This window comes from Fictibacillus phosphorivorans (genome assembly GCF_001619875.1).
GTDB lineage: Bacteria > Bacillota > Bacilli > Bacillales > Fictibacillaceae > Fictibacillus > Fictibacillus phosphorivorans_B.
Window position 1 is genome coordinate 1 of sequence record NZ_LRFC01000037.1, and the last position, 115,343, is coordinate 115,343.

Sequence of the window (115,343 nt, forward strand, 5' to 3'; positions counted from 1 at the left end):
AGGCGGGCAGGTGAGACACTTAAGAGTGAAACGTACAAATGTGGCTCACCGCCTGCCCCGCGGAAAGCGAGCTCCCGGAACGGAAATCAATCACTTTCAAGAGCTACATAGCAAATATATCAGCCTTTAAAAGTCACCTTTGATTAGTTGATTGAAGTGCAAGGGGCGAGACTCCTGCGGGACAGGTGGGCAGGTGAGACACTTAAAAGTGAAACGTCCCAATGTGGCTCACCGCCTGCCCCGCGGAAAGCGAGCTCCTGGAACGGAAATCAACCACTTTCAAATCTTACAAAACAGCAAAAGAAAAAACATCAGCAAAAAGCTGATGTTTTATTTCATTCCTAATAAAGTTTTAATTTTTCCAAAAAAACCTTTCTCTTCTTCTAAAGAAAGAAGAGGAACAGACTCGCCTAAGATCCTTCTCGCAATATTTCTGTAGGCAATAGAAGCTTTCGAGTCAGGCTGCATTGCAACGGGTTCACCTTTGTTCGCTGCTTTGATTACATTTTCATCGTCAATAACGACTCCTAATAGCTCAATAGAGAGAACAGAAACAATCTCATCTACATCGAGCATATCTCCACTTTTAGCAAGATGATTACGAAGACGGTTCACGATTAACTTAGGAGCTTCAACATCTTCTTGTTCTAAAAGTCCGATAATGCGATCTGCATCCCGCACAGACGAGATTTCAGGATTTGTAACAACTATGGATTTATCTGCGCCTGCTACAGCATTTTTAAAGCCTTGTTCAATACCAGCGGGACAGTCGATAATAACATAGTCATAGTCTTGTTTTAACTCCTGAACGATTTTTTTAACTTGTTCAGGGGTTATGGAAGTTTTATCTTTTGTTTGAGCTGCCGGCAGCAGGTACAAACATTCAAAGCGCTTATCTTTTATTAGAGCCTGGTTCAGCTTGCAGCGTTCTTCTGCAACATCTACAAGATCATAGATGATTCGATTCTCAAGTCCCATTAAAACATCAAGATTACGTAAGCCGATATCTGTATCTACAAGGCATACTTTTTTTCCAGAAAGAGCTAGAGCAGTCCCTATATTGGCAGAAGTCGTTGTTTTACCGACCCCACCTTTCCCAGACGTAATGACTATCGCTTCTCCCATGCTTCATTCCCCTTTCTATACCAAACTGTTCAACATCGGTCTTAATCGGTGAACAGCACTGATTCGATCAATACGAATCTGTTGTTCTTCATTGGATATGTAAGCAAACTCCATCTCATTTCCTAGTTCCGGATAAGAGTCTGGTGCTCTATTAATATGTTGAGCGATTCTAAGCTGAGAAGGTTTCATTACGGATGCTGCAATGATCGCTTCTTCGTTGCCCTTCGTTCCGCAGTGAGCGATTCCCTTAAGCGAGCCAAGAATATAAATATTACCCGTCGCCATAACAGTACCGCCAGGATTAACGTCGCCAATCAGGAGCAGATCTCCTTGAATATCAAGAACCTGTCCTGACCTGACGATTTTGGAAACCGTTACAACTTGGGCATCTTTTCTCAGCTCTTCAGCTTCTGCCTTTGTTATAACTTCTGACTCAATATGCTCTAAGATCAGATTTTCCTTTTGTTTTAGTACATCACGTAATTTTTCCTCTTGCTCAGCTGTTACATAACGTTTACCTGCTTTTACTTTTACAGAAATAACAGGTCCACTTAACAACTGGCCGCTTCCGGCGGTTAATTTATCATTAAGCTCCTCGATTAATTTCTCGAAGGAACACTTATCATCCAACAATAAAATGAGGCCGTCTTTTGTACCTTTTATTGTTACGTTGTGCTGGAGTTTTTGTACCATTGCCATTGTTCACCTCAACGTACTAACATTCGACAGCTAGGTCTAAATTCCTCTTTGAAGAAGTTAGTTTTCTTTTAGGGTATCCTTTATTTGGTTCAGCTGCTTTACAAACGGATAATAAATGAGTATCGCAAATAAACCGTTTAAGATGAGGGTAGGCAACAATCTTTTATAAAGAAATACATCAATCATCTGATTGCTGATTCCGATAAGACTGTTCAAACCGTATACAAAAAACTCTAGGATGGATACTCCTACAATGGACAAAAGCAGTGTCACAATTAAATTCCCAAATAAGTATCTAGAAAAAACAGACGTTATATAGGCAGTAGCAGCCATTGAAAACAGATATACACCAATGATGTCTGTATAAAGAAGGTCCGTTAAAAGTCCAAAAGCCAGTCCATACAGAAGCCCATATGTAGTATTCAGATAGATTGCTACAAATAAGATCATAACCATTGAAAAACGGGGGATCAACTGCCAGTCCATACTGTTTTCATGAGGCAAGAAAGCTTGTACTAAAGAACTTTCACTAATAAAGGCTAAATAGATAAGAAAAGGAAGAAGGATTTTTTTCATCATTCTTCCTCCTTTTCTCTTAAACTTTCATCGACTGCAGGCATTTCTCGTTCAAGCACCATTACATGATCAATATCGTATAGATCCGCAGAAGGCTTCAAATAAGCCGTTTGTGTCAAACCTACTTCATCCGGTTCGATATCAACCACTTCTCCGATCAGTAGATTAGGTGGAAATACATCGCCGAGACCAGAGGTAATGACTTTTTGACCCTTTTTGATCTTTGCGTCTACTGGAATCTTTTTAAACAACAAAGCTTGCTTTTTCGCATCATAACCTTCAATCGTTCCAAAGATGTTCTTCTCTCCTTGAACAATTGCCGAAAAACGATTTGTACGGTCATTGTCACTAATTAATTGAACCGTTGATTGAAACAAGGAGACATTTGTTACTTTCCCAATAAATCCTTGAGGTGAAATAACAGCCATTTTAGGCTTTATTCCGTCCTTTTCCCCTTTATTAATGTAGATGAATTGATTCCATTGATCAGGGGATCGGCCGATAACCGTTGCTTCTCTCACTTTAAAGTCGGTGAGATCTTCTTCCTTGTCCAATTGGGCTTTTAGTGTTTCATTTGTTTTTTTAACTTCCTCATACTGTACATAAAGTTTTGCGTACTCATCTAACCTAGCTTTTAACATTTGATTCTCTTTATATAGCTGTTTCATTTCAGCTAAATTCTCAAAGAAACCCGCTATTGTATTAGCGGGTTTATAGAAAATCGTTTGTGTTAGTCCTGCAGAATCTTTCAAAAACTGTTCAGGTAAGGTTAGGCTTTCCCTTTTTTTCATCGAAAAACCAATCAAAGCTACTAGAATAATAATACTGACTAGCAGAATGATAAGGCGTTTATTCGAAAAAAAATGTGGCATGAAAATACACCTACTTACTTGGATTTAGATCTAGAAGTTATACCAGCTTTGGATTTAAAAAGGTGCAGATTTTCAAGCGCTCGGCCAGTTCCAACTGCTACACAATCCAATGCATTTTCCGCCACGATAACAGGCATTTTTGTCTCTTCACTGATTACTTTATCCAAGTTTCTTAATAAAGCACCGCCACCTGTAAGTACTATACCGCGATCCATAATATCAGCAGCAAGTTCTGGAGGTGTTTTTTCAAGAGTTACTTTTACAGCATCCATAATGCTGTTTACCGTATCACGCAACGCGCTGGAAACTTCTTCCGCCGTAATCGTAATCGTTTTTGGAAGACCTGTCAACAAATCTCTACCACGGATATCCATGTCTTCAATTCCGTCAGGTGCTCCAGCTGAACCAATCTCAAGTTTAAGTGTTTCAGCCGTTCTTTCACCGATCATTAAATTATAAGTCTTTTTAATGTAAGCGATGATCGCATCGTCCATTTCATCTCCCGCAATGCGGATTGATTGGCTGGTAACGATACCACCTAGAGAAATGATCGCTACTTCTGTAGTTCCTCCACCGATGTCAACAACCATACTTCCCGTTGGTTCCCAAACTGGAAGGTCTGCACCGATCGCAGCTGCAAAAGGCTCTTCAATCGTATAAGCTTCACGCGCTCCTGCTTGCTTCGTTGCATCTTCTACAGCACGTTTCTCAACAGCTGTAATTCCTGAAGGTACACATACCATTACGTATGGTTTACGTGCAAATACAGAACGATTCTTTTGGGCTTGCTGAATAAAGTATTTCATCATCGTTGCTGTTGTTTCGAAATCAGCAATTACCCCATCTTTCATAGGTCTTACTGCAACGATATTACCTGGAGTACGTCCAATCATATTTTTAGCAGCATTACCTACCGCTTCAATTGAACCTGTGTCAGTACGCAAAGCAACAACGGAAGGTTCACGCACAACAACACCCTTGCCCTTCACGTAAACAAGTGTGTTTGCAGTTCCTAAATCAATTCCTAAATCTCTTGAAAATCCACCAAACATTTATGTAGACTCCTTTCATCAAGCAAAACTCATACGTTTGATTATACGCTAAAAAAGAAACAAAAGACAATGTTAAACATATCCTTTTTCTTTTAAACTTACGTATTTTTGATCACCTATTATAATATGATCCAACACTTCAATTCCAAGCATTTTTCCGCACTCTACTAACCTTTTTGTAACTTCGATGTCTTCCCTGCTCGGTGCAGGATCACCGCTCGGATGATTGTGAAAACAGATGATCGAAGCACTTGAACGCTTGAATCCTTCTTTAAACACTTCTCTTGGATGAACGATAGAAGTATTCAAGCTACCTATGAAAATCGTCTTTTTATGCAGGACCTGGTTCTTTGTATTTAAATACAAACAAACAAAGTGTTCTTGCTGCAAAAAACGCAATTCATCCATTAAATACCTTGCTCCATCTTCTGGAGAACGAATTGTATACTTTTCTTCAAACTGAAGCCTGCTGATGCGCTTCCCGATTTCAATGGCAGCCATTAATTCGACGGCTTTCGCTGATCCTATACCATTGATTTCTTTCAATTCACCTATTGTTGCTTCTTTAAGATGCCTCAATCCTTCAAATTGCTGAATGATATGATGTGCGAGTTGGATAGCTGACATTTGTTTCGTACCCGTTCTTAAAAGAATAGCTAACAATTCATAATTGGAAAGGGCGTCAGGTCCATCATTCAACAGCCTTTCTCGCGGCCTCTCCTGTATTGGGTAATCTTTTATCATAAGCGGTTTTGTCACCACTTACGTTCCCCCTTATTATTCAGTCTGCGTGACTGACTCGGTGAATGAGAATCCAAAATCTTTTAGTGAACGAACAACTTTTGAAATCGGTAAACCTACCACATTAAAGTAATCACCTTGAATTTTTTCTACTAATAAAGATCCATGGCCTTGAATTCCATAACTTCCAGCCTTATCAAATGGCTCTCCTGTGTTTATATACCAAGAAATTGTTTTTTCATCTAATGTGTAAAAAGTTACATCTGTTTTAACGGAGAAAACCACTTTCTTATCTTTGTCTATTAAACAAACACCTGTGTAAACTTCGTGAGTTTGTCCGGAAAGCATTCTTAACATATCAGCCGCTTCGTTAGCATTTTGAGGCTTACCAAGACGATTATTATGAAAAGAAACGATCGTATCTGCACCAAGAATTACACAATCAGGTTTATTCGAAAAAACATCTGCAGCTTTTTGCTCAGCAAGTGATTCTACCAATTGACTTGGAGTCAGGGAAATATCCATTTTTTCTTCAAGTGTACTTGGATACGTTTCAAAAGGAAGAAGCGTTAATGACAGAAGTTCATATCTTCGAGGTGAAGCAGAGGCTAATATGAGGCGTTTCATGTAATCACCTTTCATCTAATTCATTGATGTTATTTTTTTTGTACAATTTTACAATAACAAACTTGTAAAAATTAGACAAACCACGCCGAAAAACATACTTCTATTAGTTTTTCGATAATATTCAGCATTTTATGTGGGCAAATGACAATTTTCATTGATAGATTACAGTCAAATGCTGTAAAGGTAACAATACAAAGTCTAGAGGAGAAAATCTAGTCTCCCTTAATTCAAATGTTAGAACAGCCAAAACATAAAAAAAGCAGCTCAAATGTTAATGATTTGAGCTGCACTTCTTTACTACCTTATTTTAGTGTTGAAAGAAGCTTAGTATATGCTTGGAAGCTATCCATCACTTTTTGCTGGAAAGCCCAATTCAACTCGCCTTCCTTAGAATCTTTTAGCGCTAAAAATGCCCCTTCCAACTGTTTTTCATAATCAGTTGATGCTTTTGCAGTACTTTCTTTCCATTTTCCTTTTTGGTTATTCCCGTACTCTTTCCATTTATTAAAGTCGTTTAGAGTTCGATCAAGACCAGAACCTTTTGCTTCCGGCATTTGAGAAAGGGTTAGTACATTTTGAAGTAGGACTTGCCCATTCTTAAAATAGATTTCATCAAGATTATTTGGCGTTTTTAGGTTTTCGAATGTAAAAGAAAGTGTTTTAGAAAGTGGCTTATCCATCTTCTTTTGGTAAGCTTCATTATATTTATCTAACTGATGTGTTTCATTTCCCATGCCAACAATCACTGAGTATTTATCTTCATCTGCTTTTATAATGATAGCGGAGAACCCATTTTCTTCAATAGATTGAACTACCCCTTCAGCACGATCTTTTGAAGAAAAGACGCCTGCTTGAAGAGCTGAGAACTCTAGATTAATCGGTGTCAGTGATACTGATTTATCCTTACTGACAGGTTGTTCTGTTTTTACAACAGGGGTTTCCATCTGTTTATCGCCAGCTTCTGTAATATCAGAAGAAAATACCATCAATACCAATAACCCTAAGATAGTCCCAGTTACTACTGCACCCATAACAGCTGCAATAATTTGCTTAGCAAGTGCTTTACCTTTTTGAGGCATAGGAAAGCTTGTCTTTTTATTTGAAAATACATGCCAGTTCTTTTTTTTAAAGAAATGATCTGTTTTCTTTATAGGTGCTGCGAGAATCGTATAACCATCCCTATTCACCGTCTCTATCGCGGCAGCAACCTCTTTTTGAGCTTGCTCTTGATTCTCTGTTTTTTTATCTTCACTATATTTCTTTTCTTTTCCATTTATTAAAATTGAAATCTCTTGTTTCATCACTATCCGCTCCTCTCTATCATCTACTAAAACATATGCTAATTTCGTTTTAATAGAACTTGAAAATGAGAGGGAGAACTAAAAATATGAAGTAATAAATAAAAAAACTTTAGGATCTCACCCTAAAGTTTTTATCTAACCTACATAAGCCGCTACTTTATTTCGCCCTTGCTGTTTTGCTCCTGTATACATTGCGCGATCTGCATTTCGAACGAGAGTAAGCGCATCTTCTCCTTGATGTGGTGCAGTTGCAACACCGATGCTCGCTGTTATGTAAATGTTATGTCTCATTTGATCTGTAAGATCATTCTGTATTTCAAACCCTATATCCGAAATGACTGAACGAAGCTGTTCAGCTAGAAATAAACATTCTCTCTCACCAGACTCAGGCAAAACGATTATAAATTCTTCACCGCCATAGCGAGCCACTGTACCACGATCACCAATAAATCTCTCTAGTCTTTTCGCTAATAAGATCAGCACTTCATTTCCACTTTGATGTCCATATGTATCGTTCACTTTTTTAAAATGATCGATATCCAAAAGGATAACTGAAAATTCTTTTCTGAAATACTCGTAATTCTGATACATAGTCGTCAAAAGATCTTCAAAATAACGATAATTATACAAACCTGTTAATGGACATTGTTCACTTTTTAATTTTGTTGACTCATAGTTTCTAGCATTATCGATCGCAACAGCTAAATAGTTGGCTAAAATCTCAAGAATAATTAAATGGTGTTTATGAAACGCATGTTTATCTTTTGATGCAAAAGTAATGATTCCAACAATTCTTTGATTTCGTATCATTGGAACAGATAGTACGGATTGAGCTTTCCCTTGAAAGAATAGCTCTGAAATCTTTCGCCATGCTCTAAGTTTGCTGTAGCGAATACTCTTTCCCGTAGCCCATACTCTCCCGCTGATCGCTTCATGTTTTTTGATAGGAACTGCCGTTAATATGCCTTCTTCACTTTCATATTGGCGTATGATTTTCAGGTGTTCACCTGCATCAGCGTCATAAATAAATGCAAAGTCCACATTCATGAAACCAATTAATCTTTCAATGAAAACATCTAAGATATGATTTACTTTTAAATGCTCAGAAAGCTGCTGGCCGATCTCGCTTGCTTTTTGCAGAGCATCGTTAATCTGCTGGCTGGAATGGTATAAGTTAATAATGATAGAGAGGGATAGAAAAGGAAGCCCTACATAGAAAATACCAGGCCGTCCTAATTGAGAATACAGAACAAATAACATAAGACCGACTGGAATCGCTAATACTTCTGAAACAAAATCCCACACTGCATCACGTTCAAAAAAAGCGACTTCTTCTTCGTAAAGATATTTTACAATTAAGTAAATGGCTACGTGATTTAGTACCAAGCCTGTCCCTACATATGCGATAACAGGTATCAAATTGATAGATTCGTTTACTTCAAACGCGCCAATATCTCCTCCAAGAAGGTGGAACACGGTGCTTTCGCAGATGATAATCCACGAAAACATTAGCGTATTCGCCATATATCTATAATATTCTTTAATGATATGTATTTTTAGAGACAAGAACATTGCAATGACAGATAAAAGTGTCATATATAAAGCAGCCGCGAGTCCAAAATATAAAAATACAGCAAGATTAATACCTGACATAAACGAGATGTTAGAACTAAGAACTTTAATAGGAAAACAAGAAACAACAATCGCCAATAAGGATATAATGCCTAAATCAATAAAATTCATTTCAGAATGGTTATTTGTCATCTGAGTAGCTGTCCAAATGGCCAGTGGAAATAAGAAAACCCATGCAATTACAAGGTACAAACGTTTTTTTCTATTTGCCATCCGCATTGTCATTCACTTGTCCTCCTCTCTATTAACATCGCTGTCTATCATTCTTCACTATGAAAACACATCTATTTTACTAGGACAAATTCATTATCTATTATTTTATCAAAAGTTCAAAAAATTACAATAAATGTTATTCCAAATTTTGAAATGTTTTTCTTACTTCTGAAATAAAGTAGAGTGACCCTGTAATGATAAGGACATCATCTTCCTTTAATCTTCCTCTAACATGATCTAAAGCTTCTTCCCACACTGAAATAGCAATTGACCTTTTAAAAGGACTTTCTGCAAGTAATTGTTCCGCAGAAGCAGCTCTTGGAAAATCAAAGGTTGTGAAGTATGCCTCGTATACTACACTTTCTAAGTCTTTCATCATGTTTCCATATGCTTTATCCTGCAGTGCTGCAAAAAGCAAGAAAATTCTTTTTGATTTATAGTGATTGAGCAATGTTTGTTTAAGTGCATGAACGCCTTGCAGATTATGTGCCCCGTCAATGATTATATCGGGTGATTTTGATACTTTTTCAAATCTTCCAGCCCAATTTGCTTTATATAAGCCCAACTTAATTTCAGAAGAGGAGACGTTAAATTTACCTGACTTCACTAAGTGCATAATAGCTGCAGCAGCCAAACCTGCATTCTTTATTTGGTGAGTTCCTTTCATCGAGATCAGATATTCATGCTCTGACTTATCAAAGTCATAAAACATAAACCGCTCACCTTGATCCAAACTCTCAAGATGACGCACGGAAAAGTCACGATCTAAAAAATAGGAATCAGATTTTGTTTCTTTTGCTTTTTGTTTGATCACGTTGATGGCACTATCTTGTTCAACTGTAGTAATTACTGGTGTATGTGGTTTTATAATGCCTGCCTTCTGAAAAGCTATATCCTCAATTGTGTCACCGAGTATACCCATATGGTCAAAGCCGATGTTTGTAATAAGACTCAAAATAGGTGCAATTACATTTGTAGAATCGTAAAGACCGCCAAGCCCCGTCTCATACAAAACTACATCTGGTTTTTTGTCGGCAAAATACAGAAGGGAAATAACCGTAATCACTTCAAACTCAGTTGGACTTCCGAGTGATGTTGCAGCCAACTCTTCAACTAGTGGCCGCAACATTTTAGAATAATGAAGAAGTTCTTCATCGGCTATTGGTACACCATCAATTGATACTCTTTCATTGAACGTTATTAAATATGGCGATGTAAAAGTACCTGTAGAGTACTTTGCTTCATTAAAGATGCTTCTCAAATACTCTACAGTTGATCCCTTTCCGTTTGTTCCTGCTATATGTATGAGGGTTAACTTCTTCTCCGGATTTTCTGTTCGCTCTAAAAGCCATTCCACTCTTTTAAGCCCTGGCTTAATACCGAATTTTAATAAGCTATGAATCCAATTTAGCGCTTCGTTATAAGAATTCAAGTCATCTCCACCCTTCTTAAAAGTAAAGGAGGCGAATCCTGCTGTAATAAGGATCCGCCTCATATATATAAGTTTCTAGCTTTGAAGTTCTTTAATTCGTGCTAATACGTTATCATACTTTTCCTGATAATCCGCTTGCTTCGCACGTTCTTCATCAATAACCTTTTCAGGTGCTTTTTTCATGAAGCCTTCATTGCTTAACTTTTTCTGTACACGTTCTACTTCTTTCGCATACTTTTCTGCTTCTTTTTCAAGTCGCTTGATCTCTTCATCAATATTAAGCAACCCTTCAAGTGGAAGGTACATTTCTAAACCTGTTAATACGGTGCTCATGCTTTTTTCAGGTGCTGAAATTTCATCTGAGATCACAAGTTCACTCGGGTTACAGAAACGAACTAAATATTGACGATTTGTTTCTAGTGCTGCAAGAATTTCTTTGTTCTTCGGTTTGATTTGCAGCTCAATCGGTTTACTTGGTGCAACGTTCATCTCTGATCGAATATTACGAACGGAACGAATCACTTCTGTAATAAGAGCAAACTCTTTTGCTGCTTCAGGGAAATGAAGATCTTCATTCTTTTCTGGCCATGCTGCAACCGTGATTGATTCTCCTTCATGAGGCAGATGCTGCCAGATTTCTTCTGTGATAAATGGCATGAACGGATGAAGCAATCTAAGGGTATTGTCTAATACATACGCGAGTACTGAACGTGTTGTTTTCTTCGCTTCTTCATCTTCCCCATATAAAGGAAGCTTCGCCATTTCAATGTACCAGTCACACAAGTCATCCCAGATAAAGTTATAAAGAAGACGTCCCACTTCTCCAAATTCGTAAGCATCGATCAGACGCGTGATGTCTTCGGATGTTTCGTTCAATCGAGTAAGAATCCATTGATCTGCGAGTGATTTCTTTCCACTTAAATCAATCTCATCATACTGCATGCCATCCATGTTCATTAGAGCAAAACGAGATGCGTTCCAGATTTTATTAGCAAAGTTCCAAGTAGATTCTACCTTTTCCCAATAAAAACGAAGATCGTTTCCTGGTGAGCTTCCTGTAGATAAGAAGAAACGTAATGCATCCGCCCCATACTTCTCTATTACATCCATCGGATCTACACCGTTGCCAAGCGACTTACTCATTTTTCTGCCTTCAGAGTCACGAACGAGTCCGTGAATTAAAACATCATTAAACGGTTTTTGATCCGTAAACTCTAACGATTGGAAGATCATTCTTGAAACCCAGAAAGAAATGATATCATATCCTGTTACAAGTACATTTCCAGGGAAGTAGCGTTTGAAATCCGCTGCTTTTTCATCCGGCCAGCCCATCGTGGAGAACGGCCATAGTGCAGACGAGAACCAAGTATCAAGAACATCCGTATCCTGCTCCCAATTTTCCGGATCTTTCGGTTCTGATTTCCCAACATAGATTTCACCTGTTTCTTTATGGAACCAAGCAGGGATACGGTGACCCCACCAAAGTTGTCGTGAAATACACCAATCACGGATATTTTCGATCCAGCGCATGTATGTGTTCTCAAAACGATCTGGAACGAAATTCACTTTATCTTCACCTTGCTGAAGCTTGATCGCTTCTTCTGCTAATGGCTTCATTTTAACAAACCATTGGGTAGATAAGTACGGTTCAACAACCGCTCCACTTCGCTCAGAGTGCCCAACCGAGTGCATGTGTTCTTCGATTTTAAATAACACACCTTGCTCCTGTAGATCTTTAACAATCTGCTTACGGCATTCGAAGCGATCCAAACCTTGATAATCTCCAGCGTTTTCGTTCATCTTTCCGCCTTCATCCATAACAAGAATACGCTCAAGATTGTGTCTGTTTCCAATTTCGAAATCGTTTGGATCATGCGCAGGCGTAATCTTTACAGCACCAGAACCAAATTCCATATCAACGTAATCGTCGCCAACAATTTCAATCTCACGGCCAACGATTGGGAGGATTGCTTTTTTGCCGATCAGATGCTGATAACGTTCATCTTTTGGATGTACCGCAATCGCTGTATCACCAAGCATCGTTTCAGGACGAGTTGTCGCTACTTCAATGTGACCTGATCCATCAGCGAGCGGATATTTCATATGATAGAAAGCACCTTGAACATCTTGATGAATAACTTCAATATCGGAAAGTGCTGTCTTTGTTTGCGGATCCCAGTTGATGATATACTCGCCGCGGTAGATTAATCCTTTTTCATAAAGATTAACAAAAACCTCTTTAACTGCTTCTGAAAGCCCTTCATCGAGCGTGAATCGCTCGCGGGAATAATCTAGACCAAGTCCAAGCTTAGCCCATTGCTGACGGATAAACTTGGCATACTCTTCTTTCCATTCCCAGGATTTTTCTAAAAACTTTTCACGTCCTAAATCGTAACGTGAAATACCTTCTTCACGCAGCTTTCCTTCTACCTTTGCTTGTGTAGCAATTCCAGCATGGTCCATTCCTGGCAGCCATAAAACATCATACCCTTGCATGCGTTTTGTGCGAGTTAAGATATCTTGAAGGGTAGTGTCCCATGCATGCCCAAGATGCAGTTTCCCTGTAACGTTTGGAGGTGGGATAACAATCGTATAAGGCTGTTTCCCTTCCTCGCCCTTAGCTTCAAAAAACTTCCCTTTCAGCCAAAAATCATAACGGTTTTCTTCGGTTGCCTTCGGATCATACTTTGTTGGCATCGTCAGTTCTTTCTGTTCGTTCGTCATTCTATTCTCCTCCTTTATTTCTAATGCTGTTTTCGTATTCATTGTTGCTTTGAAGGTGGTTGATCTCCGTTCCAGGCGCTCGCTTTCCGCGGGGCAGGCGGTGAGCCACATTTAGACGTTTCACTCGTAAGTGTCTCACCTGCCTAGTTGCAGTGGCTAGCCTCTCGAGGTCAAAAGTTAAATGGCTCAGAGTACGCCTTCAAATCCATTTACCTTTTGCTTGTCGAGGCTGAACGAGCCACTTCCACTTTTTGGACTGCCCGCCTGTCCTAGCCGAGAGTCTTGCACCTTGCACTCCAATCAACTGTTCAAAGTAGACAATAAGAAGATTAAAACCAACAATCCGTTAGAAAACAGCCATTTCTAAAAACAAAAAAGCCCTTTCGTCAAAAAGGACGAAAGGACTCCGCGGTACCACCTTAATTTACGGCAAGTCTAAATAAACCTGCTGTACACTTCAATGATAACGGATGTACCGTCTTCTCCTACTACATTTCAAAGAAGATGCTCAAGGGCGACTTCCAACTAACTTTCCTTAAGGATTCTTTCAGCAGATGAATCCTCTCTCTAAAAGGCGTTATATTTGTACTATTCCCTGTCTACGCAACAATATAGATTCTGAATATATTTTATACAACATCTTTGTTTTTAGTCAATAGCATACCCGTATCTTGTAAAAGTTATTCTATGCACCATAACCCCCTTTGGTGAAAGCCTGTCTTTCACGTTAATCAATTTTTTGCATAAATTATTGAAAATGGGCGAATGGGGGGCTTTTCTTGGCTAGAAAGTATTTTCGAAAAGCACGTTTTCCTGCTGGCTGGTTTGTAACACTTAAACAAACGATCGGACAATTGACTGCACCACTCATTATCTTTCAGCTGTTAAGAACGATACTATTTCCATCTGCGGTAGATTTTATTATTCTTTTGACCTTAGTGATTCTTCATATATGTTTTGCTTACGATGTGCTGTAAGCAGAGAAAGTTTGGAATAATAACCAAAAAAAGATCACATATACGCGTTATATGTGATCTCCTTCGTCATTTATATGAATTTTAGTCGGGACAGTATCCGAGTTATCTAAAGGTGCAGGCGGAGGTGCTATCATAATCGCATCGCAAAAATCCCGGATTTTTTTCATTGCTCTTATTCTACTCTCCAGTCGATGCACCATTTCAATTTGAGAATAATCATTCCGTCTGCTGCAGTATAAGTCCACTGCATTAAAAACGGGTTCAGGATAAGATAAATAACTAATTAATAATCCTCTTTCCTCATTTAACAATTGAACATGTTTCTCGTAAGAATCTAATAAAAACTTTCCTTCTTCTACTGTCCACTCTCTTTGATGTGCAGCTCTTCTGAAGTAAACTGCTAGGTCTCTTACTGGTGTATCGAGTACGGCTTTCTCAAAGTTCAGAAGATGCCCTTCACCTGTCGGGTTAAAGATCAAGTGATTTCTTGAAACTTTTCCGTGACAAAGGACGCTCCGGTAACGTTTTTCCCTTTGACAGGTATCGTACCAATCTTTCAATCTTCTTTTTGCTTCTTCCGTCATCCTCATGATTTGATGAAAATGACTTAAATAAGTTAACTCAAACGGTGACATATACGTTTTCTGTTCAGCTTCTTCTGTAAACCGTTCCATCTCATATTGTCGATTTTCCCATCTGTTCATGAGATACTGATAAGAATGTTCCACTACTTCATTAGAAAAATCTTGTTCTTTTAGTGTTAAAGCATGAATTTTTCCTAAGTGATCGAGAAGTACCTCATCTTTTGCTTTTTCGTTTCTCTCATCTGAAGCAAACCAAGGCATCAGGTAGTACGTTCTTGAGCCTAGCTGAACAGTGTAATCACCAAACTTGGTTGGATAAAGAGGGACAACCTGGTGAAAGCCAATCTCTGAAAGACGCTGAATGACATGTGTAAACCAGCTTCTTTCCTCTTCAGTCATTTCTGCTTCCTTTAGTGCAAATGTACCCCTTTTCGTTATGACCTTCTTCACTTTCCCATGCTGTTCCAATTTTTCAGGAAATAGATCATAATGAAAAAGGACGGGCCCGTAATTTAATGTTTCCTTTTCGGTTGTCATAGGGCCACCTTCCTTCTTTTTTCATCAAACCATTCTGTTACTGTCTTAACAAGTGTTCGATTTGACTCCCAACATTCTTCATACTTCTTGAGTCCCTCTACCATTCTTTCTAAAGAACTGTTATCCAATTGTTTTAGGCAATCATAAATTTCCCAAGGTGTAACGATCTCAGCTAAAAGAAGCAATCCTTGTTCATGGTCCAACGTAAAATGTTTATTTACCTCTGTTAGAAGCTGTTTTACCGAAAGAGGTGAAGAATGTTCCAGCCACTCTAATAAGAACATTCGAAAAGGCAGATATCCTCTAACCGGCCAAGCATCACCACCCTGGTAAAATAAGAAATGAAAGATTTTTTTACCGTTTTTAAAGCTCATCTCTCTTTCTAGGACAGGCAATTCACTATCTTTCACCTTGCTTCTAATTGCCTCAGAAAGCTTAAGACGCTCTTTCGCTTCATAAATACTCGTTGTAATACAGGAAAAATTTGCTTCCATGTACTTTTGAGATAAACGTAAACACTGATTTATATCAAAAACCGGAAGTTCTGTTTGAAGGTCCAAGTTCTCTTTACCATCATATTTCACAGCACATTTTAATAAATTTCCGATGAACTGTCCCCATCTTTCTACCTCATCACAGCCGAATAACGCTTCAGCATGATCATGTATGGATATCCATTGTTCACCATATTGTATTGCAGTTTCCCCGCTATTAGTACGAATCATACGGTCTGGCACGGCGCCAGAGCCTTTTGAAGACTCATCGCGCCACTTAACATGCCATTTTAGCCGTTCATAATCCTTCCAATAACGGATGCGTTTCTCCCCAAGATCGGTCATTATGATATGAGGTTTTTCTTTCCATCTTATCCCGTAAAGTTCATACTCATTTTCCAAGGTGTTAATTAAATTCATAACAGCACCTCATCTTAACGTGAACTTACAGGAATATAAATGATCTGCCCCTCTGAAACTTCACCTTGCTGCAGTCGATTCATGCGCATCAATGTATTTAATGAGATATCGTATCTTTCACAAATATGCTCTAAAGAGTCTCCGCGCTGCAGAATGTACATTTTCATCTTCGAAAAACGTTCTTCTTTAGCAGAGAGCATCTTTGTTAAATAAAGGGCATTCTCATCTCTCGGTTCATCATGGTCTGCCTGTTCTGCTTCTGGCTGTGATTCATGTTCTCTTTCTGGATAACTATTATCTTCATATTCATAGGATGTATCATGATCTTCGGCACTTAGCTCATAGTTTGATTCTTCGTATTCTTGCTCTGCCTCATAAGATTGTTCACCATACTCGTATTCATTCGAGTAAGAAGGACGTTCTGAATGATTTTGTTGATATTGATAGTTAGCGTAGTGATGAGGCTGCTGGTGATATGCTTCTTGTTGTTGATACGGATTATAAGGATATGGTCGATTTGTATCCTGATAAGATGGCTGACTTTGGTAACTGTTTGCTTGCTCATGGTACTCCTGTGCTTCATAGTCCGGTGTTTGCTGAGCTTGATAGCTTTCATACGTTTCTTCTTCTTCATGATTATATGATTCTGTATAATCATTTTGATCAGCAGCTTCTACTTCACCATAAACCTCTTCTTCTTCTTCCAAGCGAGCTTCAGGTTCTTCTGTGTATGAGTCCATCTGACGAGTATTTTCACTTGAAAAAGCAATAGCCTTTAAGGAATCAAATGTAGCTTCCATTGTACGGTCATTTGATGATTCAAAATGAGGTTTAAACTCAAAAACTGCTTTCTTTTCCTCACGTACTTCAGCATTATTCTCATTAAATCGAGCTAAAAACTCGTTTGGCTGAGGCTGTGACGGTACTCCGCCGCTTTGACGCGCTTCAAATTGAAAAGGTGTAAAAATATCTTGTTTCTCTTCTTTTTGTACTTCTTTTTGTACCGATCGCTCTTCAGCTACTACCGAACGTACCTCCTCTTTTGGAGAATCGTACGCAGGGCTTTCTTGACGCTGTTTTTCATCTTTTATACCATAGATACAAATGGATGCGGAAAGTTCAAAGCAAGTAGAATTAGGAAGTTCGTATTCGAATGATTCCACCTCCACTTTTACCTCATTTGAATCCTCTACACGATAGGAAGGGATCGTAATATCCACTGGAAAACGATGCACAAGGTCTGTTACACCATCTTCTGCAACACTCAGCTGTGTAAGTGAACGATATGAAACACTCTCAGCAAGCGGGGTTAATTCAAAATCAGCCGCATTCTGTTCTTGATTCTCAGCACGGTATCTGCCGTTTAAAATAAGAGCTCCCTTGATATAAACCTGTCCGGCTTCCTCTGTAATACGAATTTCAGGATCAAGTGACATCGACAAAACTTCAGCTACTTCCTGTCCTTTCTTAAGCCAAACAGACTCCTCAATGGAGAAACGCAGCTTCGATTGACTCATGCCCTTCTCCTCCTTTCAATTTACATATAGTTATACAATATAGGTGTATGAGAGAGGAGGACGAAATATGAATCAAATAAAAATAGCGTCCGCTTTTAATAGCGAACGCTAGGAAATTTATTTTAATTGAGAAAAAGCTTTTCTGAACGCAGCAACCGTCTGGTTGATATCTTCTTCCGTATGAGCAGTGGATAGGAACAAACCTTCAAATTGTGATGGAGGCAATGAAATCCCTTCCTGAAGCATCGTTTTGAAAACTGAATTAAAATGATCCAAATTTGATAATTTTGCAGTTTCATAATTGATAACATCTGTATTTGTAAAGAAGAAACCAATCATACTTCCCGCACGGTTGATTGTATGTTCCACGCCATAATGTTCTGCAGCTTCAGAGATTCCTGACGCTAACTGATCACCCAGCTTTTGAAAATAAACATAACTTTCTTTTGTAAGCTGAGAAAGTGTAGCAAATCCTGCAGCCATGGCAAGCGGATTACCTGATAACGTTCCTGCTTGGTAGATCGGACCGCTTGGGGCAATCTGTTCCATAATCTCGCGTTTACCGCCATACGCACCAACAGGCAGGCCGCCACCGATGACTTTCCCTAAACAGGTTAGATCAGGTGTCACGCCAAAATAACCTTGTGCACACTCATAATCAACACGGAACCCTGTCATTACTTCATCAAAGATTAATAGAGAACCATGCTGCTCCGTTATTTTGCGCACGCCTTCAAGGAATCCTTTTTGTGGAGGAACAACACCCATGTTTCCTGCGACAGGTTCAACAATAACACAAGCAATATCTTCCCCAAATTGATTAAAAGCTACTTGAAGACTCTCCAGATCATTGTAAGGAACAGTAATTGTATTTTGTGCAATCCCTTCAGGAACACCTGGAGAATCTGGCAGACCTAGAGTTGCAACACCAGAACCTGCTTTAATCAATAAAGAATCTCCATGCCCATGATAACATCCTTCAAATTTAACGATCTTGCTTCTTCCTGTGTATCCACGAGATAAACGAAGAGCGCTCATCGTTGCTTCTGTCCCTGAATTCACCATACGTACAACTTCAATAGATGGGACACGATCGATCACAAGCTTGGCCAATTTTGTTTCCATTTCATTAGGAGCACCAAAGCTTGTTCCAAGTTCAGCTGTCTCTTTAAGTGCTCTCACTACTTGATCATCAGCATGTCCTAAAATTAATGGTCCCCACGACAAAACGTAGTCAATATACTCATTTCCATCGATATCATAAATTTTAGAACCCTTTCCTCGTTCCATAAATACTGGGTCCATTTTTACCGATTTAAATGCTCGAACAGGACTGTTAACGCCCCCAGGCATTACTTCCTTCGCTTCATTAAAAGCAGCTATTGATCGTTCAAAGCTTCTCATACCAACACCCTTTCTCTTATTTCTCATTCAGCCATCTTGCAGCATCTTTAGCAAAATAAGTAATGATTAAATCTGCTCCTGCTCTTTTCATTGAGATTAATTTTTCAAGCACGATGCTCTTTTCATCTACCCATCCATTTATCGCAGCAGCTTTTATCATGGAATATTCTCCGCTAACGTTGTAAGCAACTAAAGGAAGTGGATATCTGTCTTTTAGTTCTCTTAAAATATCCAAGTAAGATAAGGCTGGTTTCACCATTAAGAAATCAGCACCTTCAGCAATATCTGATTCTGCTTCACGCAGTGCTTCTAAACGGTTTGCAGGGTCCATCTGATAGGTTTTTCTGTCACCAAATTGTGGAGTGCTATGAGCAGCATCACGAAACGGACCATAAAAAGATGATGCATATTTAACAGCGTAAGACATGATAGGCACATCGTAATAACCCGCTTCATCCAACCCATGTCTGATAGCAGCAACAAAACCATCCATCATGTTTGAAGGTGCGATTATATCTGCTCCAGCTTTTGCTTGAGAAACAGCTGTTTTAGCAAGCAGTGTCAGCGTTTCATCGTTTAATACTTCACCGTTTTCAATCACACCGCAATGACCATGGTCGGTAAACTGACATAAACAAGTATCGGCAATAACAGTTAAAGATGGCGCGATCTCTTTAATTTGAGCAATTGCTCTTTGTACAATTCCATTATGGTCATAAGCTGAGCTTCCGCAGTCGTCTTTTTCGTTTGGCACTCCAAAAACAATAATGGACTGAATGCCTAAACTCTCGATTTCCTTCACTTCATTCTCAAGCAGATCGAGTGATAAATGATATACACCTGGCATTGAAGGTACTTCTTTTTTTACATTCTCACCTTCAACAAAGAAAAGTGGATAAATAAAATCAGATACATGAAGATGTGTTTCACGTACTAATGAACGCATGGATGCAGATTTTCTTAAACGGCGATGACGCTGGAAATTCATATTATCTTCCTCCTTGAAAATAAGAGATGGCACAGTTCACCATTTCTTCTGCTGTAAAAATACTAGGCATATGAACATGCTTAAAACCGTATTTTTCAGCAGCTGTTTTTGTTGTAGGGCCAACACAAATGATTGGCTTATCGTAAATCATGTTGTTTTGATAGTCAGATATACCTTTACCTTCCATCATAAAAGAAACAGCAGATGGGCTCATAAAAAAGAAGCAATCCGTTTTACTAATTAACGACCAGTCCAAATTGTGTTCTGGCTCGGTTTTATAAACGATCATTTCTTCCACAACAGCTGTACTCTTGAGTTCTTCTTTAAGAAAGGAAGGTGCTAGGTTCCCTTTAGGAAACAAAATTTTATCATTTTTTGAAACATGTTTTTTTAACGTTTCAGCTAAGTCACTTGCATCATAACGGTTCGGAACATGTATAGTTGTCACACCATAATGCCGTAAGACCTCGGCTGTCTTTTCACCTACAGCTGCAAACTTATGAACTCCTAAAGAAATCCCTAACTCATTAATCAACCGATAAAAGTAATCCACAGCATTCTTGCTCGTAAAAACAATCCATTGAAAAGTGGATAATTGATTAAGGGTTGCCACTGCCGCCTCATTCTTCATGGCCTTAATAGATACTATAGGAAAAGAAAGAGGTATACCCCCATTCTCTTCAATAAGCTTAACCAATGAATGAGCTTGGTTCTTTGGCCGTGTAACAAGTATCTTTTTACCTGCTAATGGTCTACCTGATATATCCATTAAGCATTGAGGTCCTTTTTTACAGCATCAAGTATGTTCTTTGCTCCTAGAGTTTTTAATTCTTCAGCAAGTTCCACTCCTACACGGTGTGGATCTTTTCCTGTTCTCATTTCTTTAAGTACTTTTTTGCCTTCTGGGTCTGCAACCAGTCCTGTGAGCGTTACTTCATTTTCAGCCATCGTTGCAAATGCTGCGATCGGTACCTGACAGCCACCTTCTAATGTGTTAAGGAAAGCACGCTCTGCTTGAACCGTCTGATAGGTATAAGCGTCATTGAGTGTTGCTAGAAGTTCTTTTACTTCCGAATCATCACTTCTGCATTCAATCGCTAATGAACCTTGACCTACAGCAGGCAGACAAAGGTCGATATCCAAAAATTCGGTAACGACATCTTTTGACCAACCCATTCTTTCTAACCCAGCTGCGGCTAAGATGATCGCATCAAATTCTCCCGACTTTAGCTTCTCAATGCGTGTATCAATGTTGCCGCGAATCGACTTTATCACTAGGTCTGGGCGTCTGTTCAGCAACTGCGCTGCTCTTCTTAAAGAGCTTGTTCCTACAACTGCACCTGAAGGCAATTCTCTTAAAGAAGAATATTTTTCTGAGATAAGCGCATCTCGCGGATCAACACGCTTAGGTGTACATCCTATCTCAAGCCCCTCAGGCAATTCAGACGGCATATCTTTCATGCTGTGAACGGCTATGTCAATCTCTTTATCTAACATAGCTTGTTCAATTTCTTTAACAAAAAGGCCCTTTCCGCCTACTTTAGATAACGTGACATTAAGAATAACGTCACCTTTTGTCACAATTTCTTTTACTTCAAATTCAAAGGGCAGACCTGCTTTTTTTAATTGCTCAATCACCCAATTTGTTTGTGTAAGAGCCAATTTACTCCTTCTCGAACCTACTATAATTTTTCTCATTATATGAATCTCCTATCTCTTTACTTATACCATAGATGGAATTCTGTAAACGTAGTTGCTAGAAAATAGTTGATCAGCACTACCAAGAACGCGGCAACATTCCATAGGGCCAGCGTTTTACCTTGAACGCCTCTTCCTACCTTTTGATATAAATAAGTACTATAAACCAAAAGAACGATAAACGATGAGATGACCTTTGCATCAAGAAGTGTAAAGTCATTTATTTTCCAGAATGCCCATACAACTCCCAATATTAAACTGAGGAGAAGCAGCGGCACCCCAATCGTATTCAAACGAAAAGATAACTTTTCTAAGTATGAAAGACTGCCAAACCGCTGAAGTCTCTTGCTCCATTTTTTTCTCTTTAGCATTCCATGCTGCAGCAAGTACATGAATGAAATGATAAACGAAAGGGAGAATGCTCCATACGAAATAAAAGCCATTGTGACATGAATGATTAACAGCTCTGATATAAGCTGCTTCTCCAGTACAGCACTAGCTTGTCCTGTAGGAGCGAATAAATGAATCGACACGAGCAGGAACCCTAGTACGTTTGTAAAGAACACTAAAAAATCAACCCGGAAGAATCTGCTCATGACCACTGAAAAAGTCACTAGGATCCAGGCATAAAAAAACAGGCCTTCTGATGGTGTTAATATGGGGAACCGCTGATCTTTCAGCATCCTTAACACAAAAAAGACCGTTTGAAGTATCCAGACAATAGAAAGCAACCAGAAAGCAAATTGGTTCGCTTTCCGGTTGTTTTGAAGAAAATCTATAAAATAGCCTATAATGCTAAGTGCATATAGAACAATAGTCAGATCATATATCAAATTCATTTTTGCTCACACTCCATGAGCTCGAGGGAAACGTAAAATTAAGTTCTTACTGCAGAAGAATGAATCACTTCATCTGTGAGAGAAGCCTTTTCTTTTCTGTTTGCAGCAAGTCCAGTTTCCAACTGCTTTTGTTTATCCAAATATTCTTCTAAACCGAAAATTTCAGTGAATAACTGCAATTGCTCTTCTGCTCCTGGTTCTCCAGCCATTTCTTTAGCTCTAGTAACCGGTTCACGCAGCAATTGATTCACGATACTCTTTGTATGCTTGCTTAAGATCTTTCTTTCTCGGTCAGTAAGATCAGGCAGCTTGCGTTCAATGCTCTGCATTGTTTCTGCTTGAATGTTCAATGCCTTTTCACGCAGAGCAGAGATTAATGGGACTACGCCAAGCAGTGAAATCCAGGACTGAAAAGCAACAATTTCGGCTTCAATCATAAGCTCAATCTTTTCTGCCTCTTTCATTCGCTCCGCCAAATTGGATTCTACGATACCTTCTAAGTCATCAATATCATAGAGAAAAACGCTTTCCAAATCATGCAAAGCTGGATCCAAGTCGCGGGGAACAGCGATATCCACCATAAACAATGGAAGACCCTTACGTTTCTTCACAGCCGGCGCCGCTGTTTCTTTCGTGATAACAAACTTGTTTGATCCAGTTGAAGAGATAACAATATCTGCTTTTACAAGCAAGCTTTCAAGGTTCTCAAACGGATGAGCGGTACCATGAAACTTCTCAGCTACCTCTTGTGCTTTTTCGAAAGTTCGATTGATCACTAAAACTTCATTTCCACCGCTTGCATGCAAATGTTTCGCAGTAAGTTCACCCATCTTGCCAGCTCCAACGATCAAGATCGTTTTATTTTGCAAACCGCCAAAAATCTGTTTTGCGAGTTCAACGGCTGCGTAGCTGACAGAAACAGCATTTTCACCAATATCCGTTTCAGAGTGACATTTCTTTGCAAACGTGATCGCTTGCTTCATAAGTTTATTAAAAATAGTACCTGTAGCATCAAGTTTTTGAGATTCTAAGAAACCGTCTTTTACTTGACCAAGGATTTGCGTTTCACCAATAACCATAGAGTCTAAGCCTGCTGTAACTCTAAAAAGGTGCTCAACAGCTGCTTCTCCGTCTCTAATGTTCAAAAATGATGAAAGTTCTTCTTTATCTATTGAAAACCAGTCCGCCAAAAAAGATTTGATGTAGTATCTTCCGGTATGAAGCTGATCGGCAACGGCATAAATTTCAGTACGGTTGCACGTAGAAACGATTACACATTCAAGTATACTTTTTTGTTTCCGGAGTGTAGAGATCGCATCAGATAATTCAGCAGGCTGAAACGAAACTTTTTCCCGAATTTCTACGGGTGCCGTTTTATAATTAAGTCCAACCACTAGAATATGCATGCGCTCACCTCCCTTAATTATGTATGTTCTATCCTTATTATAACATGTCCTAAAATACGGAATATCCAATATTGTGAACAGAATATAAACGTTTATGCTATGATGGGTTTATCACATTTTAATGTGTGTTCAGCAGTTTTAGGATAACCATATTTACTAAAACTTAGCACAATATTAAAAATAACAAATTTCGACCAATTTAGCAAAGGTTTACGTTTAAGATGGAGGCATTATGAAACAAAGAAACACTTTCAGTGGTATCATTTTACTCGGAATCGGATTATTCTATTTCACTATGAGAATGGAAATTGAACTTCTTCAGCCTTATATGACATGGCCTACTTTACTCGTGATCATTGGGATAGCACTAATCCTTCAAGCAGTTTCTGGCAAGGACTCCTCAAACCTGTTTTCAGGTGTTTTCTTGACAGGATTGGGTTTGCATTTTCATGCTGCAGCAAAAATAGCTGCCTGGCCTGAGCCGCTTCAGATGATCATTCTGCTTGCAGGCTTATCCTTTTTGATTCAGTATCGAAAAACAAAAGATGGCCTGATACCCGGGCTATTGTTAACTTTTTTAGCTCTATGGTTACTGTTCTTTAAGAGTAATACCCCTTCTGTAGAAAATATATTTGTAAAAGCAGAAGATTTTTGGCCAATTATTCTTATGGTCCTAGGTGCTTACCTTATGTTTTTTAAAAAGAAGAAATAGCAGAAACCCCCTGTGTTCTAAACACAAGGGGTTTTCTTTATTATTAGGCTTTCAATTGGTTGTCTTTTGTCTATATTTTTACTACTCTTCATTGACAAATTGATTGGAGTGCAAGGTGCGTGCCTACTACATGAGGGGCTTCTTGTAAGGCATGCGACGAGGAAGCTTACTGCGGTAGCATTAAACTTGTAGACGCAGGAGCAAAGATACTTCATTGAGGCTGGCAGTCTGAAAAGTGAAAATGGCTGTTCAGCCCCGACAAGCAAAAGGTGAATGGGCTAGGAAGGCGCACTTTGTCTTCTTAACCATTTACCTTTTGACCTCGAGGGGCTAGCCACTGCAACTAGACAGGTGAGACACTTAAAAGTAATACGTACAAATGTGGCTCACCGCCTGCCCCACGGAAAGCGAGCAACCTGGAACGGAAATCAACTTCTTCAATGACAACAGAGTAACTTTAAAAGAGGTTCTTATTTAGATAAATAAGAATTAAGAACTCCCCATGCCTCATCTTTCCCGTGTCCGGTTTCGGATGAGAAGAGTACAATCTTATCGGCCGGGTCCAGGTTTAACGTTTCTTTAACTACTTTTTTATGTTTGTCCCATTTTCCCTTAGGAATTTTATCACTCTTAGTTGCCACAACAATAACAGGCAGTTCGTGATATTTGAGCCATTCATACATTAAAACATCATCTTTTGATGGGGGATGTCGAAGGTCAACGAGCTGAACGACCGCTTTTAACTGATCACGTTCAACCAGATATTGCTCAATCATCTTACCCCATGCTTCTCTTTCTGTTTTTGATACTTTAGCAAATCCATATCCAGGAACGTCCACGAAATAAAAACTTTCATTTAAGATATAAAAGTTTAATGTTTGTGTTTTTCCTGGTTTAGAAGAAGTTCTTGCTAAATTTTTACGATGGATCATCTTATTGATAAAAGATGACTTTCCTACATTCGATCGTCCTGCCAGAGCAATTTCCGGAAGATTGCCCTCCGGATACTGCTTTGGGCCGACTGCTGAAATTACGATTTCTGCTGTATTTACTTTCACTATCTATCACCTGCTAATGCTACTTTTAATACTTCATCCAAATGAGAAACGGTTATAAATTGTAATCCTTCTTTTACTGTATCTGGGATGTCTTCAATGTCTTTTTCATTTTCTTTTGGAAGAATAATGGTCTTGATTCCCGCTCGATGCGCACTCAATGATTTTTCTTTTAAACCGCCTATCGGCAGTACACGCCCTCTTAATGTGATTTCACCTGTCATACCTACATCTTTTCTTACAGGCTTCTTCGTTAATGCAGATACGAGCGCCGTGGCAATCGTAATTCCTGCTGAAGGCCCATCTTTTGGCGTTGCTCCTTCAGGTACATGAATATGAATATCCGTTTTTTCGTAAAAATCTGCGTCAATTCCGAGATCTTCAACTTTTGTTCGGACATAGCTTAGAGCCGCCTGTGCTGATTCTTTCATCACATCGCCTAGTTTACCAGTTAGGATAAGCTTACCTTTTCCTGGTGAAAGTGCCACTTCAATAGAAAGAGTATCTCCGCCTGCCGTCGTATAAGCTAAACCAGTAGCTGCACCGATTTGGTCTTCTAGTTCAGCCTGCCCATAACGGAAACGAGGCTTGCCTATATAATCTTCAAGATTTTTAGCTGAAAGTACAACCTTTTTCTTCTCAGCAGATACAATCTGCTTCGCTGCTTTTCTGCATAATCCTGCAATTTGACGTTCAAGATTACGCACACCAGCTTCTCGTGTATAGTTGCGGACTAGCTTTAGAATACTATCATCCTTAAACTGAATCTGGCTTTTCTTTAGACCATGCTCTTTAAGCTGTTTTGGAATCAAGTGGTTCTTCGAAATGTGAAGCTTTTCTACTTCTGTATAGCCTGCGATCGAAATGACTTCCATTCGATCTAAAAGAGGACCTGGAATGGTTGATAGAGAGTTTGCTGTCGTCACAAACATCACTTTGGATAGATCGTACGGCTCTTCAATATAATGATCGCTGAACGTGCTATTTTGTTCAGGATCCAAAACTTCAAGCATCGCAGAAGAAGGATCGCCTCTAAAGTCACTTGACATCTTGTCGATTTCATCAAGCAAGAATACAGGATTGATCGTTCCCGCTTTTTTCATACCTTGAATTAATCTTCCTGGCATAGCACCCACATATGTTCTTCGGTGCCCTCTGATCTCTGCTTCATCCCGAACACCACCAAGAGAAATTCTCACAAAATTTCTGCCGATGGCACGTGCGATCGACCGAGCAAGTGAAGTTTTACCAACACCAGGTGGCCCAACTAAACAAAGGATTGGCCCTTTTAGTGAATTCGTAAGCTTTTGAATAGCCAGATATTCTAGAACTCTTTCCTTCACTTTTTCTAGTCCGTAATGATCTTCGTTTAATACCGTTTCTGCGTGTGGAATATCAAGATTATCGACCGTTTCTTGTTTCCACGGAAGATTGACGAGCCACTCGATATATGTTCGTATAACTGAACTTTCTGCAGAAGAATTGGGCATTTTCTCGTATCGATCAAGTTCTTTCTTAGCTAGCTCCATGACATGTTCTGGCATATCAGACGCTTCAATACGGTCTTTTAGCGTGCTGACTTCACCAACTTTGCCTTCTTTGTCACCAAGCTCTTTTTGGATGGCTTTCATTTGTTCACGCAAATAGTATTCCTTTTGCGTTTTTTCCATCGCTTTTTTTACTCGTTGTCCGATCTTCTTCTCAAGGCCAAGCACTTCTTTTTCATTGTTTAACAACGCAAGTAAATGTTCGAGCCTTTCTTTCACATCAAATATTTCAAGAATTTTTTGTTTTTCTTTTATCTTGAGAGATAGGTGGGAAGATATGACATCAGCCATTCGTCCTGGCTCTGATATATCTTGAACAGAAGCAAGTGTCTCAGGAGTCACTTTCTTTGATAAATTTATGTATTGTTCGAATTGAGCCAAAACCGCTCTCATTAAAGCTTCTGTTTCGGCTTCTTTCACATCAACATCATCTGTTAGTTCAACTTCTACTTCCGTATGGGTTTTTTCGTCCATAAAAGCAGTGATTTTCCCGCGTTGTATACCTTCTACTAATACCCGAATCGTGCCGTTTGGCAATTTGAGCATTTGATTTACTTTTGATAACGTTCCTACATGATAAATTTCCTCTTCTGCTGGATCTTCAATAGATACCTCTTTTTGTGTAGATAAAAAAATCATCTGGTCATCAAGCATCACTCTTTCAAGCGCCTGAATGGATTTTTCTCTTCCTACATCAAGATGAAGTACCATTGTTGGATAAACCAACAATCCACGTAGAGGGAGGAGCGGAAGAACTCGTTTTTCCCCCATTAAAAACACCTCCGAAAACTGCTGTGTAATCATTAATTATATGCATAGTCTTTGTACAATTCTACCGATAATGCTTAACTTTGTCTAATGTAAGCTATCTTTTCTATAAAGCTTGTGTGACTCTAACTCAAGAAGCAGAATAAAAAGAAACCCCCTTCTTCTCCTTAAACAGAAGAAGGAGGGGAGTTTAATGCTGCTGATGCTGGTACTGATTGCTCTTCACCCTCATCTAAAAAGGCATACTGAAAGACTTCTGAGAGTTTTTTCACCGGAATAATTTCAACATCCTCGATGCTGTCAAAAATCTTTTGACTATTCTCAAACGGAATGAGTATACGTTTAGCACCTGCGTCTTTAGCAGCCAATATTTTGGCCATGACCCCACCGACCGGCTTTACTTTTCCATGTATACTAATTTCCCCTGTCATTGCGATCTCATGATCAATTTTTATATTGTGAATCGCAGAATAGATGGAAGATGCAATCGCAATTCCTGCTGAAGGACCGTCTACTGGACCGCCGCCTGGAAAGTTAACATGAATATCATACATGGATGCATCTACCCCCATATAACGAAGAACGGTAATGACGTTTTCTACTGACCCCTTAGCCATACTTTTCCTTCTTATGGACTTTGATTGATTGCCGATACTCTCTTCCTCTGCTATTCCTGTGATCGTGATCGTACCTTGTTTTTTAGCAGGAAGAACAGTTGTTTCAATCTCTAATAGTGCTCCGCTTGTTGGACCATACACAGCAAGACCATTCACTAAGCCAACCTTAGGCTTCTCTCCGATTTTACGCTCTGGCCTTGGCGCCATCCTGCTTGAGTGAGTAACCCATTCTACATCACTTTTTGTAATACTTTTACGTTCTTCTGTAATCGCTAACCCCGCAGCTATTTGTACCATGTTGACAGCTTCACGACCGTTTCTTGCATATTGAGCCATATATTTTAATGACTCTTCATCAATTCCTAATTTAATTTTATCTGCAGCCCTCTTTGCGATTTGCTCGATTTCAGCCGGCTGTAATTCTCTGAAAAATACTTCTAAACATCTTGAACGGATTGCAGGTGGAATCTCTTCTGGCATACGTGTTGTTGCACCGATCATACGAAAATCTGCAGGCAGACCGTTTTGGAATATATCATGTATGTGCTGAGGGATGTTTGCGTTCTCCTCAGAATAATAAGCACTTTCCAAAAAAACCTTTCGATCTTCTAATACTTTTAAAAGCTTGTTCATCTGAATAGGGTGAAGTTCACCGATCTCATCTATAAACAGAACTCCGCCATGTGCATTCGTAACTGCACCTTGTTTAGGCTGCGGTATTCCTGCCTGTCCCATCGCGCCTGCACCTTGATAGATAGGGTCATGAACGGAACCAATCAGAGGATCAGCTATTCCTCGTTCATCAAAACGTGCTGTAGTAGCATCTAATTCAACAAAGACAGCTGTGGACCGAAAAGGTGAAGTGTTGTTTCGTTTTGCCTCTTCTAAAACTAAACGAGCAGCAGCTGTTTTACCTACTCCAGGTGGCCCATAGACAATAACATGCTGGGGATTAGGTCCGCACAATGCAGCTTTCAATGCTTTTATCCCATCTTCTTGCCCTATAATATCTTCAAATTTTCCAGGACGTACTCGTTCTGACAATGGTTCTGATAAAGTGATCGAACGCATTCTTCTCAGCTGTTCCATCTCTTTTCTTGATTCTTTATCTACACTTACTTTTTGAGAACGCTGGTTTCTCAGCAGGTTCCAAAAATACAAACCGATTATGATTCCAAAAAATAATTGAATAAGTAATGCTATGCCAGTCCAGTTCATTGTTTTTCCTCCCGGTACCTATGTAGTAATAATCATAGTATCTCCGAGGAGGTGGTTAACTAAACGGTAATCCTGTTAAAAAGAGAAAAGGATGCGAAATGATTTATAGTTGAGAAATGCGAGGAATCGCAACTGAGAAATTACTTTTTATTGTTATAGTAAAGCAGATAGAGCAGTTGGGGTACATTATGATGCAACGTTTAGAATTTGAATGTACTTGTAGAAGGTACATATAAACTTTTATGTTCATTTGGAAGAAACACACCCATTAATATTCACATTAACTCTCTTTTATTCATGTTATTTGGAATGTATTCACGCTCATTTAATTCATTTCACATTAATTTCAATCATTTCACGTTAGCCATTTCGACAACGGTACTTGCTCGTAAGTATTAGATGAATACACACAAAAAAGACCAGCATAAGCTGGTCTCAAATTAAGCACTCTCTTTTGGAGTTTCTTTTGATTGTTCAATTACAGTACCATCTTCAAGCTCTAATGTAGGAGGTACTTTGTCAGAAATCGTTTCTTTCGTTACGATACATTTCACAACGTCTTCTCTAGATGGCAGCTCAAACATAACATCAAGCATAACCCCTTCAATAATTGAACGAAGTCCACGGGCACCCGTTTTGCGTTCAATTGCTTGTGCAGAGATCTCTCGAAGAGCTTCATCTGTAAATTCTAATTCTACACCATCAATATCTAATAGTTTTTGATATTGTTTTACAAGTGCATTCTTAGGCTTTGTTAGAATTTCGATCAACGCGTCCTCATCTAGAGGGTTTAAGTTTGAAATGACCGGTAAACGACCGATAAATTCAGGTATCAGACCAAAACGAAGCAGGTCTTCTGGAAGAACTTTTGATAAGTATTCTCCAGCTTTTAAGTCCGTCTGCTTAGAATCAGAACTAAAACCGATTACTTTTTTCCCTAGACGGCGCTTGATAATTTGTTCAATTCCATCAAATGCACCACCGCAAATGAATAGAATGTTCGTCGTATCGATTTGGATAAACTCTTGATGAGGGTGCTTACGTCCTCCTTGTGGTGGAACACTCGCAACCGTACCTTCAAGAATTTTAAGAAGTGCTTGCTGAACACCTTCACCTGAAACATCTCTTGTAATTGAAGGATTCTCAGATTTACGTGCAATCTTATCAATCTCATCAATATAGATGATTCCTTTTTCTGCTTTTTCTACATCGTAATCAGCAGACTGAATCAATTTGAGAAGGATGTTCTCAACGTCCTCACCAACATATCCAGCTTCTGTTAAAGATGTAGCATCAGCAATCGCAAAAGGTACATTTAGGATACGAGCCAACGTTTGAGCAAGGAGGGTTTTCCCGCTACCTGTTGGTCCGATCATCGCAATATTACTTTTTGCAAGCTCTACTTCATCCGATTTTTGCGTTGAATTAATACGCTTATAGTGATTGTAAACGGCTACAGAAAGAGATTTCTTCGCCTGATCCTGTCCGATAACATACTCATCTAGAATTTTTCGGATTTCGACTGGTTTTGGTACTTCTTTTAGTTCTACATCCTCTTCTGTACCTAGTTCTTCTTCTACAATTTCAGTACAAAGTTCGATGCACTCATCACAAATATATACACCTGGTCCAGCAACCAGTTTTCTTACTTGATCTTGTGTTTTTCCACAGAAAGAACACTTCAATTGCCCTTTTTCATCATTAAATTTGAACAATGATATCACCCCTAAAACAAGAATATGGATGAAACGCTTGACCCTAGTTCAGATGTTTTCTGAAGGAAAGTCTGTTTTATTTAATTCGACTGCTTAAGCATTCCGTTGATTATAATGGATTGTATCACACTTCCATATTAAAACGGAAATAATAACGCTTAATAAATATGTATGGTAAGGCTCTATATAAGTATGAACAATCCTGCTCATTTTAAAACCTATTTTTCAAATAGGGGTAGTAATTACCCATATTTTGTTATGTATTGCAAAACAAGGCACGATAAATAAGGAATCGCGCCTTGTTTCTTTTGTACTTGATTTGATTATTTAATTAAGCAGTCTTGCTGTTTTCAACAAGGAAATCAATCGCTTTACGAACTTTCAAGTCTGCAGCAACTGCATCATTTCCACCTTGCATTGCTAGCATTTGCTTGATTTGTTCTACTTCCATTTTGTACATTTCAGCCATCTTGCTAAGTTCAGCATCGATTTCTTCTTCAGAAACTTCAATGTTCTCAGCTTCTACGATTGCTTCAAGTACAAGATTTGTACGAACACGCTTTCCAGCATCTTCTTTCATTTGTTCACGAAGAGCTTCTTCGCTAGTACCAGAGAACTGGTAGTAAAGGTCAAGATTCATACCTTGCATTTGCAGACGTTGACCAAATTCTTGAACCATACGATCAAGCTCAGTGTTTACCATCGCTTCAGGAATTTCGATTTCTGCATTTTCAGAAGCTTTCTCAATCACAGTTTCACGTGTTTTGTTTTCAGCTTCTTGCTTTTTGCTCTCTTCAAGCTTTGTGCGAAGTTCTTTCTTAAGGTCTTCTAAAGTTTCAGCATCGCCTTCAGCTTCTTTAGCGAACTCATCATTTAGTTCTGGAAGTTGTTTAGCTTTGATGTCATGAATTTTCACTTTGAATACAGCAGGCTTACCAGCTAGCTCTTCTGCATGATATTCTTCAGGGAAATTAACGTTAACGTCTTTTTCCGCTCCAGCTGTTTCACCAACTAGTTGCTCTTCAAAGCCTGGAATGAATGATCCAGATCCAATTTCAAGTGAGTAGTTTTCAGCTTTTCCGCCTTCAAACGCTTCTCCATCCACGAATCCTTCAAAATCGATGTTTACAGTGTCGCCGTTCTCAACAGTACCTTCTTCTTTAACAACTAGTTCAGCTTGTTGTTCTTGTAAAGCAGTTAGTTCGTTTTGAACATCTTCATCTGTAACTTCAGTTTCAGTCTTTTCTACTTCAAGACCTTTGTAATCCCCTAGTTTTACTTCAGGTTTAACGATTACTTTAGCTGTGAAAACAAGGTTGCTTCCTTGCTCCATTTTTTCAATGTCAACTTCTGGACGATCAACTGGCTCGATACCTGTTTCTTGTACAGCGTCTCCATATGCTTTTGGCAATAGGATATCTAGAGCGTCTTGATATAGAGACTCTACTCCAAAACGTTGTTCAAAAAGTCGGCGCGGCATTTTTCCTTTACGGAATCCTGGTACGTTAACTTGCTTAACAACTTTTTTGAACGCTTGATCAAGCGCTGTATCTACTTCAGTAGCCTCAACTTCAACCGTTAAGACACCTTGATTGCCTTCTAACTTTTCCCATTTAGCAGTCATTAAATGTTCCCTCCAACATCGGTATTTCCATAACTATCATATAGATTACAACCATTCCATTATAGCATAGCCGCTCTGTATTTCAACAAGTTACATCACATTCTCGTTAAGTCTGCATATAAAATCTTTCCAGTTCGACAAGAAGCTTTACTGCATGTTGCAATTCTTCTTCTTCATTTTCCATATCTTCTTCTATTCCACATAGTATGGATGCCGCTAATACAGAAGCTTCATACCATAGAAGTTTATTTTCTGGCTTTGGAGAGAAAGGATAAAGAGCCAGTGTATAATCCTTCCATACTGCTAGTGCAATGTCCAGTAATGATGGGTTTTCTTGTTCCAGCTCATCCTGAATTAATCGTTTTACTTCCTTATAAAAAGGATGTTCGTTTAATTCCGGAAGTTTGGCTATGTCAACTTCATCGGTTTGCCCGTATTTTTCAATTTTCACTAATTTATTTAATTGATTTTCTTTTAAATATTGCAGAATGAGACTTTTTACAGCAGGATGTTTTTTCTCATCTACTAAAAAAGACTCAAACATTGGAACGGTTAATTCAGGTCCAAGCCGTTTTAATTGCTGAACGGCAAGCCACTGCGAGTCTGCTCGTTCACTGGAAAGCATCTCTTTTAAAGCTTGAAAATCCGGATTAGGACTTACCGTTGCATCGGGATCTTTTTTGACTTCTGGAACTCCTTCTTGTTCAATGACTTTTCTGCTGAATTGAAGGAGCTGATAAAACGTTTCTGCTTTATCAGCAGGAATCTTCTGCTCTTCTAAGACTGCCTCAATAACAGAGACTACGGTTATGTATTCAGATAACTGCACTAAAATGCTTAAATAAATTTGAAGAACATCGTAATATTCACCGATCCCTTCTTTAAGCATTCGGTCACATCTCAATTTGGCTTCATGTAATCTTCCTAACTCGATCAAGCTCAATACAAGCCCGAGGTTGCCTTGTGAATGCATAGGATCAGAATGAAGCAATTGTTCGAAGCAAGAAAGGGCTTCATCGTATTTTTTGTTTTTTAATGAATCCATGCCCTTTTCCAAAAGCCGTCCATTTAAGTTAGGAAACCGAATGATATTGTTTTTGTTGCTCTTATCGTTAGTCATCACAACTCTCCGCTTCCGTTTATGTTTGACTAAAGGATAGCAGGTTCAAGTGGGGAACTCAAGACAGCTATCATCATGACAGATTTTCTGTATCACATAAAAGTAGGCGACATCACATAAAAAATGACGTATATCATTAAAAAACTTTTCCATCACATGAAATGTAAGAAAACCCTCAAAGAAGATTCGTTTCCTCTTTAAGGGCCTTCACACCTAGCTTATTCTCTTCATACTCAGCTTGTCGGCCATCCCTTTGTAAAGGGACCATTTTACAGGATCCACATTCCCTCCGCTTATGATGAGCCCCACTTTTTGATCTAGTGCAAGGTGACTATGAAACAGGACCGCCGCAAGACTGGCAGCGCCTGCTCCCTCCACGACCACTTTTTCTCGTTCGAGCATAAACATCATAGCGTATGCAATTTGTTCTTCTGTAACAGTAACCATTTCATCTACGTATTTCGAAATCACAGGAACGGTAATCTCTCCGGGTTTAACAACCGCGATCCCATCCGCGATCGAAGTACAGCGAGATAATGTCTTTTTGGAAGTACCCATGAAGGCTTGATAAACAGCACTAGCATTATCAGATTGCACACCGACTACTTTCACATCTGGTCTGACTGATTTAACTGCCAAGGCGATGCCAGCTAGTAAGCCTCCCCCTCCTACTGGTACGACAATCGTTTTTAATTCAGGGTTTTGCTGAAGCATCTCAAGCGCAACGGTACTTTGCCCTGCAATCACGTCATAATCGTCAAATGGATGAACAAAAACACCGCCGTTCTCCATTTCTTCTCTTTTGGCTGCTTCGTATGCAGCTTGATAATTATCACCTTCTAAGACAATATCTGCACCATAGGATTTTACTGCTTCGATTTTGGAAAGCGGTGCATTTTCCGGCATAAAGATTTTTGATTTGATGCCACGCAATGAACATGAAAGTGCCAACCCTTGTGCATGGTTGCCAGCTGAAGCAGCAATAACACCTCTCGCGCACTCTAATTCATGTAGTGTAGAAACTTTATAATAAGCACCTCTTAGTTTGAAAGAACCCGTTTTTTGCATGTTCTCAAGCTTCATGTAAACCGTTCCGCCAGTCCACTTGTTTAATGTTGCAGATTGCTTAAGCGGTGTTCGGTGCGCAATTTTTGACACTTCCTCCATTGCGTGAAATAAACGTTCCCCTGTGATTATTAAATCCCCATTGTCAGTTCACAATCCTCTCATCTTCATATTTTTTAATCTTTGCTTCCTGGTGAAGAGTAACTGAAATTTCATCCCATCCGTTCAGAAGCATCTTTTTCCAATACGGATCAAAGTCGAAACGAAAAACCTCACCGTTCTGATTAGCTACATATTGTTCTTCCAAATTCACAGTCAGATTCTGGATCACTTTTTCTGAAGGATCCTTTCGAAGCTGTTGAATATCATTCACGGAAAGCCTGATCGGCAATATTCCGTTTTTTACACAGTTATTAAAAAATATATCAGCAAAACTTTCTGCGATAATGACTTGAAAACCGTAGTCTTTTAGTGCCCATGGAGCATGTTCTCTTGATGAACCGCAGCCAAAGTTTTTACCTGCAACTAATATGGAAGCTCCTTTTGCTTCTTTTTTATTTAAATCAAATGCTGGATTTTCACCCCCATCAGAGAGGTATCTCCAGTCATAGAACAAAAATTCACCGTATCCGGCTTTATCTATTTTTTTCAAAAATTGCTTCGGGATGATTTGATCAGTGTCTACATGATTACGGTCAAGAACTGCCGCACTACCAGAATGTGACTTAAACCCCGGCATAACGATTCACCTCCAGTTCCTTAACAGGCAATACAGAACGAACATCCGTAAATTTCCCTTTCAATGCAGCAGCAGCAGCCATAATTGGACTAACTAAGTGCGTCCTAGCCCCTTTCCCCTGTCTGCCGGCAAAATTCCGGTTTGAAGTGGATGCACATCTTTCACCTTCAGGAACGATATCATCGTTCATCCCTAGGCACATAGAACAGCCTGACTCTCGCCATTCAAATCCTGCATCCAGAAAAATCTGATGCAACCCTAAAGTTTCGGCTTCTCTTTTAACCGCTTGAGAACCAGGTACTACGATTGCACGTACATCAGGATGAACTTTCGAACCCTCTACAACTTTAGAAGCTTCAATCAGATCACTTAGCCTCGAATTCGTACAAGAACCAATAAACACATGCTGAACAGATATTTCTTCTATTCTTTCATTGCCATTAAAGCCCATATACGTGAGTGCATTTTGCAAAGCTTGTTCTTCCTCATTAGTGGATAATGGATCCTTTACCGGAATTACTCCACTGACAGGAAGACACATTGATGGCGTCGTACCCCAAGTAACCATCGGTTCGATCTCTGATGCATCGATTTCGATAACTTGATCAAACTTCGCTTCCGGATCACTTGCAAGCTTACTCCAGCGCTCACAACTTTGTTTGAAATCTTGATTTTCAGGAGCATACCGCTTGCCCTGGATATATTCAAAAGTGGTCTCATCAGGAGCGATTACGGATGCTTTTGCACCTGCCTCGATTGACATATTACAAAGCGTCATTCTTTCTTCCATCGAGAAACCTCTGACAGTACTGCCAGAAAACTCAATGATTGACCCTGTTCCCACATTTGTTCCAAATTTTGCAATGAACCATAAAATCACGTCTTTAGCAGTGACACCAAAACCTAAATCCCCTTCAATATTGACCTTCATCTGTTTTGGTTTGTTCTGCCATAGTGTTTGAGTAGCAAGAACATGCTCCACTTCACTCGTTCCGATTCCAAAAGCGAGTGCTCCAAACGCGCCGTGTGTGGAAGTGTGGCTGTCTCCACACACGATCGTTTTACCTGGCAGAGTCAACCCCAGCTCTGGACCAATAACGTGGACGATTCCTTGCTGCTCAGAGTTTAATCCTTCGAGCTGGATGCCAAATTCTTCACAGTTTTTTTCAAGTGTTTCTACCTGCAGGCGGGAAGTCTCGTCTTTTATATTAAAACGGTCTATCGTCGGAATGTTATGGTCCATCGTGGCAAAACATAGATCGGGCCTTCTTACTGTTCTGTTTTTTTCTCTCAACCCAGCAAACGCTTGAGGTGATGTCACTTCATGAATTAAATGCAGATCAATGTACAGAAGGTCTGGTTTATTTTCTTCGTTGACGACTACATGGCTATCCCAAAGTTTATCAATTATTGTTTTACTCAAAGTACTTCCTCCCTACACATAAACCTCTAGAAGTGTTGCGCTTGTTGAATCCTCAAGCATTCTAAAATGGATTTGATTAACCATTTCTTTAGTCGTAACAAGAGTACCCGTTCCATCATAAATATCCTGCGTACGATAACCCGCTTGAAGCGTTTCAAAAACAGCCAACTCTACAGCCGCCGCTTCTTTTTCAAGTCCAAAGGAATGTCGGAGCATCATCCCAATACTTAGGATCATGCCGATTGGATTTGCTTTGCCGGTACCTGCAATATCAGGGGCTGATCCATGGATGGGTTCATAAAGCCCTGGACCGCTTTCACTAAGTGAAGCTGATGGCATCATACCAAGGGAGCCGGAAATTACAGAAGCTTCATCAGACAAAATGTCTCCAAACATGTTTTCAGTAACGATCACATCAAAACTCGCAGGATTACTGATCATTCTCATAGCAGCATAATCTACCAGCACATGCTCTGTTTCTACATTCGGATATTTTTTCGCCGTTTCTTCAACGATTTCCCTCCACAACTTGCTTGTTTCAAGAACGTTTGCTTTATCGACAGAGGTTATTTTATTTCTTCTTGCAGCAGCAAGTTCATACGCTTTTTCTACGATCCTCGTAATCTCTTCTCGCGTATAAGATAACGTATCAACTGCGCCGTCACCGTTTCTCGTCTTAGGTTCCGAAAAGTAGATTCCGCCTGTTAGTTCCCTAACAAAAACAAAGTCGGCTCCTTTTACCCTGCTTGATTTAAGAGGAGATAGATGTTCAAGACCAGGAAAGACTTGAACAGGTCTTACGTTAGCAAAAACATTTAATGCTTTTCTTAATGCTAATAACCCCTGTTCTGGCCGGACGTTTCCTTTATCCCATTTCGGACCGCCAACTGCCCCAAGCAGGACAGCATCACTGCCTTGACAGAATTCTAGAGTGTCATCCGGTAAGGGAGTGCCTTCCTGGTCAATAGCAGCACCTCCAAATACTTTTTCAGTTGTTTCGAATTGATGACCGAACCGTGTTGCAACACCATCTAAAACTTGCAGAGCACTCTTGACCACTTCTGGCCCGATGCCGTCACCAGGTAATACTGCTATCTTCTTTTTCATCTAACATCCCTCCTAAAATTTAAATGCTGATTTTTTCATAACTCTTCTTTTCAGAATGAAGCTGCAGTTTATTAAAAGCGTGCACATAAGCTTTTGCAGAAGCTTCCAAAACATCTTGAGCAGTACCGCTGCCATTTATCTCATGACCGTCACTTACGATCTGAACAAACACTTGTGCAAGTGCATCTCTTCCAGCACCAACGGATTGAATTCTATAGTCAGTTAGTTTTAGTGATGAAGGCAACATCTTGCTAAGCGTATTGTAGATTGCTTCAACACTTCCTGAGCCTGTTGCCGCATCTTGAATTAATGTGCCATCTGGAGTCAGCAATCGTAATGTCGCTGTTGGGATTTGATTTGTTCCATAGTTTACTTGAATATCCTTCAACTGATACAAAGGCACTTCAGGCTGAATTTTATGATCGATCAACAAGGCAAAAATATCTTCTTCTGTCATTTCTTTTTTTCGGTCAGCTAACTGTTTAAAATCCTCAAAAAGAACTTTTAGTTTGCTGTCATCAGGATGAAACCCTAGTTTGTGCAGATAATCCTTAAAAGCATGTCTTCCTGAATGTTTACCGAGTACAAGCTGATTTGAAGGAACACCAACAAGCTCTGGTGTGATAATCTCATAAGTTGATTTTTCCTTTAGTACACCATCTTGATGTATACCAGATTCATGAGCAAAAGCGTTCTTCCCAACAACTGCTTTATTCGGAGGAACTGCAATTCCCGTCAATCGGCTCACAAGCTGGCTCATACGGCTGATTTCGTTCAACTTAAGGTTCGTTTTTGCTTTATAAAAGTCTTCACGAATGGCCAATGCTACTGCGATCTCCTCTAAAGAAGCATTTCCAGCTCTCTCACCAATTCCGTTGATTGTACATTCCACTTGGTTAGCTCCATTTTCGATCGCTGACAAGGAGTTCGCTACTGCCATTCCTAGATCGTCATGACAATGAGCCGACAAAATGGCGTTGTCTATATTAGGAACATTATTTAAAAGAAAACGAAAGATCTTACCGTATTCTTCCGGATTCGTAAAACCAACAGTATCGGGGATGTTAATCACTGTTGCTCCTGCATCGATTACCTTCTCTATGATACGAGCTAGAAAAACGAGGTCTGATCGACATGCATCTTCAGCTGACCATTGAACGACAGGAAACTTTTGCCGAGCATATTTTACAGCTCCAACAGCTGTCTCTACTACTTGGTCAGGCGTTTTCTTTAATTTATACGTCATATGAATGGGAGACGTTGCTAGAAAAACATGCAGCCTGGGTTCCGCAGAATTCTTAAGAGCTTCCCACGCGTAATCAATATCACTCGTGTTCGATCTCGCTAAGCCTGTAACGGTTGAATTTTTTACAATAGAAGCAATTTTCTTTACGGCTTCTAAATCACCTTTAGAGGCAGCAGGAAAGCCTGCCTCCATCACATCAACTCCAAGCCTTTCAAGCCTTTTCGCTATTTCAAGTTTTTCAGCCGTATTCAGGTTTACTCCGGCTGTCTGCTCACCATCCCTCAAGGTTGTGTCAAAGATCTTAATTTTTCGCACTAGCTACGGCCTCCTTTTTTTGTTTGGCCTTCACAAACGGCATCATTTCTCGTAATTCTCTTCCTACTTTTTCAATCGGGTGGTTTTTCTCGCGGTTGTTCACAACATGGAATACAGGGCGGTTCGCTTGGTTTTCTAAGATCCAGCCTTTTGCAAACTCTCCAGACTGAACGTCTTTTAATACTTCTTTCATAGATTCTTTTACTCTCTCATCAATGACGCGCGGTCCTGATTGAAAATCACCCCATTGTGCCGTATCTGAAATGGAATATCTCATACCTTCTAATCCACCCTCGTACATGAGGTCAACGATCAGTTTCAGTTCGTGCAAACATTCAAAGTAAGCAACTTCAGGCTGATAACCTGCTTCTGTAAGTGTTTCGAAACCGGCTTTTACTAAAGAAGATAACCCACCGCAAAGAACAGCCTGTTCTCCAAAAAGATCCGTTTCTGTTTCTTCTTGAAAGCTTGTTTCAAGAACCCCCGCTCTAGCTGACCCAATTCCTTTTGCATAGCTTAGTGCTGTTTCACGAGCAGTACCTGTAGCATCCTGATAAACTGCAAAAAGTGCCGGAACCCCTTCCCCTGCTTCAAACGTACGTCGCACTAAATGTCCTGGTCCTTTTGGAGCGACTAAGAAAACATCTACATCTTGAGGAGGTACCACTTGGTGATAATGAACATTGAATCCATGAGCAAATACGAGTGCATTCCCTGCTGAAAGTTCTGGCAGGATTTCATTTTTGTACACTTCAGGCTGCCTTTCATCCGGAAGTAAAACCATAACAACATCTGCAATCCTTGCTGCCTCACGAACTGGATATACGTCAAAACCATCTTTAACAGCTTCCTCAAAAGATCGACCTTCACGTACACCAACCACCACATCATATCCACTGTCTTTTAAGTTCAATGCATGTGCATGCCCTTGTGATCCGTAGCCTACTACCGCTACCTTCTTATTCTTTAATACGTCGTTTGTAAGTTCGTTTTCGTAATATACTTTAGCCATTTTAATGAGTCTCCTTTACATAATAGAATAGGGGTGAAGTTCAAGTACTTTCTTTTGTGTTCCACGGGGTATAGCAGTGACACCTGTTCTTGAAATTTCTTTGATGCCATATGGACGGAGCAGTTCGATAAGTGCATCGATCTTTTCACTGTCTCCTGTCACTTCAAGCGTCACGTTTTCAAGGGAAACGTCCAGCACTGTTGCTCTAAACGGTTCAATAAGCATTTTGATCTCACTTCTTGTATCTGGTGTAGTCAATACTTTAATAAGTGCCAATTCCCTTGATACGAGCGCCATATTTGTCAGATCTCGTACTTTTAAAATATTGATTTGTTTATGAAGCTGTTTAACGAGCTGTTCAGCTTTTCGGTCATCTTCTACCCAAACGGTAAGAGTGACTTTTGAGACAGCGGGGTCTTCTGTATGCCCAACGGTAATGTTTTCAATGTTAAACTGCCTTTTTGTCAGCAATCCGGTTAAACGGTTCAGCACACCGCTTTCATTTAGTACCGTTGCTGAAATGATGCGTCTCATCCTCTCACTCCAATCATTTCATGTAGTCCTTTTCCTGGAGCAATCATTGGGTATACATTCTCGTCTGCTGAAACGACACAATCGAGAACAAAAGGTTTCTTTGACGCAAGAGCAGCAGTCAGAGCTTCTCTTACTTCCTCTTCCGTTGTAGCAAGTTTTCCATCAATTCCGTATGCAGAAGCTAACTTTACAAAGTCAGGCTGAATATCTAGAAGAGAATGAGAAAAACGTTTTTCGTAAAAAATTTCCTGCCATTGTCTGACCATCCCGAGTGATTTGTTATTGACGATCACAACGATTACTGGAAGTCCCCAATCTTGTAGTACGCCTAGTTCCTGAAGTGTCATCTGAAATCCGCCGTCACCAACAACCGCGATGACAGGAAGTTCAGGTCTCCCTACTTTTGCCCCGATCGCCGCCGGGAATCCGAAGCCCATGGTCCCTAAGCCACCTGAAGTAATCCATCTGTTAGGGTCAGAAAAGCGATAATATTGTGCGGCCCACATCTGGTGCTGGCCTACATCTGTAGCAACGATTGCTCCCCCTTGTGTAACTTCGTGAAGAATTTGCATTAATTTTTGCGGTTTCAACTCAGATTCATTTGTTTTATAGGTTAGCGGGTACTCGCTCTTAAATTGCGAAAGCTGTATGACCCAATCGCTATAGTCTCCTTTATCGGCTGCAATTTGATTTAGCGCCGAAAGCGTTTCTTTCGCACAGCCTACAATTGGAATCTCAGTCGGAACATTTTTCCCGATTTCAGCTGGATCAATATCGATATGTGCGATCATCGCTTTTTTGGCAAAATGATCAAGATTTCCTGTTAACCTATCATCAAATCTAGCACCTACACCGATTAAAAGATCACAGTCATAAAGCGCCATATTTGCGGCATATGTGCCATGCATACCCGCCATCCCTAAACACAGTGGATGTTCTGCCGCGAAGCCCCCTAACCCTAAAAGTGTTTGAGCCACTGGGATCTGATGATATTCAGCAAATGCCGCTAATTCTTTTTCTGCTTTTGCTGCTAGAACTCCAGCTCCTGTTAAAAGAACAGGTTTTTTGGCTTGCAGCAGCGCTTCATTTAATCTTTTTACTTGAAGGATATTAGGCTTTAACGTCGGCTGGTATCCGGGGAGGTGGATCCCAGGATGTTCTTTAACTTCAGTTGTTTTCACCGCAACATCTTTCGGAATATCGATCAAAACAGGACCTTTTCTTCCTGTATTTGCAATATGAAATGCTTCTTTCATGATTCTTGGTAAGTCTTCGGCTCGTTGAACTTGATAATTGTGCTTTGTGATCGGCATTGTGATCCCAACAATATCCGCTTCTTGAAATGCGTCAGTACCAATTACGTTTGTTGCTACCTGACCTGTGAAGATAACAAGTGGAATTGAGTCAATCATGGCGTCAGCGATACCTGTGACTAAGTTGGTAGCACCTGGTCCAGATGTAGCAAGGACAACTCCTGGTTTTCCTGTCACTCGTGCATATCCTTGTGCTGCATGAATGGCTCCTTGCTCATGTCTGGTTAATACGTGTTTCATCTCAGCTTTGTACAGCGCATCGTAGATAGGAAGGACTGCACCGCCCGGATAACCAAACAAGACGTCCACTTCCTCATTCTGCAATCCTTGTATAAATAGTTCAGCACCAGAGACTAATGAAGTTTCAACTGAATTTTTTTCAGCCACCCAACTGGCCTTCATTTTCATTCCTCCTTTAACTTTGAACCTTTATTTAATAAAAATGGCTGTTTTCGTATTTATTGTTGTTTTTGAAGGTAGTTGATTTCCGTTACAGGTGCTCGCTTTCCGCGGGGCAGGCGGTGAGCCACATTCGTACGTTTCACTCTTAAGTGTCTCACCTGTCTAGTTGCAGTGGCTAGCCCCTCGAGGTCAAAAGCTAAATGGTCCAGAAGGCAAAGTGCGCCTTCCTAGCCCATTCATCTTTTGCCTGTCGGGGCTGAACGAGCCACTTCCACTTTTCCGACTGCCCACCTGTCCCGCAGGAGTCTCCCACCTTTCACTCCAATCAACTTGTCGAAGAAGCGAATGAACAAAAGATTAAAAAGCAAAAACAATTTAGAAAACAGCCAATAAAAAAACTTCCCCACCCAAATGGACAGGTTGATTCCTATCCAAAGGGGTGAAAAAGTTTAATTTTTTCCACGGTACCACCCTTTTTCACGGCACTTGTAGTAATTTATACAAGGACCGTCTTAAGACGAACGAGCCGTCATTTGATAACAAGCGATAAAAAATGGAGTATCGCTTGGCCCTTCCTACTTAACATTCTTTCAAAAGGGCACTCAGGAGGGATGTCCTGGTATTAGGAATAACCGGTTCACAGCAATCCCGGTTCTCTGAGTATTCCACATCTACCATTGTTCTCCGTCATCGTTTTATTGGTTTTAAATTTTTAAGATTCCGCCAGTGTTCGCAGATGTTACGAGGGCTGCATAACGAGCGAGATAACCTTTTTTAATTTTCGGCTCAGGTTTTACCCAACCTTTTTTTCGTTCAACCCAATCTTCTTCCGTTAATAAAACTTGAATCGTTCTGTTAACTAGATTGATTAGAATCGGATCTCCATTATTTACAAAAGCGATAGGTCCGCCTTGAGCAGCTTCAGGTGAAATATGGCCAATCGAGATACCTCTGGAAGCTCCAGAAAATCTGCCATCTGTAATTAAAGCTACTTTAGTGCTTAACCCTCTTCCTGCTATCGCTGATGTAGGAGAAAGCATCTCTGGCATTCCCGGGCCGCCTTTTGGCCCTTCATACCGAATGACTACGACATGACCTTCTCTAACTTCTCCATTATTAATACCTTGGATCGCCTCTTCCTGAGATTCATAGACGATTGCCTCACCCTGAAATGTTTTTATGGAAGGATCAACGGCTCCTACCTTGATGACACAGCCATCTGGCGCAATGTTTCCGTATAGAATGGATAAGCCGCCAACTGGCGAATACGCGTTTTCTTTTCTTCGGATAACATCATCATCCAAAATTTCAGCGTTGCGCACTCTTTCTTCAAGCGTTTTTCCCGAAATCGTTATACGATCGTTATGAATAGCACCTTCCATTTTACAGAGTTCATTGATAATAGCGCTGACACCACCAGCTCTATGAACATCCTGCATCGAATAATCTGAAGCCGGACTGATTTTTGAGAGGTAAGGAATTCTTTCTGCAATTTCATTGATTCGTGACAAATCATAATCAATCTCAGCTTCATTAGCTATCGCAAGCATATGGAGAACTGTATTCGTTGAGCCACCCATCGCCATATCTAATGCAAAAGCGTCATCAATAGCTTCTTTTGTGATAATATCTCTAGGTTTAATGTCATTTTTCACAAGGTCCATAAGAGAAACTGCAGCTTCTTTATACAATGTTCTTCTCTCATCTGATGTAGCTACGAGTGTACCGTTGCCGGGCAATGTAATCCCTAGCATCTCCATAATGGAATTCATACTGTTAGCGGTAAACATACCAGAGCATGAACCGCAAGTCGGACAGGCACTCGTTTCAAGTTCCAATAGTTCCTCTCTTGTCATCTTTCCAGCAAGGTGTGATCCAACCCCTTCAAAGACCGAGGCAAGAGAAAGCGATTTTCCTGTCATTGATTTTCCGGCTTCCATCGGACCACCTGAAACAAATACAGCAGGTACATTCGTTCGAACAGCTGCCATCAGCATACCAGGTGTGATTTTATCGCAGTTCGGGATATAAAACACACCGTCAAACCAATGGGCGTTAATTACGGTTTCTGCTGCATCAGCAATGACTTCTCTGCTTGGAAGTGAATATCTCATTCCGATATGCCCCATCGCAATTCCGTCATCTACGCCGATCGTATTAAACTCAAAAGGTATTCCGCCTGCTTCTCTAATGGCTTCTTTTACCCACTCACCAACTTTGTTGAGATGCATATGCCCCGGAATAATATCAACATAGGAATTACAAACACCGATAAATGGTTTATCCATATCCTCTGGTGCAACTCCCGCTGCGTGGAGAAGACTTCTATGCGGGGCTCTATCGATTCCTTGTTTGATCATATTACTGCGCATATCTGTAACACTCCTATACTTTCTTTATCCCGCTTGAACGGCTTGATTCTTTGAATAAACTTTCACACCTTCTTCAACTACTTTTTTTCTAAACGATTCTAAAAGTTTATTTGTATGTTCTCCTGGTGAACCGCTTCCGATAACTCTGCCATCCACTTTTACAACTGCGATGACTTCTGCAGCAGTACCTGTTAAGAACACTTCATCTGCTACATAAACATCGTGTCTCGTAAACGGCTCTTCTACCATGTTGTAGCCTTGGTCGCGTGCAATCTCAACAATTGCATTTCGCGTGATTCCTTCAAGCGCTCCCAAGTAACCTGGAGGTGTCTTGATGGTATTGCCTTTTATAATAAATACATTGTCAGCCGAACCTTCCGCCACATAGCCTTGATCATTTAGCATAAGTGCTTCACTTACACCAGCAAGACTTGCTTCAATCTTTACTAGAATATTGTTTAAATAATTTAGTGATTTCACTTTAGGACTTAAAACATCTGGACGATTTCTTCTGCTTGCTACAGTTATGATCTCTAACCCCGTTTCATAAAGCTTTTTAGGAAATAGAGCAAGCTGTTCTGCGATTACGATGACTCCCGGCTGGCCGCAAGTGAAAGGGTCCAATCCTAAATTTCCTTTTCCTCGTGAGATAACAAGCCGAATATAAGCATCACGATATTTATTTTTCTGGAGCGTTTCGACAATGATGTCTGTTAACTCTTCTTTAGTGTGGGGAATTTTAAGCATAATGGATTGAGCCGATTCATATAAACGCTGAAGATGTTCGTCTAAACGATATACATTGCCGTTATAAACACGAATACCTTCAAACACCCCATCTCCATATAAAAATCCATGATCATAAACTGAGACTTTGGCGTCGTCTTTTAATACGTACTCACCATTAACGTAAACCCATTGCTCCTGCATCGTGATCCTCCTTTTCTTTACATTTTAAATTATTAGAATTTTTTAAAAATAAGTTAATAATTGTTGACAATATTACGCCCATATTCCGTAAGGGTCAACCATCAATTTTATGTTTTTTTCTTATTTTCTGACTTTTCAGTTATTTTGTATCCGCTTACATTCCTATAGGCATAGGGATATGGAGCGATGCAAAAGCCAATTGTAAACATTTTTAAAGCGCTTACAATACAGGGCATGTTTTAGAGATTTTTTTTGGAATGCCGAAGTTGTCGTTTGAATTATGATTAGTACTTCTAATGTTGCTAATTACGAGCTAAAATCATTTTAATTACGAGGTAATCCAAGATATATACGTGTATAACACTTTTAATTCCGTAGATAAAATTATTTATCCGATTTTCGACAAATAATCTGCTTATGAAGGCAAGTTTGAAAAAAACCATCACGATCAAGACAAAATCAAAACAAAAAAACACACCTGAATGTCCTTTAATGGAGGACATCAGGTGTGTCTAAAAGTAATTGTATGTAAGTATTATGGCGTCCCAGGAGAGATTCGAACTCCCGACCGTACGCTTAGAAGGCGTATGCTCTATCCGGCTGAGCTACTGGGACATATGTATTGGAGCCCATTCCGCATAGCAATGCGCTTTCCGCATTTACCATGCGCTGCGGGCACACAGTGATTTGTTCCACCTGTCGACCGTGGATACAAATATGTTTTTATAACATGCTTTTTAAGTGTAAGATCTGATAACTTTAGATGTAACTTTTCATGTGCCATTTGAACGTGAGAAAAACAAATGGAGCGGGTGATGAGAATCGAACTCACGACCAGAGCTTGGAAGGCTCTTGTTTTACCACTAAACTACACCCGCAGACAATTTAGATCTTGTCGCGACGACATAACTAAATATACATGATATCTAAAAAAGAGTCAACCACTTTCTTAAACTTTTTTATTTTTATTATTTTTCTCTTTCACAAAGGTCTTGCATAACGAATCTATACGTATACCCTCTAATGAATAAAAACTTACTGAAACAACGTCTTCTTCGATCTCAAGTATCGCATATGTCTTCTCAAACGACCCTCTTGGCAGCCTTATACTTCCTGGATTGATGAAAATCATTCCTTCACGTTCAAAGGCTTCTGCAACATGTGAGTGTCCAAAACAGGCTATTTTTGCCCCTGTTTCTTCTGCTCGATATCCAAGAGAAAGATATGACATCTTCACATCGTACAAATGACCGTGAGTAATATATATACATGTTTGTTCTAACAATTCAATCGATTCGTTTGGTAAATCGTCGCCTAAATAATCCATATTTCCTTTTACAGTTACAAATCCAGACAGTTCCCCTGCATTAGTCGATAATTCGGAATCACCACAATGTATCATTAAATCAACTTGACCTTCATAACGCTTTTTTAACATGATTAATTCATCTTTTAATCCATGACTATCACTAACGATTAAGGCTTTTCCCATAGCAGGTCCTCCTCATTGATCAGATTCTTTAGTTTCTTTAAAGCGACAGCTCTGTGGCTTATTTTATTTTTTTCTTCTTTTGCTAGTTCGGCCATAGAACGATTTAAATGAGGAACATAGAAGATTGGATCATAACCAAATCCTTTAGAACCCCTTTTTTCCCTTAAAATTTTACCTTCACATTCACCATTTACAACGATTGTCTTTTTATTAGGCATTGCGAAAGCCAAAGCACATACAAAACGAGCACTTCTTTGTGTATCAGGTACGTTTTGAAGTTCAGCTAAAACTTTGCTCATGTTATCTTCATCACTTTTCTGGAGGCCAGCATATCTTGCAGAGTAAACTCCAGGCTTTCCTTCCAATGCATCGATTTCCAAGCCTGAATCATCAGCGATCACAGGAATGTTCATCTGTTGAGAAATCGTTTCCGCTTTTAAGATAGCATTTTCTTCAAACGTCGTTCCAGTTTCTTCAACATCTGGACTTCCTTCAATATCTGTTAAAGAGAGGATTTCATGTCCAAGATCCTCAAACATCGATTGAAATTCTTTTACCTTTCCTTCGTTTTTTGTAGCGATTAAGATTTTCATTATGTAAACCTCCGTTTTATAAAAGTCTTTTTCTAAAAGCTGTTTTCGCTTCCATGGTTGCTATTGAAAGTAGTTGATTTCCGTACTATTGATAAGCTTCTCAGATGGCACCTATTGCAGAAATTTACTTTCTTCACTTGCAAGTTGGTTGTAGCGAAAGGTTGCCGACTCCTACGGGACGAGCGGTCAGGTGGAGACTCCTAATGGCGCAAGCGGCAGGAGGCTCACCGTACGCCCCGTGGAAAGCGAGCACCTGGAACGGATATCAACGACTTCTAAGACTTAGAAAGTTTAACGAAATAACCTCATTAAAAAAGAGACGATTCTCTCGTCTCTTTACTGTATCACAACCGATTTGATTTTAAAATTCACCTGTATTTACTTCTTTTGGTCTTGAAACGGGTGCTGTAAGTTCTTTACCTTTTTCATTAAAGATCTTTGATTTACCATCTACTTTAATCGCTACTTTCTTTACTTCTGAAAGTTCAGTTAAAGAAAGAACGATTGAATTTAATACTTCGTCAGCAATCATGCTCTCTTCTTTGTTATCTAACAAAGCTCCGTTAAAGTTAAGTGTAACTACACCATCTTTAACTACAGGTGTACTCAAGAGCTTCACATCTGTTCTAAAATCCGTAAGAAGGGTGCTTTCTGCAGATGGGCCGTCAATCAAATGCTTGATTGTTGCGGTAACTTTATCTGTTCCTTCTTTAGCTACTCGGCGTGTAACTGGTACATAATACGTTTGATCTTGAGTCTGAGCTAAGAAATACAGAGTTACGAGTTCACTGTTTGTAATATCAGCAACGCTGCCATTCTCGAGGTTAATCCCATCTACTCTGCTTACACCATCCCCAACAGGCGTATTGTTTACAGGCATTGAATTTTGATTCTTTCCGTCGATTTGAATCTTTACCTTTTTGATATTATCAAACTGTGTAAGTGTGAATGTAATAGCTTGGAGAATTTTCATTTCATCTGCAGCGTTATATTCCGTAAATTCTTTTGAGAAGTTTGCAGTCGCAGTCCCCTTCTTAATGTTTACAGATAGAACTTCTGTATCTGCCGGTAATACAGCTTGAAATCCATTGGGCAGAATATTGCTTACAGGACCATCTTTAACGAGATACTGCAAAACTTGCTTAGCTGTTTCATCATTTTTTGGAAGAGCTAGAACCTGCGGCACAACCATCCCATTGCTGTCGAATAAAAACAACTGTCTTTTTTGAGTTTGCTCAGCACTAGCCGCTTTGTCTTTCTTACCTAGTGACTGCCCTTCCTTCACATAGTTCACTTTTGGGGGATCAAGCTCGTTTCCTGCTTTCTCTCCCCCAATTCCGCAACCCGATACCAGCAATGACACTGACAATAAAAGCAGCGGAGCCCCTGATTTCATCATTTTGCGCATACTTTCCCTCCTCAAGTGGTTGTACTATTATGTATACGAGCTATATTCCTCTTATAGACCACTTGTACAAAAAATAAAAAGAGCAGAATCTTTAATAATAGATTCTGCTCTTACCCACTTATAACGATATGCACTCTACTTTTTCAATTTTACGATCAAGCCAATGGTTTGCAATTTGAAGAAAATGACTACTTTCTGCTGTAGCTATGAATCGATGGTCAGGTTTGGCATCTTTCGTATTTAAAAGACCACTATGATCGAGAATGACAGAAACTTCACGTGCTGTTTCCGCACCAGAGCAAATAAGCTTAATGTGCTTTCCCATCACCTGCTGAATCACTGGTCGTAACAACGGATAATGTGTACAGCCAAGTATTAATGTATCGATGGAAACATCTTTTAATGGGTACAGAGTTTCTGAGACTGCGTTCAGTGTTTCTTCGCCTGAAAGCTTTCCTTGCTCCACAAGAGGTACAAAAAGTGGACAAGCTAGACTTTCAACAATAATATCGTTACGAATCTGCTTCAGCACCTGCTTGTAAGCACCACTATTAATCGTACCCACTGTCCCAATTACGCCAACATGATTGTTTCGTGTCACTTTCAATGCTGAACGTGCTCCAGGATGTATGACACCGAGAACAGGAATATCTAGCTTTTTTTTCGCCTCTTCTAAGACTGCAGCCGTGGCTGTATTACATGCTATAACTAGCATTTTAATTTCCTGCTTTAAAAGGTAGTTAATCATTTCCCATGTATATGTCCTAACCTCTTCAAATGGTCTTGGACCGTACGGACACCTTTTTGTATCACCTAAATAAATAATTTCTTCTTTTGGGAGCTGCTTCATGATTTCTCTTGCTACCGTTAAGCCTCCCACTCCTGAGTCAATGACTCCAATTGGTCTGTTCAAAAACATCGCCTCATCTCTATATACATATTGGCGTCAATCATTGTTTTCTATTCTGCTAATAATTTTATGAAATTGCAATAATAATCGTTAAAAAATTTATATTTGTGGCTCAAATCCAAAATAACGGTTGAATAGCTTTTTGTTCGTAGTTGAATTTTGCACGCTTTCCACGGGGTGAAGCATCCGTAACGGAAATCAACTACTTTTAAAGTCAACCTAAAGAAAAGGACTATGGAATCTTCCCCATAGCCCCTTCTTCTTATTTAGAAGTTCTCTTCCGCAAATTTCACGACATCTTCCATCGTTTCCATCTGTAAGATCTGATCGATATGCGAGCTGATCTTTTCTTTAGATAGACTTAAGATTTGGCTGCGCGCTGGGAGTACAGATGTGGCACTCATAGAGAACTCATCAAGCCCTAATCCTAAAAGAATAGGAATTGCGATTGGATCTCCAGCCATCTCACCGCACATTCCAGCCCATTTGCCTTCTTTGTGAGCTGCGTCGATAACCATTTTAACTAGTCTTAAAATAGCAGGATTGTATGGCTGATAAAGATATGAAACCTGTTCATTCATACGATCTGCAGCCATCGTGTATTGAATCAAATCGTTTGTACCGATGCTGAAAAAGTCAACTTCTTTAGCAAAAGTGTCTGCCATTACAGCAGTTGATGGAATCTCAACCATGATACCAACTTCAATAGAATCAGAAACTTCAATTCCTTCTGCCACGAGCTTTTCTTTTTCTTCAGTTAAAATCCCTTTAGCTTCACGGAACTCTCCAAGAGTTGCGATCATTGGGAACATAATTTTTAAGTTCCCATATCGGCTAGCTCGAAGAAGTGCTCTAAGCTGTGTACGGAAAATATCCTGTTCTTCTAGGCAAAGGCGAATCGCACGGAATCCTAGGAACGGGTTTAATTCTTTAGGAAGATTTAGATAAGGAAGTTCTTTATCGCCTCCGATATCAAGCGTGCGGATAACAACAGGTTTCCCTTCCATTTTCTCTAAAACTTCACGATATGCATTGAACTGCTCATCTTCTGTAGGAAGCTGGTCACGGCCCATGTATAAGAATTCAGTACGGTAAAGCCCTACACCTTCCGCTCCGTTCTCTAATACACCTTTAACATCCGCGGGTGTACCAATATTTGCAGCAAGTTCGACTTGAACGGAATCACTTGAGAATGTTTTTTCATTCACTAACTTTGCCCATTCTTCTTTTTGCTTCTGATACTGTTTTTGTTTTTCTTCGTAAGTAGCAATTTCATCTTCAGAAGGGTTTACAATGACATGCCCATCTAAACCATCGATGATTACCATTACGCCGTTCTCAACTTTTTCAGTAATCGTTTTCGTTCCAACTACTGCAGGAATTTCCATAGAACGAGACATAATCGCAGAGTGAGAAGTTCTTCCTCCTATGTCTGTTGCAAAACCTTTAACAAAATTACGGTTTAATTGAGCCGTATCAGATGGAGTTAAATCTTCAGCAAGAATGACAACTTCTTCAGAAATACTTGCAGGTGTAGTGAATGTTACATTTAACAAATGTGCTAAAACACGCTTTGAAACGTCACGGATATCTGCTGCACGTTCTTTCATATATTCATTATCCATTGATTCGAACATATTAATGAACATGGATGATACATCATCCATTGCTGCTTCAGCATTTACTTTTTCATTTTCAATCTTTTGTTTTACAGCATCAACGAGTTCTGGATCGCTTAGTACAAGAAGATGGGCAGCAAAAATAGCTGCCTTGTCTTCGCCTAGTTCTTTGTTCGCTTTTTCCTTAATAACAGAAAGTTCCTCTTTTGAAACAGAAAGCGCCGAATCAAAACGTTCGATTTCACTCGCTGAATCTGTGATCGATTTTCTTTCAATCGTTAATTCAGGGTTCTGAAAAACGAACGCTTTAGCGATTGCGATGCCGGCTGATGCTGCAATACCTGAAATTTTTTCAGACATTACTCACCAAGCCCTTCCTTTTTCATAACATCCGCTAAAGCTGCAATTGCTTCTTCTGCATCTGATCCTTCTGCTTTGATCACGATTGAAGATCCTTGTTGAATGCCAAGGCTCATAACACCCATGATTGATTTTAAGTTAACGCTTTTTCCATTGTAATCAAGTGTAATATCTGAGCTGAACTGACCTGCTTGGTTAACTAATGTTGTTGCTGGACGTGCGTGAATTCCTGATTCGCTTGTTACTTTAAATGTTTTTTCTGCCATGATAATTACCCCTTTATTTTTTAAATGTAATAATATTTTCTTCTTCTAAAGCGACAGTCCCTGTTTTTTCAACGGAAACCGTTTCACCCGCTAAATTCGTAAACACGATCGGCGTTATGATCGATGGAGCATTTTCCTTAACAAAGTTCAGATCAACCTTTAAGATTTTCTGACCAATTTTCACTTTGTCGCCTTCAGAAACAAAGCTCTCAAATCCTTCACCTTTAAGTTTGACTGTGTCGATACCAAAGTGGATTAGGATTTCTTTACCTGAATCTGACTCAATACCAATAGCATGTTTAGTCGGGAAGATATTGATTATCTTACCATTAACCGGTGAAACCACCAAGCCTTCTGCCGGCTCAATTGCAAATCCGTCACCCATCATTTTTCCTGAGAACACTTGATCAGGAACTTCTGTGATCGGAAGTATTTTCCCTTTAATCGGTGAAACGAAACGATCATCAGTAGAAATTGAAGATGTTGGATTAACAACTTCCGTTTCTTTCGTATCGACAACTTTTCCTTGCTCAGGCGTTTTCTCGATATTTTTTGGCTTTGCTACTGTTTTACCATTCATAATATCTTGGATTTCACTCTTAATCGTATCAGAACGCGTTCCGAAGATAGCTTGGATGTTGTTACCCATTTCAAGGACTCCAGAAGCTCCAAGTTTTTTCAAACGATCTTTGTCAACTTCCTTAGGGTTATTAACAGATACCCGTAGTCGAGTGATACATGCATCAAGGTTAGATATATTGGATTCCCCGCCAAGACCTTCTAATATATTTGCGGCAAGAGAATCTTTATTGGACGCACTAACATTTGTTTCAACTTCGTCATCAACGATCTCTCTTCCTGGTGTTTTCAAGTTCCATTTGCGAATCGCAAAACGGAATCCGAAGTAATAGATAACAGCGAAGACTAAACCTACAGGAATAACAAGCCACCAATCTGTACGGTTAGGAAGAACTCCGAACAGCAAGTAATCAATTACACCACCAGAGAATGTCATCCCTATTTTAACATTTAACAAATGCATGACCATAAAAGAAAGTCCTGCAAAGATAGCATGAATTCCAAAAAGTACTGGAGCAACAAATAAGAATGTAAACTCAAGTGGTTCAGTAATCCCTGTTAAGAAGGATGTTAGTGCTGCTGAACCCATTATACCTGCTACTACTTTCTTGTGCTCAGGACGAGCTTCGTGATACATAGCAAGCGCCGCTGCTGGAAGTCCAAACATCATGAACGGAAACTTACCTGTCATGAATGTACCAGCTGTTAACTCAACGTTATCTTTTAACTGTGCAAAGAAGATCGCCTGGTCACCACGCACAAGTCCTTCGGCAGCTGACTTGTATGAGCCGAATTCGAACCAGAACGGCGAATAGAAAATGTGATGCAACCCGAATGGAATCAATGATCTTTCAATCACTCCGAATATAAAGGCAGCAACCGTTAAGTTTGAATTGATCATACTCTCAGAGAACGTATTAAGTCCATGCTGAACTGGAGGCCAGATGAACGTCATTACGATACCAAGTGCTAAAGCAGAAACCGCCGTAATGATTGGAACGAAACGTTTACCAGCAAAGAACCCTAAATATTGAGGAAGTTCAATATTGTAAAAACGCTTATATAAATAAGAAGCCAGAATACCTACGATGATACCTCCAAACACACCTGTTTGAAGTGTTGGGATTCCTAGTACGTTCGCAAAAGAAGGATCTTTTCCGACCATATCAGGTGTAACCCCTTCAATAACACTCATTGTTACGTTCATAATTAAGTATCCGATGATTGCAGCTAATCCTGCTACACCTTCACCGCCAGCAAGTCCAACGGCAACACCAACTGCAAATAGCAAGGATAAATTGGCAAAAACGATGTCACCCGATTTCTCCATTACATCTGCAACAAGCTGAAACCATGAAGCATCTAATGCTGGTATTACTTCGATCAAAGCTGGGTTCTTGAACGCATTACCAAAGGCAAGCAGCAAACCTGCAGCTGGCAGAATGGCTACCGGCAGCATCAGTGCTTTACCTACGCGCTGAAGAACACCAAAAAGTTTTTTCCACATAGGAAGTCCTCCTTTAATTTTGATAACCCTTCCATTTACTTCCGCATAAAACAAAAAAAGACATAAATAAGAAACATGAGCAAAATTTGTCTAATCAGATATTAATATATCCTAATTAGATCTCTGCTACACTTTTGTTTCTTACTTATGCCTGATCGAATCAGTAACACGTAAAAACGATATAATGTATATTCATTTACTAATTACAGTTTGTCTTCATTGTCGTAACGCGAAAGCCTTTGCAAATGCATCGTTAAGTACACAGCTTCTGCATGTGGCACGGGTTTGTTTAAGGTATTTTGCATTACCTTTATCAACTTCCACGCCAAATTGTAGCACACCGGATATTCTTCTTTCAACACTTTTGCTAACTTTTCTTGTTCTTCCATAATATCTCCCATCGATATTCGTTCGATGGCATGACGCAAGTGGCGAACTAGCCGCAAATAATTGATGCTTTTTGTATCAATCGTCACGTCTAATGAATGCTGAATCATCTGCATCAGAGTATTAATCAATTGAGAGTGCTTTTTAATATCGGTTACACTTTTATTTGTAATTGCACTATGAATATGGAGTGCAACAAATCCAATCTCCCCTTCTGGAAGATGGATGCCAAGGGACTTATTAATCATTTCAATTACTTCTTCTGCTACGGTATATTCTTTAGGGTAGAGGGTCTGTGTCTCAGTAAGAAATGGATTTTTAATATCTAAACCTTGTTCCAATCGTTTAATGGCGAATGTAATGTGATCTGTAAGTGCTACATGAATATGTTCATTCAAGTCATTCTCAAATCTTGTTCTTATATGAACGATTACATCATTTATTAGTTCAACAATCTTTTCATCTATGTGATTTAGGAGAGTCTTGTATTGTTCTTGCTCGTTTTCATCTTTTAAAACAAACAGCTTGTCTACTTGGTCAGGAAGAATCGGCTCTCCATGCTTTTTTCCAAAACCAATCCCTTTTCCGATTACGATTCGCTCTTCGCTCGAAGAATCCGTGACAATTACCACATTATTGTTAAGTACTTTTTTTACTTGAAGGTTTTTGTTCATGAATTTTCACCTTTTTCATTTAGGTCCATAAACCACTAACATCATAACTTTCATCATAGCTGAAGATGGACAGAAAAATCAATTACACTTTTTGCCTGCATATAAAATTCTGTAGTTTTTAAAAAGTCATGCTGTTTTCGTATTCATTGTTGCCTTTGATAGTAGTTGCTTTCCGTTTCAGGTGCTTCGCTTTCTGCGGGGCAGGTGGTGAGCCACATTATTGGCACTGCCCGCCTGTCACGCAGGACAAGGAAGGCTTCGGCTGCGTCGCATCGCACGAAGAAAATTGCTTTTTATATTCGAGGAGTCTCACACCTTCCACTCCAAGCAAATTGTCAAAGAAGCGAATGAACAAAAAGATTAAAAAGCAACCATCCTTTAGAAAACAGCCAAAGCAATAGATTCTGCGAAAACACCTTCATAAAGATATGCATACTTTTTATTCTTGCAAACTGAAAACGGCTTTCGCTTGAAAGCCGCTTCCTGACTAAATCTCGAGTTCTCCAAGCCTCAATAACTCTACAACGGCTTGAGAGCGTCCTTTAACCCCAAGCTTTTGCATGGTATTCGAAATATGGTTTCGAACGGTTTTCTCACTAATGAAAAGCTGCTCTGCAATCTCTTTTGTGGTCTTATCTTGGACCAATAGTTCGAAAACTTCTCTCTCTCTTTTTGTAAGTAGAGGCTTCGGTCGGTAGTGTTTATCTTTCAATGAATTCACCCCTCCTTGCTAGGGTTTAGGAACCGCCAACGAATATTGGAAGTATTTAGTCAACATATAGTATGTAGGAAGACAGATGTGAGTGACTTGGTTCATTTAAAAAGTCATTATAATATTACAGATTAAACAAAAAAGAAGCCCATTTTTAAACACGGGCTTCTTTGGAAAAGTTTTGAAGTTGTTTTTTTAGCTCTTCACTCCATTTTACTGGCCTTCCATTCTGTCTTGAGATCTGAACGATCGCACCTCTTCCCGTAAATACAGAAACTTGTTTTTCATTTATACCTAAATAATGAATGTCAATGGAAGATGAACCTACTTCATTAATTTTTACATGCACTCTTATTTTTTCGTCGTATAATATCTGAGCCAAATAATCACATTGCAGGTCTGCGACAACCGGAATCTCTGCAGAATTCGGAGCTCCCCAATCAGTCATTAGCCCCAACTCTCTGAACATTGCTATTCTTGCCTCTTCCATATAGGTGAAGATGTTTGTGTTATTTACATGCCCAAAACCATCGATCTCACCAAAACGAACTCTTAATTCATGATAAAAGGAAAAGCCATTGCTCCATTCATCCATATTTGATATGTAATCTTGTCTAGCCATGTCTTACCGCCTCTCATAGTTAAAACGTGTTTGGCCACATAACGGCCAAAGGGAAAAGGGATTGTAAAAAAGCTTCTCCCTAAACGAGAGAAGCCTTTTTAAATTATTATCACTCTTAACGATCGCTTCCAAAGAAGTTTTTAAATGCTTGGAAACTCGTATCACGATTTAGTGCTGCAATTGAAGTTGTTAAAGGAATACCTTTTGGACAAGACTGAACACAGTTTTGAGAATTTCCGCAAGATGCGAGTCCTCCGTCATCCATGATTGCATTCAAACGTTCTTCTTTGTTCATTTCGCCAGTTGGATGAGCATTGAACAAACGAACTTGTGACAATGGTGCAGGACCGATAAAGTCTGACTTGGAGTTTACGTTCGGACATGCCTCTAAGCAGACACCGCAAGTCATACATTTTGATAACTCATATGCCCATTGACGTTTCGTTTCAGGCATACGAGGACCAGGTCCAAGATCGTACGTACCGTCAATTGGAATCCACGCTTTAACTCGTTTAAGCGCATCGAACATTCTGCTTCTGTCGATTGCCAAGTCACGGACAACCGGAAAAGTTTTCATTGGCTCAAGACGAATCGGCTGTTCTAATTGATCAACTAGTGCCGTACAAGATTGTCTAGGCTTCCCATTGATTACCATTGAACAAGCTCCACAAACTTCTTCTAAACATCCCATCTCCCATGTTACGGGAGTCGTAGCTTCCCCTTTTGAATTTACTGGGTTTCTACGAATTTCCATAAGAGCAGATATTACATTCATATTCGGACGATGAGGAATCTCAAACTCTTCTAAATATGGGGCAGTTTCTGGGTTATCTTGTCTGGAGATGATGAATTTCACCATTTTTGTGCTCATACTTACACCCCTGCCTTCTTCTTAGAATAGTCACGTTTACGTGGCTGGATAAGCGATACATCTACATCTTCGTATTCAAATTCTGGTCCGTTTGTCGCAGGATTGAATTTCGCTTTTGTCGTTTTTAACCATTGCTCGTCATTACGTTCAGGGAAGTCAGGCTTGTAATGTGCTCCACGGCTCTCATCACGGTTAAGCGCACCTAGCGTAATAACACGAGCAAGCTGCAGCATGTGCCAAAGCTGACGAGTAAACGAAGCACCTTGGTTGCTCCACTTAGACGTATCGTTAATATTAATGTTCTTATAGCGCTGCATCAATTCTTGAATCTTTTCATCCGTTTGCTTCAACTTATCGTTGTAGCGAACCACTGTTACATTGTCCGTCATCCATTCACCTAGTTCTTTATGGATCACATATGCATTTTCAGTTCCATCCATAGAAAGGATATTGTTATATACTTCTTGATCTTTCTTAACTTGGTTTTCAAATACAGAAGAAGAAACATCTTCAACCGTTTTTTCTAACCCTTTAATATACTTAACAGCTGATGGACCTGCCACCATACCTCCGAAAATAGCAGAAAGCAACGAGTTTGCTCCTAATCTATTAGCGCCGTGGAATTGATACTCACATTCACCAGCGGCAAAAAGACCCGGAATGTTTGTCATTTGATCATAATCTACCCACATGCCACCCATTGAATAGTGAACAGCTGGGAAGATTTTCATTGGAACTTTACGTGGGTCATCACCCATAAACTTCTCATAGATCTCAATGATTCCGCCAAGCTTGATATCTAATTCCTTAGGATCTTTATGAGAAAGATCGAGGTATACCATGTTCTCGCCATTAATTCCTAACTTTAAATCTACACATACATGGAAGATTTCACGAGTAGCAATATCACGAGGTACAAGGTTTCCGTAAGCAGGATATTTCTCTTCAAGGAAATACCAAGGCTTACCGTCTTTATATGTCCAAACACGTCCACCTTCACCACGCGCTGACTCACTCATGAGTCGAAGCTTATCATCACCAGGAATTGCAGTAGGGTGAATTTGGATAAACTCGCCATTTGCGTAATAAACACCTTGCTGATAAAGAGAAGATGCAGCACCACCTGTGTTGATTACAGAATTCGTTGATTTACCAAAGATAATACCAGGACCACCCGTTGCCATAATTACGGCATCAGCTGCAAAGCTTACAATCTCCATCGTTTTCAAGTTCTGAGCAGTAATCCCGCGACATTGGCCTTCGTCGTCAATAATCGCCGATAAGAACTCCCAGCCTTCATACTTTGTTACAAGACCTGCAACTTCATGACGTCGAACTTGCTCGTCAAGCGCGTATAAAAGCTGCTGACCTGTTGTAGCACCTGCAAATGCTGTACGGTGATGTTGAGTTCCACCGAAACGACGGAAGTCAAGCAATCCTTCAGGTGTTCTGTTGAACATTACACCCATACGGTCCATTAAGTGTATGATTCCTGGAGCCGCATCACACATTGCTTTTACAGGCGGCTGGTTTGCTAAAAAGTCTCCGCCGTAAACAGAGTCATCAAAATGCTCCCATGGTGAATCTCCTTCACCTTTTGTATTTACAGCACCGTTTATACCACCTTGAGCACAAACAGAATGCGAACGTTTTACTGGAACTACTGAAAAGAGGTCAACATTTACACCAGCTTCAGCTGCTTTAATTGTAGCCATTAATCCGGCGAGACCTCCGCCAACAACAATAATTTTTTGATTACTCAATTTGTCTCACCCCTTTTAAATGAATGCAAAGATTGTTCTAACGCTAACAATAGCAAGTGCTACGAAAACAGCCATTGTTACGTATGTTGTAATTTTCTGTGAACGAGGCGAAACTGTAAGGCCCCAGCTGACAAAGAACGACCATAATCCGTTAGCAAAATGGAATACCGCAGATAAAACACCTACAAGATAGAAAGCAACCATGAATGGAGAACTTAAGATATCTGCCATCATATCAAAGTTTACTTCTTGTCCAAAAGCAGCTTGTACGCGTGTTTCCCAAACGTGCCAAGCAATAAAAATCAATGTGATCACGCCTGTTACACGCTGAACAAGGAACATCGCATTTCGGAAATAGCCATAACGGGAAACGTTATTTTTTGCTTGGAATGTAATGTAGAGTCCAAACACTGCATGAAACAATAGTGGTAAATAGATAACAAACGTTTCTAGGAAAATACGAAACGGTAAACTTTCCATAAAGTGCGCCGCTTTGTTAAATGCTTCAGCATCCCTTGTTGCAAAATGGTTTACAACTAAGTGCTGAACGAGAAAAAGCCCGATCGGAATTACTCCTAATAATGAATGAATTCTTCTGTTAATAAAATCTCTACTGCCAGCCATTTTCTTGCCCCCTTCAAATTTAGCCTCTCTCTGGCTGCTAATCTTTGTTCCTCTCCACATGTAAGCGTTTTAAGTTCCTCTTTTAGAGGATGTGTTAAACAATTAGTTTAATTAACTAGCAACATGTCCATTTTACTCCCATCGTTTGACACCGTCAAGAAAACGCTAACAACTTAATGCTTAAATTTAATTGATAAATCAACGTTTTTTACTGTTAAGATTTTCGACAAATACCGATAGTTGCTATAGAGTTTAAACAGCATTCCCGTTATAATGAAAATAGAAAGAAGGGATGCAGAATGTTTAAACAAAAAACAAAGGATGATAACACCCCTGTAGAACAGCTTTCTGTTTCAGCTTTTGGGTATGAAATCCTTCGAAGCGATTTGTTGCCTGAACTTCTCGGTAAACAAGAACGAAATATTCTCTATTGGGCAGGAAGACACTTAGCCAGAAAATATCCTTTACATACGATGGAAGAAGTACATGCATTTTTTATTGAAGCAGGCTGGGGTAATCTTGAAATGATTGAAGCATCAAAAACAGAAATGCTTTTCTCACTAAGCTCTCAACTCATTGAGCAGCGTATCGAGAATACGGATCACCAAACGTTCAGCTTAGAAGCAGGTTTTCTAGCAGAGCAAGTCCAGCTGCAAAAAAAATGTACAACTGAAGCATTAGAATCTGTAAAACGAAACAAAGTTTCAATCACTGTTCAATGGGATAAAAAAGATACGATCGAATAACACTAAAGCCGGCATAAGCCGGCTTTTTGAATGTTTGATTACGTATTCTGTACAGGAACACGAGCATCCAGTTCAAATACATCATGCAGCGTTTCAATAGATTTGATCATATCTTGTTGTTTTACAACGGTTGAAACCTTAATTTCTGATGTGCTTACCATCTTGATCATAATATCTTGATCTGACAAAGCTTTGAACATTTTAGCAGCTACACCAGGATTGGAAATCATTCCTGATCCCACAATAGAAACCTTTGCAAGTTCCCCTTCATAGCTGATTGATTCAAATCCTAATTGCTCTTGATGTGCAGCAAGTACTTCTTGTGTTTCAGACAAAGAGCTAGATTCGATCGAAAACGAAATATTCGTTTTTTCTTCATTTAATACATTTTGAATGATGATATCTACATTAATTCCATTTGAAGCAAGTATCGTAAACAGTTCTGCTAATGCATGAATCTCATTAGGAATCGCTGAAACTGTAATTTTCGTTATATTTCCTTCAAACGCTAATCCTCTTACCATTAAGTTTTGTTCCATTGATGCTTCCTCCTCTACTAACGTTCCGCGCTCTTCACTCATACTCGATCTAACTTCTAACGTAATGGAATAGTTTTTTGCGAACTCTACTGCTCTTGGGTGCAGCACGCCTGCTCCAAGGTTCGCCATTTCCAGCATCTCATCATAAGAGATAGAAGGTATTTTTCTTGCTGATTTTACAACCCGAGGATCAGTCGTATAAACTCCTGTAACATCTGTATAGATATCACATCTGTCTGCTTTTAATGCCGCAGCTAGTGCAACAGCCGTAGTGTCCGACCCGCCTCGTCCAAGAGTAGCAATATCTTTCGTCTCTGGTATCAGTCCTTGAAAACCTGCAACAACAACGATGTTTCCTTCCTTTAGTAAACCGTTTATTCTTTCTGAATCGATGTCTAGTATCCTAGCATTCGAAAAAGCATTCTCTGTTTTAATTCCAGCTTGCCAGCCTGTTAAGGATTGAGCTTTGTAACCTTCTTGATGAAGAGCCATCGTTAATAGCGCAATCGTAACTTGTTCTCCAGTAGTAAGAAGCATATCCATTTCACGCTTTGAAGGATTCTGATTGATCTCACCGGCAAGTCTAACGAGTTCATCTGTTGTTTTACCCATTGCAGAAACAACAACAACCACTTCATTCCCGCCATCTACTTCATGGATGATCCGTTTTGCAACATTTTGTATCCGTTCGACTGAACCAACACTTGTACCACCGAATTTTTGTACGATTCTCCCCATGTTTTCTCCAATTCCCTTCTTGTTGTTTTATTCTATCTCGTTAAATAGAAAACTTTGTTGACGTTCAATCTTTCACGTCTACTCAGTTGCATTTTTACTTCAGAAAGAATTTTCCAACTGCACGATCTTTACCGCGCTTAAAAAGTTATAGTATTCTGAAAGTAATAACAAAAAAAGCAACAATAAGGAAAAAACCTTATTGTTGCTATTATCCGCAGCAAGCCAAGTTTGTTTCCCCTAGTGAGATAGTCCTCCACACAAATCCTGGGGGGACTTGTGTGACAGCTCTGTATTTATTCAATACAGGTCCAGCATAAAAGGCTAGAAGTCCTTTTACACTTCGGCAAGAATCCCCTTTCCTCCATCTTCTTAAGAGCTTCTACTCTTCAGATGGTCTACTATTGGTTCCTGCTCCTCTACCATCACTTCATTCGAAGCATGGCATTATTTATAAAGTTGGCTCCATTTTAACAAAGTTATCCTTCAACTGCAACTACTCATTTGATAAAAATGCTTTTGTAATGAGTTCTGCCACAGGTTTAGGCACTCCCGCTTCTTGTATATCCTCAACAGACGCTTCCTTTAGTTTTTTTAACGAACCAAAATGACGAAGAAGCATCTTCTTTCTTTTATCTCCAATCCCAGCTATGTTATCTAAAGTGGATTCAAACATACTTTTTGAACGTACTTTACGATGAAACGAAATCGCAAATCGATGCACTTCATCCTGAATTCGCTGCAAAAGATAAAATTCCTGACTGTTTCTTGGCAAATGAATCATTTCTGGAGGGTCACCAAGCCAGAGCTGTGATGTTCTATGCTTATCATCCTTCGCCAGCCCTGCGACAGGGATAAAAAGATTGAGCTCATTTTCTAAAACATCCTGAGCGGCTTTAATCTGACCTTTTCCTCCATCAATTAGGATCAGATTTGGAAGTTCTCCTTCTTCCCTTAAAACTCTTGTGTATCTTCTCCTGACGACTTCTTTCATAGAAGCGTAATCATCAGGACCTTCCACCGATTTTATCTTATATTTTCTGTAATCTTTCTTATATGGTTTTCCATCTACAAAAACCACCATGGCTGAAACAGGATCTGTTCCGTGAATATTGGAGTTATCAAAAGCTTCAATTCGATATGGTGGAGTCACACCCATTCTCTCACCTAGGTTTTCTACTGCTTTTATCGTTCTAGCTTCGTCCTGTTCGATTAGTGCAAATTTTTCGTTTAAAGCAAGTGTCGCATTTTTAGTGGCCAATTCAACCAGCTCTTTCTTTTGACCCTTTTTAGGCTGATGCACTTTTACTTGAAGAAGCTCTGAAACGAGTTCAGCGTCTACTTCTTGCGGAAGGAGGATTTCTTTAGGAAGCAGATGATTTTTTTGCAGATAAAATTGGCCAATAAATGTCAGTAGATCCTCATGTGCCTCGCCGTAAAAAGGAAAAACTGAGATATCCCTAGCGATCACTTTACCTTGACGGATAAAAAAGACCTGGACACACATCCAGCCTTTATCAAAATGGTATCCAAATACATCTCGATCCACGAGATCTGCGGTCATCATCTTCTGCTTTTCCATTACGGCTTCGATGTACTGGATCTGATCGCGAAGTTCTTTTGCCCTTTCAAAGTTTAGGGCTTCAGAGGCTTCAAGCATCTTTTCAGATAACTGGCTTTTGACATCTTGATATCCGCCATTCAGAAATTTCACAATGCCTTCTACCATATTCTTGTTTTCTTGTTCTGTAATATCGTAAACACATGGTCCTAAACATTGACCAATATGATAGTATAAACACACACGTTTAGGCATCGTGTCGCATTTTCTTAGCGGGAAAATACGGTCTAACAGTTTTTTCGTTTCTTGGGCCGCATATGCATTCACAAACGGTCCAAAATATTTTCCGCCATCCTTTTTAATTTTCCTTGTGTATAAAAGTCTTGGCTGTTTTTCTGAAGTAACTTTTAAATATGGATAGCTTTTATCATCTTTCAGCATGACATTATAACGAGGATCATGCTTTTTTATAAGATTCATCTCAAGAACTAAAGCTTCCATCTCAGTAGATGTAACAATATATTCAAAGTCTCTGATCTCACTGACAAGTCTTTGTGTTTTCCCATCATGTGTTCCGGAAAAGTAAGATTTCACTCGGTTTTTTAGAACCTTTGCTTTACCTACATAGATTACTTTACCGAACTCATTTTTCATGAGATAGCATCCAGGCTGATCAGGTAGAAGCATTAATTTTTGTTTTACAGATATAGAGGTCATGTCATCCCCCACCTTTAACTTCATTGCAGTCTTTTTTGTTTATCATAACATGTATGTGCTAAATCAATATACTATCGTGAATAAATTTCCATATATATTCATTTATCGACAATATTTCCTAGAAAATATTACAAAAGAGAAGGATGGTTTTTCTTTTGAGCTCCTTTCTATGATGCTTGCTTGTATCGGTTGTACACCTGAACCCATCAATATGTCTTTTCCTGCATAGCTACAAGTAGTTGATTTCCGCTCCAGGATGCTCGCTTTCCACGGGGTGTACGGTGAGCCTCCTGCCGCTTTGCGCCGTTGGGAGTCTCCACCTGACAGCTCGTTCAGTAGGAGTCTCGCACCTTGCGCTTCAATCAACTTGCAAATAGAAGAGAATTGATTGAAAAGTAACATTCTTTTTAAAAAGACTATATTAAAAAACTTAAATCTATCCCACAAAAAAAAAGCCCGAAGTTCGGGCTTTTTTGAAGATGGCTTACTTATGTTTGTTTAAAAGCTCTACTAATGCTTCTTTAGGTTGGAAACCTACAACTTGGTCAACCACTTGACCATCTTTGAATACTAGTAAAGTAGGAATGCTCATTACACCATATTTACCAGCTGTTTCTTGATTTTCATCAACATCCAGCTTAACTACTTTTAATTCTTCCATTTCTTGATCTACTTCTTCAAGTACTGGAGCAATCATTTTACAAGGTCCGCACCACGGTGCCCAAAAGTCAGCAAGTACTAAACCTTCGTTCGTTTCTGTATTAAATGTTTGATCTGATGCATTAACAATAGCCATTTATTTGGCCTCCTTTTAACAAAGTGTAAACAAAGTATATATCACAAATTACTCAGTTGCTAATAGTTTGCTCAACCTTATGGTACCCAAGTTTTCATTTCAACAAACGTTAAATAGTCGCTGTCTCTTCAAGGTGCTTTTGACAATTAAACAATTCGCATTTCCAGATCTCTTCAGGTGTGAGTTGGAAAACAGAGAAAGACGTGTTATTCAGCCCGTACCATCGATCAGTCTTGTCTTGTAGAAGATCTTTAAAGATTCTTACAAGAAGAGCACCATGCGTCACAATCAGCACTTTTTGATTTTTATGGTTATCTGTAATTTCCTTTAAAGCAGCTTTCCATCGAAGGTCTGCCTCTTCATCCGTTTCTCTGCCGAGATTAAGGTTCTTCCAATCCTCTCCCCAGCGTTCCACCCGCTCAGCTTCCGTTGTCCCTTCTGTTTCGCCGAACGAAATTTCTCGCAGTCTCTCATCGGCTATAACAGGTAAATCCATAACCCTACTTAAAGCTTCAGCTGTCTTAAAAGCCCTTTTTAGCGGACTTGCATATATGACATCCCATTTTTCATCAATAAATCTTTCAGCCAGCCTATCAGCCTGATATATTCCGTTTTGATTTAGAGGTATATCTTTACAGCCTTGCGCTCTTCTTTCTGTGTTCCAATCCGTTTCACCATGACGGATAAATGCAATTGTAGTCATCCAACACCCTCCATATCCGATAAAAAAACGTCCAACTTTGGACGTTTTTTATCGTTTTTATTCTATACTAACACTTTCTTAAACTCTTCTGTTAACAAAGGCACTACTTCAAACAGATCTCCGACAATTCCATAATCAGCAATAGAGAAGATGCTTGCCTCTGGATCTTTATTGATCGCTACGATAACTTTAGAGTTGGACATACCTGCTAAATGCTGAATAGCCCCTGAGATTCCACAAGCAATATATAAATCTGGAGTAACAACTTTACCAGTTTGGCCGATTTGAAGCGAGTAATCACAATAATCAGCATCACATGCACCACGAGAAGCACCAACAGCTGCTCCCAGAACATCTGCAAGCTCTTGAAGAGGTTTGAATCCATCTTCAGATTTCACACCGCGTCCGCCCGCAACGATTATTTTTGCTTCAGAAAGGTCGACACCTGTTGATGCTTTACGAACAACTTCTTTTACAATTGTTCTTAAGTCCTTGATATCAACAGAAACTGCCTTGACTTCTCCTGATCTAGACTCATCCTTCTCTAGAGGCGTAATGTTGTTTGGACGAATCGTTACGAACACTAATCCGTCGGAAATTAATTTCTTCTCAAATGCTTTACCTGAATATACAGGACGAGTAAATACAGTGTTCTCACCAGCTTGTTCAAGACCTGTTACATCAGAGATCAGGCCAGATTCTAAGCGGGCAGCAAGTCTCGGTGATAAGTCTTTACCAAGCGATGTGTGTCCGAATACGATGGCTTCTGGACTCTCGTCATCTATGATTTTCTTTAATGTTTGAAAGTACCCATCTGGTGTATAGTTTGCAAGTTTCTCATTTTCCGCTACAAGTACACGATCAGCTCCATAGTGAATTAATTCTGTCGCTAACGACTGAACAGAGTCACCACATAATACTGCGAAAACTTCTCCGCCGCCAGAAATTTCTTTTGCTGCTGCAATTGCTTCAAATGAAACATTACGTAATGCACCGTCACGGGATTCTGCAAGTACTAAAACTTTTTTTGCCATGATGACTCCTCCTTATATTACCTTTGCTTCATTTCTTAACAGAGATACCAGTTCTTTCACTTGGTCTGAAGTTTCACCTGATAGAATTTTCCCAGCTTCCTTCTTAGGAGGAAGATAAACTTCTACTGTTTTTGTTTTTGCTTCCACATCATCTTCATCAATATCGAGATCGTCTAACTCTAAGGTTTCCAGCGGTTTTTTCTTTGCTTTCATGATTCCCGGCAGAGAAGGATAACGAGGCTCATTCAATCCTTGTTGCGCTGTTACTAATAGTGGAAGAGTCGTTTCAATTTTCTCAAGATCCCCTTCAACGTCACGTTCAATATTTACAGTTGTTCCATTCACTTCAATCTTAGTAATGGTTGTAACGTGAGGAATATCTAGAAGTTCTGCAAGACGCGGACCTACTTGACCTGTTCCGTTATCGATCGCAACGTTTCCACCTAGAATAATGTCGTACTCTTTGTCTTTAAAGTAAGCCGCTAATACAGATGAAGTCGTAAATTGATCTTGGCTATCTAAGTCTTCATTTGAAATAAGTACCGCTTGATCAGCACCCATCGCTAGAGCCGTACGAAGTTCTTTCTCTGAATCTTCATCCCCAACCGTCACAACTGTTACGGTACCGCCGTGAGCATCCTTTAACGTAATCGCTTCTTCGATTGCATACTCGTCATAAGGATTTATGATAAATTCTGCGCTGACTTCTGAAATCTTATTGTTTGAAACAGAGATTTTTTCTTCTGTGTCAAAAGTACGTTTTAAAATAACAAAAATGTTCATCGTTACCCTCCTAATTATCGGTCCTGAAATTCAGGCTTTCTTTTTTCAATAAAAGCAGCAATACCTTCTTGTCCGTCGAAACTTTTAAATGCTTTGCCAAACAATTCTTGTTCTTTCTCTGCCCCTTTTTCATAAAGGCCGTGTTTTGCATAATTCAATAACTCTAGTGTGTACTTGATTGATACAGCACTTTTTTCTGAGAAATCCCCAGCCATTTTGTAAGCCTTTTCAAAAAGTTCTTCAGCTGGAAAAGCGTCATTAGCTAAACCATATGTGACAGCATCTTTTCCAGAGATCGGTTTACTCGAAAGAAGCATCTCGCAAGCTTTAGGTACTCCAACAAGCTGAGGAAGCCTTTGCGTTCCCGCAAAACCGGGGACTAGACCTAGCGTGAGTTCCGGAAGTCCTAGTTTTGCATCTTCTGCAACAAGTCTAATGTGGCAGCTCATCGCAAGTTCCAAACCACCGCCAAGAGCCGCACCATGAATTGCAGCGATTACCGGTTTTGAGAATTGTTCAATCCGGTTGAAAACATCTTGACCTTTTTTTCCTAGCTCTGCGAAACCTTTTTCATCAGGTACTTCTGTAAATTCTTTTATATCCGCTCCTGCTGAAAAGAATCGGCCTTCTCCAAGAATGACAACGACTTTTATAGAATTATCGTTTTCAATCTGATCGAGCGCTCGGTCAATTTCTTGAATAACCCCAGTAGATAACGCATTGGCTGGTGCGCGATTAAGTTTAATAGTTGCCACTTTATTCTTCGTTTCGATTTGTATGAATTCCAATTGTACAGCCCCTCCTTATTGATAAATATCAAGGTGATTGATCAGACCTAACTGACAGACCGTTAACAAGCATTTGGTGTACAGGTCCTGCAAGAGCAGGAAGATCATATCGATGATCATTCATTACCCAGTTTGTAGCCGTTTCATCGATTGTTCCGAAAATCATTTGTCGAGCCAATCTGTAATCCATGTTCTTTACAAACACACCTTCATTCATGCCATCTTTTAAAATAGAGTCGATTAAATTCAAATAACGCTTTAATACTTCTCCTATTTTTGCACGAAGCTGTCTATTTGTTTGACGGAGTTCTAGCTGTGTAACGATTGATAGTTCAAAATCAGCAGTGAGTTGCTTAAAGTGCATCTCAACAAGAATTCTAAGCTTCTCTATAGCTGAGTCATTGCTTTTCAGCTCGTTTTCTGTCTTTTCGATAAAGGTCCCCATCTTTTCATTAAAAACAGAAACAAGCAGATCTTCTTTATTTTTAAAATATAGATAGATGGTGCCATCGGCGACACCCGCTTCTTTCGCTATCTTTGAAACTTGGGATTGATGATAACCATTTTCTGCAATCACATTAACAGCAGCATCAATTATTTTTTCGTATTTTGGACCTTTACGTTTCATTGCCATCGCCTCTTTTGTATAAGACAATCACTTTGTTAAAAATGAATGATTGTTCATTCATAATTGTAAAACAAATCTTTCTTTTCTGTCAATTTCATTATGTCACTTTTTGAAGAGATTTTACAAGTTTAAGTTAAAATGAACTGTGAAAAGTATGATTTTCCACATAAAAAGCCGCCAATAGGCAGCTTTTTATGTTTTATTTGTTGCTTTTTCACGTTCTTCTTCTAATAGAACTCTTCTTAATATTTTTCCTACCATCGTCTTCGGAAGTTCATTCCTAAACTCGTAAAGTCTTGGAACTTTAAAAGAAGCAAGGTGTTCTCTGCAGAATTTGTTTAATTCTTCTTCTGAACATTCCGTTCCTTCTTTTAATACAACAAAAGCTTTAACTGTTTCGCCTCGATATTCATCTGGAACACCAACAACGACAGCTTCTTTCACTTTTTCATGTTCATAGAGAACTTCTTCTACTTCACGTGGATAGATGTTAAAACCGCCAGCGATGATCAGATCCTTCTTACGGTCCACGATATAAAAATATCCATTTTCATCCATGTAACCCATATCCCCTGTGATCAGCCAATCTTCCTTGAAAACGGATGCGGTTTCCTCCGGCTGATTCCAATAGCCTTTCATAACTTGAGGTCCTCGTACAGCCAATTCTCCGATCTCTCCAGGTTCTGCCCATTCACCTGTTTCAGCAGAGATGATAGTTGCCTCAGTATTCGGCCATGGTAAACCGATGCTTCCTTTTACTTGTTTTCCGTAGATGAGGTTGGCATGTGTAACAGGTGATGCTTCAGTAAGCCCATATCCTTCAACCAGGGAACCAGATATGATCGCCTGAAATTTCTCTTGAACTTCTAGTGGTAGTGCTGCCGAACCACTGATACACGCCTGAATAGAAGATAAATCATACTTCTTTAAATCTGGATGATTAAGCAACGCGATATACATGGTTGGAGCTCCCGGAAAAAGTGTAGGGCGTTCCTTATGAATCGTTTTAAGCACTTGTGCAGGATCAAAGCGAGGCAAAATAATCATCTCTGCTTTTGTAATGATGCCTAAATTCATAACACACGTCATGCCATATACATGAAAAAATGGCAAAGCACCAAGGATTTTTTCCTTACCGTCTCTATTCTTGTACATCCATGCATTGCATTGCAGCGCATTTGTCACTAAATTCTTGTGCGTGAGCATTACACCTTTTGCAGGACCTGTAGTACCTCCTGTGTATTGCAGGAGCGCAAGATCTTCATCTGGTACAATCTCTGTTTGAGGTTTAATCGCCTGTGAACGTTTAAGCAGCTCACGAAACGAATGAACTTCGTGATTGTAAGAAATATCTACGACTACTGTTGGGTTCTGCCTTTTTTGAACAAAAGGATAAAGTATATTCTTTGGAAATGGCAGATAGTCTTTAATTGATGTCATGACAATATGCTCTAGGTTCGTATCTCCACGAACTGCCGAGATCCTGCCAAACAACAAATCTAACCCAACGATAACTTTTGCACCGCTATCAGAAAGTTGATGAAGAAGTTCTCTTTCTGTATAGAGCGGATTGGTTTGAACTACGATCGCACCTAAGAAAAGGGTTCCGTAATAAGCAATCACAGCCTGCGGACAGTTAGGCAGCATGATAGCGACCCGGTCTCCTTTTTTTACTCCAAGTGTTGATAGAGCATGTGCAAAACGCAAACTACTTTCGTGAAGCTCACCAAATGTTAATGTTTTCCCTAAGAAATGGACAGCAGTATAGTCTCTTTTTTCTTCTGCTGCTAACTCTAAATACGCGAATAAAGGTTTGCTGTCGTAATCAAGATGTCCCGGAATTTCACTTGGGTAACTGTTAAGCCACCGTCTTTCCACTTGCATCTCCTCCTTTAATTCACGCCTTCCTTCAAAATTTCTATATCTTTATTCCTATTATATTGAAAACGAATACATTTTTACATACTTTTTTAAAAATTTAAAATTATCGGTTAAATAATTTGGATAATCGTTGTATTTCGTTTCTCAAAACTGATATGTGTTTATTCAAGTGGGGTAGTTTTTCGGCTTGTTGAATAAGCTAAGCAACAAAAAACCAGGCCCTCACACATGAGGAGCCTGGTTTTTTTACGCAAAGAAAAATAAGTATATAAGACCTGCGGCGATAAAGACACCGCTTAGCACAAACAGAACTTTAAATAACGTTTCCATATTTATTCCCTTCAGCTATTCGATTCCTTCACCGATTACAAACGATAAACCAATGGAAATGATCATTGAGATAAAACCAACCGCTCGGTTATCATTTTCGATTTCTTTATCAATCTGAAACTTTGGTGTCAGAAACTCAAAGATAAAATAACCAACCAAAAGTAATACAAACCCATAAATTCCCCACGTAATCATCGTGATCAAAGAGTCATTTTGAGCAATAGAATACCGGAAAATATTTGCGATACCAAAGATTTTTCCGCCTGTAGCCATTGCAACGGATAAGTTTCCGTTTTTGATCTCCACCCAGTTTTTATAACGGGTAACAAGTTCAAACACAGCCAGAAAGACGACAAGACAAAGCACAACAACGCTGTAGTTTGCAGCTGTTTTAACAAACGCGTTACTCATAAAATCCATTCAGCAATACCCCTTTGTAAATGGCTTGGTTATGTGCTGGAGATATGGGTCTTTTTCCATTGAATAACCCCCTAAAAAATCTCCTCTTATTTTAATACAGCTACGGTCACTCCGCCTCCGCCTTCACCTGCTGCACCCATTCGAGTGGATTTCACATTTCGATGAGTTTTCAAAAGATCTTGAACGCCCTTTCTTAATGCACCAGTACCTTTACCATGTATAATATAAACTTGGTTAAAGCCTGCGAGTAGTGCTTCATCCAAATAACGGTCCACTTCGAGCATCGCATCTTCGTATCGTTTCCCTCTTAGATCCAGTTCAGGACGAGAGGAGTCTGAGTTTCCTGTTACTTTTACGAATGAACGAGGCTCAGGTTTCGGTTTACTTTGTTTTACCCATTCCAAATCTTTCTCTGAAACATTCATTTTTAAGATTCCGATCTGAACTTGATATTCAGTGCTGCTCACCTTTTCAACAATATGTCCTTTTTGCCCGACACTGAGGACTCTTACCTCATCTCCTGGTACATATTCTTTTTTGGTTGATACAGCTTTTGGCTTTTTACTTTTTGTTTTTGATTGAGGAACGGCTTCTTCCAATCTCTTCTTTGCTTCAATCAGTTTATGCTCTTTGATCTGTCCTCCAGCTTTTTGAAGCTCACGGATCTCGTGAATAATTTCTTCGGCCGTGTCACGCGCTTTTTCAACAGCTTTTTCTGCTTCTTGTTTCGCTTTTTCATACAGTCTTTCTTTTTCATTTTGAAAAAGCTCGAGCTCTCTTGCCAAGTCAGCTTTTATAGACTCTGCTTCTTTTCTTCGGTTTTCAGCTTCTTCCATCTCTTTTTCTGCTTGTTTGCGGTTATCTTCAAGAGATTTAATCATATTATCAATTTTGTTTTCATCTTCACTAATCTGTGATCTCGCTGAATCAATGATATCTTGGCGGAGTCCCAATCTTTTCGAAATTTCAAACGCATTGCTTCGACCAGGAACTCCAACTAATAACCGATATGTCGGTCTTAGGGTCTGCACATCAAATTCAACGGAGGCATTCATTACTCCGGGACGGTTATACGCGTATGCTTTTAGTTCACTATAGTGTGTCGTTGCAACAACCCTCGCTCCTCTTTCAAAAACGAAATCCAAGATAGAGATTGCAAGTGCTGCCCCTTCCTGAGGATCTGTTCCTGCACCTAATTCATCGAAGAGTACAAGTGATTCAAAATCAATCTTGTTTAAAATATCTACAATGTTTACCATATGTGAGGAAAACGTACTCAAGGATTGTTCAATGGATTGCTCATCACCGATATCAGCATAAATACTCTTAAACACAGCCATTTCCGATTCTTCTTGAGCAGGGATCTGAAGTCCGCATTGTGCCATCAGCGTAAGGAGACCTATTGTTTTAAGTGTAACTGTTTTACCCCCGGTATTAGGTCCTGTAATAACAAGTGATTGATATTCACCGCCTAACATAACGCTTGTCGGCACAACGGTTTCCTGATCAAGAAGCGGGTGTCTTCCACTGTTCAATGAAATAAATCCTCTATCATTCATGATTGGTCGTGTGCACTTTAACTCATGAGAGAATCTAGCTTTTGCTAGTATAAAATCCATTTCCGCAAGAATGTCCACGTTTATTAAAATATCATCCGCGCGCTCAGCAACCTGTGCAGTGAGCTCTCTTAAAATCTTTTCAATTTCTCGCGCTTCTTTTGCTTTTGCTTCCTTCACTTGATTGTTAACCGTTACAACGGACTGTGGTTCGATGAACAATGTCGCTCCACTAGCCGATTGATCATGCACCATTCCGCCAAAATTGCCTCTGTACTCTTGTTTGACTGGAATAACAAAGCGATCATTACGAATAGTGATGATGGAGTCTGATAACATCTTTTGATAGCTTGAAGACCTTACGATGGATTCTAGCTTTTCTCTTACTCTTGCTTCAAACGTACGGAGCTGCTGACGGATCGCACGCAGTTCCGGACTGGCACTATCCATCATGTGACCATTGTCATCAATACACGCTTTAATAGATTGTTCTAATTCATGAAGAGGAACGATTTGATCTGCAGCATAACTTAAAATACGCAGTTCGATTCCATCCTCTACTAAACCCTCGATAAATCTCTTGAACCGTCTTCCCCCATAAAGAGTTGAGGCGATATCCATTAGGTCTTCTTCGTTAAGCAGACTCCCAATTTTAGAACGCTTCACGTTCGAAGAAATATCGAAGATCCCGCCAAACGGAACTTGTCCTTTTAATCGAAGGACTTTTACCCCTTCATCTGTTGCCTCTTGTGCCTCGTTCACTTCTTCAAGTGTTGTATAGGGCATAAGCGATTCAATTTTATTTAGACCAAGTGAACAGCTTGCATGCTTTTTTAGCCGATCAATCACTTTTCTTAATTCTAAAACACGCAGCATTTTTTCTTGCATAATCGTTCCTCCTGATTCGAGGATATAGAGCTATCTTTTACGGTTAAGATAGGTTTCTAGTTCTTTTAAAGTCATCGTGTTTATCACGCTGTCTTTTCTAATCAAACCTTTTCTGGCAACCGCTGCTCCAATCTCCATATGTTTCATCGTATCTTTATAATGTGCATCTGTGTTGATCGCAATCTTTACGTTGAGCTCTTGCGCTTTTTGCAGCCATTCTGGCGCAAGGTCCAGCCGATTAGGATTTGCATTCAATTCAATGGCTGTGTCAGTCTCAGATGCCAGCTTTAGTAGCAGCTCTATGTCAACGTCATACCCTTCTCTACGGCCGATTAAGCGTCCGGTTGGATGAGCGATAAGGTCTACTTTGTTATGCTCTAATGCTGTTTTTAAACGTTTCATAATTTTGCTTTTGTCTTGAGAAAAGGCAGAATGAATACTCGCTATAACAAAATCCACTTCCTCTAATAAGTCATCATCATAATCCAATGTGCCATCGGGTAGTATATCCATTTCAATACCCGCGAGTATTTTAAAATCTGAATATTTTTTATTTAATTTATTAATCTCTTGACGCTGCATACGCACTCTTTCAGGTGTAAGACCATTCGCTACACGCAAATATTGAGAATGATCCGTGATCGCCATAAATTCATATCCTCTACGTCTCGCTTCTTCAGCCATTTCCTCAATAGAGAAGGCTCCATCACTCCAGGTTGAGTGAAGATGAAGATCGCCCTTAATATCCGACAGTTGAATAAGCTCATGTGCTTCTTTAAAAAGCTCAATTTCATCTCCAGTTTCTCTAGCTTCAGGCGGTATCCAGTTCAAACCGAAATGCAGATAAAATTCTTCTTCAGTCTTAAACGTTTGAACATCTCCTGTCTCAACATTCTCAACACCGTACTCACTGATTTTTTCCCCTCGAGCCTTTGCAAGCTGCCTCATTTTCACATTATGCTCCATCGAACCTGTAAAGTGATGTAAAGTTGTAGCAAATTGCTGTGGTTCAACGATTCGGAAATCAACTGAGACAGAGATCTTTTCATCTAGCACCACAGAAACCTTTGTATCGCCGCTTGCAATAACATCTATGATACCGTCTAAATTTAGAAGCTGTTCCTTCACTTTATCAGGATTCTGACTAGAGATAATAAAATCAAGGTCCTTGATCGTTTCGCGGTAACGTCTGAGACTACCCGCTCTAGAGAACTTTTCAATATGTGTCATCTTTTCCAGCTGTAGTTCTATTTTTTCAGCAATGGGCAGCATATAAGCGATTGGCAATCTTTCAGGACGTTTTCCCAGATCCTTTAAAGAAGATAAAATCTTTTCTTCTGTCTTCGCACCAAAGCCAGCCAGTGCTCTTACTTTACCATTTTCACATGCTTCTTTAAGAGATTCAATATTCGTTATACCTAACTCAGAATAAAGTTTAGCAATCTTTTTTCCTCCAAGGTTCGGTACTTGCAGCAGAGAGATCAATTCAGATGGTACTTTTTCTTGAAGTTCCACTAAAAGGTCAGACTTACCTTTTTCCATCATTTCAACGATAACCGTTGCAGTCCCTTTACCAATTCCTTTTAGCTTTGACACATCGCCGATCTCATCCATCGTACGCTCATCACTCTCAAGAGCATTGGCCGCTTTACGATAAGCGGAAACTTTAAATGAGTTCTCACCTAAAATTTCAAGGTAAAGAGCAATTTGTTCAAGTGTGCGTACGATCTCTTTTTTATTTACCATAACGAGCTCACCTCTTTTATTAGTTTTAAGGCTAAAAAGACAAAGACTGTGAGTATCTGGAGCGGAAATCAACCACTCTCAAGAACTACATAGTAAAAGCCAAGACAAAAAAACTTCTCCGCTTTGGGAGAAGTTACGCCATATGTTTCATCCACATTTCCTTTATTGACTCAGAAAATACGGGGGTGTTTTTGACCATTCCCTGTGCGATCCATGAATTTTCATAATGTGCTTGAAAGGCTTCAATCGGTACTAGTGTTGCAATATACAACAAGATAAACACGATCAGATATACTTCTACAAACCCTAATAGGCCACCAAGCCATCTATTAAATGTATGCAGGATTGGCAAATTGGCAAGAAAATCAAGCATGGAACCAAGAATCTGCAAGATGATTTTAGTCGCAAAGAACAGAATCGCAAAAGCAATGGCATTATAATATGCCTGTTCAAGTGATATACTGTTCATCAAAAATGATACAGAACTATCATCTGAAGACGGGTAAGGGATCCATAACTCCAGCTTTGGAGCTAAATCGTCATAATACAGGTAAGCAACAATGTAAGCTGCAATAAACCCGACTAAGTGAACCAGCTGCATAATGAATCCGCGTTTTAATCCAATCAAGAAACCACCTATTAATACAATAAACAAAATTAAATCCAACATACTATCCTTCCTCTTTTCCAATTCGCTGTTGCAATTTTTTCAGCTCTTCTTTAATCTTTAAATATTCACTCATTGTATTTACTGCTGTTAGTACAGCAAGTTGTTTCGTATCAAGAAACCGGTTATGAGATTGAATTTCTCTCATTTTCAAGTCTACTTTGTCAGCTACTAAATGAATGTGGCTGGAAGTTTCGGTTCCTGCAATTACATAACGTTGGCCATAGATTTCGACCGTAGTACGGTTTTTATTTTTGTCTTCCACCACAATTAACCTCCTTAACACAAAAAGGATTATTCATTTAATGAATACTAATCTTTATCTTATCAAATTTCGTACATAGTTGAAAATATTTCTGTTCTAACTCAGCTCTTTTTTTGATAATTTTGGAAATCTCTTCATTTATAGGAGGAAAATATGCATGTCTCATGTAGTGAAAAAAATGACAAACTCTGAAATACTCGCAATGAAAAATGAACTTTCACAATTACTTTCACCTAAAACACCACCCGGAGCCGTATTTTCAGCTAAACTTACAGATTGTACGGTAACAGCCTATCATTCAGGGAAAGTCCTGTTTCAAGGAAAAGGCGCTGAGGAAGTGTCTCAAAGATTTTCAGGTCATGTTGCACCGTCTAAAGTAAGTAGCAAAACTGCTAAACCTGCACATCGTTATGCACCGCCTCAAAATGCCGCAGAGTTATCTATGATCGGAAGCGATGAAGTCGGCACAGGTGATTATTTTGGTCCGATGACAGTTGCTGCAGCTTATGTATCAAGAGATCAACTAGATCTGGTAAGGGAACTTGGGGTTAAAGATTCGAAGCACTTAAACGATAAACAGATCATACAAATCGCAAAAGAGCTGATCCACACCGTCCCTTATTCCCTGCTTGTTTTAAACAATGAAAAGTACAATGAACTCCAGCAAAAAGGAATGACTCAAGGGAAAATAAAAGCGATCCTTCATAACCGTGCTCTTCAAAATGTTAAAGCAAAAATTGAAGGTGAGGAAATAGAAGGAATATTAGTAGATCAGTTTTGCGAACCTGGTGTTTACTTTAACTATCTAACGAAAGAGAAAAACCTTTTAAAAGAAGGTCTCTATTTTGCGACAAAAGGTGAATCCGTTCATCTGTCTGTAGCAGCCGCATCTATTTTAGCAAGATACAGCTTTCTAAAAGAGATGGATAAACTAGGGGCCCGCTTCAATACAGTAATCCCAAAAGGAGCTGGTCCTCATGTTGATGTTAAAGCAGCAGAGCTTGTGGAGAAATTTGGACAGTCTGTTTTTGACACAGCAACAAAGAAACACTTTGCAAATACCCAAAAAGCGTTGAATTTATTGCGTAAAAAGAAAAATTAAGAGGCGGAGAGGATGAATCATAAGGAATCATCCTCTTTTTCGTAGAGCGAGCATCACCCATTGGTTACTAAAAAGTTATAATCACATAAAAAATGCAGTTCATCACATAAAGAAGGGGTTGATCACATAAAAAATGAAGTCCATCACATAAAAATGATCCCTTATCACACAAAAGTGCCTAGTTCGCTTTGACACCATTTTCAAGAACGGAAAAAAATGCAAAAACAGCCTAATAATAAAGACAAAAAACTGGTCCATCTCTTGATGGACCAGCTTCTTCAACAATTATTTTCTTAATTGAGCACCGAAGCGTTCTTCTAAACTCTTTAAAACACGATTATGTGCCGTTACTACTTCTTCATCTGTTAGCGTGCGTTCTGGATCGAAGTATTTTAATGAAAAAGCAAGTGATTTCTTGCCTTCTTCCATTTTTTCTCCTTCATACAGATCAAAAAGGTTTACTTCTTTTAATAATTCTCCACCCGCCGCTTGTATTACCGTTGTTAGATCACCTGCTGGAAGCTCTTGATCAACGACTAATGCAATATCACGAGTGATAGAAGGATAACGTGGCAGCGTTTGATAGACCATCTGATCTGTTTCCTTCTCCAAAAGATTTGTTACGTTCAGTTCAAACACATACGTATCTTTTAAATTTAATTCTTTTTGAAGTGCAGGGTGAAGTTGACCAACAAATCCAACGGAAATACCATCAAGTTTCACGATGGCTGTTCTTCCTGGATGCATGTTTTCAATTTCTCCCGCTTCATATGTGATGCGTTCGGAAAGATTCAACTCGCTCATTAATCCTTCTAAAATTCCTTTTAGAACATAAAAATCGACTGTCTTTCTTTCACCCTGCCACAAATGTTCATTAAATACGCCTGTTACAGCTCCAGAAACAAATGCATATTCCTCTGGTAGTTCTGTCAACTTTTCTTGACGATTGATAAACACAGAACCCATCTCATAAATCGCGATATCTTCCATTGAACGGTTTCTGTTATATTGAAGCACTTCAAGAAGCTGCGGCAGCAAGCTCATTCTTAATGTACTGCGCTCTTCACTCATCGGATGAGCAACAGCGATCGGATAAACTTTTTCACCACTAAATGAAAAATGAGTTGATTTTGCCGGGGTTGTTAATGCATATGTTACAGCTTGATAAAGCCCAGCCCCTTCAAGATACGCTCGAATGTCACGGCGTTGTGACTGGTTCTTTGTTAAACCGCCAGGACGTGCTTCTGATAAAAGATATGTCGTTGGAATACGGTCATATCCGTAGATTCGTCCGACTTCCTCGATCAAGTCCGCTTCAATCGTAATGTCTGGTCTTCTTGAAGGAACAACCACTTCGAACTGACCTTCCGCTTCTTTATATGAAAACCCTAGTCTGTCAAAAATGGCTCCCGTTTGTTCTGGCGAAATCTCTGTTCCAAGGAGACCATTCATTCTAGAAACATCCATCTTTACGCTGTATGTGTTTACTTCGCGCTTTCCTGCTTCAACAATTCCTCGAGCCACTTTACCGCCGGCAAGTTCAGCCATCAATCCTGCTGCTCTCATAGCCGCTGCATATACACGGTTGCGATCGATGCCTTTTTCATATCTAGAACTCGCTTCACTGCGTAAACCTAGATCTTTAGAAGCTGCTCTTACACGCTGTGAAGCAAAGTAAGCTGCTTCCAAAAGAACGTTTGTCGTATCATTCTGCACTTCGCTCGTTGCTCCACCCATCACACCAGCTACAGCAATCGGATCTTTACCGTTTGTAATCACTAAGTGTGTGTTTTTGAGTGTACGATCTTGATCATCTAGTGTAAGAATGTGCTCACCTTCATTTGCTCGTCGTACAACGATTTCTTTTGAACCTAGACGATTATAGTCGAAAGCGTGAAGCGGCTGACCGTATTCCAGCAGTACATAATTTGTAATGTCAACAATGTTATTGATCGGACGAATTCCAGAAGCCATTAGACGATTCTGCATCCATAGCGGTGAAGGACCAATCTTAACATCACGGATAATCATTGCTCCATAATACGGATTATCTTCCAGTGAATCGATATGAACAGAAATAAAATCTTCTGCTTTTTCTTCTATGGTTGCAATCGTTAGATTTGGAAGCTTCACTTCTTGCTCAAGAATGGCTGCCACTTCATAAGCAACACCGATCACATTTAAACAATCTGCACGGTTTGGTGTTAGGCCTAGTTCCAGCACATGGTCATTTAGATTAAGGTATTCTAAAGCATCACTGCCTGGCTCTGCATCAGAAGGCATCACAAAAATTCCAGTTGAATATTCTTTTGGAACAAGTTTTGTGTCTACACCTAACTCTTGAAGCGAACAAATCATACCGTGTGATTCTTCTCCACGAAGTTTTGCTTTTTTAATTTTAAAGTTTCCTGGAAGAACTGCTCCTGGCACCGCAACAGCAACCTTTTGGCCTTGTGCCACATTAGGTGCACCGCATACGATCTGAGACACTTCCCCTTGGCCAACATCTACTTTACAAACTCTAAGTTTGTCAGCGTTTGGATGCTGGATACATTCTTGGACATATCCTACAACCACTCCGCTGATTCCTTTATTTAATGACTCGACCATCTCAACTTCAATACCGCTTTTTGTGATTTTATCTGCGAGCTCGGATGGTGAGATTTCTACATTTACATATTCTTTTAGCCAGTTATAAGAGATTAGCATATAATTCCCCTCCTCAAGTTATGCATTTTTGAATTGTTTTAAAAACCGGATATCGTTCGCATAGAAATGACGAATATCATCAATTCCATATTTGAGCATCGCGATACGCTCAGGTCCCATACCAAATGCAAAACCTGTGTATTTCTTTGAATCGAACCCTGCCATCTCAAGCACGTTCGGATGGACCATACCTGCTCCTAAGATTTCAATCCAGCCTGTTTGCTTACAGATCGAACATCCCTTTCCGCTACATTTAAAGCAAGAGATATCCATTTCAACAGAAGGTTCAGTAAAAGGGAAGAAACTTGGACGAAGACGAATTTTACGATCGTCACCAAACATTTTCTTAGCGAACGTTTCAAGTACACCTTTCAAGTCACTTAAACGAACGTTCTGATCAACCACAAGTCCTTCAATCTGCATGAACTGATGGGAATGTGTCGCATCGTCGTTATCTCTACGATAAACCTTTCCTGGAGAGATAATTTTTACAGGTCCCTGACCCTCATGCTTCTCCATCGTACGAGCCTGTACTGGTGACGTTTGAGTACGAAGCAAAAGATCTTCAGTGATAAAGAACGAATCCTGCATGTCCCGTGCCGGATGACCTTTAGGCAAGTTTAACGCTTCAAAATTGTAATAGTCTGTTTCTACTTCAGGTCCTTCTGCAATCGTAAAGCCCATGCTAAGAAACAGATCTTCAATCTCTGTTACAACCGCTGTTAACGGATGAGCATTCCCTTGCTTTACAGGTCTGCCTGGGAGTGAAACATCAATTGTTTCTTTCGCAAGTTTTTCTAGGATCGCTGCATTTTCCAGTTCAGTCTGCTTTTTATCGATCTCCTGCTGGATGCTGTCACGCACTTCGTTGGCATACGCTCCAATAACAGGACGTTCTTCTGCAGATAATTTACCCATTCCCTTCAATACTTCAGTGATCGGTCCTTTCTTTCCTAAATAAGCAACTTTCACAGCTTGCAGATCTTTTAATTCTTGGCTTTCTTTGATTTGGCCGATCGCTTCTACTTTTAGAGCTTCTAAACGGTCTTTCACCGTGCAACCCCTCCTTAAAAAAATAAAAAACTCCTCATCCAATAAGGGACGAGGAGTTCGCGGTACCACCCAATTTAACAATGAAAAATACACTGTTCACTTCATTTAAATAACGGCTCTTCACCGGTCAGCCCTACTAAACGTTTCAGGTGACAACTCAGGAGTGAATTCGATAATACCTACCAAAGAAATGCTCGCAGTCTAGACATTTCCTCCCTTTTTGGCGGAATCATTACCTACTTATCTCCATCTTTGTTTTTTACTTTATTTCATTCATCGTTTTCATTATATATGAAAAAAATCATTAATTGCAACGCCTTGAAACAAATTACGTTCGATTCCGTTGTAATTCATACAAAAGGATGCCTGTTGCAACAGACACGTTAAGTGACTCAGCACTTCCGAAGATAGGTATCTTCACTTTCATTGTTGATTCTTGCTGCAATGCTTCTTGAACCCCTGCTCCTTCGTTTCCAACGATTAAGGCGAATCCTTCAACTTCTGGTGCTTTCCGCATATCAACAGCTTCTTGCAAAGAAGTTGAGAGGACAGTGATATTCATTTCCTTACATTGCTGAACAATTTCTAAAAGGTCTGCTTTTACAATGGGAAGGTGAAAAAGAGATCCTTGAGTAGACCTGACTGTTTTTCCATTATAAAGGTCTGCCGTACCCTCACCTAAGAACACTCCATCAAGACCAGCGCTATCCGCTGTACGTATAATTGTTCCAAGGTTACCTGGGTCTTGTACACCGTCGATCAATAAGTACCGGCCATTTTTTTTAATCAGATTTTCGTTCTGATCCATCATTTCGCAAACAGCTATGATTCCTTGTGGTTTTTCCGTTTCAGATAGCTGTTTCATCAATTTTGAAGGAACCGACCATAACGCAAATTTTTCTTTCAGCCATGATTCATTTAACTCAAAATGTTCTTCAATAATGACATGCTGCAGTTTTGCACCAGATTTGATTGCCTCTTCAATAAGATGAGGACCTTCAATCAAATAGGTGCCTGATTTTTCTCGCTCTTTTTTTGTATGCAGCTTCTTCCATTGCTTTAAAGAAGCGTTGGATTCTGATTCGATGTGCTTCATATAACATGTACTCCTTTAAATCATAAATATTTAATATTTCTCCTCATAAAACTTACTCATATCGTACACAATAAAAAAAGAAAAAAATAATAGAGGTGCTAATCCCATGAATCTTGATTTAAGAAAAGCTGTTTTGCATAATGTTACTGGTAACAATAAAGAGCAATTGCAAGATACGATTGTTGATGCGATCGAAAGTGGAGAAGAAAAAATGCTCCCTGGTCTTGGTGTACTTTTTGAAGTGATCTGGAAAAATTCAGATCAGCAAAAGAAGGAAGAAATTTTAACAACTCTATCTGATGGCTTAAAGTAAAACCCGGATTTCCGGGTTTTTTATTTTCGCTGTTTCCAATCAACTTGTCATAGAAGCGAATAAACAAAGATTAAATAGCTGCTCTGTTGATTTTGAAAGCCACAATCTTTCAGAAAAAGAGTTTTTAATAACCTGTATCCTGACGCTCGTGATTTACAGCATTTTTATCGAAGTAAGCCGCTTCAATCTCTTCTAGTGAAAAGCCAAGTTTGAGGCCTAATCCTAAGAACTCATTAAAAAACGCATGAAAATCGTGGTCTGATAATGATTTAGAACCCCATTGATAAAGAGAGAGAAAGAGTTTGTTTATCTCTATCTTGTCCATTTTTTCTTGCATTTCAACCTCATTTGGCAGATCAATCTTTGTAAAGCCAAGGTCTAGTCCGATGGATAACACAAAATGCAAACCGTCTACATATTCCTCTAAGATTACGTGTTTATCAGAAGCTGGACGTTTACTCCAATATTTGAAGCATCTTGTTTCGTTAGCCAGTTCCCCGAGTTCAACAAGAAATGCTAATCTTCTTTGTTCAGATAATGATGCATTTTCCAGGTTATGTTCTTTTACAATTCGTGTATTCAATTCATCTTGCATGGAAAAAAGTTGTTCAATCTTCACGTTCATCCCCTGCCTTTCATTCCTAAGCTATTATAACGTTATCTTGGTCTACATTCGAGGACGAATTTATTCTATTTCAAATCCAGCATAAAAAAAGCACGCCCTATGCAGGCATGCGCTGTTTTTCATGTTTTACGTCGCTTTCCTCAAAAAATTCACTCCATTTTATGACCCATTCTTTTCTTCTTAATAGATAAAACAGTACGGATAAGCCGATTATGACTGCTACTGATGTAACCAGTGACAGAGAAAGCAGTACGGACCCAAATGAGGAATAGAAAATGGCTATTGGTATGTTTGAAATAATACTAGCCTTCGTATACTCTTTAAAATTTGATGAAATCTCAATCAGACAAAGACTTAATAGATGAAAATGCATGAATGGAATCATTTTTAAAATAGCAATCTGACCTACCGAGAATGGCATTCTTTTTCCGATCCACTTTTTCTGCAGTTTTTTTACTTTTTTCATAAGTTTTGGCATGCTCTTCATACCCCAGTAAAAAAGAACACTCGACAAGGTAATACCGATAACAGAATAAAATGTGCCCGCAACGGCTCCGAACAAAATTCCACCTGTCAGACAGATAAGACCTACAGGCAGGAAAAAGAATTGTCTAAAAGCCTGAAGCAAAATAAACAGCAAAGGGGCAAAAATCCCACTAAACTTGAGCACCTCGATGAATACACTTGTATTGTCTAACACGCACTCACCCCCCTTTAAGTCAGCATATGACAGAAGACGAGCTCTATATGACAAAATGTCTTGTGCATAATCCCTTCTATATTTTGACACCTTAAAGATAGCTTGTTTACTTACAAAGTTCTTAGTCTTTAGGAGGAATTGGGCATGGATACAGTTGTACTAGCAAGAGCCTTTTTTGGAACATCATTAGGTTTTCATATCATTTTTGCGACGCTTGGCGTTGGAATTCCTTTAATGATCGTCATTGCTGAAATCATTCATCAAGTTAAAGGAGACAACGACTATGCGATCATGGCAAAAAGGTGGACGAAAGCCTTCGCTGTTCTTTTAGGGGTTGCTATTCCTTCAGGAACAATCGTAGGTGTACAGCTATCACTGCTATGGCCTGGTTTTATGGAGATAGTGGGAAAAGTCATATCACTCCCGTTCCAAATTGAAATTTTTGCATTTTTCTTAGAAGCCTTATTTATGTCCATCTATGTATATGCAGCAGACAGATTACCAAGGTATTTTCGTTTAATTTCTGTATTTTTTGTTGCACTTGGCGCTGTTGCGTCTGCAATTTTAATATCTGCAGTAAACACGTGGATGAATACACCCGCAGGTTTTAAAATCAAACCGGATGGTACGATCTATGATGTAAATCCATGGGATGCCTTTTTTAACCCTAGTTTCCTGTCCTCTTCTTTTCACGTTGCAATAACCGCTTATATGACAGGAGCCTTTGCTGTTGCCTCGGTAGCGGCATTTAAACTATTAAAAAAACGCTCTGATCGTGAACGCGCTTACCATTTAAAAGGACTTTTCATGTCTTTAACTGTTGCGCTTGTGATGAGTTTTGTATCGGCTGTCTCAGGGCATCATTCTGCACAGATTCTGCACCAGCATTCACCTGAAAAACTAGCAGCAGCTGAAGGACTGTTTGAAACTCAAAGATATGCACCGCTTGCAATAGGCGGTTATACAGATCCAAAGACGGAAGAAGTTAAGTATGGTATAGAGATTCCCTGGGCTCTCAGCTGGCTAGCTGCTGGTAGATTTGATACGGAGGTTAAGGGACTATACGAGTTCCCTCGTGAAACGTGGCCACCTTTCTATGTTCATACGCTCTTTAACTTGATGGTAGGAATTGGTACTCTTTTACTGGGATTGGCCGCCGTTGCCTTAACTTATTGGTGGTTCTTTGTTAAAAAGCGAGGAAAGCCTTTCCCTAAGTGGCTGCTTTGGTCTCTCGTATTGTCTGGACCTTTGTCCATGCTCGGCATTGAATTCGGATGGGTGTTCAGCTGTAGCGGAAGACAACCTTGGACGATTTATAGGGTTCAGACAACAGCAGAAGCGGCAACAAAAAATGAAGATCTTGGCGTGCTCTTCTTGTTATTCTTATTTTTGTATGCCCTGCTTAGCGTATTAACCGTCCTTATTTTAACAGCCTATTTCAAAAGAAATCCGGTTTCAAAAGATATGGAGAAGATCCAAGGTTAGGAAGGAGGAAGAAAGAATGAGTGAAGAAGTTTTAGCCATTCTAATGATGTGGACCTTTATTTTTATTTATAGCATCTTCGGTTCTATTGATTTTGGTGCAGGATTTTGGGCGATGATCTACAACAATCATAGAACAATGGCAGGCAGGATCGCCAACCGATTCTTGTCTCCAACCTGGGAGATTACCAATACGTTTCTCGTCCTCCTCGTGGTAGCGTTTGTGGGCTTTTTTCCTAAAGGAGCCTATACTCTTGGAACCGTAATGCTAGTACCTGTTTCATTGATCCTATTTTTGCTTGCTATTCGAAGTGCTTTTATGGTGTTCTCTTACTCTGTGCAAGGATATAGAAGAACGATGTTTATTATTTCAGGAATATCAGGCTTGTTGATTCCATCCTTGCTCATAGCGGTCCTTCCAATTTCTCAAGGAGGTTTTATCTCCGTGGATGGAGACACTCAAAGCCTTTTGTTAGGAAAATTGTTTACGAGTCCAACGCTTTATCTCTATGTTTTGTTCGGTTTAACCTCGGAACTATATCTGTCATCTCTATTTTTAGCTGATTACGCACGGGTTTCGAATAGAGAGGAAGCATACAGATTGTATAGGAGCAATGCCATCCTGCTCGGACCACTCACGTTACTCTCTGCGCTATTTACGTTATTGTTTATGCCACCAGAATCTCGATGGCTTATAGACAACCTCATGGATCAAAAAATATGGTTTATTCTGTCTTTACTTGCGTTTCTCGTGGCATACGCATCCATTTGGTGGCCAAAACAAAACCGCCCAGGAATTGGACGGCCGCGTTTTACATTATTGGCAACTGTATTTCAGTATGGTCTAGCTAGTATCGGTTATGGTTTAGCTCATCTGCCGTATATCGTTTTTCCTGAATTAACGATCTATGAGGCTTTTACGGCTAAAGAAACCTTTTATTCCTTGATGATTATGTATATCGTCGGTCTTGCCATACTCGCTCCTGGTTTTTATATATTCTGGAGGCTCTTTTTAAAAGACAAACGATACCTACAGCAGGATTAGCTTTTTCTATATGAACCAGCCGGCCAAAACAGTGACCGCGATGCTTAAGACAGGTAGACCGTATCGAAAAGATGGATGTTTCGTCTTATGACGGAACTTTTTCATAGCTAGCCACATCCCAGGTGCTCCGCCTAAAAAAGCGATCAGCCAAAGCCTCGCTTCAGGCGTGCGCCATTTCCCTTCTTTCGCATACGCTTTGTCTTTTTTCATAACATAATAGGCGGCTGTGTTTAAAATGAATAAATATATGATTAACACCTTTTTGTTTTCCCTTCAGAATGAAAAAAGATCATCTCCATCAAATGAGGAAATGATCTTTTCTTTTTTTCTAATTAAGCTTTAAGGCTTTCTTTAGCTTTAGAAGCCAATTCAGAGAAAGCTTTTTCGTCTGTGATTGCAATCTCAGAAAGCATCTTACGGTTGATGTCGATACCCGCAAGTTTAAGACCGTGCATTAAACGGCTATAAGAAAGACCGTTTGTACGTGCAGCAGCGTTGATACGAGTGATCCAAAGCTTACGGAAATCACGCTTCTTTTGACGACGGTCACGGTAAGCGTACATAAGTGATTTGAATACTTGTTGTTGTGCTACTTTAAATAATTTATGTTTAGAACCGAAATAGCCTTTAGCTAACTTAAGAACTTTTTTACGACGACGACGTGTTACATAGCCACCTTTTACTCTTGGCATATTAAAAACCTCCTATTTTTAAATCGAATAACGACGATTAACGTTTTTTGTAAGTTAACAATGTGCGGATACGCTTGTAATCACCACTGTGAACAAGTTTTGCTTTACGAAGCTTACGCTTAGCTTTTGTAGACTTGTTAGCAAACAAGTGACTAGTATAAGCGCGAGCACGCTTCAATTTACCTGATCCAGTTTTTCTAAAGCGCTTTGCAGCACCTTTATGAGTTTTCATTTTAGGCATAATGGTTATCCTCCCTGGTAAAAATTATTTTTCGGCTTTAGGTGCAAGGATAAGGAACATGCTACGACCTTCCATCTTCGGTTTCGTTTCAACCGTAGAAAGATCTTCACATTCTTTCGCTAACTTTTCCAATACCGTTTTTCCGATTTGAGAATGAGTAATTGCACGTCCACGGAAACGAATACTTGCCTTAACTTTGTCGCCTTTTTCAAGGAACTTACGGGCATTTCTAAGCTTAGTATTAAAGTCGTTTTCCTCAATCGTTGGACTTAGACGAATCTCTTTAGTCGTAATGACCTTTTGATTTTTTCGTGCTTCACGATCTTTACGTTGTTGCTCGTATTTAAACTTACCGTAGTCCATGATACGACATACTGGCGGTTTAGCAGTTGCAGCAACGAGTACAAGGTCAAGATTTGCGTTTGACGCAAGGTCTAAAGCTTCTTGTCTAGATTTAATGCCAAGCTGGCTTCCATCAGGACCAATTAAGCGAACCTCACGAGCACGAATACCTTCATTGACAGACATGTCCTTACTAATAGTAAGTCACCTCCAAATTTTTTCAAGTAGAGTGCGGTTAACACTCGACTTTGTTATTTCTGCAAATAAAAAAAGCGTCGGCGTAACGATCACCCACACATAGTAAACCGGCTATGTACACTATGACATGCCTGAATATCCATCTACCCATCAACAGTCTTAAGACGTCGAATCAGGTGAGAAGCGGGTGCTTCTGCTTGTTTGATGCTTTATTTTATTAACCTTACATACTATAACATATTGGAGACAATTGTGTCAAACAACGAATGTATTAACAAGCAACGAAATTAATTTTACTTCGTTTATAGAAAGAATGCAAGAGTTTTTTTGATCGATTCGGCATGAAGCTCAATTAATTTTGTGTCTAAAATAGCTAATCTGTCCAATCTCATCATTAATTTGTCCAATTTCTCTCATAATCTGTCCAATCTCTGAATTAATTTGTCCGATTGATTGCTTTTTCTGTCCATTTCCAAACTTATCTGTCCATTCAACTTTCATATAAATAAAAGCAGCCAACTTGTAATTGGCTGCTTCCCTATTTTATTTATCTCTTCTCATTAATCTGAGCTAAAATTTTGTCTCGGAAATCTTCATAAGAAACCGTTTCTGATTTTTGCTCACCATATTTACGGACGTTTACAGCATTGTCTTCAATCTCTTTATCACCTAAAACAAGCATGTAAGGGATCTTCTTCATTTGAGCTTCACGGATCTTGTAACCCATCTTTTCATTTCTTGTATCGATCTCCACACGAATTGCATGCTTCTTCAAATCTTCTTGAAGCTTATGAGCATACTCATTATGAACATCGGATACAGGGATTAATTTCACTTGAACGGGTGCTAACCATGTTGGGAATGCTCCAGCAAAGTGTTCAACAAGGATTCCTAGGAAACGGTCAATTGATCCATAGATTGCACGGTGAATAACGACTGGACGGACCTTTTGGTTGTTCTCATCTACATAAGTAAGGTCAAACTTTTCAGGCATTTGGAAGTCCAGCTGAATTGTTGCACACTGATGACTTCTCTTAAGAGCATCTTTAATGTGAAAGTCAATCTTCGGACCGTAGAAAGCTCCATCTCCTTCATTTAGGTGATAGTTCATTCCAAGATCTTCTAGAACGTTTTTCAACGCGCCTTCTGCTTGTTCCCATAAGCGGTCATCACCCATAGAATCTTCAGGACGAGTAGAAAGTTCAACTGAATACTCAAAACCAAACGTGCTGTAAATTTTATCAACAAGTTTGAATACATTTTTGATCTCACTTTCAATCTGTGCCGGTGTGACAAAGATATGGGCATCATCTTGACAGAAAGTACGAACACGAATCATTCCGTTTAGTGCACCGCTATATTCATGACGGTGAACTTGACCGAACTCAGCCATACGTACAGGAAGATCTCTGTATGAATGAAGCTTGTTTTTAAAGATCAGCATGTGACCTGGGCAGTTCATCGGTTTCATCGCAAATTTAGTATCATCCACTTCAGAGAAGTACATGTTTTCGTGGTAGTGATCCCAGTGCCCCGATTGCTCCCATAAACGCTGATTCATCATAAATGGCGTACGCACTTCATCATAATCCACTTGACGCTGAAGTTCACGAGAGAAATTCTCAAGTTCCGTACGGATCGTTTGGCCGTTTGGAAGATAAAACGGCATTCCTGGCGCTTCTTCAGAAAACATGAATAACTCTAATTCTTTCCCTAATTTACGGTGATCACGTTTTTGAGCCTCTTCAATAAAGTGGAGATACTCATCAAGATCTTTTTGGCTTAAGAATGCAGATCCATAAATACGCTGAAGCATTTGATTGTCACTGTTCCCACGCCAGTAAGCTCCAGAGATACTCATTAATTTATACGCTTTGATTTTTCCAGTCGAAGGAACGTGCGGACCGCGGCAAAGGTCAAAGAACTCACCTTGCTCATAAATTGTGATTTTTTCACCTTCAGGAAGGTCACGAATCAATTCAAGCTTTAAATGATCATTCAATTTTTCATAAATCTCTAGAGCTTCTTCACGGCTTACTTCTTTACGCACGATAGGCAAGTTTTCGTTAACAATTTTTTTCATTTCTTTTTCGATCGCTGGAAGATCTTCTGGTGTTAAATTGTGAGACATATCAACATCGTAATAAAAACCGTTATCGATAACTGGTCCAATTCCTAGCTTCACGTCTGGGTATAAACGCTTAAGAGCTTGAGCAAGCAAGTGGGCATTAGAGTGTCTTGTCATTTCAAGACCTTCTTTAGAATCCTGCATCACGATTTCAATGGAAGCATCTTCTTCGATCGGACGTGAAAAATCATATAATTGACCATTCACTTTTCCTGCAACAGCTTTTTTCTTTAAACTCGGGCTGATACTTTCTGCTACTTGTTCAGAAGTAACGCCTTTTGGAAATTCTTTGACTGATCCGTCTGGGAACTTGATTGAAATTGACGACATATAAAACATCTCCTTTTTTATTTAAAAACAAAGTCTTTATTGTCCTTGAAAGAGGTTGATCTCCGTTACAGGATACTCGCTTTCCGGGGGGTGGGCGGTGAGCCTCCTTGAGGCTATGCGCCATTAGGAGTCTCACCTGTCCCACTTATCCCCAGGAGTCTCGTACCTTACACTCCAATCAACATTTCGATGAAGGTAAAGTAAATCCAAATAACTCAGAAGTGACAAACCTTCAAAAAAGAGCCAAAAACAAAAAACACCCGTCCCTAAAAGAAGGGACGAGTGATGATCTCGTGGTTCCACCCTTGTTCCACAACATATAAAGATGCTGCGGCACTCGGACAGTGTAACGGACTGCGGCCGTCAACGAATACTCTAATAAACATTTCACCGTTGAAGTTCCAAGGTGGTAAAGCAATTTTCCGTGATAGGAAGTTTTCAGCCAAGACTTCCCTCTCTTTGAACCGTAAAAATTTGCTTCGTGTCCTTTTCAATACAGATTAAGTGATAAAATTATACATTTATTATATGCAGTCACTTTTCAAAAAGCAAGAGGGCTCTCCATGTTTATGATTTTTTTTTGCGATAATACCTTTGTTCCTTATAAGGCATCTTCTCTATTGGGCTAATTGTTACCTTTTCTTGAAATATATTTTTTACGGTTTGAAGCAGAGGATGATCAATGTCATAGGCAAATACTCTAGCAGAAGATGGTGATAATCCGATTAACGGTCCTAGAAGCCTTTCGTCCAAATTTGTGACATTTGTTAATCGCAAAGCTTTTTCATGGAACATCATTAATTCTGTGTGTGACAATTGTCTTTGCTGTTCATCAAAAAGTAATACTTGCTCTTTCTCAAAAATAATGATGATATCAGATTTTGAGAAAGACCTTTGTTTTGTTAAACACGTCCTGAGCTGCTCGACAAACATTTGGTATTCCAGCTCTAATTTATATTCATCGATGGCACATTCAACAACTTTTAGCAGGGTAGCTAAATACTCTTTCAATCTAAACTTTACAAATGATTCAAACTCTAAAAATTCCGTCTTAGCTTCTAGTATTGAGTCCCACTGTCTGCGAATCAAATCATTCAGGCTAGGCAGATGCTTCACTTCAGGAATTCCTTCGATCTCTCCTAAAAGAATACTCTTTGTTATAGAGAAGATTTCTTTTTGTTCAGTAGTATCTGTGTAAAAAAAGGCATGTTCAATCAATTCCTTTAAACAAATATCTTCTACCTTATTCCTTGTAAATTCTGTTAACACATCCAATATGAACGATTTTTTCTCATGTATGTGCAGTTCAAGAATTTTTGAAGAAGTTTCAGATAATTTGGCAAAGGAAGGGTTTATTTTATGTTTTGCTGCCATCCTGATCATGTTTTTCAAGACAGCTATTCCGTCTGATGGGTGTGAAAAGGCAATCGCGACCAAATAAGTCCCCCCCATATAAAATCCTCAATAATACACTATATGGGACGAGGTCCTAAAACATGTTACTTACAAAAGAAAAAACAACCCAGTATATCGGGTTGTTTAATCATAAACAAATTTACGTTCAATTTTTGATAAAATATAGGCCATTCCAAGAGTTAAAAGTAAATACATTAACGCTGCAGTCATATAAGGTTCCCATGGCCGGTAATATTCCCCCATCATAGCCCTTGCGTAATACATTAATTCAGGTGTTGCAATAATAGAAACTAATGATGAATCCTTTATTAGAACGATAAATTCATTCCCAAGCGGAGGAATCATTCTTCTCGAAGCTTGTGGAAGGATTACAAGTTTCATCGCTTGTACATGATTCATCCCTAGAGAACGCGCAGCTTCCATCTGCCCTTTATCAATTGATTGAATACCAGCTCTGAAGATCTCAGCGATATATGCTGCTGCATTCAGTGATAGAGCTAGAACACTGGATACAAATACGTTAGGCGGCTTCATAAAAATCGGCATGAGTGCTGAATGAATCAATAGGATCTGAACTAATAATGGAGTTCCTCGAAAAAAACTGATATACCAGACACAAGGAAGACTGATGTATGACTGTTTCATCATCTTCCCGAGTCCGATAAATAGACCTAAAATGGTGCCAAAAAGGATGGCTAACAATGAAAGTTGGATTGTAACCCATGTTCCTTTTAAAAACAGGGGCATATACTCACCAATGATTTGTAAAGAGAATTCCATGTAGACCTCCAAAGATTGTTTATTGTTTTAGTACATCTACATTCGGCTCTTCACCAAACCATTTTTTATAGATTTCGGTGTACTTTCCATCATCAATGACTTTTTTCAACGCTTTGTTGATCTCGTCTTGATGTTCCCCGCCTTTCGGGAAGATGATTCCGTAGAATTCACTTTCAAAACTATCTTTATCACTGATCGTCACCAGTTTTTTATCAGGGTTATTCTTTTCATATTCCTGAACAACTGCATTATCCGCAACAACCGCTTCTACTTCTCCGTTCAATAATGCTTGGATAGCCAACGTATTGTTATCAAACTTTTTGATGTTCTCATTTTTCCCAAACATTTTTTCTAGAGCTTCTTGACCCGTTGTCCCATTTTGAACACTTACTTTCTTTCCTTCAAGGTCTTTTGCACTCTTAATGGAAGTACCTTCTTTTGCTAGAATCATGTTTACTGATTCAAAGTACGGTGAAGAAAAATCGTACGTTTTCTTCCTTTTATCATTGATGGTGATGGCTGAAATACCTGCAGATACTTCCTCATTTTTTAACGCTATAAAGAGAGGCTCCCACCCTGTGTTCTTAATTTCGTATTCCAATCCCGCTTCTTTCATTACAGCATCAAGTAAATCTACATCAAATCCGACAATCTTGTCTCCATCCAAGGATTCAAAAGGGGCGTATGCCGCATCCGTTCCAATCGTTAACTTATCACCTGAAGATGAACAGGCTACCAGGAAAGCAGCAGATAAACCGATGAGTCCCATTTTTAATTTTCGTTTCATGTTCATTAATTTGTTTCCCCCTTTTATTCTAAATATTCTTATATTATACACAAAATTTAAAATATAAGGAAAATTAAATATATTTAGTGTAAAACTTTCAAAGTCTTCATCGTAAAAGAACAGCCAAACAAAAAAGACCCCCTTTAGGAGTCTTTAAATAACATTTATATTCTGCAAATCTCGATCCTTATGAAAATACCGTTTTGTCAAAAGTCATACCGTTTTCAGTTCATAAAAAAACACCCGACACGAAATCATGTCAGGTGTTCTCAATTAGTTTTGCATAACAAAATCTTTTTCTGCTTTTTCTTCATCTTCAAAAACACGAAGCGTTTCATATTTCGTATTTCGCTGTGCAGGAATCTTTCCTGCTTCACGAATTAAGCGAAGTGTTAAGTTGGTGTTTACTTTATGTGTTGTTCCAGCTGCTGAAACAACATTCTCTTCCATCATCGTGCTGCCAAAATCGTTGCAGCCATAATGAAGCGACTTTTTCCCCACTTCAGGGCCCATTGTTACCCAAGAAGATTGGAAGTTTGGAATGTTATCTAAGAAGATACGAGAGATGGCAACGTTTTTCAAATACTCTCTTGGAGTCGTCTTCTCGGCCTTCATATTTGTATTATCTGGTTGGAACGTCCATGAAATAAATGCAAGGAAGCAATCTGCTTCATCCTGTGCATCGCGAACTCTTTTTAAATGAAGAGCTCTTTCTTCAAACGTTTCTCCGAATCCAATTACCATGGTCGCAGTAGAATGAAGCCCTACTTTTTTAGCCGTTTTCATACACTCGATCCACTCGGTCCAAGAACCTTTTAATCTGCTTATCTTCTTACGTGTACGATCATCCAAGATCTCCGCTCCACCGCCTGGCAGCGAGTCAAGACCCGCTTCTTTTAGTTCACGAAGCACCTCTTCAAGAGAAAGTCCTGATACTTCAACCATCTTCCACACTTCAGCTGGCGAAAAAGAATGCATCGTAATATCAAATCGCTTCTTTATTTCACGCAATAAGTCGGTATAATAGCTAAAAGGCAGATTCGGATTTGTTCCGCCTTGCATTAAGATTTCTGTACCGCCAACATCAACAGTTTCCTGTATTTTTTGGAAGATTACTTCATCATCCAATACATACCCTTCTTCACTTCCTGGTGCTCTGTAGAAAGCACAGAACCTGCAATATGTATCACAAAAGTTTGTATAGTTTACGTTGCGACCTATCACAAAAGTGGTAATCGGCTCTGGGTGCCACCTTTTCATAATAATGTCCGCAACTTCACCCATTCGTTCTACTTCATCACTTTCATAAAGTTTAACGGCGTCTTCTACCGATAAACGTTCGCCATCTAAAGCTTTTTGTAAAATAGATTCTATACTCATCGGTAACCTCCGAATACAATTTCTTAAGATTTCATCTGTTCTTATCCTATCATATTTTAGCAGAAGAGACAGCTTTGGGTTTTAAAGTTAGCGCTTTTTTAAAAGAGTGGTGCTTCTTAGAACAGTGTGAATCTTACTCCCATTGGCATTTTGATTGAAGCGTAAGGATGCGAGACTCTCGGCTAGGACAGGCGGGCAGTCCGAAAAGTGGAAGTGGCTCGTTCAGCCCCGACAAGCAAAAGGTGTATGGGCGTGGAAGGCGCACTTTGCCTTTTAGACCATTTAGCTTTTGACCTCGAGGGGCTAGCCACTGCAACTAGACAGGTGAGACACTTAAGAGTGAAACGTACGAATGTGGCTCACCGTCTGCCCCGCGGAAAGCGAGCATCCTGAAGTGAAATCAACCACTTTCAAGAGCACCAAAGTTTCAAAAACAGCCTTTTAGAAAGATGAAACATAAAAAAAGCTTCTGCCCTAAAAAGAGCAGAAACCGATATTAAAAGTCTTCTCTAAAATTTTTATTGCCCCCCATGAATACAGGAGAGCTTAAATGTTTAATGCGCTCCATAATTCTGAGAGCCTTCACTTCATCGAGGCCGCCTTTTTGCGAATAAGATAGGTGCTGCTGAAGCATGTCATAGTCACAATTGGATGTATACAAAGTTGGCAGCTTCTCCATCATTCGATATTGAAGGATAACTCCAATGATCTCATCTCTAACCCAGTTGGTCATATTTTCGGCACCAATATCGTCCAACATTAATACAGGAACTGTTTTTAAAAGGTCCATTTTCGAATCAAAACTGCCATCAGAAAGTGAAGATTTCATCTCTCGCAGAAACTCCGGTGTATGAATGATTAAAGAATGAATTCCTTTTTCAGCTAACCCATTTGCAATGGCACCCAGCAAATACGTTTTACCCACACCAAACTTTCCATAAAAATAAATGCCCTTTACCTGTTGGCCCGTACCTGCCATTTGGACAAACTCATACGCTTTTGAGATCGCATTCCGTCTTGTTTCATCGATACTATGTTTATACAAACGATCAAACCTGGCTTCTAAAATCTCTTTAGGAATAAAATAGCTTTTTATCAAAGACGTCATCGTCTTTTTCTGTTCATCATGAATTTTCAACTCGCACGGTTTGTACCTAAGTTCTACGGTTTGTCTGACTTTTGTCAGTTCCGATCGGTACCCTTGCATAAGGTTAGGACATTTGTCTAAACCAGGGCAATTGCGGCAGGCATGTTGTTCGTTCTGAAAGGTATAAAAACTGGACAATAATTTTTCTGCGTGGACATCTGATATGTCAGGGTTTTCTCTTAAAAAACGCATGACACCCGGATCAGATAGAACTTGATGTTTCATTTGCTCATATCTCTCTTGAAACTTATCAAAACCCGGCATGTGTTTAACAGATTCCTTTATAGATTCCATGTTGTTCCCCCCTTTATTTCGAACTATTTAACAAGCTCTCTAGCCATTTGCGATTTTCATCTTCTGTAGAACTTGCACTCGTTTCATCAGGCAGGCTCGTAGGCGTATCTTGTTTTAGCCAGTCTGGTACTGTTACGTTTGGTTTTTTGTTATCTCTATACGATTTAGAATTCGACTTTTTATCTTGCCATTCTTTATATTTTCGTTTTTCATCACGAGCAAGCGTCATAGCTTCTGTTACAGTTTGCGCTTTTTTACGAGCCCAATGTGATGCGATCCGTTCAATCAGTCCTTTTGCAAGTTTCATGTCATTCTCACATAACACATAATCCAAAAGAACATTTGTAACACCCGGTGATAAGTTTTGATCGAGCATACAATAAGCAACTAGTTTTAAATCAACTTCCGAAGGTGTCGCACCCGAATAGTCTTCCAAAAGACGATAGGGTGACACTTCTTCAAAGTATTTAATGAGCTCTTCTTCCTTTGTTTGCGGCTGCATCCCATGCAGCGCCTTTAAGGGAACAGGTTGTGTTTTTAAAGCCAAAACTGGAAGCCCTTCTTCATGTTCAAAACGGTACCACTTTTGAATTTCTCTCCTTAAATTTTCCGCAGAGATTTCACCTGTTGAGTAATATACGTTTTGGATCTGCTTACTCATATCCATTGGCTGAAGTTGGTAGATATAAGCCAGTTTATAGATCGCTTCCTTCAATTTAGGAGTAAGAACCTCTTTCGGTACAATGAAAGCAGAAATCTGGTTCACCATCGCCTCAAAATCAAAAGTTGACTCTCCTAGTACAACTTTCCCATGAATTCCTTTTTCATGTAAAGCGGCATCTTCTGGAAGCACATTTTCGGATATCTCGGCATAACTTTTTGAAGACATCTCAGAAGGATGCAGAGATGTAAACACATCGCTAAATGAAGCTGTTACATCTTTAAACTCCGATACATCCAATTGAGGAATATAGAATGATTCTCTTACTTCCGTAAATTTCGCTTTTCCTAGTCGATTGAAAAGATAAATGCTTAAAAACCCATCTGTAAAAAAAGCATTCGGAGATAGAGGCTGTTGAAGCTCGTATATATATTCCCTTGCGCTCTCTCCATCCTTCTTATATGTTTTAAGCAGTCCGATCGCTTCTAATTTCTTTCTGCCGGATAAAATATCTTTTAATGAGAATTGAGTTACGTTCATAAGGTGCTGGTGTTTTTGTGTCTGCCGATTCATGTTTGCTTCAATCCACAATGTCATGTATAAACTGTGTGCAAAAGCACCAATCAACGGCTGATAAAGCATGGTGAGAACTTTGTGGTCTACTTCATGCAATACACCCTTGCACTGGACGGAATACGCATCCACGGGCACGACTTCCTGAAAATGTACCGTCATCGTTTTCACCCTTTTTATAGATTTAAGTTACAAAGCCGACGGATCGTTTTATCGTCGGCCAAGATTACTGTTTCTGTTTATAAGATAAAGGAAACAAAAAGAGCGTTACAGCAGTATTCCAGACGCTTTAACGCTCCTCTTTTTTAATGAGTTCCTTAAGTTCCTGAATAAAAACGTTAATATCTTTGAATTGACGATAAACCGATGCGAATCTTACGTAAGCAACTTCATCCGTTACAGATAAGTGTTCCATTACCTGTTCACCAACAGCGGTACTTGAGATTTCAGATGCGCCTGAGTTTCGCAATTCTTTTTCTATGCTATCTACTATATTTTCAAGTGTTTCCAAGGGGACAGGTCTCTTTTCGCATGCTTTAATAAGCCCTCGAAGAATCTTTTCGCGGCTGAACTCTTCACGTTCTCCGCCTTTTTTAACAATGATAAGCGGTGTTTGTTCTACCGTTTCAAATGTAGTAAATCTATAGCTGCAAGATTCACATTCCCTTCTGCGGCGAATGGACCTTCCGCTATGTACTGGTCTTGAATCAAGCACTTTTGTTCCGTTGTGCTGGCAAGTAGGACACCTCATTGTAATCATCCCCAAAAAATTTTCTATTCTATATCTATCTTAAAGAAAAGGGAGGAATGTGACAAGCTATTCCTACAATTTTTCAGCCATTGACGTGCCAATAAACGTAAGCTTTTGTTTTAACATTTCATAAATACTCGTGATCAGTCTCTGATTATTGCCAAAATTAAAAGGAAGAGCAGATTCTGTTGAAACATTCAGGTCTACAGCTGTTCGATTCGGCTTCACCGTTACAACACTTACAACAACAAACGCACTTTTTGGCTGTCTTACCTCAAACGTCACCTCTCCCCTTTCTTCTGAAAATCCAAGCTCCTGAAAATTGGTATCCTCATCTAAGATTTGTTTAAGGACTTTCATTACTTCATTCTTATTAGCTTTAAAGTAATGTGTTTTCAGCCTTTCGTCCACATGTTGTTCACTCGTTTCCGCATGGTTTTCCATAAGGTTTTGAAGTTTTCTAAACATAGCAGTCCTCCAAAGCAACATAATTTGTATCGTATTATTCCCTATTTTGAGTGAAATAAAAAAGAGGTGTGAAATCTCACACCTCACTTACATTCTGTTTTTAATTATTGAGCAGTAACTTTTGATTTGGCAACGGAAACTGGACCCATTCCACGAGGAACTTCCAAGTTTTCACGCTTCTTAGCGCCTAGTGCTTCTGAAATATAATCAGCAGCTACGTTAGGATCAATTCGATCTCCACACGTATAAACATCAATACTTGCATAACCATGCTCAGGAAAACTGTGAATAGTTAGATGAGATTCAGAAATAATAACAACCCCACTTACACCATGTGGAGCAAATTTATGAAAAGCAACCTCACGAATCTCTGCACCTGCTTTCAATGCAGCATCAACGAATGTCTCTTCGATAAATTTCATGTCATTTAATTTTTCAGAATCACAACCCCATAACTCAGCAATTACGTGTCTTCCCATTGTATCCATTAGCATAGTCCCCCTTTTAAAAATAATCATGCCTTCAAGCATGCGGTATTGAACATCTACCACGGGGGCAAGTTAGTCCAAAGAGGTCCTAACCCTTTAAGTAGCATTCAATGCCATTGTTTGCTTTATTTGAAGTTCACGAATCATAGTATACTTCTTTTAAAATTGATTTGCAATAAGTATAAGTAATTTTTTTTGAAGCAATTTTAGAAATAGATTCTTTAATCAGATTTTTTCTGGGTTAAAATCTAACATCTGCTATACATCGCACGCTTTCTTTTTAACAAGACAAAAAAGCCGGAGACAATATCCCCGGCCCTTCTCTATCATTTACTTTTTTTCAATTACTATTTTTATGATACTGAAACATTCTTTTCTTGAACAACCGTATTTAGTGCTAGGCTAACACGCTTTGCAAGATCTACCACACGGCAAGAATATCCCCACTCATTATCATACCAAGCAAGAACTTTAACCTTATTCCCATCCATCACCATAGTCGACAAACCGTCTACGATTGAAGAGTTTTCATTTCCATTATAATCGATCGAAACTAAAGGAAGATCGCTGTACCCAAGGATACCTTGCATAGACCCTTCAGCAGCTGACTGAAACGCATGATTTACTTGTTCTTTTGATACTGGCGTCTTGAGTTCCACAACAACATCTACTAAAGAAACATTTGGAGTAGGAACACGAAGTGCCATACCATTTAGCTTCCCTTCTAAATGGGGAAGAACTTTCGCGATCGCTTTTGCTGCTCCAGTTGATGTTGGAATAATGGATGTTCCGCATGCACGAGCACGTCTTAAATCTTTATGTGGATTATCAATATTCTTTTGGTCATTTGTATAAGCATGAACCGTTGTCATCATACCAGATTGAACACCAAACTGATCATCAAGCACTTTAATTACTGGTGCTAAACAGTTTGTTGTACAAGATGCATTAGAAATAATGTGGTGTTCTGAAGAAATGTAATCGCTGTCATTTACACCCATAACAATCGTAATGTCTTCATTTTTTCCTGGTGCAGTAATGATGACTTTCTTTGCTCCTGCTTCTATATGAAGGCCTGCCGATTCTTTAGAAACGAATTTGCCTGTAGCTTCAATAACAATATCAATACCTAATGTTTCCCAAGGTAATTCGCGAGGATCACGGGAATTAACTAATAGAACTTTTTTTCCGTTAACAAAAAGGGCATCTTCCCCAGCGATTACGTCACCAGGATACGTTCCGTGTATAGAATCGTATTTAACCATGTGAGCAAGTGTTTCTGCTGGATAGCTGGCATTAACAGCTACAACCTCGAATTCATCGTTCTCCATCATTTTACGGAAGACCATTCTTCCAATTCTCCCCAAGCCATTAATTGCAATTTTTGCTTTCATGAAGCTGCTCCTTCCAATGTGTTATACTCTTTATGGTATCTATCTGTGATTAGTATATCATAATTAACCTCAAAAAGAACATACATTTATTTAAAATAGGCTAAAAAGGGGCTTAAATATTAAAAAACAGACCTTTTAAAATCATGGTCTGTTTCTTGTATCATATAGAAGCTCTAAAATTTTACTCTCTAACTCTGTAAGAGATCCGTTATTCTCAATTACTATGTCTGCTAGTATCTTTTTTTCGTCGATTGGCATTTGTGACTGAATTCTAGATAATGCTTGCTGTTCAGTAAAGTCGTCTCTCAACATAAGACGCTCTAACTGTATTTCAGGTTTTGCATATACGAGCCAGGTTCGATCCACCATGTGCGTAAGTTTACTCTCAAATAAGAGAGGAATATCCATTACGACTCGAGATTCACCTGATTTGAGATAGGATTCAGCTTGGAGCCGCATCTCTTTTCGAACAGCAGGATGAACAATATCGTTTAGCACGTTTCTTTGCACGCTATCATTAAAAATGATTTCTCCTAATCGTGCTCGATTTATAGTCTTGTCTTCACACAAGATATCTGCGCCAAAACTAGCGACAATTTTCGCATAAGCTTCTTTTCCTGGCATAACAACTTCCCTGGAAATAATGTCAGCGTCTACTACAGGGATGCCTTGATTCCTTAAAATCTGACTGACAGTTGATTTCCCTGTTGCAATACCTCCTGTTAATCCGATTATCAATAGTTTTCCTCCTGCTACATTTTTAGTAGTCCCATTACAATCAATAATACACCTGGAAGAATGGATAAACCCTTCATCCAATTCGTTTTATTAAAAAAATATAAACCTAGTGCCATACCACCCCATAAAAATAATGCACTCATCACAGCAATCGTAAACGTTGTTAGAAACGGTGATAAATCAATGAGTGCGGCCCCGATCCCTGCTCCAAAAGCATCAAGCGATAATGCTATTCCTAGCAGTACAGCTTCCAAGCCTGTTATCGAACCAGACTTATCAATATCAGCCATCACTGGTTTTTTCAGAATGTGTATGACGATACCTAAAGACTTAATTTCAAAAAGCACAATATTCTTAGGTTCTTTCTCAATGCCATCCATGTTCTCTTTCTCTGGTAAAAAAACCTGCCATAGAGAGTAAATTCCGATTCCTAAAAGAATTACGCCTCCCAATATCTCACCTGTTTTTGGCGAAATAAATTGTTCTAACGTAATACCGAGCAGCATTGATAGCAAAAAGGTAACAGCTGAACAAATTGCAATGATCATTATAGAGCGAAAAGGAATTTTAATGGATTTCATTCCATACGTTAATCCGGCTCCAAAACTGTCCAGGCTGACGGCTAGTGCCAGTAAAACAAATGAGTAAGCCACCATGTTCCTGTACTCCTTTCAGTTAACGGTAAACGTAGTATATGAAAGGAGCAGTAAAATGGTTTATCGTTGACAAGACCTACAAATGTGAGTTCCTCTTCCGGCTACAACTAATCGTTCGATCTCAGTACCACATATACGGCACGCCTCATTCTTCCTGCCGTATACAAATAATCTCAGCTGAAATCCTCCTGTTTCACCCATCGCATTCGTGTATGAACGTATGGAACTTCCACCGTGTTTAACCGATTCAGATAATATATCCGTTATTGCTATTTTTAATTTCTTTAACCGATGAAGTGATAATTCATTTGCTGGCGTCTCAGGATGTATCCCAGCTTGAAACAATACTTCATCCACATAAATATTCCCTAAACCAGCTAAAAGCGTCTGATCTAAGAGCACTGCTTTTATATTTCGTTTTCTGTTAGAAAATAACTTTTTCATGAGAGCTGCTGTTAAGGAGTCTGATAGCGGTTCTATTCCTAACGTCTTCAACGGTGCATGGCTTTCTTCTGTCCCTTTCGGATACAAGTGCATCGTACCAAACTTTCTTACATCACGATATCGAAGCTCTGTTCCATCCGTAAATTCAAAGACCACGTGTGTGTGCTTATCAGTAAGCCCATCCGTTTCAAACAAACCATATTTTCCCTCCATTCGGAGATGGGAAACTAAAGAATCTTCACTTAGATGGAATATTAAAAATTTCCCTCTTCGGTATACTTTTTCAAAGGTTTGTCCTTTAAGCTTCATTACAAATTCTTCTGTACCAGGATGTTTGATAATGTTATCCCAATAAATCTTTACATCTCTGATTACTTTGCCAGGCAAAAATTGATTCAGGGTATTTTTTACGTTTTCTACTTCAGGTAACTCAGGCATCTATCCCACCACCTTTTATTAAGAAAAACAGCACCCCACCTTAATGAGGATGCTGTTTATTATTATTTTGCTTCAAACCAGGAATCTCCCCAGTTCACATCTACCTTTAATGGGACATCAAGCTCAACTGCCTGTTCCATAACTTCACAAACAATTTGTTCTAGCTTTTGTAATTCATTTTCAGGTACTTCAAAAATAAGTTCATCGTGAACGGTTAAGAGCATCTTCGCTTCTAGGTTTTCTTTACTTAAACGCTCATCCATATCGACCATCGCTTTTTTAATAATATCTGCTGCTGTTCCCTGGATCGGAGTGTTCATGGCAGTGCGCTCTGCAAAACTGCGAAGATTAAAGTTTCTGCTGTTTATTTCCGGTAGGTATCGACGTCTATGAAGCAGAGTCGAAACGTAGCCGCTTTGCTTAGCTTCAGTAACGCTATCCTTCATGTATTGCTGTACACCTGGAAAACTCTCTAAGTAAGACGAGATAAATTCGCCTGCTTCTTTCCTTGTGATCCCTAAGCTTTGAGATAATCCATAATCACTAATTCCATAAACAATCCCAAAGTTAACGGCCTTTGCATGGCGTCTCATTTCGGATGTTACTTCGTCTTCTCTAACACCAAAAACGTCCATGGCTGTTTTCGTATGAACATCCATCTCCTTTTTGAAAGCTTCCATCAAGTTTTCATCTTGAGAGATGTGCGCCAGTACACGAAGTTCAATTTGTGAGTAATCTGCTGCAAGAATCTTCCATCCAGGTTCAGAAGCGACAAAGGCATGTCTGATCTTTCTGCCTGCCTCTAATCGAATCGGGATATTTTGCAAGTTTGGATCGATTGAACTGAGTCTCCCTGTCTGAGCAAGTACTTGGTTGAAGCGCGTATGAATTTTCCCTGTATCATCTTTCACAACTTTTAATAGACCTTCAATGTAAGTTGATCTTAACTTACCAAGCTGACGATAGATTAGAATCTTGTTAATAATTTCATGCTTTCCTTCTAATTTTTCAAGCACATCAACTGAAGTAGAGTAACCCGTCTTGGTCTTTTTAACTGGAGGAAGATTCAATTTCTCAAATAGAATTTCACCAAGCTGTTTTGGTGAATTTATATTAAATGAAACACCCGCAAGTTCATGAATTTCTTTTTCTAACAACGTTAACTGCTGATCTAAATCAGTACCCATTTTTTGGAGTGTATCTGCTTTAACTTTCACACCGAATTCTTCCATTTTTGCTAGAACGAGCGCGAGAGGCATTTCCAAATGATAGAAAAGATCGCTCTGCTCGTTCTCTTTTAACTTATCATCAAGAATTTCACTCAATTGAAGAATCGTATGTGCTTTTCTGCAAAGATGCTCAGCTAAAACACCTTCATCTTCCGGCAGCTTTTTCTTAGCACCTTTTCCGTACACAGCTTCATTCACATCTACATTTGACTTGCCATACTGCTTAGCAACATCTGCAACTTCATCTAATGTTTCTGCAGGATTAAGCAGGTATGAAGCGAGCTGAATATCAAATTCAATTCCATTTAACGCTATGCCTTGCCCATGTAGTGCAACATGCGCTCTTTTAGCATCAAACATTACTTTTTTTTGTTTGTCATCTTGCAGCCAATTTTTGAATTCATCGGACTCATCAGCAAGAGTGGCAGAGATGTAATATGTCCCGCTTTCATTACTTAGAGCAAAACCATGAATTTTCGCTTTATGATAATCTTCTGTAAGTGTCTCTACAACGAGAGCAGAAGGACTTATTAATTGGTCAGGCTCTATTTTCGAGACCGTCTGAAAGCTAAGATCTTCTTTTTCCTCATCTAGTTGTACTTCTTCTTCACCACCTAATCGTTCAAGCAGCGAGTTAAAACCTAGCTCTTTAAAGAGAGGAAACACTGAAGTTGTTTCATAGCCATCGTAGTTTGTATCTTCTAAACCGATCTCAACAGGAGCTTCCTTTGTAATCGTAGCAAGCTCTTTACTCATTAAGGCTTGTTCCTTATTTTCTGATAACCGCTCTTTAAGTTTCGCTCCTGAGATCTCATCAATTGAATTTAATACCTTTTCAATCGTTCCGTATTGTTTAATGAGCTTGATAGCGGTCTTCTCTCCAACACCAGGAACACCTGGAATATTGTCTGATGGATCTCCCATCAAACCTTTCATATCAATGATCTGATCTGGCGTAATACCATATCGCTCATTTACTTGCTCAACTGTATACGCTTCTACCTCTGTTATTCCTTTTCTCGTTAAAACAACTTCGACATCCTCCGTTACTAGCTGAAGCAAGTCTTTATCTCCAGTAAACACTTTGACATCCCATTCGCCATCTGCTGCATGAGAGGCAAGTGTTCCGATAATATCATCTGCTTCATAGTTCTCAAGTTCATAACGCCTAATTTTAAATGCATCTAATAGCTGCCTGATAAAAGGAAATTGTTCAGATAGTTCTGGTGGCGTTTTCTGACGCCCTCCTTTGTATTCACCGAACGTCTTGTGGCGAAACGTCGTTTTGCCAGCATCAAAAGCAACAAGAATATGTGTAGGCTTTTCATCTTCTAGTATCTTTAATAGCATTTGCGTAAACCCATACACAGCGTTTGTATAAACGCCTTTATCATTGTTTAAAAGGGGCAGAGCAAAAAAAGCTCGATAAGCAATACTGTTTCCATCAATAAGTACTAATTTATTTGTTTTTCCCAAGTCCGTTACCTCCTGAGGACAATTCTCTACATTCTATTGTATCATGACGGCTGACAGAAACAAAAAAGTAGAACATAAGAGGCAGCACTTAGGTTTTTTAATGAAGATTATGGAGTTAGGCCAATAAAAAAGGCGAGAATCACAAAGGATTCTCGCTAAGGGGGTACTGAAAAAGGATACTTTTATCATAAAGTCTGACTATTAATTAAAGAAAACAAGGGTGTAAAGGATTTGTAAATCTTAATTCTCTATCTTTTTAGGAAATAAAATAGTAAATAAAGATCCTTCACCAGGCTTACTTTGAACACTTATGGTTCCGTGATGAGCTTCTACAAGATGTTTAACAATAGCAAGACCAAGTCCAGTTCCACCGGAATTCCTGCTTCTTGCTTTATCTACTCGATAAAAACGCTCAAAAATACGAGGGATTTCACTTTCTTTAATACCGATTCCAGTATCTTTGACCACTAGTTTTACATGCTCTTCAAGTTCTTCAACAATAACAGATACAGTCCCACCAACAGGCGTATACGTTAAGCTATTTGATACTAGATTGATGATGATCTGCTTCAGCCGCGGAGGATCTCCATCCATCGTTGTATCTCCTATTACGTCAACTGAAAGTGAAATCTCTTTCTTTTCTGCCTTTGGAAGTAAAATCTCTACCGTTTCATTCACTAAGGATTCTAGATTAATCGGATGTGCATCGATTTGAAAGCTCTGCTCACTCTTTGATAAATCAAGCAAGTCTTGAATCAGTGCTTGCAGTCTGTCGCTCTCATTTAGAATAATGGTTAGGAACTTATTTCGGAACTCTGCATTTTCTCCAGCGCCATCCAAAAGTGTTTCAGCAAACCCTTTTAAAGAGGTTATTGGTGTTTTGAGTTCATGAGATACATTGGCTACGAAATCTTTTCTTACCTGCTCTAGTTTTTTAAGCTCGGTGATATCATGAAAAACAAGTACTATTCCTTTCAATTTGCCTTTTGCATTCAATACTGGTGCACTATAAACATCAAAATGCTTTCTTTCAATATGAATCGGAATGACTGTGTTTTTCCTTACGTTTTTTTCTGTTAAATACGTTTCTTTAACAATATCTTTAATAGCAGCATGCGGAAATACTTCGTAAAACAGATGACCCGTCCAATAATCGGTATGTTCTTTAAATAGTTCTTTAAATGCTCTATTCACTAAATTAATATAGCCATTTGCATCGATTAGAATGAGTCCGCTGCCCATATTTTCAATTAACGTTATTAAGCGATCATGCTGTGCTTCCTGTGATTTTGTCATCTTTTCCAAATTACGAGCTAATACGTTTAATGAAAAGTTTAACTCCCCAATATCCTCACCAAAATACTCATATGTTCTTGCTTTAAAATTTCCTTTTGCAAGTTCTTTAGCAGTTTGGGTTGCCTCTTCAACAGGACGAACAATCTTATGAATCACTTTGATAGATACATAAAGAATGATGATAAAGCAGACTAGAAAACCAATTGACATCATGATCCATATTGATCTCTCATCAGACTCCGCGGAACCTTCTGGAATAGCAAACTGAATATACCCTGAGTCATCTTTCTTTTTTAGCGTATAATACAATTTGCCATTCTCGTTCTTTTGAACAAGATCCTGTCCTATGTCTTGAGTATCATTCGGATAAAAAGAAGACATGTTTCTTGGACTGTTTCCATCGGATGTATATTTTACATTCCAGTCCGAATCAAGTACATAAATTTCACCCTTTAAGTGTTTAGAGGCTGTTTTCAATAAATTAGTTATAATGGCACTTTGTTTCTCAGTCTCTAAAACTTTTTCGATCAAGCTTAATTCACCCGTATAGAATTCCATTCGTTTCTCTTTAACACTGTGATGAACGATGTTTCCCATAATGAGTGCTAAAAGAATAAAAACAAGTAAAATACCGAGTAAAAATAAAGTAAGTACCCGGTTTTTAAAGTCATGCATTATTGAGGCTCCTCTAATTTATAACCTAGTCCTCTAATCGTTTTGATATAGATAGGCTTACGGGTGTTGCTCTCAATCTTTTCACGAAGATGACTGATATGCACATCAACAATCCTCGTATCTCCTACAAAATCATAATTCCAAACCGCCGATAAAAGCTGCTCCCTTGAGAGTACGCGGCTTTTGTGTCGAGCTAGATAAACGAGCAGTTCAAATTCTTTTGGTGTAAGTTCAAGTGCTTTTTCTTTAAAGTAAGCTTCATAATTCTCAGGATAAATATCCACTTCACCGATTCTGAGATGTTCAACTTCTTCTTTTTGCTTATCAGAGTCAGCATTCACTGCAGTCCTGCGCAGTATTGCTTTCACTCTAGCTACTACTTCTCTTGGACTGAAAGGTTTAGTCATATAGTCGTCAGCACCTAGCTCAAGGCCTAAAACTTTATCAAACTCATCATCTTTAGCCGTTAGCATGAGAATAGGAATATTAAGTTTTCTTTGACGGAGCTCTTTACAAACTTCTATTCCATCCATTTCTGGCAGCATGAGATCTAGAATAATCAGATTGGGTCCTTCGCTTTCCGCCTTCTCTAATCCGCTCTTGCCATCCATTGCCGTTACTACTTGAAATCCTGCTTGTTCTAAGTTAAATTGCAACAATGTTGAGATCGAAATTTCATCTTCTACAACGAGTAACTTTTGGCTCATTCATATTCCCACCTTTTTACGACTTGTACAAATTTATCATACTATTTTTTTATTAGTGTGTACAAAAAACGCAAAATTTTCATATCGACTTTACATACCCTTAACATTTCCTTTACATTGATGTTCTATTTTATTCTAATTCTTAACTACTTTGTCGTGATTTAAGCCAAAATAAGCAATTGATGACTGACGGCAATCTACTACTTGATTTCCTATGCTCATACAAAAACCTTCTGAAGGCTTGTTTAATTGTGCACTTTTCTTCTTTGACAAGTTGATTGGAGTGGAAGGGCGAGACTCTAGGCTAGGACAGGCTGGCAGGTGAGACACTTAAAAGTGAAACGTTAAGAATGTGGCTCACCGCCTGCCCCGCGGAAAGCGAAGCACCTGAAACGGAAATCAACTCTTTCAAGGACATTTTATAAAACAAAAAAATAAACCTTTCAGATGAAAGGTTTAAAAATTCTCCATTGTATGAGATGTGATTGATTTTGGTGGATATGGCGGACATACTTGTAAACTGCTCTTTAGGACTTCAATGCCATCTTCATTTTTCGCTGCAGCTTTCATGTGTACAATATGATGTTCACGATCTACCTCTGTGATTTCAAATAGAAAAGTTAGCTTCGAATAATGATAGACAGGCTTAATAAAAGAAAATTGCGATTCTACGATAGAGCTTCCTGGACCCGGTAAATATTTTGACACAGCTGAAGTTACCATACCCATAAGCATGATCTGTGGTACGATCGGCTTTTTAAAAGGTGTAAGTGTCGCATAATCATGCTGTATATATAATGGGTTATTGTCATTGGTTAATCCTAAGTACAAGAGAAGATCTTTATCTTCAATCGTTTCTTGCATCTCTAGCTTTTCGCCTGCTTGGATTTCGCCTATTTTTCTACCTAGCTTTCGTTTTTTTCCAATCAGCATATTAGAACCCCCTTCAACATGGTAACGCTTTCATTACTTATAGGAGAAAAGATCCGAGCTATGCCCGAATCTTTCTTATTGTTAGATGCTTATGCCAATACTTTCATAACTGATTTCACAGACTCTGCAGATTGATCAAGAGCTGCTTTCTCTTCAGGTGTAAGCTCAATTTCGATAATTTCTTCCAGACCGTTACCGCCAAGGATAGTCGGAACTCCAAGGCAGATTCCTTCATAACCGTATTCACCTTCTAAGTAAGCGATTGAAGGAAGCACTCTGCGTTGGTCTTTAACGATCGCTTCGACCATCTCGACTAATGAAGCAGCTGGCGCATAATAAGCGGAACCGTTGCCTAAAAGATTGACAATTTCACCGCCGCCTTTACGTGTACGCTCAACAATAGCATCAAGTCGGTCTTTTGAGATTAATTTTTCAAGCGGAATTCCACCTGCATAGGAATAGCGTACTAAAGGAACCATATCGTCTCCGTGACCACCAAGAACAAAGCCCGTAACGTCTTTAACAGAAAGATTTAACTCCATAGCGACAAAAGTGCGGAAGCGAGCTGTATCTAGAATCCCAGATTGACCGATTACACGGCTCTTCGGAAAACCTGACTCTTTAAGAACTGTATAAGTCATAGCATCAACTGGGTTTGTTAAAACGATGATTGTACATTCCGGAGAATGTTTAACAATCTCCTTCGTTACACTCTTCATAATACCCGCATTCGTATTCACTAGGTCATCACGGCTCATTCCAGGCTTACGAGCGATACCAGCAGTAATAACGACTACATCAGAACCCGCTGTATCTGCATAATCACTCGTTCCTGTAATCGCAGCGTCAAAACCTTGAACAGGGCTCGCTTCCATCATATCTAGCGCTTTACCCTTCGTCGGGTTTTCCATCTGGGGAATATCAACTAATACGACGTCCCCAACTTCTTTTTGCCCTAAGATAAATGCCGTTGTTGCTCCGGTAAAACCTCCGCCAATAACTGAAATCTTTTTACGTTTGTTAGCCATGTCTTTCCCTCCAGAAACATGATAGAAACCGTTATAATTCCTTGTCTTTTGAAAAGACCCCTCGTGAAAGGGGCCAACAACGATTACATATTTTTGATTAGTTCGTCTGCAAACTCAGAACACTTCACTTCAGTTGCACCGTCCATAAGACGAGCAAAGTCATACGTTACAACTTTACTAGCAATCGTATTTTCCATTGAAGAAAGTACTAATTTAGCAGCTTCTCCCCAACCTAAATGCTCAAGCATTAATACGCCTGAAAGGATAACAGATGATGGGTTTACTTTATCAAGACCAGCATACTTTGGAGCTGTACCATGAGTTGCTTCAAAGATCGCATGTCCTGTTTCGTAGTTGATGTTTGCTCCTGGAGCAATACCGATACCACCAACTTGTGCAGCAAGTGCATCAGAAATGTAGTCACCGTTCAAGTTCATTGTTGCAACTACATCAAATTCAGCTGGACGAGTTAAAATTTGCTGTAAGAAAATATCAGCGATTGAATCTTTAACGATAATCTTTCCAGCAGCTTCAGCGTCAGCTTGAGCCTTGTCAGCAGCGTCTTTTCCGCTTTCTTCAGCAATGCGGTCATATTGAGCCCATGTGAATACTTTGTCGCCAAATTCAGCTTCTGCTAGCTCATAACCCCAGTTCTTGAAAGCACCTTCTGTATACTTCATGATGTTTCCTTTGTGAACAAGTGTTACACTCTTACGGCCTTCGTTGATTGCGTATTGAATCGCAGCACGTACGAGACGCTGCGTTCCTTCTGAAGAAACAGGTTTGATTCCGATACCTGAAGTTTCAGGGAAACGGATCTTGTTAACTCCCATTTCGTCTTGAAGGAATTGAATCAGTTTTTTCACTTCATCAGAACCGCTAGCATATTCGATACCAGCATAGATATCTTCTGTGTTTTCACGGAAAATAACCATGTTTGTATCTTCTGGGCGCTTTACTGGTGAAGGAACCCCTTTAAAGTATTGAACCGGACGCAAGCAAGTGAATAGGTCCAACTCTTGTCTTAATGCTACGTTTAAAGAACGAATTCCTCCTCCTACTGGAGTTGTTAAAGGTCCTTTAATCGCAATTATGTAATCGCGAATCACATCAAGTGTTTCTGAAGGCAGCCATTCACCAGTTTGGTTAAACGCTTTTTCTCCAGCAAGAACTTCTTTCCATACGATTTTTTTCTCACCGTTATATGCTTTTTCAACAGCAGCTTCTAATACACGTGAAGCAGCAGCCCAAATATCTGGTCCAGTACCGTCACCTTCAATAAAAGGGATAACCGGTTGATTTGGTACGTTCAATACACCATTATCGACTGTAATACGTTCTCCGTTAGACATTCTAAATTCCTCCTAATTCTTCGATTGCATGTACTCTACTAGTCTACTAAAAAACATAGGTAAAAGAGAAGAAGAATCCCTTCTCTTTTTACGTTATGTCCTATAAATTTAAGTTTATCTTTGCTCTAAAGCAACATACTGCTGCATATCTGGTCCGATATATTCAGCACGCGGGCGGATTAAACGGTTATTTTCGTATTGTTCCAAAATGTGAGCAATCCATCCAGAAACACGGCTGATTGCAAAGATTGGTGTGAATAGGTCATGAGCGATTCCTAAGCTGTGGTAAACACTCGCAGAATAGAAATCAACGTTTGGCAGTAATCCTTTTTTCTGCTTTAATGTGTCTTCAATCTTCACACTCATCGTGTACCATTTTTCTTCCCCAGTAATGGCTGTAAGCTGTTTAGACATCTCACGCAAATGTTTCGCACGCGGATCACCATTTTTGTATACACGGTGACCAAAGCCCATGATTTTTTGTTTGTTCTCGATTGCATTCTCCAAGTAAGATTCAACATTTGCCTCTTCACCGATTTCAGAAAGCATCTTCATTACTTGTTCATTTGCTCCACCGTGAAGCGGTCCTTTTAATGCACCGATTGCTGCAGTAATTCCAGAATAAATATCAGAAAGCGTAGCTACACATACACGTGCAGTAAATGTAGAAGCGTTCAACTCATGGTCTGCATGCAATACTAGTGCTTTGTTAAAAGCAGTTTCAGAAATTTCATCAGGCTCTTTACCTGTTAGCATATATAGGAAGTTAGCCGCATAGCTAAGTTCTTTTTTAGGAGCGATCGGATCTTTTCCTTCTCTAATACGTGCATATGCCGTCACAAGGGAAGACATCTGTGCCTGAAGACGGATGGCTTTTTTATAATTCCCTTCCGTAGACATATCCTCTGCATCTGCATCATACATCGCAAGTGTTGAGACGATCGTACGTAATACAGTCATAGAATGTGCATTTTTCAAAGGAAGCGATTTCATTTGTTCCAACAGTTCTGCAGGCAGCTCACTTGCCTCTGCTAGTTCTGATTTAAATTGATCTAATTCAGATTGGTTAGGCAGTTTACCATTCCAAAGCAAGTATACAACTTCCTCAAAAGTTGCATGTTCAGCTAAGTCATCAATGCTATATCCTCTATAGGTTAAAACATCGTCAATGATAGAGCTGACAGAAGATGTTGTTGCAACAATTCCTTCTAATCCTCTTGTAGCTGTCATGGCTATCTCTCCTTTTTTTCTGTTATTCTCTCTTCTCCTTTAATTATTTTCACTTTTTAAAAAATAGAAAGAGCTTACATTTTTCTTTTTAAAAAAAGGCGGATTGCCTTTTGCATTTCCGGCCTTTAATCTCAAAACTGAGACTTGAAAAATGAAAGACTATTTAAAGGAAATGGGACATACACATCAATTATAAACAATAATCTGATATTTGTGAACGGATATCACTTAATTCATGTGGATAAGCCTTATGAACCGGTAAACAGCCCAACGATCTTCATTGCCATGTAGGCGATCCCTGCACCTATTAACGGCCCTACTGCCACTCCTTTAAATAGAGCAACGGCAAGAATCGTTCCGAACACTAAAGCCGCTGTAATATGAGGATCATTTTGCAGCAAGTGAAGTCCTCTGCTCGCAATAATAGCAACAAAAACCCCTGACAATAGGGCAATCCAAGCATAAGATGAGCGGAGTGCTTCTGACAGTTGTTTAAAACCGATTTCACCAGAAGCGATAGGTACTAAAACGGCTATTGTAATGATGGTCACACCCCAATTTATTCCCTTTTGCTGAATAAGAGAAAACCACTTCTCACCGAATCCGGTAAATTTTAACACTAACAGAAATGCTACTGCAATGATCAAGGATTGGTTTTTAGCGACTACGCCAATGATTAATAATCCTATTAAAAAAAGAATAGGTTCCATGGAATAAAATCCTTTCTGATTACATGTTATGTACGAAAAAGGCAGGTGAAAAAAGTGTATACCGAACTGACACATCGATTACTTCGTTTGATTTCTATTGTATTTTTTGCATTTGTTCTTATTTTTACCAGTTATTATGTCTCAGGCATTTTGTATCCATTTATTGCAGGTGCAATTATTGCACTGCTCATCAATCCATTTGTTGATTTTTTAACGGCAAGATTTAAAATGAATAGAGCACTTTCTATCATTCTTTCCATATTAGCTCTTCTTGGGGTTCTTGTCTTACTTGTAACACTGCTAATTCAAGAAATGATGACCGGATTCGCATATTTAGCCCATGAGTTACCTGCATATATTCAAGAGCTTGTATT

The 115,343-nt window shown here is 39.3% G+C and carries 103 protein-coding genes, 2 tRNA genes, 1 riboswitch and 3 other annotated features (1 of these 109 running past the window's edge); of the genes, 8 read left to right on the plus strand and 97 right to left on the minus strand.

Annotated elements, in window-relative coordinates; all coding sequences use genetic code 11:
- Positions 1-330: 330 nt before the first annotated feature.
- The 12 genes from minD to AWM68_RS22040 all read right to left on the minus strand — a co-directional run bounded on the left by minD (position 331) and on the right by AWM68_RS22040 (position 13,118).
- Positions 331-1,125 (minus strand): septum site-determining protein MinD, encoded by a 795-nt coding sequence (gene minD, locus AWM68_RS14845; protein WP_066243409.1) that lies wholly within the window; start codon positions 1,123-1,125, stop codon positions 331-333.
- A gap of 15 nt (positions 1,126-1,140) precedes the next feature.
- The gene (gene minC / locus AWM68_RS14850; RefSeq protein WP_082820730.1) at positions 1,141-1,818 is read right to left on the minus strand and encodes a septum site-determining protein MinC; all 678 of its coding nucleotides are present in this window, start codon (positions 1,816-1,818) and stop codon (positions 1,141-1,143) included.
- A 63-nt stretch (positions 1,819-1,881) separates the two neighbouring features.
- A complete protein-coding gene (gene mreD / locus AWM68_RS14855; RefSeq protein WP_082820731.1) occupies positions 1,882-2,403 on the minus strand; it encodes a rod shape-determining protein MreD in 522 nt (173 codons plus the stop codon).
- Positions 2,400-3,272, minus strand: a complete 873-nt coding sequence (gene mreC / locus AWM68_RS14860) for a rod shape-determining protein MreC (protein ID WP_066243417.1) — start codon at positions 3,270-3,272, stop codon at positions 2,400-2,402. The genes mreD and mreC overlap by 4 nt, the downstream gene beginning before the upstream one ends.
- A 14-nt stretch (positions 3,273-3,286) precedes the next feature.
- On the minus strand, positions 3,287-4,324 hold the full coding sequence (locus AWM68_RS14865) for a rod shape-determining protein (RefSeq protein ID WP_066243421.1): 1,038 nt from the start codon (positions 4,322-4,324) through the stop codon (positions 3,287-3,289).
- Positions 4,325-4,396: 72 nt separating this feature from the next.
- Positions 4,397-5,068 (minus strand): RadC family protein, encoded by a 672-nt coding sequence (gene radC / locus AWM68_RS14870; protein WP_156488436.1) that lies wholly within the window; start codon positions 5,066-5,068, stop codon positions 4,397-4,399.
- 33 nt (positions 5,069-5,101) lie between these two features.
- Positions 5,102-5,692: a Maf family protein gene (locus AWM68_RS14875; protein WP_066243424.1), complete on the minus strand. Its 591-nt coding sequence runs from the start codon at positions 5,690-5,692 to the stop codon at positions 5,102-5,104.
- Positions 5,693-5,994: 302 nt separating this feature from the next.
- Positions 5,995-6,993: a hypothetical protein gene (locus tag AWM68_RS14880; protein WP_066243426.1), complete on the minus strand. Its 999-nt coding sequence runs from the start codon at positions 6,991-6,993 to the stop codon at positions 5,995-5,997.
- A 135-nt stretch (positions 6,994-7,128) separates the two neighbouring features.
- Positions 7,129-8,850 (minus strand): GGDEF domain-containing protein, encoded by a 1,722-nt coding sequence (locus AWM68_RS14885; RefSeq protein ID WP_066243429.1) that lies wholly within the window; start codon positions 8,848-8,850, stop codon positions 7,129-7,131.
- Between the two features lie 124 nt (positions 8,851-8,974).
- Complete coding sequence (locus tag AWM68_RS14890) at positions 8,975-10,270, minus strand: bifunctional folylpolyglutamate synthase/dihydrofolate synthase (RefSeq protein ID WP_066243432.1); 1,296 nt, start codon at positions 10,268-10,270, stop codon at positions 8,975-8,977.
- A 75-nt stretch (positions 10,271-10,345) separates the two neighbouring features.
- On the minus strand, positions 10,346-12,994 hold the full coding sequence (locus tag AWM68_RS14895) for a valine--tRNA ligase (protein ID WP_066243435.1): 2,649 nt from the start codon (positions 12,992-12,994) through the stop codon (positions 10,346-10,348).
- 1 nt (position 12,995) lies between these two features.
- Positions 12,996-13,118, minus strand: a complete 123-nt coding sequence (locus AWM68_RS22040; protein ID WP_269446797.1) for a hypothetical protein — start codon at positions 13,116-13,118, stop codon at positions 12,996-12,998.
- A 264-nt stretch (positions 13,119-13,382) separates the two neighbouring features.
- Positions 13,383-13,605: a binding site (T-box leader), on the minus strand.
- A gap of 168 nt (positions 13,606-13,773) precedes the next feature.
- On the opposite strand from AWM68_RS22040, the gene AWM68_RS14900 reads away from it, so the two are divergent.
- Positions 13,774-13,971, plus strand: a complete 198-nt coding sequence (locus AWM68_RS14900) for a hypothetical protein (RefSeq protein WP_066243438.1) — start codon at positions 13,774-13,776, stop codon at positions 13,969-13,971.
- A 47-nt stretch (positions 13,972-14,018) separates the two neighbouring features.
- On the opposite strand, the gene ysxE is transcribed toward AWM68_RS14900, so the two are convergent.
- The 9 genes from ysxE to hemA all read right to left on the minus strand — a co-directional run bounded on the left by ysxE (position 14,019) and on the right by hemA (position 23,858).
- A complete protein-coding gene (ysxE, locus tag AWM68_RS14905; protein WP_066243441.1) occupies positions 14,019-15,092 on the minus strand; it encodes a spore coat protein YsxE in 1,074 nt (357 codons plus the stop codon).
- On the minus strand, positions 15,089-16,006 hold the full coding sequence (locus AWM68_RS14910; RefSeq protein WP_066243444.1) for a hypothetical protein: 918 nt from the start codon (positions 16,004-16,006) through the stop codon (positions 15,089-15,091). Before AWM68_RS14910 ends, ysxE begins: the two co-directional genes overlap by 4 nt.
- 14 nt (positions 16,007-16,020) lie before the next feature.
- A complete protein-coding gene (locus AWM68_RS14915) occupies positions 16,021-17,523 on the minus strand; it encodes a LysM peptidoglycan-binding domain-containing protein (RefSeq protein WP_066243449.1) in 1,503 nt (500 codons plus the stop codon).
- A gap of 117 nt (positions 17,524-17,640) precedes the next feature.
- Positions 17,641-18,927 carry a glutamate-1-semialdehyde 2,1-aminomutase gene (gene hemL / locus AWM68_RS14920; RefSeq protein ID WP_066244111.1) on the minus strand — a complete coding sequence of 429 codons (1,287 nt, stop codon included), beginning with the start codon at positions 18,925-18,927 and terminating at the stop codon, positions 17,641-17,643.
- Positions 18,928-18,943: 16 nt separating this feature from the next.
- Complete coding sequence (gene hemB, locus AWM68_RS14925; RefSeq protein ID WP_066243452.1) at positions 18,944-19,915, minus strand: porphobilinogen synthase; 972 nt, start codon at positions 19,913-19,915, stop codon at positions 18,944-18,946.
- A gap of 1 nt (position 19,916) precedes the next feature.
- Complete coding sequence (locus tag AWM68_RS14930; protein ID WP_066243454.1) at positions 19,917-20,684, minus strand: uroporphyrinogen-III synthase; 768 nt, start codon at positions 20,682-20,684, stop codon at positions 19,917-19,919.
- Positions 20,684-21,613, minus strand: a complete 930-nt coding sequence (gene hemC / locus AWM68_RS14935; protein WP_066243457.1) for a hydroxymethylbilane synthase — start codon at positions 21,611-21,613, stop codon at positions 20,684-20,686. Before hemC ends, AWM68_RS14930 begins: the two co-directional genes overlap by 1 nt.
- Positions 21,614-21,633: 20 nt before the next feature.
- Positions 21,634-22,452 (minus strand): cytochrome C assembly family protein, encoded by an 819-nt coding sequence (locus AWM68_RS14940; RefSeq protein ID WP_066243459.1) that lies wholly within the window; start codon positions 22,450-22,452, stop codon positions 21,634-21,636.
- A gap of 38 nt (positions 22,453-22,490) precedes the next feature.
- Positions 22,491-23,858, minus strand: a complete 1,368-nt coding sequence (hemA, locus tag AWM68_RS14945; protein WP_066243462.1) for a glutamyl-tRNA reductase — start codon at positions 23,856-23,858, stop codon at positions 22,491-22,493.
- Between the two features lie 232 nt (positions 23,859-24,090).
- Between hemA and AWM68_RS14950 the strand changes: the two genes are divergently transcribed.
- The gene (locus AWM68_RS14950; protein ID WP_066243465.1) at positions 24,091-24,570 is read left to right on the plus strand and encodes a hypothetical protein; all 480 of its coding nucleotides are present in this window, start codon (positions 24,091-24,093) and stop codon (positions 24,568-24,570) included.
- A gap of 470 nt (positions 24,571-25,040) precedes the next feature.
- Here the strand turns inward: AWM68_RS14950 and yihA are convergent, their stop codons facing one another.
- From yihA to AWM68_RS15105, 31 genes are all read right to left on the minus strand, one after another.
- Positions 25,041-25,628, minus strand: coding sequence for a ribosome biogenesis GTP-binding protein YihA/YsxC (yihA, locus tag AWM68_RS14955; protein ID WP_066243470.1), 588 nt, complete (start codon positions 25,626-25,628; stop codon positions 25,041-25,043).
- Positions 25,628-27,943 (minus strand): endopeptidase La, encoded by a 2,316-nt coding sequence (lon, locus tag AWM68_RS14960; RefSeq protein WP_066243471.1) that lies wholly within the window; start codon positions 27,941-27,943, stop codon positions 25,628-25,630. The genes yihA and lon overlap by 1 nt, the downstream gene beginning before the upstream one ends.
- A 164-nt stretch (positions 27,944-28,107) precedes the next feature.
- Complete coding sequence (gene lonB / locus AWM68_RS14965; RefSeq protein WP_066243474.1) at positions 28,108-29,775, minus strand: ATP-dependent protease LonB; 1,668 nt, start codon at positions 29,773-29,775, stop codon at positions 28,108-28,110.
- Between the two features lie 440 nt (positions 29,776-30,215).
- A complete protein-coding gene (gene clpX / locus AWM68_RS14970; protein WP_066243476.1) occupies positions 30,216-31,490 on the minus strand; it encodes an ATP-dependent protease ATP-binding subunit ClpX in 1,275 nt (424 codons plus the stop codon).
- A gap of 331 nt (positions 31,491-31,821) precedes the next feature.
- Complete coding sequence (gene tig, locus AWM68_RS14975; RefSeq protein ID WP_066243479.1) at positions 31,822-33,114, minus strand: trigger factor; 1,293 nt, start codon at positions 33,112-33,114, stop codon at positions 31,822-31,824.
- A 106-nt stretch (positions 33,115-33,220) separates the two neighbouring features.
- Positions 33,221-34,234 carry a tetratricopeptide repeat protein gene (locus tag AWM68_RS14980; RefSeq protein ID WP_066243482.1) on the minus strand — a complete coding sequence of 338 codons (1,014 nt, stop codon included), beginning with the start codon at positions 34,232-34,234 and terminating at the stop codon, positions 33,221-33,223.
- A 213-nt stretch (positions 34,235-34,447) separates the two neighbouring features.
- Positions 34,448-35,401, minus strand: coding sequence for a threonine ammonia-lyase (ilvA, locus tag AWM68_RS14985; protein ID WP_066243485.1), 954 nt, complete (start codon positions 35,399-35,401; stop codon positions 34,448-34,450).
- A 43-nt stretch (positions 35,402-35,444) separates the two neighbouring features.
- Positions 35,445-36,038 carry a 3-isopropylmalate dehydratase small subunit gene (gene leuD / locus AWM68_RS14990; RefSeq protein WP_066243488.1) on the minus strand — a complete coding sequence of 198 codons (594 nt, stop codon included), beginning with the start codon at positions 36,036-36,038 and terminating at the stop codon, positions 35,445-35,447.
- A complete protein-coding gene (gene leuC, locus AWM68_RS14995; RefSeq protein ID WP_066243491.1) occupies positions 36,025-37,461 on the minus strand; it encodes a 3-isopropylmalate dehydratase large subunit in 1,437 nt (478 codons plus the stop codon). The genes leuD and leuC overlap by 14 nt, the downstream gene beginning before the upstream one ends.
- A 12-nt stretch (positions 37,462-37,473) precedes the next feature.
- Entirely contained in the window at positions 37,474-38,568 is a 1,095-nt protein-coding gene (leuB, locus tag AWM68_RS15000) for a 3-isopropylmalate dehydrogenase (protein ID WP_066243494.1), read from the minus strand.
- A 19-nt stretch (positions 38,569-38,587) separates the two neighbouring features.
- Positions 38,588-40,129 (minus strand): 2-isopropylmalate synthase, encoded by a 1,542-nt coding sequence (locus AWM68_RS15005; protein ID WP_066243497.1) that lies wholly within the window; start codon positions 40,127-40,129, stop codon positions 38,588-38,590.
- A complete protein-coding gene (gene ilvC / locus AWM68_RS15010) occupies positions 40,116-41,141 on the minus strand; it encodes a ketol-acid reductoisomerase (protein ID WP_066243500.1) in 1,026 nt (341 codons plus the stop codon). The genes AWM68_RS15005 and ilvC overlap by 14 nt, the downstream gene beginning before the upstream one ends.
- A gap of 15 nt (positions 41,142-41,156) precedes the next feature.
- Positions 41,157-41,675 (minus strand): acetolactate synthase small subunit, encoded by a 519-nt coding sequence (gene ilvN / locus AWM68_RS15015; RefSeq protein ID WP_066243502.1) that lies wholly within the window; start codon positions 41,673-41,675, stop codon positions 41,157-41,159.
- Positions 41,672-43,390, minus strand: a complete 1,719-nt coding sequence (gene ilvB / locus AWM68_RS15020) for a biosynthetic-type acetolactate synthase large subunit (RefSeq protein WP_066243505.1) — start codon at positions 43,388-43,390, stop codon at positions 41,672-41,674. Before ilvB ends, ilvN begins: the two co-directional genes overlap by 4 nt.
- A gap of 704 nt (positions 43,391-44,094) precedes the next feature.
- Complete coding sequence (gene ilvD, locus AWM68_RS15025) at positions 44,095-45,762, minus strand: dihydroxy-acid dehydratase (protein ID WP_066243508.1); 1,668 nt, start codon at positions 45,760-45,762, stop codon at positions 44,095-44,097.
- 24 nt (positions 45,763-45,786) lie between these two features.
- The gene (ilvE, locus tag AWM68_RS15030; protein ID WP_066243511.1) at positions 45,787-46,692 is read right to left on the minus strand and encodes a branched-chain-amino-acid transaminase; all 906 of its coding nucleotides are present in this window, start codon (positions 46,690-46,692) and stop codon (positions 45,787-45,789) included.
- A gap of 538 nt (positions 46,693-47,230) precedes the next feature.
- Positions 47,231-47,307 (minus strand) — tRNA-Arg (locus AWM68_RS15035).
- A 189-nt stretch (positions 47,308-47,496) separates the two neighbouring features.
- A tRNA-Gly gene (locus AWM68_RS15040) sits at positions 47,497-47,570 on the minus strand.
- Positions 47,571-47,641: 71 nt separating this feature from the next.
- A complete protein-coding gene (locus AWM68_RS15045) occupies positions 47,642-48,184 on the minus strand; it encodes a metallophosphoesterase (protein WP_066243513.1) in 543 nt (180 codons plus the stop codon).
- Complete coding sequence (locus tag AWM68_RS15050; protein ID WP_066243516.1) at positions 48,169-48,780, minus strand: XTP/dITP diphosphatase; 612 nt, start codon at positions 48,778-48,780, stop codon at positions 48,169-48,171. The genes AWM68_RS15045 and AWM68_RS15050 overlap by 16 nt, the downstream gene beginning before the upstream one ends.
- A gap of 358 nt (positions 48,781-49,138) precedes the next feature.
- Complete coding sequence (locus AWM68_RS15055) at positions 49,139-50,176, minus strand: GerMN domain-containing protein (protein WP_066244113.1); 1,038 nt, start codon at positions 50,174-50,176, stop codon at positions 49,139-49,141.
- A gap of 127 nt (positions 50,177-50,303) precedes the next feature.
- Complete coding sequence (gene racE, locus AWM68_RS15060) at positions 50,304-51,098, minus strand: glutamate racemase (RefSeq protein ID WP_066243519.1); 795 nt, start codon at positions 51,096-51,098, stop codon at positions 50,304-50,306.
- Positions 51,099-51,361: 263 nt separating this feature from the next.
- Complete coding sequence (ptsP, locus tag AWM68_RS15065; protein ID WP_066243522.1) at positions 51,362-53,074, minus strand: phosphoenolpyruvate--protein phosphotransferase; 1,713 nt, start codon at positions 53,072-53,074, stop codon at positions 51,362-51,364.
- The gene (locus AWM68_RS15070; protein ID WP_066243525.1) at positions 53,074-53,340 is read right to left on the minus strand and encodes a phosphocarrier protein HPr; all 267 of its coding nucleotides are present in this window, start codon (positions 53,338-53,340) and stop codon (positions 53,074-53,076) included. Before AWM68_RS15070 ends, ptsP begins: the two co-directional genes overlap by 1 nt.
- Before the next feature lie 13 nt (positions 53,341-53,353).
- Positions 53,354-55,426: a glucose-specific PTS transporter subunit IIBC gene (ptsG, locus tag AWM68_RS15075; RefSeq protein ID WP_066243527.1), complete on the minus strand. Its 2,073-nt coding sequence runs from the start codon at positions 55,424-55,426 to the stop codon at positions 53,354-53,356.
- 203 nt (positions 55,427-55,629) lie between these two features.
- Entirely contained in the window at positions 55,630-56,487 is an 858-nt protein-coding gene (glcT, locus tag AWM68_RS15080; protein ID WP_066243532.1) for a glucose PTS transporter transcription antiterminator GlcT, read from the minus strand.
- A gap of 487 nt (positions 56,488-56,974) precedes the next feature.
- The gene (locus AWM68_RS15085; protein WP_066243534.1) at positions 56,975-57,199 is read right to left on the minus strand and encodes a helix-turn-helix domain-containing protein; all 225 of its coding nucleotides are present in this window, start codon (positions 57,197-57,199) and stop codon (positions 56,975-56,977) included.
- 154 nt (positions 57,200-57,353) lie between these two features.
- Complete coding sequence (locus AWM68_RS15090; protein WP_066243537.1) at positions 57,354-57,821, minus strand: acyl-CoA thioesterase; 468 nt, start codon at positions 57,819-57,821, stop codon at positions 57,354-57,356.
- A gap of 115 nt (positions 57,822-57,936) precedes the next feature.
- Positions 57,937-58,692 carry a succinate dehydrogenase iron-sulfur subunit gene (gene sdhB, locus AWM68_RS15095; protein ID WP_066243540.1) on the minus strand — a complete coding sequence of 252 codons (756 nt, stop codon included), beginning with the start codon at positions 58,690-58,692 and terminating at the stop codon, positions 57,937-57,939.
- 2 nt (positions 58,693-58,694) lie between these two features.
- The gene (gene sdhA / locus AWM68_RS15100; protein ID WP_066243542.1) at positions 58,695-60,455 is read right to left on the minus strand and encodes a succinate dehydrogenase flavoprotein subunit; all 1,761 of its coding nucleotides are present in this window, start codon (positions 60,453-60,455) and stop codon (positions 58,695-58,697) included.
- 15 nt (positions 60,456-60,470) lie between these two features.
- Entirely contained in the window at positions 60,471-61,079 is a 609-nt protein-coding gene (locus AWM68_RS15105; RefSeq protein ID WP_066243545.1) for a succinate dehydrogenase cytochrome b558 subunit, read from the minus strand.
- Between the two features lie 299 nt (positions 61,080-61,378).
- Between AWM68_RS15105 and AWM68_RS15110 the strand changes: the two genes are divergently transcribed.
- A complete protein-coding gene (locus tag AWM68_RS15110) occupies positions 61,379-61,825 on the plus strand; it encodes a YslB family protein (protein ID WP_066243551.1) in 447 nt (148 codons plus the stop codon).
- Between the two features lie 38 nt (positions 61,826-61,863).
- On the opposite strand, the gene AWM68_RS15115 is transcribed toward AWM68_RS15110, so the two are convergent.
- From AWM68_RS15115 to zapA, 14 genes are all read right to left on the minus strand, one after another.
- Positions 61,864-63,102 carry an aspartate kinase gene (locus AWM68_RS15115; RefSeq protein ID WP_066243553.1) on the minus strand — a complete coding sequence of 413 codons (1,239 nt, stop codon included), beginning with the start codon at positions 63,100-63,102 and terminating at the stop codon, positions 61,864-61,866.
- Positions 63,103-63,340: 238 nt separating this feature from the next.
- A riboswitch (Lysine riboswitch) is annotated at positions 63,341-63,529 on the minus strand.
- A 66-nt stretch (positions 63,530-63,595) separates the two neighbouring features.
- A complete protein-coding gene (gene uvrC / locus AWM68_RS15120) occupies positions 63,596-65,377 on the minus strand; it encodes an excinuclease ABC subunit UvrC (RefSeq protein ID WP_066243556.1) in 1,782 nt (593 codons plus the stop codon).
- Between the two features lie 484 nt (positions 65,378-65,861).
- The gene (gene trxA, locus AWM68_RS15125; RefSeq protein ID WP_066243558.1) at positions 65,862-66,173 is read right to left on the minus strand and encodes a thioredoxin; all 312 of its coding nucleotides are present in this window, start codon (positions 66,171-66,173) and stop codon (positions 65,862-65,864) included.
- A gap of 109 nt (positions 66,174-66,282) precedes the next feature.
- Complete coding sequence (locus AWM68_RS15130; protein WP_066243560.1) at positions 66,283-66,876, minus strand: histidine phosphatase family protein; 594 nt, start codon at positions 66,874-66,876, stop codon at positions 66,283-66,285.
- A gap of 62 nt (positions 66,877-66,938) precedes the next feature.
- On the minus strand, positions 66,939-67,910 hold the full coding sequence (locus AWM68_RS15135; protein WP_066243563.1) for an electron transfer flavoprotein subunit alpha/FixB family protein: 972 nt from the start codon (positions 67,908-67,910) through the stop codon (positions 66,939-66,941).
- A 12-nt stretch (positions 67,911-67,922) separates the two neighbouring features.
- The gene (locus tag AWM68_RS15140; RefSeq protein ID WP_066243566.1) at positions 67,923-68,693 is read right to left on the minus strand and encodes an electron transfer flavoprotein subunit beta/FixA family protein; all 771 of its coding nucleotides are present in this window, start codon (positions 68,691-68,693) and stop codon (positions 67,923-67,925) included.
- A 14-nt stretch (positions 68,694-68,707) separates the two neighbouring features.
- Positions 68,708-69,481: an enoyl-CoA hydratase gene (locus tag AWM68_RS15145; protein ID WP_066243569.1), complete on the minus strand. Its 774-nt coding sequence runs from the start codon at positions 69,479-69,481 to the stop codon at positions 68,708-68,710.
- Between the two features lie 28 nt (positions 69,482-69,509).
- Positions 69,510-70,109 carry a TetR/AcrR family transcriptional regulator gene (locus tag AWM68_RS15150; protein WP_066243571.1) on the minus strand — a complete coding sequence of 200 codons (600 nt, stop codon included), beginning with the start codon at positions 70,107-70,109 and terminating at the stop codon, positions 69,510-69,512.
- 192 nt (positions 70,110-70,301) lie between these two features.
- Positions 70,302-71,993: an AMP-binding protein gene (locus tag AWM68_RS15155; protein ID WP_156488427.1), complete on the minus strand. Its 1,692-nt coding sequence runs from the start codon at positions 71,991-71,993 to the stop codon at positions 70,302-70,304.
- Between the two features lie 342 nt (positions 71,994-72,335).
- Positions 72,336-72,740 (minus strand): DUF350 domain-containing protein, encoded by a 405-nt coding sequence (locus AWM68_RS15160; protein ID WP_066243576.1) that lies wholly within the window; start codon positions 72,738-72,740, stop codon positions 72,336-72,338.
- An 86-nt stretch (positions 72,741-72,826) separates the two neighbouring features.
- On the minus strand, positions 72,827-75,184 hold the full coding sequence (locus AWM68_RS15165; protein WP_066243580.1) for an endonuclease MutS2: 2,358 nt from the start codon (positions 75,182-75,184) through the stop codon (positions 72,827-72,829).
- Positions 75,185-75,214: 30 nt separating this feature from the next.
- The gene (gene polX / locus AWM68_RS15170; RefSeq protein WP_066243582.1) at positions 75,215-76,930 is read right to left on the minus strand and encodes a DNA polymerase/3'-5' exonuclease PolX; all 1,716 of its coding nucleotides are present in this window, start codon (positions 76,928-76,930) and stop codon (positions 75,215-75,217) included.
- 133 nt (positions 76,931-77,063) lie between these two features.
- Positions 77,064-77,600 carry a CvpA family protein gene (locus AWM68_RS15175; RefSeq protein ID WP_066243584.1) on the minus strand — a complete coding sequence of 179 codons (537 nt, stop codon included), beginning with the start codon at positions 77,598-77,600 and terminating at the stop codon, positions 77,064-77,066.
- A 1-nt stretch (position 77,601) separates the two neighbouring features.
- Positions 77,602-77,862: a cell division protein ZapA gene (gene zapA / locus AWM68_RS15180; protein ID WP_066243588.1), complete on the minus strand. Its 261-nt coding sequence runs from the start codon at positions 77,860-77,862 to the stop codon at positions 77,602-77,604.
- 157 nt (positions 77,863-78,019) lie between these two features.
- On the opposite strand from zapA, the gene rnhC reads away from it, so the two are divergent.
- A complete protein-coding gene (rnhC, locus tag AWM68_RS15185; protein ID WP_066243591.1) occupies positions 78,020-78,964 on the plus strand; it encodes a ribonuclease HIII in 945 nt (314 codons plus the stop codon).
- Between the two features lie 285 nt (positions 78,965-79,249).
- Here the strand turns inward: rnhC and pheT are convergent, their stop codons facing one another.
- The 3 genes from pheT to AWM68_RS15200 form a co-directional block, all read right to left on the minus strand.
- A complete protein-coding gene (pheT, locus tag AWM68_RS15190) occupies positions 79,250-81,673 on the minus strand; it encodes a phenylalanine--tRNA ligase subunit beta (protein WP_066243593.1) in 2,424 nt (807 codons plus the stop codon).
- Positions 81,674-81,691: 18 nt separating this feature from the next.
- The gene (gene pheS / locus AWM68_RS15195) at positions 81,692-82,726 is read right to left on the minus strand and encodes a phenylalanine--tRNA ligase subunit alpha (RefSeq protein ID WP_066243596.1); all 1,035 of its coding nucleotides are present in this window, start codon (positions 82,724-82,726) and stop codon (positions 81,692-81,694) included.
- A gap of 41 nt (positions 82,727-82,767) precedes the next feature.
- Positions 82,768-82,988: a binding site (T-box leader), on the minus strand.
- Between the two features lie 66 nt (positions 82,989-83,054).
- Positions 83,055-83,822, minus strand: coding sequence for a TrmH family RNA methyltransferase (locus AWM68_RS15200; protein WP_066243598.1), 768 nt, complete (start codon positions 83,820-83,822; stop codon positions 83,055-83,057).
- A gap of 106 nt (positions 83,823-83,928) precedes the next feature.
- Between AWM68_RS15200 and sspI the strand changes: the two genes are divergently transcribed.
- Positions 83,929-84,135, plus strand: coding sequence for a small acid-soluble spore protein SspI (gene sspI / locus AWM68_RS15205; RefSeq protein WP_066243600.1), 207 nt, complete (start codon positions 83,929-83,931; stop codon positions 84,133-84,135).
- A 124-nt stretch (positions 84,136-84,259) separates the two neighbouring features.
- Here sspI and AWM68_RS15210 read toward each other — a convergent pair whose 3' ends face one another.
- Complete coding sequence (locus AWM68_RS15210; RefSeq protein WP_066243605.1) at positions 84,260-84,754, minus strand: dUTP diphosphatase; 495 nt, start codon at positions 84,752-84,754, stop codon at positions 84,260-84,262.
- Between the two features lie 103 nt (positions 84,755-84,857).
- On the minus strand, positions 84,858-85,460 hold the full coding sequence (locus AWM68_RS15215) for a TVP38/TMEM64 family protein (RefSeq protein ID WP_066243606.1): 603 nt from the start codon (positions 85,458-85,460) through the stop codon (positions 84,858-84,860).
- Between the two features lie 144 nt (positions 85,461-85,604).
- On the opposite strand from AWM68_RS15215, the gene AWM68_RS15220 reads away from it, so the two are divergent.
- Both AWM68_RS15220 and AWM68_RS15225 read left to right on the plus strand, forming a co-directional pair.
- Positions 85,605-86,945 (plus strand): cytochrome ubiquinol oxidase subunit I, encoded by a 1,341-nt coding sequence (locus tag AWM68_RS15220; protein ID WP_066243609.1) that lies wholly within the window; start codon positions 85,605-85,607, stop codon positions 86,943-86,945.
- A gap of 16 nt (positions 86,946-86,961) precedes the next feature.
- Entirely contained in the window at positions 86,962-87,987 is a 1,026-nt protein-coding gene (locus AWM68_RS15225) for a cytochrome d ubiquinol oxidase subunit II (RefSeq protein WP_066243612.1), read from the plus strand.
- Between the two features lie 6 nt (positions 87,988-87,993).
- On the opposite strand, the gene AWM68_RS15230 is transcribed toward AWM68_RS15225, so the two are convergent.
- From AWM68_RS15230 to AWM68_RS15355, 26 genes are all read right to left on the minus strand, one after another.
- Positions 87,994-88,245, minus strand: coding sequence for a DUF1294 domain-containing protein (locus AWM68_RS15230; RefSeq protein WP_066243616.1), 252 nt, complete (start codon positions 88,243-88,245; stop codon positions 87,994-87,996).
- A 74-nt stretch (positions 88,246-88,319) separates the two neighbouring features.
- Positions 88,320-88,679: a 50S ribosomal protein L20 gene (gene rplT / locus AWM68_RS15235; protein WP_066243619.1), complete on the minus strand. Its 360-nt coding sequence runs from the start codon at positions 88,677-88,679 to the stop codon at positions 88,320-88,322.
- A gap of 37 nt (positions 88,680-88,716) precedes the next feature.
- Entirely contained in the window at positions 88,717-88,920 is a 204-nt protein-coding gene (gene rpmI / locus AWM68_RS15240) for a 50S ribosomal protein L35 (RefSeq protein WP_066243622.1), read from the minus strand.
- Between the two features lie 24 nt (positions 88,921-88,944).
- Positions 88,945-89,448, minus strand: a complete 504-nt coding sequence (gene infC, locus AWM68_RS15245) for a translation initiation factor IF-3 (RefSeq protein WP_066243625.1) — start codon at positions 89,446-89,448, stop codon at positions 88,945-88,947.
- A 559-nt stretch (positions 89,449-90,007) separates the two neighbouring features.
- Complete coding sequence (gene thrS / locus AWM68_RS15250) at positions 90,008-91,918, minus strand: threonine--tRNA ligase (RefSeq protein WP_066243630.1); 1,911 nt, start codon at positions 91,916-91,918, stop codon at positions 90,008-90,010.
- Between the two features lie 271 nt (positions 91,919-92,189).
- Positions 92,190-92,421: a binding site (T-box leader), on the minus strand.
- Positions 92,422-92,485: 64 nt separating this feature from the next.
- Positions 92,486-93,370 (minus strand): sporulation protein YtxC, encoded by an 885-nt coding sequence (ytxC, locus tag AWM68_RS15255; protein ID WP_082820733.1) that lies wholly within the window; start codon positions 93,368-93,370, stop codon positions 92,486-92,488.
- Positions 93,371-93,457: 87 nt separating this feature from the next.
- Positions 93,458-94,114 carry an amino acid ABC transporter permease gene (locus tag AWM68_RS15260; protein WP_066243636.1) on the minus strand — a complete coding sequence of 219 codons (657 nt, stop codon included), beginning with the start codon at positions 94,112-94,114 and terminating at the stop codon, positions 93,458-93,460.
- Positions 94,115-94,133: 19 nt separating this feature from the next.
- On the minus strand, positions 94,134-94,901 hold the full coding sequence (locus AWM68_RS15265; protein ID WP_066244116.1) for a basic amino acid ABC transporter substrate-binding protein: 768 nt from the start codon (positions 94,899-94,901) through the stop codon (positions 94,134-94,136).
- Positions 94,902-95,174: 273 nt separating this feature from the next.
- Positions 95,175-96,281 (minus strand): cyclic dehypoxanthinyl futalosine synthase, encoded by a 1,107-nt coding sequence (mqnC, locus tag AWM68_RS15270; RefSeq protein ID WP_066243638.1) that lies wholly within the window; start codon positions 96,279-96,281, stop codon positions 95,175-95,177.
- Between the two features lie 496 nt (positions 96,282-96,777).
- A complete protein-coding gene (gene dnaI / locus AWM68_RS15275) occupies positions 96,778-97,722 on the minus strand; it encodes a primosomal protein DnaI (RefSeq protein WP_066243641.1) in 945 nt (314 codons plus the stop codon).
- A 13-nt stretch (positions 97,723-97,735) separates the two neighbouring features.
- On the minus strand, positions 97,736-99,118 hold the full coding sequence (locus AWM68_RS15280) for a replication initiation and membrane attachment family protein (protein ID WP_066243643.1): 1,383 nt from the start codon (positions 99,116-99,118) through the stop codon (positions 97,736-97,738).
- Between the two features lie 127 nt (positions 99,119-99,245).
- A complete protein-coding gene (gene nrdR / locus AWM68_RS15285; RefSeq protein ID WP_066243645.1) occupies positions 99,246-99,707 on the minus strand; it encodes a transcriptional regulator NrdR in 462 nt (153 codons plus the stop codon).
- A gap of 72 nt (positions 99,708-99,779) precedes the next feature.
- On the minus strand, positions 99,780-100,175 hold the full coding sequence (locus AWM68_RS15290) for a hypothetical protein (RefSeq protein ID WP_066243648.1): 396 nt from the start codon (positions 100,173-100,175) through the stop codon (positions 99,780-99,782).
- Between the two features lie 104 nt (positions 100,176-100,279).
- Positions 100,280-100,663, minus strand: a complete 384-nt coding sequence (gene speD, locus AWM68_RS15295; RefSeq protein ID WP_066243650.1) for an adenosylmethionine decarboxylase — start codon at positions 100,661-100,663, stop codon at positions 100,280-100,282.
- Between the two features lie 353 nt (positions 100,664-101,016).
- The gene (locus tag AWM68_RS15300; protein ID WP_066243652.1) at positions 101,017-102,057 is read right to left on the minus strand and encodes a glyceraldehyde-3-phosphate dehydrogenase; all 1,041 of its coding nucleotides are present in this window, start codon (positions 102,055-102,057) and stop codon (positions 101,017-101,019) included.
- 141 nt (positions 102,058-102,198) lie between these two features.
- Positions 102,199-102,795, minus strand: coding sequence for a dephospho-CoA kinase (gene coaE / locus AWM68_RS15305; RefSeq protein WP_066243655.1), 597 nt, complete (start codon positions 102,793-102,795; stop codon positions 102,199-102,201).
- Between the two features lie 14 nt (positions 102,796-102,809).
- Positions 102,810-103,451 (minus strand): sporulation membrane protein YtaF, encoded by a 642-nt coding sequence (gene ytaF / locus AWM68_RS15310; protein ID WP_066243659.1) that lies wholly within the window; start codon positions 103,449-103,451, stop codon positions 102,810-102,812.
- A 60-nt stretch (positions 103,452-103,511) separates the two neighbouring features.
- Positions 103,512-104,333 carry a DNA-formamidopyrimidine glycosylase gene (gene mutM / locus AWM68_RS15315; protein ID WP_066243662.1) on the minus strand — a complete coding sequence of 274 codons (822 nt, stop codon included), beginning with the start codon at positions 104,331-104,333 and terminating at the stop codon, positions 103,512-103,514.
- Between the two features lie 62 nt (positions 104,334-104,395).
- Positions 104,396-107,038, minus strand: coding sequence for a DNA polymerase I (gene polA / locus AWM68_RS15320; protein ID WP_066243665.1), 2,643 nt, complete (start codon positions 107,036-107,038; stop codon positions 104,396-104,398).
- Between the two features lie 240 nt (positions 107,039-107,278).
- Complete coding sequence (pnpS, locus tag AWM68_RS15325) at positions 107,279-109,009, minus strand: two-component system histidine kinase PnpS (RefSeq protein WP_066243668.1); 1,731 nt, start codon at positions 109,007-109,009, stop codon at positions 107,279-107,281.
- Positions 109,009-109,716, minus strand: coding sequence for a response regulator transcription factor (locus tag AWM68_RS15330; RefSeq protein ID WP_066243670.1), 708 nt, complete (start codon positions 109,714-109,716; stop codon positions 109,009-109,011). Before AWM68_RS15330 ends, pnpS begins: the two co-directional genes overlap by 1 nt.
- Positions 109,717-110,172: 456 nt before the next feature.
- Positions 110,173-110,649 (minus strand): MaoC family dehydratase, encoded by a 477-nt coding sequence (locus AWM68_RS15335; protein ID WP_066243672.1) that lies wholly within the window; start codon positions 110,647-110,649, stop codon positions 110,173-110,175.
- Positions 110,650-110,738: 89 nt separating this feature from the next.
- A complete protein-coding gene (gene mdh / locus AWM68_RS15340; RefSeq protein ID WP_066243674.1) occupies positions 110,739-111,677 on the minus strand; it encodes a malate dehydrogenase in 939 nt (312 codons plus the stop codon).
- Positions 111,678-111,760: 83 nt separating this feature from the next.
- The gene (icd, locus tag AWM68_RS15345; protein WP_066243677.1) at positions 111,761-113,029 is read right to left on the minus strand and encodes an NADP-dependent isocitrate dehydrogenase; all 1,269 of its coding nucleotides are present in this window, start codon (positions 113,027-113,029) and stop codon (positions 111,761-111,763) included.
- A 114-nt stretch (positions 113,030-113,143) separates the two neighbouring features.
- Positions 113,144-114,259: a citrate synthase gene (gene citZ, locus AWM68_RS15350; protein WP_066243680.1), complete on the minus strand. Its 1,116-nt coding sequence runs from the start codon at positions 114,257-114,259 to the stop codon at positions 113,144-113,146.
- A gap of 248 nt (positions 114,260-114,507) precedes the next feature.
- Positions 114,508-114,969: a DUF441 domain-containing protein gene (locus AWM68_RS15355; protein ID WP_066243682.1), complete on the minus strand. Its 462-nt coding sequence runs from the start codon at positions 114,967-114,969 to the stop codon at positions 114,508-114,510.
- Between the two features lie 54 nt (positions 114,970-115,023).
- Between AWM68_RS15355 and ytvI the strand changes: the two genes are divergently transcribed.
- Positions 115,024-115,343, plus strand: the start of a protein-coding gene (gene ytvI, locus AWM68_RS15360) for a sporulation integral membrane protein YtvI (RefSeq protein WP_066243685.1). It continues 799 nt past the right edge of the window; only the first 320 of its 1,119 coding nucleotides appear in the window; the start codon lies at positions 115,024-115,026; its stop codon lies beyond the right edge, outside the window.

Excerpts from the sequence above, each read along its gene's own strand:
- minD (WP_066243409.1), bottom strand. The coding sequence starts at position 1,125 with ATGGGAGAAGCGATAGTCATTACGTCTGGGAAAGGTGGGGTCGGTAAA.
- minC (WP_082820730.1), bottom strand. The coding sequence starts at position 1,818 with ATGGTACAAAAACTCCAGCACAACGTAACAATAAAAGGTACAAAAGAC.
- mreD (WP_082820731.1), bottom strand. The coding sequence starts at position 2,403 with ATGATGAAAAAAATCCTTCTTCCTTTTCTTATCTATTTAGCCTTTATT.
- mreC (WP_066243417.1), bottom strand. The coding sequence starts at position 3,272 with ATGCCACATTTTTTTTCGAATAAACGCCTTATCATTCTGCTAGTCAGT.
- AWM68_RS14865 (WP_066243421.1), bottom strand. The coding sequence starts at position 4,324 with ATGTTTGGTGGATTTTCAAGAGATTTAGGAATTGATTTAGGAACTGCA.
- radC (WP_156488436.1), bottom strand. The coding sequence starts at position 5,068 with ATGATAAAAGATTACCCAATACAGGAGAGGCCGCGAGAAAGGCTGTTG.
- AWM68_RS14875 (WP_066243424.1), bottom strand. The coding sequence starts at position 5,692 with ATGAAACGCCTCATATTAGCCTCTGCTTCACCTCGAAGATATGAACTT.
- AWM68_RS14880 (WP_066243426.1), bottom strand. The coding sequence starts at position 6,993 with ATGAAACAAGAGATTTCAATTTTAATAAATGGAAAAGAAAAGAAATAT.
- AWM68_RS14885 (WP_066243429.1), bottom strand. The coding sequence starts at position 8,850 with ATGACAATGCGGATGGCAAATAGAAAAAAACGTTTGTACCTTGTAATT.
- AWM68_RS14895 (WP_066243435.1), bottom strand. The coding sequence starts at position 12,994 with ATGACGAACGAACAGAAAGAACTGACGATGCCAACAAAGTATGATCCG.
- ysxE (WP_066243441.1), bottom strand. The coding sequence starts at position 15,092 with ATGACAACCGAAAAGGAAACATTAAATTACGGGCCCGTCCTTTTTCAT.
- AWM68_RS14910 (WP_066243444.1), bottom strand. The coding sequence starts at position 16,006 with ATGAATTTAATTAACACCTTGGAAAATGAGTATGAACTTTACGGGATA.
- AWM68_RS14915 (WP_066243449.1), bottom strand. The coding sequence starts at position 17,523 with ATGAGTCAATCGAAGCTGCGTTTCTCCATTGAGGAGTCTGTTTGGCTT.
- hemL (WP_066244111.1), bottom strand. The coding sequence starts at position 18,927 with ATGAGAAGCTTTGAACGATCAATAGCTGCTTTTAATGAAGCGAAGGAA.
- hemB (WP_066243452.1), bottom strand. The coding sequence starts at position 19,915 with ATGAATTTCCAGCGTCATCGCCGTTTAAGAAAATCTGCATCCATGCGT.
- AWM68_RS14930 (WP_066243454.1), bottom strand. The coding sequence starts at position 20,684 with ATGGATATATCAGGTAGACCATTAGCAGGTAAAAAGATACTTGTTACA.
- hemC (WP_066243457.1), bottom strand. The coding sequence starts at position 21,613 with ATGAGAAAAATTATAGTAGGTTCGAGAAGGAGTAAATTGGCTCTTACA.
- AWM68_RS14940 (WP_066243459.1), bottom strand. The coding sequence starts at position 22,452 with ATGAATTTGATATATGATCTGACTATTGTTCTATATGCACTTAGCATT.
- hemA (WP_066243462.1), bottom strand. The coding sequence starts at position 23,858 with ATGCATATTCTAGTGGTTGGACTTAATTATAAAACGGCACCCGTAGAA.
- AWM68_RS14950 (WP_066243465.1), top strand. The coding sequence starts at position 24,091 with ATGAAACAAAGAAACACTTTCAGTGGTATCATTTTACTCGGAATCGGA.
- lon (WP_066243471.1), bottom strand. The coding sequence starts at position 27,943 with ATGGGGGAAAAACGAGTTCTTCCGCTCCTCCCTCTACGTGGATTGTTG.
- lonB (WP_066243474.1), bottom strand. The coding sequence starts at position 29,775 with ATGAACTGGACTGGCATAGCATTACTTATTCAATTATTTTTTGGAATC.
- tig (WP_066243479.1), bottom strand. The coding sequence starts at position 33,114 with ATGACTGCTAAATGGGAAAAGTTAGAAGGCAATCAAGGTGTCTTAACG.
- AWM68_RS14980 (WP_066243482.1), bottom strand. The coding sequence starts at position 34,234 with ATGACTAACGATAAGAGCAACAAAAACAATATCATTCGGTTTCCTAAC.
- ilvA (WP_066243485.1), bottom strand. The coding sequence starts at position 35,401 with ATGGAGGAAGTGTCAAAAATTGCGCACCGAACACCGCTTAAGCAATCT.
- leuD (WP_066243488.1), bottom strand. The coding sequence starts at position 36,038 with ATGCCGGGGTTTAAGTCACATTCTGGTAGTGCGGCAGTTCTTGACCGT.
- leuB (WP_066243494.1), bottom strand. The coding sequence starts at position 38,568 with ATGAAAAAGAAGATAGCAGTATTACCTGGTGACGGCATCGGGCCAGAA.
- ilvC (WP_066243500.1), bottom strand. The coding sequence starts at position 41,141 with ATGGCTAAAGTATATTACGAAAACGAACTTACAAACGACGTATTAAAG.
- ilvN (WP_066243502.1), bottom strand. The coding sequence starts at position 41,675 with ATGAGACGCATCATTTCAGCAACGGTACTAAATGAAAGCGGTGTGCTG.
- ilvB (WP_066243505.1), bottom strand. The coding sequence starts at position 43,390 with ATGAAGGCCAGTTGGGTGGCTGAAAAAAATTCAGTTGAAACTTCATTA.
- ilvD (WP_066243508.1), bottom strand. The coding sequence starts at position 45,762 with ATGCGCAGTAATATGATCAAACAAGGAATCGATAGAGCCCCGCATAGA.
- ilvE (WP_066243511.1), bottom strand. The coding sequence starts at position 46,692 with ATGCAGGAGCAATGGGTTTACGTTAATGGTGAGTACGTATTAAAAGAC.
- AWM68_RS15045 (WP_066243513.1), bottom strand. The coding sequence starts at position 48,184 with ATGGGAAAAGCCTTAATCGTTAGTGATAGTCATGGATTAAAAGATGAA.
- AWM68_RS15055 (WP_066244113.1), bottom strand. The coding sequence starts at position 50,176 with ATGATGAAATCAGGGGCTCCGCTGCTTTTATTGTCAGTGTCATTGCTG.
- ptsP (WP_066243522.1), bottom strand. The coding sequence starts at position 53,074 with ATGTCTGAAAAAATTTCAGGTATTGCAGCATCAGCCGGCATCGCAATC.
- AWM68_RS15070 (WP_066243525.1), bottom strand. The coding sequence starts at position 53,340 with ATGGCAGAAAAAACATTTAAAGTAACAAGCGAATCAGGAATTCACGCA.
- ptsG (WP_066243527.1), bottom strand. The coding sequence starts at position 55,426 with ATGTGGAAAAAACTTTTTGGTGTTCTTCAGCGCGTAGGTAAAGCACTG.
- glcT (WP_066243532.1), bottom strand. The coding sequence starts at position 56,487 with ATGAACAAAAACCTTCAAGTAAAAAAAGTACTTAACAATAATGTGGTA.
- AWM68_RS15090 (WP_066243537.1), bottom strand. The coding sequence starts at position 57,821 with ATGGCTAGACAAGATTACATATCAAATATGGATGAATGGAGCAATGGC.
- sdhB (WP_066243540.1), bottom strand. The coding sequence starts at position 58,692 with ATGAGCACAAAAATGGTGAAATTCATCATCTCCAGACAAGATAACCCA.
- AWM68_RS15105 (WP_066243545.1), bottom strand. The coding sequence starts at position 61,079 with ATGGCTGGCAGTAGAGATTTTATTAACAGAAGAATTCATTCATTATTA.
- AWM68_RS15110 (WP_066243551.1), top strand. The coding sequence starts at position 61,379 with ATGTTTAAACAAAAAACAAAGGATGATAACACCCCTGTAGAACAGCTT.
- AWM68_RS15115 (WP_066243553.1), bottom strand. The coding sequence starts at position 63,102 with ATGGGGAGAATCGTACAAAAATTCGGTGGTACAAGTGTTGGTTCAGTC.
- uvrC (WP_066243556.1), bottom strand. The coding sequence starts at position 65,377 with ATGACCTCTATATCTGTAAAACAAAAATTAATGCTTCTACCTGATCAG.
- trxA (WP_066243558.1), bottom strand. The coding sequence starts at position 66,173 with ATGGCTATTGTTAATGCATCAGATCAAACATTTAATACAGAAACGAAC.
- AWM68_RS15130 (WP_066243560.1), bottom strand. The coding sequence starts at position 66,876 with ATGACTACAATTGCATTTATCCGTCATGGTGAAACGGATTGGAACACA.
- AWM68_RS15135 (WP_066243563.1), bottom strand. The coding sequence starts at position 67,910 with ATGGCAAAAAAAGTTTTAGTACTTGCAGAATCCCGTGACGGTGCATTA.
- AWM68_RS15140 (WP_066243566.1), bottom strand. The coding sequence starts at position 68,693 with ATGAACATTTTTGTTATTTTAAAACGTACTTTTGACACAGAAGAAAAA.
- AWM68_RS15150 (WP_066243571.1), bottom strand. The coding sequence starts at position 70,109 with ATGAAACGTAAAGGTCCAAAATACGAAAAAATAATTGATGCTGCTGTT.
- AWM68_RS15155 (WP_156488427.1), bottom strand. The coding sequence starts at position 71,993 with ATGCAAGTGGAAAGACGGTGGCTTAACAGTTACCCAAGTGAAATTCCG.
- AWM68_RS15160 (WP_066243576.1), bottom strand. The coding sequence starts at position 72,740 with ATGGATTTTATGAGTAACGCGTTTGTTAAAACAGCTGCAAACTACAGC.
- AWM68_RS15165 (WP_066243580.1), bottom strand. The coding sequence starts at position 75,184 with ATGCAAGAAAAAATGCTGCGTGTTTTAGAATTAAGAAAAGTGATTGAT.
- polX (WP_066243582.1), bottom strand. The coding sequence starts at position 76,930 with ATGGTAAATAAAAAAGAGATCGTACGCACACTTGAACAAATTGCTCTT.
- AWM68_RS15175 (WP_066243584.1), bottom strand. The coding sequence starts at position 77,600 with ATGTTGGATTTAATTTTGTTTATTGTATTAATAGGTGGTTTCTTGATT.
- rnhC (WP_066243591.1), top strand. The coding sequence starts at position 78,020 with ATGTCTCATGTAGTGAAAAAAATGACAAACTCTGAAATACTCGCAATG.
- pheT (WP_066243593.1), bottom strand. The coding sequence starts at position 81,673 with ATGCTAATCTCTTATAACTGGCTAAAAGAATATGTAAATGTAGAAATC.
- AWM68_RS15200 (WP_066243598.1), bottom strand. The coding sequence starts at position 83,822 with ATGAAGCACATCGAATCAGAATCCAACGCTTCTTTAAAGCAATGGAAG.
- sspI (WP_066243600.1), top strand. The coding sequence starts at position 83,929 with ATGAATCTTGATTTAAGAAAAGCTGTTTTGCATAATGTTACTGGTAAC.
- AWM68_RS15220 (WP_066243609.1), top strand. The coding sequence starts at position 85,605 with ATGGATACAGTTGTACTAGCAAGAGCCTTTTTTGGAACATCATTAGGT.
- AWM68_RS15225 (WP_066243612.1), top strand. The coding sequence starts at position 86,962 with ATGAGTGAAGAAGTTTTAGCCATTCTAATGATGTGGACCTTTATTTTT.
- rplT (WP_066243619.1), bottom strand. The coding sequence starts at position 88,679 with ATGCCAAGAGTAAAAGGTGGCTATGTAACACGTCGTCGTCGTAAAAAA.
- rpmI (WP_066243622.1), bottom strand. The coding sequence starts at position 88,920 with ATGCCTAAAATGAAAACTCATAAAGGTGCTGCAAAGCGCTTTAGAAAA.
- infC (WP_066243625.1), bottom strand. The coding sequence starts at position 89,448 with ATGTCTGTCAATGAAGGTATTCGTGCTCGTGAGGTTCGCTTAATTGGT.
- thrS (WP_066243630.1), bottom strand. The coding sequence starts at position 91,918 with ATGTCGTCAATTTCAATCAAGTTCCCAGACGGATCAGTCAAAGAATTT.
- ytxC (WP_082820733.1), bottom strand. The coding sequence starts at position 93,370 with ATGGGGGGGACTTATTTGGTCGCGATTGCCTTTTCACACCCATCAGAC.
- AWM68_RS15260 (WP_066243636.1), bottom strand. The coding sequence starts at position 94,114 with ATGGAATTCTCTTTACAAATCATTGGTGAGTATATGCCCCTGTTTTTA.
- AWM68_RS15265 (WP_066244116.1), bottom strand. The coding sequence starts at position 94,901 with ATGAAACGAAAATTAAAAATGGGACTCATCGGTTTATCTGCTGCTTTC.
- mqnC (WP_066243638.1), bottom strand. The coding sequence starts at position 96,281 with ATGAGTATAGAATCTATTTTACAAAAAGCTTTAGATGGCGAACGTTTA.
- dnaI (WP_066243641.1), bottom strand. The coding sequence starts at position 97,722 with ATGGAATCTATAAAGGAATCTGTTAAACACATGCCGGGTTTTGATAAG.
- AWM68_RS15280 (WP_066243643.1), bottom strand. The coding sequence starts at position 99,118 with ATGACGGTACATTTTCAGGAAGTCGTGCCCGTGGATGCGTATTCCGTC.
- nrdR (WP_066243645.1), bottom strand. The coding sequence starts at position 99,707 with ATGAGGTGTCCTACTTGCCAGCACAACGGAACAAAAGTGCTTGATTCA.
- AWM68_RS15290 (WP_066243648.1), bottom strand. The coding sequence starts at position 100,175 with ATGTTTAGAAAACTTCAAAACCTTATGGAAAACCATGCGGAAACGAGT.
- speD (WP_066243650.1), bottom strand. The coding sequence starts at position 100,663 with ATGGATACAATGGGAAGACACGTAATTGCTGAGTTATGGGGTTGTGAT.
- AWM68_RS15300 (WP_066243652.1), bottom strand. The coding sequence starts at position 102,057 with ATGAAAGCAAAAATTGCAATTAATGGCTTGGGGAGAATTGGAAGAATG.
- ytaF (WP_066243659.1), bottom strand. The coding sequence starts at position 103,451 with ATGGTGGCTTACTCATTTGTTTTACTGGCACTAGCCGTCAGCCTGGAC.
- mutM (WP_066243662.1), bottom strand. The coding sequence starts at position 104,333 with ATGCCTGAGTTACCTGAAGTAGAAAACGTAAAAAATACCCTGAATCAA.
- pnpS (WP_066243668.1), bottom strand. The coding sequence starts at position 109,009 with ATGCATGACTTTAAAAACCGGGTACTTACTTTATTTTTACTCGGTATT.
- AWM68_RS15330 (WP_066243670.1), bottom strand. The coding sequence starts at position 109,716 with ATGAGCCAAAAGTTACTCGTTGTAGAAGATGAAATTTCGATCTCAACA.
- AWM68_RS15335 (WP_066243672.1), bottom strand. The coding sequence starts at position 110,649 with ATGCTGATTGGAAAAAAACGAAAGCTAGGTAGAAAAATAGGCGAAATC.
- mdh (WP_066243674.1), bottom strand. The coding sequence starts at position 111,677 with ATGGCTAACAAACGTAAAAAGATTTCAGTTATTGGCGGAGGTTTTACC.
- icd (WP_066243677.1), bottom strand. The coding sequence starts at position 113,029 with ATGTCTAACGGAGAACGTATTACAGTCGATAATGGTGTATTGAACGTA.
- citZ (WP_066243680.1), bottom strand. The coding sequence starts at position 114,259 with ATGACAGCTACAAGAGGATTAGAAGGAATTGTTGCAACAACATCTTCT.
- AWM68_RS15355 (WP_066243682.1), bottom strand. The coding sequence starts at position 114,969 with ATGGAACCTATTCTTTTTTTAATAGGATTATTAATCATTGGCGTAGTC.